This window comes from Aeromicrobium sp. CF3.5 (assembly GCF_051262695.1).
Classification (GTDB): Bacteria; Actinomycetota; Actinomycetes; order Propionibacteriales; family Nocardioidaceae; genus Aeromicrobium.
In genome coordinates this window covers 115,344-227,420 of sequence record NZ_JBIMEZ010000002.1, presented here as the reverse complement: position 1 = coordinate 227,420, position 112,077 = coordinate 115,344, and the positions used below count along the sequence as shown (strand labels likewise).

Below are 112,077 nucleotides of genomic sequence, written 5' to 3'. Positions count from 1 at the left end.
CAGTGGTTGGCCAGTCGGGTCGCCGCGCGCAATCGGTGCGTCGTGGTGTCGCCGACGTACCGTCTCGGTCCGGAGAACCCGTTCCCCGCAGCCGTCCATGATGCGCGGTCGGTGCTCGACTGGGTCGTCGAGCACGCCGATGAGCTGGGGGTCTCCCCGGATCGCATCGCCGTGATGGGCGACAGCGCTGGCGGCAACCTCGCGGCAGTCACCGCGCTGGATGCTCGCGACGGCGGACCCGAGCTCAGGGCTCAGGTGCTGATCTATCCCGGCGTCGAGATGTACGACCGCTGGCCGTCGGAGGACGAGCACGCCGAGGCCCCTGTCCTGTCCTCGGCGAACATGCGTGCCTTCACCCGGTTGTACCTGGGGGAGTCGTTCGGCACCACCGATCACCGTGCCTCGCCGATCCGAGCGACCTCGCACGCAGGACTGCCCAAGACGTTCATCCTGACCGCAGAGATCGACCCCCTCAAGGACAACGGTTCGCACTACCGCGATGCGCTGGTCGAGGCCGGTGTGCCCGTTCGTTTCGCGGAGTACCCCGGCGCCCTCCACGGGTTCGTCAGCCTGCCCGGTGCCGTCCCCGTGGCTCAGCGAGCCCTCGACGACATCTGCGACTTCCTTCGCGAAACCCTCTGAACCGCTGAGGAGTCACGGAGAACCACTGAGGAGTCACGGAGAACCGCTGACGAGTCACCCATTGTGACAGTGTCGCTGTCACGGTAATGTCAGGTCATGCGCCACGACCATTGGCAACGCACCGCCGCTCGCCTCGACCCCGAACGTGACTTCGAGGAGATCGGGCGTCTGGTGGCCCAGTACGAGTTCCCCTGGGACTCCCAGCAGGCCCTGAGCTTCGCCCTCTTCCGCACCTACGCCGTGCCATCGATCGGCCGGCTGCTGCACGACACCGGAGAGTTCACCAGCGCCGTGCAGAAGCGCCACGACGACACCGTCATCATCTTGGAGACGATCGCCGATCGTGGGCTGGAGTCCGACGAGGGACGCGCCGGCGTGCGCCGCATGAACCAGATGCACGGCAGCTACGACATCTCCAACGACGACATGCGCTACGTCCTCGCCACGTTCGTCGTCTCACCCGTCCGGTGGATCGACCGCTACGGATCGAGGCGTCTGACGGCGGGGGAGCGGCTCGCCGTCGTGCGGTACTACCAACGTCTCGGCCGGCTCATGGGCATCACGGGCATCCCTGACACCTTCGAGGCCTTCAGCGAACTGATGGACTCCTACGAGCGCGAGACCTACGTGTTCGACGCCAAGGCTCGCGTCGTGGCCGACTCAACGCTCGAGCTGTTCGCGACGTTCTTCCCTCGCCCCCTGCGTCCACTGATGCGCCGGTTCAGCATCGCGCTGCTCGACGACCACCTGCGCGAGACCTTCGCCTACCCTGCGCCCCCTCCGTGGTTCCGACGTCTCGCCCACGGCTCGCTGCGGGCCCGCGGTCAGGTCCTGCGATTCTTCCCCGCCAGACGCGAACCCTCGATGCTGCAGACGTCGCACCGCATGCGGTCCTACCCGGGCGGATTCATGCTCGAGCACATCGGAACTTTTCCAGCGGCATCGTCGGACAGCGCAGTCGTTTCGCCCCCTCCTGCCTGACCTGCACCGATCCGTGAAACACATCAGCGGGGAACAAGCGACCGGTCCGATCGGTTGACCACGACATGACCAACACACCTGAAAAGATCGTCTACACCGCCAAGGCCACCGTGCAGGGCGGCCGCGAGGGCCACGCCACCAGCGAGGACGGCATTCTCGACCTGGCGCTGACCGCACCCAAGGAGACCGGCGGCCCGGGCACCGGTACCAACCCCGAGCAGCTGTTCGCCGTCGGATACGGCGCCTGCTTCCAGGGCGCGCTGAGCATGGTCGCCAAGAGCCAGGGCGTCGACGCCTCGAAGTCGACGGTCGACATCGCCGTGGGCTTCGGTCCCGAGGGCGACTCGTTCGCCATCACCGCCGACATCACCGCCACCATTCCCGGGGTCGACGACGCCAAGGCCCAGGAGCTCGTCGAGGCCGCGCACCAGGTGTGCCCGTACTCGAAGGCCACGCGCGGCAACGTCCCCGTGACCGTCACCGGCAAGGGCGCCTGAACCGATGAGGCTCTCGGTCCTCGATCTGGTGCCTGTCCGCACCGACCAGTCGACCGGCGACGCGATCGCGTCGACGGTCTCGCTGGCTCAGGTCGCGGACCGGGCCGGCTTCACTCGCTACTGGGTCGCCGAGCACCACAACATGCCGGCCGTCGCGGCCACCAGCCCGCCGGTACTGCTGGCCATGCTCGGCGCGCAGACCGACCGCATCCGACTCGGGTCGGGCGGCGTGATGCTGCCCAACCATGCGCCGCTGGCCGTCGCCGAGCAGTTCGCGCTGCTCGAGGCGGCGAACCCGGGGCGCGTCGACCTGGGCATCGGCCGGGCTCCCGGCTCGGATCCGGTCACCTCGATGGCGCTGCGCGGCGCAGCGGGTCGCGATGACACCGACATCGAGCGCTTTCCGCAGTACCTCGACGACGTCGTGGCACTGATGGGCGCCGACGGTGTACGGGTGGCCGTGCCGCGACAGAACTACATCCTCAAGGCGACGCCGGCAGCGGCATCGGTGCCGGATCTGTGGTTGCTGGGATCATCTCTGTACTCCGCGCACCTGGCCGCGGCCAAGGGGTTGCCGTACGTCTTCGCGCACCACTTCTCCGGACAAGGCACAGCCGAGGCGTTGGCCACCTATCGCGCCGAGTTCCAGCCCAGCGACGTCGCGAGCGAGCCGACCACGTTCCTCACGGTCAACGCGGTCGTGGCCGACACGGCCGACGAGGCCGAGGCGATGATGCTTCCGAACCTGCAGTTGATGTCCAAGCTGCGCACGGGGCAGCCGCTCACCCCGATCGACCTGGTCGAGGACGCCCAGCAGCACGATCTGTCACCCCAGGAGCGCGCCATGATCGAGTCGGGTCTCGGCCGGGCCGTCGTGGGTGCACCGCAGGAGGCCGCCGACCAGGTCCGCGCGCTCGCCGAGGAGTTCGGTGTCGACGAGGTCATGATCAATCCGGTCGCCTCGGCCCGACGCGGCACGGATCCGCGCACGGCACCGGCTCGTGACCGGACCCTCGAGCTGCTGGCCAAGGAACTCCTCTAGCCCCGGGAGGCCGAGCGACGCGCAGTGTTGGGCGGCGGTTCATCCTGTCGTGACGCCATGTTGGGGTCGACGGGACACGGTGGACCCCATGGACACGTCGCAGCTCCACCGTCGATCGCTCGCCGCCACGGCCGTGCGCGCCATCTCGGTTCCGACACTGGTCGGCGCCACGCTCGGGGCCGTCGCAGCAGTGCTGCTGCCCCTGGACCAACCAGCAAGCTAGCCGAGCTCGACGCCCGCTGCGGCGAGCTCCTGCCGCACGGCGGGCACGTTGTCGGGCGACACAGCCGCCACGAGCTCGCCGAGCACCGTGACCCTGAAGCCCGCTGCCGCGGCATCCAGGGCCGTGGCGCGCACGCAGAATTCGGTGGCGATACCGCACACGTGGAGGTCGGTGATGCCGGCGGACCGCAGCCAGTCGGCCAGCATGGTGCCGCGGTCGTCGCGGCCCTCGAACCCGGAGTAGGCGGCCTCGTAGTCGCCCTTGAGGAACGTGGCGGCGAACAGATCGTCGGTCAGCGGTCGGTGCAGCTGTTCGCCCGGAGTGCCAACGACGCAGTGCGGTGGCCAGGAGTCGACGAAGTCCGGTTCGTCGCTGAAGTGTGAGCCCGGATCGATGTGGTGGTCGCGGGTCGCCACCACGGTCGCGTAGGCCCCGGCGTTGATCAGGGCGAAGACCTCGGCGGCGACCTGCGCGCCGCCGACCACGGCGAGCGAGCCTCCCTCGCAGAAGTCATCCTGGACGTCGACGACGACGAGTGCAGTCGTGGAATCAACCATGCGCGCAGCGTCTCATGTCGCGTGATCAGGCGATGACGGTCTCGATCGCGGGGCCCCCGGCAGACAGCTGCGTGGCGGCTGCGGGCAGCTCAGCCATCGCGGCACGGTGCCGCTCCCGCGCGCCGACCAGGTCGCTGCCGGTGACGCGGTCACCGCCCCGCACCAGAGGAACCAGCAGCTCACGGTCCGTGCCGTCGTGCGAGGGAATCGATCCGACCCCGACCATCTCCGCCTCGGCCACACCTCCGGTCAAGCGGCGGACGGCGAACTTGCGTCCGCCCACCGAAACCTTGGCCGTGCTGGCCTTCTGGACCGAGATCATCTCGCCGGCTTCATCGGCGCGGGCCACCAGCTTGTAGACGAATCCGCTGGTGGGGACACCCGAACCGGTGACCAACGACGTGCCGACCCCGTAGCCGTCCACGGGAGCTGCGGCGAGAGCCGCGATCGCGTGCTCGTCGAGGTCGCTGGTCACGACGATGCGGGTCCGCCGCGCGCCGAGGTCGTCGAGCTGGGCGCGAACCCGATGAGCCAGAGACACCAGGTCGCCCGAGTCGATGCGAACGGCACCCAGATCCGGACCAGCCACGTCGACGGCCGTGCGAATCGCCTCGGTGATGTCGTAGGTGTCGACCAGCAACGTGGTGCCCGTGCCGAGGGACTGCACCTGCGCGCTGAAGGCGTCCCGCTCGGAGTCGTGGAGCAGGGTGAACGAGTGGGCGCTGGTGCCGGTGGTGGGCACGCCGTGCCGCTGACCGGCAGCCAGGTTGGAGCTCGCCTCGAACCCCACCAGGTGCGCCGCCCTCGCGGCCGCGACCGCCGACTCCTCGTGGGTGCGCCGCGAACCCATCTCGATGCACGGTCGCCCGCCTGCCGCCGTCACCATGCGCGCCCCTGCTGACGCGATGGCCGAGTCGTGATTCAGGATCGACAGCGCCAGGGTCTCCAGCAGCACGCCCTCCGCGAAGCTCGACTCCACGATCAGCACCGGTGACTGCGGGAAGTACAGGTCTCCCTCGGCATAGCCCCAGATGTCCCCGCCGAAGCGATAGTTCGCCAACCAGTCGATCGTCGGGCCGTCCACCACCTGGGCGTCTTGCAGCCAGGCCAGGTCGTCCTCGGCGAAGCGGAACCGCTCGAGTGCATCGAGCAGACGTTCGGTACCCGCCACGACGCCGTAGCGACGTCCGCCCGTGAGGCGCCGGGAGAACAGCTCGAAGACGCTACGTCGGTGGGCCGTGCCGTCGGCCAACGCGGCCTGCAGCATGGTCAGCTCGTAGCGATCGGTCAACAGGGCCGTCCGGTCGTCTCCCACGACCCCCACCCTAGGGCGCTCGCGGTGCCACGCTTTCGTCCCGGACACCGGCTGGGTGACAATGGAGCGATGACCGCCCCGACGCCCGTTGAGATCGAGGACACCGATCTCGATGATCTCGTGCAGCTGGAGGATCCGTGGGTCACGATCGTCTGGAACGACCCGGTGAATCTGATGTCCTACGTCGCCTACGTGTTCCGCAACTACTTCGGCTACGACGACGAGAAGGCCCACGAGCTGATGCACGCAGTGCACGCCGAGGGTCGCGCCATCGTCTCGACCGGTGGTCGCGAGCAGATGGAGCGTCACGTGCAGGCGATGCACGAGTACGGCCTCTGGGCCACCCTGGATCGAGCCGACGCTTGAGCCGCGGTCAAGGAACGCAACCATGGGCCGAGCGAAGCGAGGCAAGGCTTGCGGGCGGAGCCCGCCAGCGACGGAGTCGCTGTCACGGCGAGCGGAGCGAGAAGTGAAGCCGTTCAGGAAGCGCCGACGCGGCGGGATCATCGCCACGTTCGAGGCAGCGGAGGCACAGCTGCTGGCGAACCTGGCCGGGCAGGTCGTCGAGCTGCTGCGCGACCGCAACAGCAACGGGGAGTCCGATCCGGACCCGCTGGCCGTGCAGCTGGGGCTCGGGGGATCGTCCCTGCCGCCCGAGGACCCGGTGCTGCGGCGGCTGCTGCCCGACGCGTACCGGGGTGACGAGGCGGAGTCGGGCGAGTTCCGTCGATTCACCGAGCGGAGCCTGACCTCGGTCAAGGTGCAGCATGCCGAGACCCTGATCGGCTCGCTGGTCGACGGCGGACTCGAGACCGGGCCGCTGGGTCAGTCCGACGGTCCGTCGGTCGAGGTCGAGCTCGATCCGGCCGAGGTGCAGTCGTGGCTCCGATCCCTGACCGACATCAGGCTGTCGCTGGCGGTGCGACTCGGCATCGAGACCGAGGAGGACGCGATGCTGGTGGGCGAGTCCGACGACGAGGCCACGCTCGCCATGTCCGAGATCTACGACTGGCTCGGGTACGTCCAGGAGTCCCTGGTCGTCTCCCTGGACTGACAATGCGATGGCGACCCGCTGATCCGTGCGGCGTGCCGCTTCGGTAGGCAGGTCGAGCATGACGATCTGGGCTGACCTGCCTCGTTCGTCTCAACGTGTGGAGGCCGCGAGCGCCATCGCCTGGTCCCGATAAACTCACGGGGTGCTGACCATCGACCGGGCCATCCACGACGCGATCGTGGACCACGCCCGACGCGACCATCCCGACGAAGCCTGCGGGGTCGTCGCCGGCCCCATCGGATCGGATCGCCCCACGCGCTTCGTGCCGATGCTCAACGCGGCCATGTCCCCGACGTTCTACGAGTTCGATTCAGGGGACCTGTTCAGGCTCTACCGTGAGATGGGCGACCGCGACGAGGATCCCGTCGTGGTCTATCACTCGCACACTGCCACCGAGGCGTACCCGTCACGCACCGACATCGACCTGGCGGGGGAACCCGGCGCGCACTACGTGCTGGTGTCCACCCGCGACGGTGCCGAGGTCGACGGCACCGCAATCGACTTCCGGTCCTACCGGATCGTCGACGGCGAGGTCACTGAGGAAGAAGTCAGCGTCGTCGATGGTTACACCGACGACACCCCCGATCCGACGAAGGACAGTCACTGATGCCCGAGGTCCGTATTCCCACCATCTTGCGCCCCTACACCGGTGATGCGCGCGCGGTCGATGCCACTGGCTCCACCGTTGCCGAGGTCATCGAGGACCTCGAGGCGAACCACGCCGGCCTCAAGGAGCGCCTGATGGACGGCGACCAGGTGCGCCGGTTCGTCAACATCTACGTCAACGACGAGGACATCCGGTTCACCGGTGGTCTCGAGACGTCCGTTCCTGACTCGGCCACCGTGGTCATCCTGCCCGCTGTCGCGGGCGGCGCGGCCTGATCGGTGCGATTCGACTCCCTCATCGACTCGGTCGGGCAGACGCCCTTGGTGGGTCTGCCCGCCCTGTCGCCCTCTCCGGACGTGCGCCTGTGGGCGAAGCTTGAGGACCAGAACCCGACCGGGTCGATCAAGGATCGTGCCGCGCTCGCGATGATCGAGCAGGCCGAGGCCGACGGGCGCCTGTCTGTCGGTGACACGATCCTCGAGCCCACCAGTGGCAACACCGGCATCTCGCTGGCCATGGTGGCGCGCCAGCGCGGCTACCGGTTGGTGTGTGTCATGCCCGAGAACACCTCGGTCGAACGTCGCCAGCTGCTGGGCATGTGGGGCGCCGAGATCATCGACTCGCCTGCCGCTGGCGGATCGAACGAGGCCGTGCGGGTCGCCAAGCTGGTCGCAGCCGAGCACCCCGACTGGGTGATGCTCTATCAGTACGGCAATCCGGCCAACGCCGAGGCGCACTATCGCGGCACGGGTCCGGAGATCCTGGCGGACCTGCCCGAGGTCACTCACTTCGTGGCCGGTCTCGGCACCACCGGGACGCTGATGGGCGCGGGCCGCTTCTTCCGCGAGCACAAGCCCGACGTGCGCATCGTGGCCGCAGAGCCGCGCTACGGTGAGCTGGTCTACGGCCTGCGCAATCTCGACGAGGGATTCGTCCCCGAGCTGTACGACGCGTCGCTGATCGACGCCCGCTTCTCGGTGGGCCCGCGCGATGCGGTGCGCCGGGTGCGCGAGCTGATCGACGCCGAAGGCATCTTCGCCGGCATCTCCACCGGTGCGATCCTGCACGCCGCGCTGGCGCAGGCCGCCCAGTGCGTCGAGTCGGGCCAGAGCGCCGACATCGTGTTCATCGTGTGCGACGGCGGCTGGAAGTACCTGTCGACAGGCGCTTACGAGGGCACCCTCGACGAGGCCGAGGACGCCCTCGAGGGCCAGCTCTGGGCCTGACCGACACGCGGGGAGGGGCCGGGCTTCCCTCAGTGGGAAAGACCTGTCATGCTGATACCAGTTGTTGTACGATGCTGGGCTGTTTGATCGACCGATCTCCCCTCGGGGAAATCGTGTTCTTCTCGCAGGTTGGGCGTGTGTCGCGACCGTCGCTCGCGAGACACGCGAGCGGCTCCCCGCCAAATGAGGAGAACATCATGGCTACAGGTACCGTCAAGTGGTTCAACGCCGACAAGGGCTTCGGCTTCATCGCTCCCGACGACGGCAGCGAGGACGTGTTCGCGCACTTCTCGGCCATCGCGACGAGCGGCTACCGCTCGCTGGACGAGAACCAGAAGGTCGAGTTCGACGTCGAGCAGGGCCAGAAGGGCCTGCAGGCGACGAACATCAAGCCTCTCTGATCTAGAGCGTCTTGGGGGTTCGTCCCCGCTGACCACCAGCACCGGCATCGCCCACACGGGCGGTGCCGGTGTTGTCGTTGTGCCCCGGTGAACGCCGTCCGTGCCCCGCCGGGTCCGGGCTCGGCTAGGCTCACTCGGGTGAGTGAGATCGTGGTGTTCTCCGGAAGCGCTCATCGAGCGTTGTCCGAGCGGATCTGTTCGGAGCTGGGGCAGCCGTTGTCGGCGGCGGACACGATCCGATTCAGCAACGACTGCCTGCAGGTCCAGCTGCTGGCGAACTGTCGGCGCAAGGACGTGTACATCATCCAGCCCCTGGTCCCGCCGACGCAGGACCACCTGATGGAGCTGCTGCTGATGATCGATGCGGCCCGCGGCGCTTCCGCGGACTCGATCACGGCTGTCATCCCGCACTTCGCCTACGCGCGGTCGGACAAGAAGGACGCCTCACGGATCTCGATCGGCGGTCGTCTCGTGGCCGACATGCTGACCACGGCTGGGGCTGACCGCGTCGTGACGATGACCCTTCACGCGCCTCAGGTGCACGGCTTCTTCAGCGTGCCGGTCGATCACCTGACCGCGATCGGCGAGCTCGCGAACCACTATCGGGACACCGACCTGACCGACACCGTGGTCGTGTCGCCCGATCTCGGCAACGCGAAGACAGCTTCGCTGTTCGCCCGACTGCTCGGTGTGCCGGTCGCGGCCGGCAGCAAGCAGCGCCAGGGCGACGACAAGGTGGTCATCGACGCCATCGTCGGCGACGTCCGGGGCAAGCGGGCCATCGTGCTCGACGACGAGATCGCCACCGGCGGATCCATCGTCGAGCTGATGGCCAAGCTGCAGGAGGAGGGCTGCGCCGAGGCATCAGTGGCCTGCACGCACGGCCTCTTCACCGGCAAGGCCGTCGACAAGCTGCGCCATCACCCCGCGATCACCGAGGTCGTGACCACCGACACCGTGCCACCGCCTGCCGACTGGCCCGAGCTGAAGGTCCGCTCGGTGGCGCCGCTGTTCGCCGAGGCCATCGCCCGCATCCACGCCGGCGAGTCGGTCTCGAGCCTGTTCGACGGCGTCGATCCCGCTCATGCGCCGCCGCAGCCCAAGCTGCCGCTGTAGGTCGCGACGGCTCGGGGCAGTCCGCCCGGGACGTTTCTGACCACCCCCGGGGGCGGCTCGCGTGGTCGAACGACCGGGTCAACCCGTAGGCTCCCGGTGTGGGCAATGGACCGATCGGCATCTTCGACTCAGGCTTCGGCGGCCTGACCGTGGTGCGCGCCGTCCTGGACCAGCTGCCGCACGAGCCGGTGCTCTACCTCGGGGACACCGCGCGCCAGCCCTACGGTCCCAAGCCCATCTCCGAGGTGCGGGAGTACGCCCTGGAGTGCCTCGACCATCTCGTCGACCAGGGCGTCAAGGCTCTGGTGATCGCCTGCAACTCCGCCAGTGCGGCCGTGCTGCGCGATGCCCGCGAGCGCTACGACGTCCCGGTCGTGGAAGTGATCGTGCCGGCCACCCGGCGCGCCGTGGGCGCAAGCCACAGTGGTCAGATCGGTGTCATCTGCACGGAGGCGACCGCCACCTCGGGCGCCTACGACGACGCCTTCGCGGCCAACCCCGGCATCACCCTGGTCACGCGGGCGTGCCCGCGCTTCGTCGATTTCGTGGAGCAGGGCGTCACGAGCGGACCCGACCTGATGAGTGCCGCCGAGGAGTACCTGCGGCCGCTGGCCGATGCGCAGATCGACACCTTGGTGCTCGGCTGCACCCACTACCCGCTGCTGACCGGCGTCATCGCCTCGGTCATGGGCGATGGCGTCACCCTGGTCTCCAGCGCCGAGGAGACCGCCAAGGACGTCTACCGGTTGCTGACCGACAGTGGGTTGGAGCGCGACCCGGCGCTTCCCGCGCCGGAGCACCGATTCCTCACGACCGGTGGCCCCGAGGAGTTCCGCGAGCTGGGTCAGCGCTTCCTGGGACCCGAGGTCGATCGGGTCCAACAGTTCTCGTGGGTGGGAGTGGCGTCATGAAACTGACCATCATCGGTTGCGCGGGATCGTTCCCCGGGCCGGACTCGGCGGCCAGCTGCTATCTGCTCGAGGCCCCGTTCGAGGGCCGGACCTACCGCCTGGTGCTCGACCTGGGCAGCGGATCCTTCGGGGCGTTGCAGCGCTACGTGTCACCGCGCGACATCGACGCGATCGCGCTGTCGCACCTGCATGCCGACCACTGCTTTGACATGTCAGGACTCTTCGTGGTGGCCAAGTACCACCCTCAGGGCGCCTTCAACCCGATCCCCGTGCTGTCGCCGAGCGGAACGGACCGGTTCCTGACCGACACCTACGGGCGCGAGGACGCGGCCGGCATGGGCGGGACGTTCGACTTCCACGACTGGGTCGACGGCGAGGCCGTGCAGCTCGGCCCGTTCACCATCACCGGCCGCCGGGTCGTGCACCCGGTCCCGGCGTACGGCATGCGGGTCGAGTGCAGCGACGGCGTCGTGGCCTACTCCGGCGACACCTCGGCCACGGGAGTGCTCGAGGAGCTGGCGGCCGGCGCGGACCTGTTCCTGTGCGAGGCCTCGTTCGTGGAGTCGGCGGTCAACCCGCCGGGCATCCACCTCACCGGCGCCGAGGCCGGCCAGCACGCGCACCAGGCGGGCGTGAAGCGTCTCCTGGTGACCCACGTGCCGGCCTGGACGGATCGCGACGAGGTCGCCTCCGATGTTCGATCCTCGTCCTGGGACGGCCCGTTCGAGCTCGTGCGGCCGGGCGCGACCTACGAGATCTGAACTGCAGCGCGTCCGCGCGGGTGGAGGTGCCGGGGCCAGCGAGCCGGCCGATAGGCTCGCTGTATGTCTCGCGAAGATGGCCGCTCGGCCGATCAGCTCCGTCCCGTCACGATCACTCGCAACTGGCTCGACCACGCTCAGGGGTCGTGCCTGATCGAGTTCGGTCGCACCAAGGTGCTGTGCGCCGCGAGCGCGTCCGAGGGCGTGCCGCGCTGGCGCAAGGGATCGGGCCTGGGGTGGGTCACCGCCGAGTACGCCATGCTGCCGCAGGCCACCCACGACCGCTCCGCCCGTGAATCGGTCAAGGGCCGCATCGGTGGCCGCACCCACGAGATCTCACGCCTGGTGGGGCGCTCCCTGCGCATGGCCATCGACTACGAGGCGCTGGGAGAGAACACCATCACGATCGACTGCGACGTCCTGCAGGCCGACGGCGGAACCCGCACCGCGGCCATCACCGGTGCCTACGTCGCCCTGGCCGACGCGGTCGAGCACCTGCGCTCGGCCGGCGCGCTGGCCGGCGAGCCGCTGGTCGAGTCGGTCGCAGCGATCAGCGTCGGCATCATCGACGGCACGCCGCTGCTGGACCTGCCGTACGTCGAGGACGTCCGTGCCGAGACCGACATGAACGTCGTCATGACCGGCTCGGGCAAGTTCGTCGAGGTGCAGGGGACGGCCGAGGGTGCGCCCTTCGACAAGACCGAGCTGGATGCGTTGCTCGAGCTGGCCGGCGGCGGATGCGCGGAGCTGACCCGCCTGCAGGCCGACGCGCTCGCGCGCTGAGGTGATCGCATGACCCAGGTCGTCCTGGCGTCCAACAACGCCAAGAAGCTGGCCGAGCTGCGCCGCATCCTCGAACCGCTGGTGCCCGGCGTCGAGGTGCTGGGGCTCGCCGACGTGGCGGCGTATCCCGAACCCGCCGAGACCGAGGCCACGTTCGAGGGCAATGCGCTGATCAAGGCCCGAGCTGCCTTGGCGGCCACCGGCCTGCCGTCCCTGGCCGACGACTCAGGCTTGTGTGTGGATGCCCTCAACGGCATGCCGGGGGTGCTGTCGGCCCGGTGGTCAGGCGTGCCGCGCGCCGAGGGTGGGGACCACGCCAACAACGCGCTGCTGCTGAGCCAGGTCGGTGACGTCCCAGCCGAACGACGGTCGGCCCAGTTCGTGGCCGTCGTCGCCCTGTGCGTCCCCGGGGGCGCGGAGACGACCGCGCGCGGCGAGATGCCCGGCCGGATCCTGACCGAGGAGCACGGTGCTGGCGGCTTCGGGTACGACCCGTTGTTCGCCGCGAGCGGGTACGACGTCTCGACGGCCGAGCTGTCGCCGGTCGACAAGGACGCCATCAGCCACCGTGGGCGTGCCCTGACCGCGATCGCCCCCGCGATCGTCGCCGCCCTGACCTGAGTCACCCGCAGTCGGGCCTCGGGGACGTCGCGTCCCGCTACCCCAGGGCCGCGATGACGCGCCGGGCGATGGCGAGGTTGCCGGCGCGATTGGGATGGACCCCGTCGAGGACGTTCTCGGCCGGCAGGGTGCCGGTGGTGTCGATGAACTCGAAGCCGTGCCGGTCTGCGCCCTGGCGGACGATGCTGGTCACCAGGACACGTTCGACCGGTTGCAGCGGCCCCCAGGGCGGCCCCATCACGATCACCCGGGTCGACGGCGGCAGGGAGTCGTCCACGAGCTGCAGGTACCCCCGGACCGCTGTCACGATCTCGGCGTTGGAGGCGGGGGTCACGCGGCCGTCACGACATCCGGCGAAGTCGTTGCGCCCACCCTCGATGATGAACATCGCCGGGGCTGGACGGTCGAGTGCGGCCGTCCGCTCGGCGAACGTGGTGCCACGGCAGCGGGCGCCAGGTCGCAGATAGCCCGAACCGGACTGCGCGTAGGTGTCGACGCGCGCCCGGGCGTGGCGTCCGACGAAGCTCCACCATCCCTGGTTCGGGCTGCCGGCGACATCGTCGTACCGGGCGGTGATCGAGTCGCCGACCACGACGATGTCCGAGGCAGCACGTGTCTCGAACGTGGGACCACCGTCCGCGCCCTGCCAGATGAGGAACGGCGCCGTCGTGATGGCGAGCGCAGCAACTGCCGTCGCGACCGCGGTACGGCGCAACCTCCACGACCTGCGCATCGCTCTCCCCTCGTCGGCGCCACTGTAGGTGCCGGCCGTTGATCGTGCCCGACTCAGGTGGCGAAACCGTGCTGCCGCCAGGCCTCGTAGACCGCCACGGAGGCCGAGTTGGCCAGATTCATGGAGCGCCGCCCCGGCAGCATGGGCAGCCGCAGACGCTCGGTGATGCGCGCGTCGTCGAGCACGTCCTGGGGGAGTCCGGTCGGTTCTGCGCCGAACATCAGCACGTCACCGGGCGTGTAGGCGACGTCGGTGTAGATCGTGTCGGCGTGCGCCGTGAAGGCGTACACGTGCGGGGCGTCGAGCGCGAGCAGTGCTGCATCGAGGTCCGGGTGCACTGTCATGACGGCCAGGTCGTGATAGTCCAGACCCGCGCGCCGCAGCTTGGACTCGGCCAGGTCGAATCCGAGTGGCTCGACGAGGTGAAGTTCGGCGCCAGTGACGGCGGCCAGCCGGATCGCCGCACCGGTGTTGCCCGCGATGCGCGGTTCGTGGAACAGGATGCGAAACATCAGGGCGACCTCTGGCGTAGGAAGAAGTGGACGGCCAGCCCGACGAGGATGGCCCAGAACGCCGCACCGATGCCGGCGACGGTGATGCCGGAGGCCGCGACGAGGAAGGTCACGACGGCGGCCTCGCGGCCGCTGGTCGAGTCGACGGCCGCCCTCAGCGCGGCGGCGAGGGTGCCCAGCAGGGCGAGGCCGGCCACGGTCGCGATGACCCCGACCGGAGCCACCGCCACGAGCGCGGCGATGGCCGCCGATGCCAGACCCAGCACGAGATAGGTGACGCCGGCCCACTGGGCGGTGCGCCAGCGCTCCTGCGGGTCCGGGCCGCCGTCGGGGCCGGCCACGAGGGCCGCGCTGATCGCGGCCAGGTTGATCGAGTGCCCACCAGCGACCGCTCCCGCAGTCGTGCTGAGTCCAGCGGTCAGCATCGAGGCCCGCCACGGCACCTCGACGTCGTAGGACCGCATGATCGCGACGCCGGGCACGTTCTGCGAGGCCATCGTGACGACGTACAACGGCAGCGCGATGCCGACGACGGCCGCCCAGGTGAAGGCGGGCGTGGTCAGATCGAGCTGGGGCACGAGCGAGGCCGCGGGAATCGACTCGCCCCGTCGCAGCAGGTCGATGCCGATGACGATCCCCGCCACGAGGAAGGCGCCGGGCACGGCCCAGCGCGCGAAAAACCGCAAGCCCACCAGCCAGGCCAGCACGATCGGGATGACCGCGACCGGCTGGTCGATCACGGCGGACACGGGGGCCAGACACAGCTCGACGACCACCCCGGCGAGCATGCCCTGCGCGATCGGCGCGGGGATCTGGCCGATGAGTCGGCCGAGCCACGGCCACAGGCCGGTCAGCAGATAGAGCAGGCCGGCGAGCACGAAAGCGCCCACAGCAGCCGGCCACCCACCGTCGATCGCACCAGTGCTCGCGAGCAGCGCTGCGCCCGGGGTGGACCAGACCAGCACCAGCGGGCGGCGATAGCGCCTCGCCAGCCACACGATGCCCACGGTCTGGGCGACGCACATCACGAGCAGGCCAGACGACGCCTGGTCAGGAGTCGCCCCCACGGCTCGCAGCCCGGTCAGGACCACGGCGAAGGAGCTGGTGTAGCCGACCAGCGCGGCGACGATGCCTGCGCCGACGTGCACAGACTCCCGCTCCATGGCCAGCCACCTTAGGGCCGGGACGTCAGCTGACTCCTACCGGTCCAGATCCTCCTGCTGGTGCGCCCGGTCGATCTTCGCGTTCGGGCCGGCCGGGCCCTCCTGCACGTCGCCGGACTCGGCGTCCGGCTGACCGGCCACACCCTGGCTGTCGCTGATCGGTGTGTTGGCGTCCTGCGCGTCCATGCTCTGGACCTCGGACACCTGCCCGCCGGTGCTTGCGCTGCCGCTGTCTGGGTTGTCCCTGTCTGCGTTGTCCTTGTCTGTGTTGCCCTGATCTGTGTTGCCGTCGTCTGGGCCGCCCTCGGTGTCACTCATGCTCTGAGCCTAGGCACTGTGTGATCGTCGCGCCGAACTCCACGCAGCCGCCGCGCCCCGGCCGGATACATCTAGACTCATCGACCATGGCAGCCCCTCAGCGCGTCCACGTGACGCACACGTTCATCTCCGGCCCGGCAATCGTCTTCGACAAGCTCGCCGAGCACGAGAATCTCGGTCCCGTCTTCGGAGCCAAGATCACCCGAGTCAACGACGGTACGACGTCGCGCAACGGGGTGGGCTCGACCCGTCAGCTCAAGATCGGCCCGTTGCCCGCGTTCCAGGAGACCACCACGGTGGCCGAGCCGCACACGTTGATCGAGTACGAGATCACGCAGGGCAGCCCGCTGAAGGACCACTGGGGCAAGCAGGTGCTGACGCCGACCGACGACGGCGGAACCCGACTGGACTACACGATCGGATTCAACGCCCCGGTCCCCGGAATGGCCACGGTCGTCGGCAAGATCCTCACCGGCGCGATCAGCAAGGGCCTGCCCAAGCTCTGCCCGTGACGGGGTGGAGGTGCCGATGACAGGACTCGAACCTGCACGTCCGAAGACACGGCATCCTAAGTGCCGCGTGTCTACCAGTTCCACCACACCGGCCCACGATGACCATCCTAGGTGCCGGGGACGTGCGCGGGGGAAGTCAGGTCCCTGTGAAGCGACCGCGTCCTCGGCCGGCGAAGTTCGGTGTGAGGCGATGACAATTCGGGCAGAGGAAGCGCAGATTCATGATCTGGTTGTTCTGGAAGTCACCATCGATGTGATCGATCTCGAGAGTCAGCGGCGCGCCCATCCACGTGCCATCGTTGCCGCACATCACGCAGACGTGGGACACGCCTGACTCACGACGTGCGCGTTTGAGCAGCGATGGCTTTTGTCTGGGGCCGTTGCCCGTTCGTCGGACCAAGATCTGTTCGGCCGTCGGTCGGATCCGACGAGCTCCCGGCGCATGTCGGCGGAAGTGGGAGGTGTCGATTCCCAGCTTCTGGATGGTCCGGCCACCTCGGACATGCGCTCCCAGCATGGCGCGCCCGTTGAGTCCGGACTGCTTGCCCAGCACGTCTGGGAGCCAGCCGAGGCGTTCTGCTGAAGCGCTGCCAGTGGGAACGGATCAGGCGTCGATGCCAAGATCCCGGCGCAGCTTCGCGACGTGGCCCGTTGCCTTGACGTTGTAGGCGGCGTGCGTGATCGTGCCGTTCTCGACCACGAACGTCGAGCGGATGACACCCTCGACGACCTTGCCGTAGAGCTTCTTCTCGCCAAACGTGGCCCAGGCCACCATGGTGGACCTGTCCGGGTCGGACAGCAGCGTGATGGTCAGGGCGTCGCGCTCACGGAAGGCAGCGAGCTTTGCAGGCTGGTCCGGTGAGATGCCCAGCACCGTGTAGCCGAGGGTCTGCAGGTGGTCCAGGGACTCGCTGAAGTCGCACGCCTGCTTGGAGCAGCCGGGCGTCATGGCTGCCGGGTAGAAGTACACGATGACCTTGCCCTCCAGGCCGGACAGGGTGACCTCCGATTCGCTGTCGTCGAGCAGGGTGAAGTCGGGCGCCGGGTCACCGGGCTGCAGTCGGTCCGTCATAACCCCTATCCTTGCTCACGAGGGCAGAGCGCGTCCTCGCAGGCAACGAAGGGTGAGACGTGAATCAGTCCGACGACCTGGTCCGGGAGATCGACGAGATCCGTGACCGTCTGGCGGGATCTGTCGACGAGCTGATCGCGGCGGTCCATCCCAAGAGTCTGTTGAAGCGCGGCATCGACAGCGTCAAGAGCCGCTTCGTCGACGAGACCGGCGCCGTACGCACCCAGGTCGTCGTCCCCGTGGCAGCCGGAGTCGTGCTGGTCGTCGTGGGTGCCGTCGTGACGCGCAGGATCTTGCGCTGACCTCGTGAACAGCCCGGTGTAGGCATGAACGAGGCGCGCGACGTCCCCCTGCGCCGGTTGCGTCTGCGTCGACCCACGGACTCCCTGACCGACCGACTCTGGTTGTTGCGACGTCGGTGGCGCACTCTGCTGCGCCTGAGTCTGGCCACATCGGGGTCCTTCTTCGTGGCGACCGAGGTGCTGCACCACCAGCAGGCCTTCTTTGCTCCCATCGCCGCCGTCCTCGTGCTGATCGCCGGTGCGGGGTTGCGCGGTCGCACCTTGTTCGAGCTGGTGCTGGGTGTGGCGATCGGGGTCCTGGTCGGTGAGCTTCTGGTGATCGGGATCGGTCGCGGCCCGGTGCAGATGGCGCTGATCGTCGTGCTGACCGTGGTGGCCAGCACACTGCTGGGTCTGAAGGGTCTGGCGATGACCCAGGCCGCGAGCTCCTCGGTGCTGCTGGCCGCGGTCCTGCCGGTGGCAGGCGCCGGCAACCCGGCTGTCACCCGGTTCCTGGACGCACTGCTGGGGGGAGTGGCCGGACTCGCGGCGATCCTGCTGATCCCGCGCAACCCGGTGCGCGACATCGACCGCGAGGTGCAACGCATCCTGAACCAGCTCGCCGACATCCTCAGCTCCATCGCCCAGGCGCTGCGGACCGTCGACCCCGAGCTGGCCGACGTCCAGCTCGCGACGGCTCGACAGATGCAGCCGCAGGTCGAGGTCATGACGTCGACCGCAGCGAGCGCCACGGAGATCGCGCGCATGTCCCCGGTGAGATGGCGTCAACGCGATCACGTCCGCAGCTACGTGGCGACCGTGCGCGATCTCGACAACGCCGTGCGGGACACGCGGGTGCTGGCCCGCAAGTCCTCGACCCTGCTGAGGCGGGGCGAACCGGTCCCTGCGGGCCTCGAGCAGGCCATCAGTGCGCTGGCGAAGGCGTTCCGGATCTTCGCTGACGACCTGTCCGAGCGTGATGACTTCGACGAGGCGCGCGACGCGCTGGTCGAGGCCGCGCGTCTGGCCACGACCGCGTTGACGGCCCGGATGACCATCAACAACGCCACCATCGCCGCCCAGGTTCGTTCCCTCGCGGCTGACCTGCTCTATGCCAGCGGGTCGACCCGCGCCGAGATCGACGAGAAGCTCGACTTCGGCTGACTCGCGCGCTGGTGGACACCTGTGGCGTGCAGCCGCTATGGTCCAGACAACACGACACCATCAGGAGGTGAGACCCCATGTTCGCGATCAACATCCAGACGCCGTCCGGCTTTGCCGTTGACGCCGCCACCGATACCGGGTCCACCTCCGCAGCCGCACAACCCTGACGCAGCACCTGCTCGTCGGCTCACGCGCCGCTTCGGATCACTGATCCGAAGCGGTTTTTTCTGTCCACCCACGCACGAAAGGAGGCGCCATGACCCCGAACCTCATGCCCGCATCGACGACCCACCCGACCACCACCACCGACGGATCCCGACGAGAGGGGGTGAGGACCATGTTCAAACTCTCCAGGAACAGCGAGCGCAAGCGCGCCTGGGACGAGCTGTCGGCAACCGACCGCGCCGTGCTGGTGGAGGTTGTGCGCCAGCGGCGCGAGGAGCAGGAGCTGCAGCGCGCAGATCTGCAGGCGCGCAACGCCGCCCGGCACATCCGCTGACCCGGGGCCCCGAATTTTGCTACCAGATCGACCGTTCTGACCGATTGAACGGTGTGACAGGTAGCAGAGTTCGGGGCTTCTCAGAGTCTTAGGGCTGTTCAGCGGTTGGCGAGGGCGTCAGCGAACACGAGGATGCGGTTGGCGTCGCGGATGTGCAGCTCCTCGATCATCTTGCCGTTGAAGGTCGCCACGCCCTGCTTGGCCTGCGACGCCTCCTCGAAGGCCGCGATCATGCCGCGGGCCCGCTCGATGTCGTCGTCGCTGGGGGAGAAGGCGACGTTGGCCGGATCGACCTGGGAGGGATGGATCAGGGTCTTGCCGTCGAAGCCCATCTCGCGACCCTGCCGTGCTTCGGCATCGAAGCCCTCGGGATCCTTCACCGCGTTGTAGACGCCGTCGATGACGACCTTGCCGGCCGCGCGCACGGCCAGCAGCGTCCATGACAGCGCGGTCAGCACTGCGGCGTTGCGACCGGGGACGTGGAGCCCGAAGGTCTCGTTGACGATGTCGTTGGTGCCCATCACGATCACGGTGAGCCGTTGGTGGGCTGCGGCGATCTCCTCGGCGTGCAGCAGGGCGACCGGTGTCTCGATCATCGCCCACAGGGCCGTGGTCGCCGGTGCGCCCGCAGCCTCCATCGCGGCCACGAGGTCGTGGACCTGCTGGGCCGACTCGACCTTCGGCACGAGGATGGCGTCCGGGCCCACGGCAGCAGCTGCCGCAAGATCGTCATCGTGCCACTGCGTCCCGATCGAGTTCACCCGGATGGCCAGCTCGCGATGGCCGTACTCCCCGGACCGGACAGCGGCGCACACGTTTTCGCGACCGGTCTCCTTGGCGTCCGGCGAGACCGAGTCCTCCAAGTCGAGGATCAGGGCATCGGCGTCGATCGTCTTGGCCTTCTCGAGCGCCCGCACGTTGGCACCGGGCATGTAGAGCACGGAACGGCGAGGACGAAGGGCAGTGGTGTCGGGCATCCGTGGGCACTTCCTGTTGGGGTGATCGGGGTTCGAGATTCCGCTGAGGAGTCACGCAGACCCACTGAGGAGTCACACGGACCATCCTCCGCGACTCGTCGGTGGGCTTGTGTGACTCGTCAGCGGTCAGAGGTCGTAGGCGGCGGCGAGCTCGGGGTCGCGCTCGGCCAGGGCGGAGGCGAGGTCGAGCATGACCTGGCACTGCTTGCAGGAGGCGTCGTCCTCCATCTTGCCGTTGATCATGACGGCGCCGGAGCCGTCACCCATGGCCTCGACGACCTCCTTGGCGTGCGCGACGTCGGCCGGCTCGGGGGAAAAGACCTTCTTGGCGATGTCGATCTGCACCGGGTGCAGGCTCCACGCGCCGACGCAGCCGAGCAGGAACGCGTTGCGGAACTGGTCCTCACAGGCGACCGTGTCCTTGATGTCTCCGAACGGCCCGTAGAACGGCAGGATGTCGTTGCCGGCACAGGCGTCGACCATGCGCGCGATCGTGTAGTGCCACAGGTCCTGCTGGTAGGTCGAACGCCCGGTGCTGAGGTCCTCACCGGTGGGATCTTCACGAACGAGATATCCCGGATGCCCTCCACCAACCCTTGTCGTCTTCATGCGGCGACTGGCGGCGAGGTCGGCCGGGCCGAGGCTGATGCCCTGCATGCGGGGGCTCGCCGCAGCGATGTCCTCAACGTTGGTCATGCCCTCGGCGGTCTCGAGGATGGCGTGCACGAGGATCGGGCGCTGCACACCGGCGCGGGCCTCGAGCTGCGCGAGCAGGCGGTCGACGTAGTGGATGTCCTGAGCGCCCTCGACCTTGGGCACCATGATGACGTCGAGCTTGTCGCCGATCTCGGTCACCAGCGTGATCAGGTCGTCGAGTGCCCACGGTGAGTCGAGGCTGTTGATGCGGGTCCACAGCTGGGTGTGTCCGAAGTCGGTCTTCTTCGCGATGTCGACCAGGCCCTGGCGTGCGGCTTCCTTGTTCTCCGTCTTGATGGCGTCCTCGAGGTTGCCCAGGATGATGTCGACCTTGGGCGCGATGTCGGGCACCTTGTCGGCCATCTTCGGATTGCTCGGGTCGAAGAAGTGGATCATCCGGCTGGGGCGGAACGGGATGTCCGCCACGGGAGTCGGCGCGCCGACGGCGAGGGGACGGAGGAAGGCTCGGGGATTGCGCACGTGACCACTTTCCTTGGGCTGCTCATCGACGAGGACAAAACTGCTGTCAGTATGCCGCCGCGGTGTGGGCGCAGGTAGGGGGAGGGTCACACGGCAGGCCGGTGCGCCGCCGGACTGGGGTGGTCAGGCGGCTCGGGTGAAGCGGGTTCTTCGTCGTCGGCGCAGTGGTCGGCCGGTTCTGTTGGTGAATCGGAAGCCGTCGGTGGCGTTGCCGGTGATGTGGAGTCGGCCTCGGTGCAGGAGGTGGTGGCAGCGGGTGCATAGTCCGACGAGCTGGTCGAGGTCGGTGCGGCCGCCGAGGGACCACCAGATGACGTGGTGGATCTCGAGGTGGGTGTGTTTGCAGCCCGGTGCTGCGCAGACGCCGTCTTGGCGTGCGATGACGGATCGGCGTTGCAGCTGGTTGGGCTGGTACCGGTCGCGTCCGGCGTTGAGGACCTGTGCCTGTCGGTCGCCGTCGCCTTCCTTCATCAGGAAGGCGGTGAAGTCGGAGATGCACAGGAAGTACATCAGCAGGTTGGGCCCGATCGCACCATGACCCGCAAGCCGTGCAGGTTCGACTGGCGGCATCGGCTCGGGGACGAAGCCGGGGTTCTCCGTGGCCTGCTTGACGTGCTCAGCAGCCGCTTCGAGGGTTTCGGCGTCGACGAAGACCGACATATGAGGTTTGACGCCCTTGTCCGACGGCAACCCATCAGCCAAGATGCTGGACAGCAGGTCGTCCAGGCCCTGCACCCGGCGCTGCGCACCGGTGCGGGTGTCGTCAGCGTCGCGCGGTGCGGAGACCGAGTCGATGACCTTCTTCAACTTCGCGCCGGTGGTGGTGCCCAGGAAGCTGTTGGTGTGCCAGCCATCAGGGACGGCATTGACCTGGAAGTCCTCCTTGTCCATGCCCCTCTCCCACGCATCATCAAGATCCTCGGGATGCACGACGTCCTTGAGGTGCTTGACGGCTTCGAACAGATCGGCCGGGTCACTCTCCAAGGCAACGGCGACGAATACGTCCTCGAACTCGCGCATCTTGGCCAGGCCGACGTGCTTGATGCCGTACACGAACACCCGCACGTGCGCCGCGCTGATCCGACCTGCCACGGCTGCTTCAGCCACCGACGGCAGCTCATCGAGCGCGGTGATGTTACGGACCAGCGCGGTGGCCTGGCCGGCGTTCAGACGTAGCTCGTTGCGGACCCATGTGTTCAGCGTCGAGGCTCCGTCGAGCTCGTGATCGCGGCTGATCTCCAGCTCGGACAGCGCCACGGCTTTGGCCGCGTCGAGGGCATCGGTTGCGACCTGGATGGCCCGGGCACGATCACGGGCATCACCGGTACGTAGCGCGTGCGCGGCCTGGCGCATCGCGTCGATGGTGGGCTCCGGATTCATGCCCCCATGGTACTCGAACAGGTGTTCTATGGCAAGGGTTATTTACCAGTATCCCGGTAGTTTCTCTAGCCAGAACCAATGTCTGAGGTGCCTGCGATACTGGTCCCGCGGATCACGTCGTCAGATCACGTCGTCAGATCATGTCGACCTCCGCCAACGCCGCGTCAAGCCGCACTGAATCTGGCCGGGAGGGCCGGAAACCGGCTCGCGGCTCCGAATGTCGCCTCAGGACTAGCTGGTGTATCCGGCCGCGAGCTCCTCGACGAGGGAGGGCCGTTGAGGCTCCCAGCCGAGTGCCTTGGCCTTGGCCCCGCTGACCTGCTGGTCGAGCACGAGAGCCTCGCCGAACGGACCAAGTCGTTCGAGCGTGGCAGCGTCACCCTCAGGCCCCTGATCGGTGCCGGCGGCCTGAGCCAGCTCGGCCACGGTCGGGTTGGATCCGCTGGCGGCGATGTAGGCGTGTCCCCCGGGGACGTCCAGGGCCAGCAGGTACAGGTCGGCGAGGTCGTCGACGTGCACCGTGGCCCAGTGCTGCTCGCCGGTGCCCGGAACGGGTCCGGCCGCCACCATGGCGGGAATGCCCTGCCCGTGGCCGTAGACGATGCCGGGCTGGATCACGCTGGCGCGCACGTCAGACTCGAGCAGTCGCTGCTCGCTCTCGGGCCGCCACGAGACAACGGCCGGTGGTGCCAGCTCGCTGTCCTCGGAGATGGCCGGGTTGGAACCGTAGACCCACACGCCCCCGGTGTGCACGAACGGTTTGTCGGTGTCGCTGAACGCCTCGATGGCGGCGGCGATGACCGCATCGTTGAGCGCCGGATCCTGCTCGTCGCCACCTGCGGCGGTGTGGATGCCGGCATCGTGGGTGCTGAGCTCGCTGGCGACCCACTCCGGGTCGAACAGATCGCCGATCACCGCAACGCCGCCGGTCTTCTCCACAGCCAGCGACGACGACTGGCTACGCACCACGGCCGTCACCTGATGTCCCGCCTCGACGAGGCGCTCGAGCACGGCCGATCCAATGAATCCGGTTCCCCCGGTGAGCAAGATTCTCATGTGTGTCACAACCAGTGGCACCTTTCGGCTTATTCCATAGTGGCGCTGATGATCAGCCGAGCATCTCCATCAGCCAGTGCTCCTTCTTCTTCTTGCGATACGGCTTCTGGTCGTATCCGCGCGAGTCGGACTGCCGGTACCGATCATCGCGCTGCCGCTCATCTCGGTACTGGTCCCGCTCGTACTGGGGCTCGCGGTACTGCTCCGGCGGGGCCTGCAGGGTGGGAGCAGCTGCAGCAGGCGGGGCCTCGGAGGCGACACGGTCGAGGATCTTGTCGAGCTCGCCGCGGTCGAGCCACACGCCGCGGCACTCGGGGCAGTAGTCGATCTCGACGCCGGAGCGCTCGCTCATGGTGAGGGTGGCATCGTCATTGGGACACTTCATGCTTGTGTCAACGACAGTGTCGGCAGAAGAGTTCCGCGCTAGCGTGGTCCGATGAGTCGTGGTCAAGTTGAGTAGAGCGTGGCAGGAGCCGGCGTCCGTCTCGCTGATGCTCGACGATCTGCAGACCTGGGCCGTGGTCGGTCTGTCCAACAACACCCATCGCACGGCGTACTCGATCGCCTCGATGCTGCAGTCCCGTGGCAAGACCATCGTGCCCATCCACCCCGATGCTCCGATCGTGCTGGGGGAGCAGGGCTACGCGACCCTGGCCGACGTCCCGTTTCCGGTCGACGTCGTCGACGTGTTCAGGCGCTCCAGCGAGGCGGGACGATTCGCCGACGAGGCGGTCCAGGTCGGCGCCAAGGGGGTGTGGTTCCAGCTGGGTGTCATCGACGAGGATGCCCTCGCGCGCACCGTCGCCGCAGGAGTCCCGATGGTCATGGACACCTGCCCCGCCATCGAGTGGCGCCACCGAGGTCGGTGAGCCGTGTCGCCCGAGGACGTGCGTCGGCGCATCCCCGTGATCGTCGCGGTCCTGGTCCTCGTTGCCGTGGCTGCCGTGCTGGTGCAGCGGGGCCAGGCCGACCAGGTGATATCTCCGTTCAAGCTTGCGACCGGTGAGCGCTCCTTGCTGATGGCCGAGGCCGCCGAGGACTACTACGAGATCGACGTCTTCCTCGACGAGGTCTGTGCCCCCAGCGCCGCTGACGTGCAGATCCGAGACGTCGAGCTGTTCGGCGTCGACGGGGCGTTGAGGCTGACCGGGTTCGACCCCGGGACCGTCACGACCCGGTGCGGAGGTGCACAGTCCCAGCAGCTGATCGCACGGCTCCAGCGCGAGTCCGGTGAATCGGCCCACGCCGACGGCGTGATCGTCACCTACGAGAGCGACGGCGCGGTCGAGCAGATCCGATTGCCGGTGTCGGTGACCTTGTGCCGGCAGCTCTCTGAGTGCTGAGCGAAGCCCAGCGGGCAAGGAGCGTCCTTGCCCGCTGGGGGATGCCGGTGCGGCGCGCTGACGCTCTCAGGAGCGGCGCCGGCGAACGAGCACGAAGCCCGATCCGAGAAGCACGGCTGCAAGGACCAACACGGCCAACGTCGGGCCGCCGGTGTCGGGCAACGAGAACCCGCCTGAGCTACCTGCGTCACCCGTTTCGTCGGGCCCGGATCCGGTGCCAGACCCCTCACCGTCAGACCCGCTGCCACCGCCGGGACCGTCGCCTTCGTCGTCCGACCCGGTCGGGACGACCTCGATGGTGACCGTGCCGGTCACGCCCGTGGCTGGGTGAGTGGCCGTGATCGTGTGAGGGCTGGCCGTGGGGAACCTCACCTGGTTGCCCTCGACGACGTCGGTCTCGACGCTGGAGCTCAGCGTGACGTCGGACGTGACGTCGCCGAGCGGGTTGCCGAGACGGTCGGCCCCGGACGTGGTGAACGCGAGAGTCCCGCCCTGGTCGACGCTCGTCGCGGACGGCTCGACCGTCAGCGCTGCGATCGGCCCCGCCTCGACGGTGAGGGTCACCGACGGTGAGCTCGAACCCGCGACGTTCTCCGATCCCGGGTAGACCGCCTGGAGCTCCACGGGGCCGGGCCGGGTCGTGACGCTCGCCGGCAGCAGCACCGAGGCCGATCCGTTGATGAGTGTCCCTTCGGCCACGACGGTGGACCCCGACCGGATCTGGACCGCGCCATCGGCTGTCGCGTCACCGGCGTCGACGGTGATGCGAGCCGCGACGTCCTCGCCGGCCACGGTGCGTTCTGGCAGCTCCAGCTCCGTCGCGGACTCCGCCTGACGCACCTGGATCTGGAGCGTGTCGCTGGAGGTGACGAAGGACTCGTTGCCGCCGTAGCGCACCGTCAGGTCGTGCGACCCCACGGACAGGCCCGGTACGTCGATCGACGCCCGGCCGTCGGCCAGCGCGGCTCGGCCCAGGACGGTCTCACCCTCCACGACCTCGACCCATCCCGAGGGCGCGCCCTCGGCGGAGGTCACCTGCACCTGGACCGGCACCGTGGAACCGAACGGCACGTCGGCAGGTCCTGTGGCGCTGGTGGTGGTCTCCAGGAGGTCCGCGTCGATGCTCGGCACCGTCAGGTCGTAGGGCTCCTCGACGTTGCCGGCGCGGTCGACCGAGCGGAACGTCAGCGTCGTCTCGTCGTCTCCCACGGCGATCGGCCCGTCGTAGGTGGTGAAGTCCGCGTCGGGCGTCAGGCGCACCTCGATGGACGCCAGTCCGGACGTCTCGTCGGCGGCTCGCGCCGTCACGGTTCGATCCGTCGGGTCGACCTGGGCCGAGGAGACCGGGGTGGTGGTGTCGATCTTGAGGTTGACGGTCTCGGTGGGCGACGTCTCGTCGTCAGTGACCGCCCGGGCGAACACCTCGTGCTCGCCATCGGTGCTGATGCTGATGGGGCCGTCGACCGTGGCCCACGCACCGCCGTCGATCCTCAGCTGTGCCTGCGATCCCTCGGCGCCTCCGGCTTCGGCGGTCACGGTGACGGCGCTGGTCCACCAGCCCTGCTCGCCGGTGGGCGTGGCCGGGTCGACCGTCGTCACGACCGTGGGAAGCTCGGTCTGTGTGGTGCGCACGATGACACCTGGATCTGGCGTGAGCGAGATCGAGTCGGCGTTGACGTTTCCGCTGTCGTCGCCCCGGTAGCACAGGCCGATCTGATCACCCGAGGCGACGGCGAACCGCGTCGCCTCGGTGTCAGCCCAACGCTTCCAACGATTGGAGTCCTGGCCCTGGTTGGGGAAGGAGATCTTGCTGTCCTGAGAGCCGATCGACATGGTCAGCTGTCGATCCAGTGGCTCGATCACCATGCCGTTGGCGAACCTGACGCTGGCGAGGAATCGACCCGATCCAGCGGCGGAGGGATCGACCTGCACGCAGGCGCCCGCCGCGGTGTAGGCCTTGACGAAGCCGGTCCCGGTGTAGCCGGCGTGCTCCTTGCTCACCGAGGTGCCGCCCGTCAGGGTGCCGGACTCCAACTCCAACACCTCGGGTCCGTTCTGCAGTCGCGTGACCAGCGAGCGGAGCTCGGAGACGGCGGGTGAATCGCCGGCGCTGGTGACCTTGGCCTGCAAGGCGGCCAGTGCCGATATCTTCGCGGACGCGTCGTCGCGGATCGCAGCTCGTGCGGCCGCAGCCGCATCTTCGCGCCAGGCCCGCGCGGTCTCCGGTGCGAGATCCCCGGCGATCTCGGCTGCACGGATGAAGGAGAGGGCCCTCATGAGGCCGATCGGCTCACCCAGCCACCGCTCGACCTGTGCATCGAGCTCGGCGAGGGCGTCGTCGCGCACCAGCTCTGGGCTCGAGGACAGCAGCTGGAGGCGCACGCTCTGCATCTTCAGCTCGACGGCTGTCAGGTCACCGCCGGCTGCCTCTTCCACCGCACCTTGCAGCAGGCGCTCGATCCGCTGGCCGACCTCCGGGTCCAGATCGCCGGAGGCGATGAGATCGGTGGCCAGATCGATCAGATCCTGGTCGGGGAATGGCAGGAGCTGGACCTCGATCGACTCGCCGGGCGCCGAAGCCCCGTCGCCGATGGCCAGGTCGTGGCTCGGCACGTACGAAGTCGAGGCAGCCGGAAGGGTCATCGTCACCGACGCGTTGCTGGTGCCGTCCATCCGAGTACGTGTGCTGTCGATGCGCTTCCCGTCCAGGTACAGATAGGCCCAGGAGACGCCGGTACCCTCGTTGCCGACGTCAGCGGTCACGGTGATGTCGCGGGACAGCGGGTCGTAGGACGACGTCGGTGTGTCACGCAGCGTCAATGAGGCCGGCGCGAACTCGGGCAGGGACGCGATCTGTTCAGGTGTGGCGGGGCTCAAGCGTGCCGCCTGTCCGCCGGCGGCGACCATCGAGGCGCTCAAGGTGTCGGTCGAGTCGACGATCGTCTGCGTGCGCTTGAGCGCGGTGGGATTGCCCTTCCACGTCGCATCGACCGCATCGGCGAAGACGTCGGCCACGTAGGTGGTGTCAGGGTCGAGGAACGTCAGCGGGACATCGACGGTCCGGTCGTTCTCGTCGGTGATCGCGCCGAGGTACCACGTCTCGTCGCTTCGCCTGGCCGTCACGGTGTAGTCACCGATCTTCGCGTCCAGCACGTCGGACTCGTCCCAGGTCGCTGGCATGTCCTTGAGATAGGCGAAGGCCGTGGGATGGGCGGCGTAGTTCTCGGGGGTGTCGGCCAGCATCTGCAGCGGGCTGAAGAACGTGGTGTAGAGGGCCAGCTGAGTCGCGGTGGTGGTCTGGACCCGGGTCCGCAGGTTGGCGGGGTCCCACGTCACGTCGACCACGCCCGGTGTGTAGTCCGCGGCACCTCCCATCCAGCGGGTGAACGGCAGGATCGTGGCTTGCTCGGGTGGGTTGCCGTTGGCGCCCTTGTAGTTCTGCTGCTCCATGCCCGCGACTCCCTCGCCGGTCATCATGTTGGGGAAGGTGCGGTCCAGGCCGGTCGGTTTGATGGACTCGTGAGCGTTGATCATGATGTCGTGCTTGGCGGCCGTCTCGATGACTCGTCGGAAGTGTCGAACGGCCTCCTGGTCGAAGTGGCTGCGTTGCACACCTCCGAGGATGAACTTGGTGGCGTACCCGGTCTTGATCGAGTTGATGCCCCACTCCTCGTACTGGCTGAAGATCTCTTCCAGATGCTCGTCGTAGTAGTCGACGTTGCCGCGTGTCTCGTTGTGCGCCACGAACCCGACCCCCTTGGAATCGGCGTAGTCGAGCACCTCAGGCAGGTCGAAGTCGTCCATCGGGGTCAAGAAGTCCTGGTTCGCCCAGGACCCGCCGGCGTTGACGTTCCATCCCTCGGCCAGCACGGATCCCGCGCCGGCCTCTGCGGCCAGATCGATGTAGTCCTTCGCCCGCTGCGTGGTCGCGCCGTGGTTCGGGCCGGCGTTCCAGGTGGTGTCGCGGCGCTGCAGCTCCCACCAGACTCCGGTGTACGTCCCGGGTGTGATCCAGTCGGTCGTGTCGTCGACGCCGTCCTCGTCAGAATCCACGTCGCAGATCGCACAGGCGGGGTTCAGGTTGGCGACCAGGTGCGAATCAGCGAGATCCCCGACATCGCGGCCGACCGTGACGGTGCGCCACGGAGTCGAGAAGGCGTCATCGGTGACGTCCAGAACGGCCTTGAGGCCACCGGGCAGTGCGGTGAGCCGGCTCTCCAGGCGCCCTTCGGCACTGTCGTCTCGGCTGAGCGTCATGCTGGGATAGTCGGTCAGGTCTGCCTCGTGGACGCTGAGGAACAGGTCCGAGCCCGACGAGAGCGTGATGGGGGTCTGGGCCGTGTCGACGCTGCTGATGGGTGCGGTGATGTAGTGCCGCTCATCGGCGTTGGAGTCTGTGCCGGCCCTGAGGTAGTAGGCGGTGGCCTCCGACGGCAGGCCGAATCCGGTGAACTCGTCGGTGATGTTGAACTGTCCCAACGAGGCTTGCTGCGGAATCGTGTAGCGCACGCCGACGCCGTCGTCGAACACGCGGATCGTCACGTCGAGCTCGGTGTCGGACGGTTCGTGGACCGCGTGGACGATGGCCTCGGCGTAGTGGTTGCGCACCTCGGAGTCGGTGCCCCACGCGGGCGTCCAGGTCTCGTCCGTGGAGCTGCGGTCCACCGAGACGATGCGCATGTCCTTGGTCAGGTCGATCGACGGCTCGGACAAGGTCATGCCGAGTCCGGAGGGGGCCACGACGGTGGTGTCCTCGTCGCGGACGACCCCGTACGTGAGGCGTCCATCGACCAGACCGACGGTCGCGACCAGCGAGCCGTCCGGCGACTCGACCGACTCACCGGACAGTCCATCGCCCGGGGCAGGTGCCTCGACGGCGGATGCCGGAGTCGAGATCAGCCCCGAGGCGAAGATGAGGCCGCAGGACAGGGTTGCGACGACACGTCGGACCCCTCGGTGGACGGGGACACGATTGAGATGCATGGGGCTCCACTTCCCTCCTGCCGGTGACTCGTTCGGTGTGAGCCACGACACAGCAGTGACCATCAGGCTGACTCACTTCGGTTCTAGCGTCAATAGCGGTTATTAGGAAACTATTCGCACGTTTTACGGAATAATTGAGTTCTGGTCGCTATGGTCGAGCCATGAAGCGCGATGCGAGAGCCGATCGGAGCAGGAAAGAGGTCGTGACGGCGCTCGGGGGGATGTCCGCGGCCACGCGTGGCGATCTGCAGACCGCAACTGGTCTCGGTGCTAGCACCGTGGCCAGCGTCGTGCGCATGCTGATCGCCGAGGGTGTGGTGCGCGAGCTCTCCACAGGTCAGCATCGAGGTCCCGGACGCCCCGCGTCGCGGCTCGTCCTCGACGACCTGCCCGGTCACGTCGTCGGGATCGACATCGGCCATCGACACGTGGCTGTGGCGCTCGCCACGGCAGGCGAGACCGTGATCGACGAACGCTGGGTGGTCAATGACGGGACTCTCGCGGCCAGCGGGCTGCTCGGTATCGCCGCGGCACTGGTCGGCGAATTGGTGGAGTCGAATGCCATCGAGATGTCCAGTGTCCTGCACGGTGTGGTGTGCGTGCCGGCGCCGGTCGAACCCCGCACCGGTTACGTCCCGGACGCGCCGATCATCGTCGATGCCTGGCGTGGCACTCGTCCGGGACGGGAGCTGGCGGTGGCTCTCGGGATACCCGTCACGGCGGCCAACGATGCCAATGCGGGGGCCATCGGTGAGCGCGTGCACGGGGCTGGCAGGGGCGTCGACGACTTCGTCTACCTCAATGCCACGATCGGCATCGGCGCCGGCCTGATCCTCGGGGGACGGTTGTACTCGGGGCCCGATGGTGCGGCCGGGGAGATCGGGCACATCCGCCTTCCCGTGGCGTCTGAGCTCTGCCGATGTGGCCAGCACGGGTGCCTGGAGTCCGAGGCCTCCGTCGCCGCCTTGACTCCCAAGCTGGCCGCCGTGGGGGTCCACGTCCCGAGGGGGACTGGCCTGGGGGTGGTGCTCGAGCGGAACGCCGATCACCCGGCCGTCCAACGCCTCCTCACCCAGGCAGGGCGCGGCCTGGGCAGCGTGCTGGCTGACATCTGCAACCTGCTCTCGCCGTCGTTGGTCATCGTGGGCGGGGAGTTGTCGGCGGGGGGACCGGCGATCCGCGACGGCATCGTCGAGTCGCTGCAGCGCTACGCCTTGTCGACGATCTCCAGCACCGTCCGGGTGGACTTCTCGAGTCTGGGTGCCCGGTCCCAGGTGCTGGGTGCCGTCGCCCTGGCAGCGACGTCAGCTCGCAGTCTCGCGCGCTTCTCCTGACGGGGTGAGAACCGCCGCAGCAGGTCGAGTGCCGGTACGGTCGAGCAGGTTCGGCAGTCGTTGTCTGTGGCGTGGTGCCGTCATCGCTCGAGGTGCCGAGGCGAGCGAGCGAGGCGTCGCAGAAAGTGTTGATTTTTTTCGAGCAAAGCGAGCGAACGTGTGTCACGATAGGACTTCCGTCCTTAGATTTTTCAGGACGTAAGCCACGTGGCCGTGAGGCTGAGGTGAGGCGCAGGGCCGGGGAGTGCCAGGTGTGCCGTCGGTGTCGTTCTCGCGACACGGCACGCCACGCGCCAGCCACTCGGGCCCCTGGACGGGGCAGCTGGATCTCGCGCTGAGGTCATCGCGCACCAGGCAGCACGCCCGCGACGTCATCGTCACGGGTGAGGGGGCGCGATCCCATCTCCGATCCCCAGGATCGGTGTCAGAAAGCGGTTTCCTGATGCGCATGACTTTTCCCCAGGTACTTGATCGGCGACTGCCGCTGGCTGTCGCCGGATCGGCGGCCCTGATCGCCCTTGCCCTCTCGACGGCGCATGCCGCCGATGCGGACACCCCAGTCGGTCTCGGGACCGCTGAACGATTCGCGGTGCTGGCGGGAGCCGGGATCACGAACACCGGCCCCACCTTCATCCAGGGCGACATCGGGTCGTTCCCGACCACCGACCAGACCATAACCGGGGTGACGCTCGACGGCACCAACCAATTCGGAAACGCGGTGACGCAGCAGGCCAAGACCGATCTCGTCGCGGCTTACAACGAGGCTGCGGGCGCCCTGCCGCCGACCAGCGTCGAGACCGAGCTGGGCGGCAAGACGCTGGTGGGTGGGGTGTACAAGGCAGCCACCGAGCTGGGTCTGACCGGCACCCTGACTCTTGACGGTGGGCGCAATGACGGGATGCCGTCGGACAAGGTGTTCATATTTCAGGCCGGCACCACGCTGATCACCGAGGTCGACAGCGAGGTGGTCCTCACCGGAGGAGCGCAGGCCTGCAACGTCTTCTGGCAGGTCGGCTCGGCCGCGACCTTCAAGACCCGGACCGAATTCGTCGGCACCGTGATGGCCTACACCGAGGCCATCACCGCTCAGACGGGTGCGACCTTCGTGGGACGGCTGCTTGCGCGTGACTCGGCCGTCACGCTCGACAGCAACACCATCACACGGCCCACCTGTGCACCCGATGAGGGCGGCGACGATGGGGCTGATGGCGGCGACGACACCGGTGGTGACGACGGTACTGATGGCACCGACGGGACTGATGGCACCGACGGCACTGATGGCACCGACGGCACTGATGGCGGCGGCGGTACGGGTGGTGCCGGCGACGGCTCGGACGATGGTGGGGGCACCGACGGCACGAACGCCGGCGGGGCAGATCGCACGAGCGGCGGCGGAGCAGGCACCTCGGACGGCTCGTCCAGCACCGGCACCTCTGACGGATCGACCTCGTCGAGCGGCACGCTGCCCGACGCCGGCGGATCCAGCCTCTGGCTCCTGGCCGCGGGCCTCGGGACCCTGATGGCGGGATCGGTGCTCATGTGGGGTCGGCGTGCACGAGGACGGCACTCGAGCTGAGACGACACGAGGCCCGGCCCCTCCAGGTGACTGGAAGTGGCCGGGCCTCGTGCTGCTGGTGCCCCTTCGGACTCGAACCGGGAGCTGCTGCATGGGGAGCTGCATGGAAGCTGGACCGTGTGAAACTGCCGCAGTATCAGGAGAATGGGATGACAGCGGCGACTCGCAGTCAGACCCAACTGGAGGCGGGCTTCTGATGATCGGCCTCTCCCGTGGGCCTTGTCGCCTCCAGAATGTTGATGGCCCGATCGATGGACCAGGTCAGGATTCCGCAGGAGTCATCACGTGGTCCAGTGGACCGTACCGGCGCTGGTACTCGGCTTCGAGCTCGCCCAGAACCCGCCCGACACGGTTCGTGCGCAGGTCCCCAGAGGGGTCCTCAGAGTCGTAGACGAAGGTCGACACGCCCAACGGACTGCCGCAGTACTCCACGAGGCCGTGTTCGATCTGGGTCCGCATCGCCTTCTCGTACCCGTGACGGTCGTAAAGACCTTGGTCACTTGCAGCAACGGGAACGACGTGTGTCGTCAGCTTCCCCAGCTGCGGTCGTATGCCTTTCGACGGGTCGTGGTCGAAAGCCCACCCGTTGATGAAGACGCGGTCGATCCACCCCTTGAGCAGCGCCGGCATCGACCACCAGTAGACAGGGAACACCAGAACCACGTCGGTCGCTCGGTCTAGACGAGCCTGCTCCGACGCGACGTCGGCAGGAATGTCCCCGAGGCCCAGGTACGTGGCGCGATCCTCTGCAGAGAAACGCGGATCGAAGCCTTGGGTCGCGAGGTCGGCGATCTCGACCGTCCCCCAGCCCCCTGCGGTTCGTCCGACCTCGGTCGCTATGTGATGTGTGAGTGAACGTGGATCGGCGTGCGCAGTGACAACGAGGGTATGGACGAGAGGGGTGGACATGCCAACAACCTACTAATAGTAGGTTGTCGTCTGCAAGACTGCCCGGATGACGGTGCAACGGCGGATGATGCGCGAGGATCGGCGTGCTCAACTCGTCGAGGTCGCCTTGGCCATCGTGTCCACGGACGGGGCCGATGGGCTGACCTTGGGTCGCCTCGCCGAGCGCGCTGGTGTCTCCAAGCCGGTTGTGTACGACCACTTCGAGTCCCGATCGGCGATCCTGCTGTCGTTGTTCCGCGACTTCGACCGCCGACAGACCGAGAAGCTCGTCGCCGCGCTCGCCGAGGCTCGGCCCACTGTTGAAGACCAGGCCAATGCCATCGCCAGCTGCCACGTGAGGTGCGTGCTCGAGCACGGTGCGGAGCTGAGCAGTATCGGAGCGGCTCTCACTGGTTCGCCCGACCTCGCCGAGGTGCGCCGCCGATCAGAACGCAACTACCTTGAGCTCTGCAGACGCGCGATCGACAGCGCGGCTGGCCGTGCCGTACTGGACGAGCCCGGTGCCGTCGCCTTCCTCGGCGCTGCCGATGCCGTCAGCATCGCAGCCGCCGAGGGGACGATCGACCCACGGAGCGCGGAACGCGCCACTGTCCGGGTCTTGCTTGCGCTGACGGAACGATGATTTCCGGAGCCGCTTCCCGATAGATGCCCCGGGGTAGTGCTGTCGAATCGTCGGGGAGGGCTCAGCTGGGGCGCTGATCATGAATCGAGAGGGCACCGGTGTTCTCACATCGTTCCCGCGAAGCCCTAGAAACGACTCAGCGGGCCTCCCGGTTTCAGAAGACCCGCTGGTCAGTGGTGGTACACCCCCCCGGACTCGAACCGGGAACCCGCTGATTAAGAGTCAGCTGCTCTACCAATTGAGCTAAGGGTGCGCGCGAAGAAGAACGTTATCACCGATGTCGGTCACGCAAAAATCAGCGCTGCTGGGCAGCCAGGAAGTCCAGCAGTGCGTGGGCCGCGTTGTGTCCTCCGATGCCGCTGACCGCGCCTCCGCGCCGGGCTCCGCTGCCGCACACCATGATGCGGGGATGGTCGGTCGAGACGCCCCACCGCTCGGCCGGGAGCGTCGCGGGCTCGGAGTCCCCGAGCCAGGGCCACTGCAGGTCGCCGTGGAAGATGTGTCCGCCCGGCATGTCGAGGGCTGCCTCGATGTCGCGCGGCGACTTGGCCTCGATCCCGAGGATCAGGGGCTCCAGTGGTTCGGCGAGGTGTTCCTGGAGGGCGGACAGCATGCGGGCCAGGGCCCCCTGGGTGGCTTCGTCATCGGGCAGCACCTCATCGGGAGTGTGCAGGCCGAAGTAGGTCAGTGTGTGGGCCCCGCTCGCCGCCAGCTCGGGGCCGAGGATCGATCGGTCGGTGAGCGTGTGGCAGTACAGCTCGCCGGCAGCGCGGTCAGGAATGGCACCTCCGGCGGCCTCTCGCCACGCCGTCTCGAGCTCGGTCAGTGACTCCCCGACGTGCAGGGTTCCGGCGAAGGCGATCTCCGGGTCGATGCCCGAACGCAGGCGTGGCAGACGCGACAGCAGGACGTTGACCTTCAGCTGCGATCCCGATGGCTTGCGAGCCGGGTCCCGGTCGCGCATCAGGTCCAGCACGTAGGGCGCGACGCCGCTGAGCACCCAGTCGGTCTCGAGCGCGAAGGGCTCAGTCTCCGAATCCATGGGGCCCGAACGTCCCTGCACGACGACGCGGTCGTCGTGCGCCTCCACCCGGGTGACGAGGGTGTCCGTGCGAATGACGGCGCCTGCTTCGCGGGCCACCCGCTCCAGCTCGCCGGTGACGGCGCCCATCCCGCCGACGGGCACCCGCCACTGTCCGGTCCCGTTGCCGACCAGGTGGTACAGGAAGCACCGGTTCTGGATCAGGGTCGGGTCGTGCAGCGAGGCGAAGGTGCCGATGAGGGCGTCGGTGCCGACGACGCCACGCACCACGTCGTGAGCGAACCTGCGCTCGATGGCGGCGCCGAGTGGATGGTCGACGATGTCGGCCCAGATCGTGGGGTCGACGCGGGAGGCCACGTCGCCATGTCGCGGTAGGGGAGTGAGGAGCGTGGGGGAGATGGCGTTCGCCAGGGTCGCGACCTCGGCGTAGAAGCGCTGCCACTGCGCGAACTCAGCATCGGAGCCGGTCAGGTCGTGGAAGGAGGCCCGTGTCGCAGGCCCCTCGTGGGTCTCGACCAGCAGACCGCCGTCCCCCACGGGTGTGTAGGACGCGGTGTCGCGCGAACGCAGCTCGAGGTCGAGTCCGAGGTCGGCGATCAGCTGCTCGGGCATCAGGCTGACCAGGTAGGAGTAGCGCGACAACCGGGCGTCGTGGTGCTCGAAGGTCGATGCGCTGATCGCAGCTCCTCCCACGTGGGGGAGTCGCTCGAGCACCTCGACCTGCAGGCCCTCGCGCGCCAGGTAGGTGGCGGCGACCAACGCGTTGTGGCCACCTCCGACGATGACGACGTGCGCGGCGCGGTCCGACATGCCGCCGACCCTATCGACGAGTCGGGCCACTCTCGGTTCCACGCGCGGAACCGCATGGACGGTGGTTGAACACCGAACTACTCTGGTGTGGACCCCGAGGAGCTCCGATGCCCGCCATCACCGTCGACGACCTGACCACACTGCCCCGAGTGGCACCCGCCCCCGGTCAGACAGAGGACCGCGCCCCGATCACGGTCACCACGGCCCCCCAGGGCTACGAGGGAGAGGGTTTCCCGGTGCGCCGCGCCTTCGCCGGTGTCGACCCGGCCCGGCTCGATCCGTTCATCCATCTCGATCAGATGGGAGAGGTGGAGTACCTGCCGGGAGAACCCAAGGGCACCTCGTGGCATCCGCATCGTGGTTTCGAGACGGTCACCTACATGATCGACGGCGTCATGGACCACCAGGACACCCATGGCGGCGGTGGGTCGATCCGCGATGGCGACACCCAGTGGATGACAGCCGGCAGCGGGCTGCTGCACATCGAGTCGCCGCCGGAGTGGCTGGTGACCTCCGGCGGGCTGTTCCACGGCCTGCAGCTGTGGGTCAACCTGCCCCGGGCCGACAAGTGGAAGGACCCGGCCTACCAGGACATCCGCGGGGGTGACGTAGGACTGGCCTCCAGCCCCGATGGTGGTGCTCTGCTGCGGGTCATCGCTGGCGACGTCGACGGTGTCAGCGGCCCGGGCAGCACCCACACGCCGATGGCGATGGTGCACGCCACGCTGGCTCCGGGCGCCGAGCTCGTCGTGCCCTGGCGCACCGACTTCAACGCACTGGTCTACGTGCTCGGCGGTGACGGTTACGTCGGTCGCGAGCGCCGCCCGATCGGTACGGGGCAGCTCGCCGTCCTCGGCCACGGTGAGACCATCACCGTCGGGGCGGCCAGCGGTCAGCAGTCGCGACACCCCACGCTGGACGTCGTGCTGCTGGGCGGAGAGCCGATCCGCGAGCCCCTGGTCTGGGCGGGTCCGTTCGTCATGAACACCCGGGCCGAGGTCAAGCAGGCGTTCGAGGACTTCCAGAAGGGTCGTCTGGGCACGATCCCGATGACGAGGGTGCCGCACGGTGACGTCGGCGGTCAGCTGGGCTGAGGCTCGAGGCGCCAGCGCCCATCTCACGGTGATCCAGCGCCTGACGCGCCTCGGCGTTAGGCCACATGTCGCATCGGCTGGTTGACTGGGAGTCATGCGATCTGTCGCCCTCTCACCCAGCACCCGTCAGTCCGCCCTCGACGAGATGGGGGCCCATCAGCTCGACGTCCTCGTGATCGGTGGGGGAGTGGTCGGCGGTGGCGCCGCACTTGACGCAGCCACCCGTGGCCTGTCGGTCGGTCTGGTCGAGGCCCGCGACTTCGCGTCGGGCACGTCGAGCCGCTCCAGCAAGCTGATCCACGGCGGTCTGCGCTACCTGGAGATGCTGGACTTCCGGCTGGTGGCCGAAGCACTGTCCGAGCGCGGTCTGCTGCTCGACAAGCTCGCCCCGCACCTGGTGCACCCCGTGCCGTTCCTGTACCCCCTGCGGCACCGCGTCTGGGAGCGCTTCTACGCCGGTGCCGGCGTGGCGCTGTACGACTCGATGGCGGCGCTGTCCGGTCGGGCACGCGGCGTCCCGCACCACCGACACCTCACCCGTCGCGGGGCCCGCCGACTGGTTCCTGCGCTCAAGCGCGATGCCTTGGTCGGCGCCCTGCACTACTACGACGCCCAGGTCGACGACGCCCGTCACACCATGTTCTTGTCCCGCACCGCAGCTGCCTATGGCGCCCATGTCGCCAGCCGTACCCGTGTCATCAGCCTGCTGCGCGAGAGTGATCGGGTGGTGGGTGCCCGGGTCAAGGACCTCGAGTCCGGCCGGGAGTTCGACGTCCGTGCCCGTCAGGTCGTCAACACCACCGGAGTGTGGACCGATGACGTCCAGTCCATGGCGGGTGAGCGAGGTCAGTTCCACGTGCGCTCCAGCAAGGGCGTCCACCTCGTCGTGCCGCGCGACCGCATCCGCAGCGACTCGGGCCTGATCCTGCGCACCGAGAAGTCCGTCCTGTTCGTCATCCCGTGGGGACGGCACTGGATCATCGGCACGACCGACACCGACTGGTCGCTGTCGAAGGACCATCCGGCCGCGAGCCGCAGCGACATCGACTACCTGCTCGACCACATCAACGAGGTCCTGATCGAGCCCCTCACCCACGACGACGTGGAGGGCGTGTACGCCGGCCTCCGGCCCCTGCTGGCCGGAGAGGACGAAGCGACCAGCCAGCTCTCGCGCGAGCACGCCGTCTCCACGACCGTCAAGGGACTCACCGTCATCGCCGGCGGCAAGTACACGACCTACCGGATCATGGCCAAGGACGCGATCGACGCAGCCGTGCACGGCATGGCCGACCAGCTCGACCGCATGGTGCCGGCGTCGTGCACCGAGGACGTCCCGCTGCTGGGAGCCGACGGGTACGACGCGGTCTGGAACCAGCGCCACCTGTTGGCCTCGGCCAGTGGCCTGGGCGTCGGGCGCATCGAGCACCTCCTCAAGCGGTACGGCTCGCTCGCCCACGAGCTGCTCGACCTGATCGCCGAGCAGTCCGACCTCGGTGACGCGCTCACCGGCGCCGACGACTACCTGCGGGCCGAGATCGTCTATGCCACGAGCCACGAGGGCGCGCGTCACCTCGACGACGCCATCGCTCGACGCACCCGCATCTCGATCGAGACGTTCGACCGCGGCACCACGGTCGCCGAGGAGGTCGCCGACCTGATGGGCGGCGTGCTGGGATGGACCGACGAGCAGCGCGCCAACGAGGTCACGCACTACCTCTCACGCGTCGAGGCCGAGCGCGAGAGCCAGACCATGCCCGACGACGAGACCGCCGACGCCGCCCGCATGGGCGCGGGCGACGTCGTGCCCGTCTCCGTCGCCGGGGCATGATGGCGTGGTGAAGCGCAGAGCCAAGCCTGTCGAGGAGACGATCGCCGACTACGACGTCCGGTCACCGGCTGCGCGCACCGTGCTCACGGTGGCCGGCACCCTGGCCGGGGTGGTCGCCATCGCGGGCATCGTCCTGGGACTGTCGTTGCTGGCCAAGGACACGCGGGTCGCAACCAGCGAGGTCGACGTCAGCGAGAGTGCCCAGCTGCGTTTTGTCGGCACTGAAGCCAATCTGCACATCGTGGAGGGCGAGGACGACCTCCTGGTCATCACGTCCAGCGTCACCAGCGGTCTGCGCAAGACCGACTACCAGCTGGGCCGACGCGGCGACGAGATCCGCATCATCAGCGGATGCCAGGAGTGGCTCAACCCGGGGTGCGGTGTCGACGTGACCCTGAAGGTCCCGCCAGGGCTCCCCCTGGAGATCGTCACGACCACCGGCGACGTGGACGCCACGGCCATCAGCCAGGGCGTCCTGACGGTGGGGTCGACGACCGGCGACATCACGGCCTCCGAGCTCGGCGTCGACGAGTTCTCGGCCTCGACGTCCTCCGGCGTGGTGTCTGCTCAGTTTGCCGAGCAGCCCTTCGCCTTCAAGGCCACCACCATCGACGGTGCCGTCGATGCCGTCATCCCCTCCGGCGACCGCGCCTACGACGTGACGACCCGGAGCGAGTCCGGGCGCGTCCGGTCGGATCTCGACTCGACGGCCGAGGGTGACGGCTTCGTGCGCGTCACCACGATGACCGGCGACATCACCCTCAGCACGCCGTAGGCGGCACTGGCCTCAGGGCCGCACGACGAGCGACGCGATGCGGCCGATGATGATCCACACGATGGCAGCCAGGCCCCAGTTGAGGAGGGCGTTCTTGGTGATCGCACCGTCTCCGCTGAAGGCGAAGATGCCGTCCTGGCGGGCCAGGGGACCGTCGAAGAAGCCGGCAACGTCGGTGACGAACTCGACGATCGAGTTGCCGTTGTTGATGCTGCCGCGCACCGCGATGAACAGCGCTCCGAGCGCCAGGATGACGGCGATGGCCGTGCAAGCGAGCTGGAGCGCTCGTGCGAGGAGAGTTCGGACGTGAGCGGTCTGGGAGCGAGCGGTGCGTTCAGCCATGCGCTGACCCTAGCGGTCCGCGCCGGGTTCGGCCCTCCGATTGGCAGGAGCCACGCGGATGCCGATCTGCGCAACCCCCGGACAACAGCAACGGCCCGGATCGACGAGGCTGTTCTCGTCGATCCGGGCCGATCCAACTGGGGTGAACGACGGGACTTGAACCCGCGACCACCGGCATCACAAGCCGGTGCTCTACCAACTGAGCTACGCCCACCACGCGCGCCAGGCGTGCGCCCGACACGGCAGCGACGAGTCTAGCGCAGAAGCGCCGCCATCCCCAACGGGCCCTCAGGCCTGACCGGTGAGGGACCCGGCGACCTCCGCAGCGACGGCCTTGACGGTCTCGGTGTCGGGGCCGGGGGGCGCCTGAAACACGGCGCGACGGTAGTAGCGCAGCTCCTCGATGCTTTCCTGGATGTCGACGAGGGCACGGTGGTGACCCGCCTTGGCCGGTGCGGCGTAGTAGGCCCGCGGGAACCACTGCCGTGCGAGCTCCTTGATGGAGGACACATCGATGACCCGGTAGTGCAACCAGCCCTCGAGGTCGGTCATGTCGCGGGCGAGGAAGGCCCGGTCGGTACCGATCGTGTTGCCGGCCATGGGTGCCTTGCGCGGCTCGGTGACGTGTTCACGCACGTAGGCCAGCACCTGTTCCTCCGCCTCGGCCAGGCTCAGACCGGCGTCGAGCTCGGTGATGAGGTCCGAGGACGTGTGCATGTCGCGGACGAAGTCGTTCATCTGCTCCAGCGCCGCCTGTGGAGGCTTGATCACCAGATCGACTCCGTCGCCGAGCACGTTGAGCTCGTAGTCGGTGACCAGGGCTGCGACCTCGACGAGAGCGTCGTGCTCCATGGACAGTCCGGTCATCTCACAGTCGATCCACACCAGCTTGTCATTCACCCACCAGACCCTAGTACGCCTGCACAGCAGGCGCCCACGACCGGGGCGTGGGGCGATCGGCCCGTGGGGCTCGGCCGGTAGGCTTGCCCTGCACCCGCCGGGGAACCAACGCAGCATCCCAGCCGTTGATTCTGGTGGTGCCCCCAACGAACCCAGGAGATTCCCCCGTGGCCAACGACCGCCAGCAGCGAGCCGCCCGCGCCGAGCAGATGCGCAAGGAACGCGACAAGGCCGACAAGAAGCAGCGCAACTTGATCACCGTCGGCATCGTCGGTGTCGTCGCCGTGCTCGTCGTGCTCGCCGGGTTCGCGATCACCTCCATCTCCGGGGACAACGCCAAGGACACGGCACTGAACACCCCGGCCAACGTCACCGATGACTACGGCATCGTCTACGACGCCGAGGCCGCGGGCGGCGAGCCGGCGACCGACCCGGTGTCGGTCGAGCTCTACGAGGACTTCCAGTGCCCCGGATGCCAGTCGTTCGAGGCGACCAGCGGCGAGTTCCTTCAGCAGCAGGTCGAGTCCGGCGCCATCGAGATCACCTATCGCCCGTTCTCGTTCCTCGACGACCTTGGTGGCAGTCCCAACGAGTACTCGGCGCGTTCCACCAACCTGGCGATGTGCGCCCTGGACGCCGGTGGCGTCGAGGACTACGTCACGGTGCACAACTACCTGTACGAGAACCAGCCCACCGAAGGTGAGGCCGGACCGGAGAACGCAGAACTCATCGAGGCCGCCGAGGGTCTCGGCATCACCGGGATCGACGAATGCGTCCGCACGGAGCGCTTCAGCCGCTGGATCGACGACGCCAAGAACGCCGGTACGGCCGAGGGCGTCACCGGGACGCCCACGGTGCTCGTGGGTGGCGAGACGGTTGAGAACCCCACGCCCGCGTCGCTGCAGACCGCGATCGACGCGGCCCAGGCCTAGCGGCTACAGGACTCGGCCGGCGGCGACGCCGGCCGAGGCCAGCGCCACGCAGCCGACCACCATCACCAGCGCTGTGAGCAGGCCGTCGGCGCTGCGTCCCTCGAGCACGCGCCGGGCCACCTCGACCGACGCCGAGCTGAACGTCGTGTACCCGCCCAGCAGTCCCGTGCCCAGCACGGTCAGCGTGTCGTTGCCGGCGCCGGCGCCCACCAGCAGTCCGAGCAGCAACGAGCCGGTGAGATTGACGGTCAGCGTGGCGTGCGGCAACCGTGCCTCGGCCGGTGGTGAGAGTCTCAGGTCGACCCCGTAGCGCAGAACTGCGCCGACGCCGCCGGCCAGCGCCATCGCCAGCGTGATCATGCGGCACCCTGCGGACCTGGCCGGGCGCGACCGAGGGCGAGGCCGGCCAGGGCGGCGAAGAAGCCGAGTGTGACGGTGACGGTGGGGTAGAGCGCGGCCAGCGCGACGTGATCGTCGCGCAGCAGGCGGTCGGTCTCGACGGCGAACGCACTGTAGGTCGTGAATCCGCCCAGCACGCCGGTTCCCAGGAGCAGTCGGCGTGGATCGTCGGGTCTGACCCGGGCCACGACCAGACCGAGCAGGAACGACCCGATGACGTTGACCGCGAAGGTCGGCCAGGGCCACGTCCCGGGATCGGACCACCACACGGTCACGCCGTGGCGTCCGAGGGTGCCGAGGGTGCCACCCGCCAGGACGAGCAGGCCTGCGCGGGGGAGGCTCAGGGGTCGGGCGGGCATGCGCACCATTGTGTCCGACGCGAGAGGTGCGCCCGGCAGGACTCGAACCTGCGACCTAGAGATTAGAAGGCTCTTGCTCTATCCATCTGAGCTACGGGCGCCCGTGCTCCACCGTATCGCCCAGAGGAGTCGGGCCAGATGAGTCGGGCCAGAGGAGTCGGGCCAGATGTGTCGAGCCAGAGGTGTCGGTGCGGTCGCCTACGCTGGCTGCGTGAGCGACGCACCCCCCACCACGGCACCTTCGACGACTCGTGACGCGTCCACCCGACTCACCGGGTCCGAGTCGTTGCCGACCTACACCGAGCCGTACCGGCAGCGTGGGCGCCTGTTGCTGGTCATCGCCGTGGGAGTGGTGGCCGCGATCGGCGTGGCGGGTGCCGCGTTCTTCGCGCTGTCGGCCGACGACGCGACCGGGGCCAGCCTGTCGATCACCTACGCCCTCATCCCGCTCCCGTTGCTGTGGTTGTCCTACTGGTGGCTCGACCGCTACGAGCCGGAGCCCCGGCGCTACAAGATCGCTGCCTTCGTGTGGGGCGGTGTCGTCGCGGTCGCGATCGCGCTGGCCCTCGAGATCTGGGTGGCACGGCAGTTCGACCTGAGTGATGAGGTCCTCGCCTCGGTCATCGCTCCGGTGGTCGAAGAACCAGCCAAGTGCCTGTTCCTCGTGGTGGTGTTCTGGCGCGCCCGACGTGTCATCGACGGCATGCTCGATGGGCTGATCCTTGCCGGGCTCGTCGGCATCGGGTTCGCCTTCGTCGAGAACATCGGGTACTACGCGGCCAGCTACCTGGGGTCGCCGGAGATTCCGCTGGCGGGAACTCAGGGCGCCACCACCACGTTCGTCGTTCGCGGGTTGTTCAGCCCGCTGGCCCATCCCTTGTTCACCTCGGCCTTCGGCCTGGCGGTGGGGCTGGCCGTCACGCGGCGATCACGCTGGGCCAAGGCCGTCCTCTGGATCGTGGGACTGGCCGGGAGCATCGCGCTCCACGCTCTGTGGAATGGGTCGCTCAGCTACGGCGGCGGACTCGGATTCTTTCTCGTCTACCTGGTTCTCGCCGCTCTGCTGGCCGCCCTGGCCACGGTCGCCATCGTCGTTCGTAGTCGGCAGGTCCGCATTCTCGAGCAGTCGTTGTCCTACGTCGCCGAACGTGGCTGGATCCACCCGGCAGAGATCCCGTACCTCTCGCGGTTCGCCTACCGCAACACGGCGCGCACGTACGCTCGGCGCGAGCACGGCAAGCTTGCTGGCCGAGCGGTCAAGCGATACCAGCAGCTCGCATCGGAGATGGCGTTCCTGCATCACCGCGTCATGTCCGGACACGCGGTGCCGCATGGTGTCGATCGCACCTTCGCGCTGCTCGACGCGATGCATGACATCCGTCCGTTCGTGCGGCTTCCACCGGCCCTCACGGCCCTGAGGCGCCCCTGAAAATCCTCTGAGGACGAAAGTCATTGTCTCCATGGTGGCGGCGAGCGGGTGAGCGGCGTCCGGGTCGTCTAACCTGAGAGCCGTGACCATCAGCGAATCCGAGGGCGAGCCGCAGAGCGCTGCTGTGTCGAAGACGCACGTATCCGCCGAGCTGCTGGGCGCCATGGGTGATCTGCTGGCCGCCGTGAATGCGTTGGTCCTGGACTACGACACCCCCACCACGATCGGCGCGGCCAAGACCCGTGCAGAGGTGGCCGATCAGCTGTCCGACTACATTCTTCCGCGGCTGGTGCAGCTGGACGCCCCGCTTCTTGCCGTCGTCGGGGGCTCGACCGGTGCCGGGAAGTCGACGCTCGTCAACTCGTTGGTCGGTGCCTCAGTGACCGAAGCTGGCATCCTGCGGCCCACCACGCGGGCACCGGTGCTGGTGCACCACCCCGATGACGCCGAGTGGTTTGCTCGCGACCGACTCCTGCCGGACCTCGCGCGCGACGACGAGGGATCGGTCTACGGACTGCGCCTCGTGGCGTCAGACCAGGTCCCGCGCGGGCTCGCGGTCCTCGATGCGCCTGATGTCGACTCGATCGACCAGGGCAACCGCGATCTCGCCGGTCAGCTGCTGGCAGCAGCCGACCTGTGGCTCTTCGTCACCTCCGCCGCCCGCTACGCCGACCAGGTGCCGTGGGACTACCTGCGTCGCGCGGGTGAACGCGCCACGTCGGTGGCCGTGGTGCTCGATCGCACCCCGGACGAGGCGATCGTGGAGGTGCGCGGACACCTCGCTCGCATGATGACGTCGCGTGGGCTGTCGGACTCACCGTTGTTCACCGTCAACGAGGCAGAACTCGACGATGACGGTCGCCTGCCCGTGGACCTCGTCGCTCCGATCAGGGACTGGCTGCACGCCCTCGCCGCTAACACTGATGCCCGACGCCTCGTGATCGGCCGCACGTTGGACGGCGCAGTCCGGCACATCATCTTGCGCACCCATGACGTGGCCGACGCGATGGACGACCAGCTCGAGGTCGCCACGGTGCTTCACGACGCCGTCGATGCTGCCTACGCCGAGCGGCTCGCTCAGGTCGTCGGCCAGCTCGCGGACGGTTCGCTGATGACCGGCGAGGTCCAGGCCCGCTGGACCGAGTTCGTCGGTGCCGGTGAGCTCGTCAAGTCGGTCGAGAAGTCCAGGGGAGGATTGCGCGAGCGTCTCGCTTCCAGCCTGTCGGGCAAGACGTCTCGTGGAGCAGAGGTCGTCGAAGCCGTCGAAGCGGCGCTCACGGCCCTGCTGGTCGACCGTGCCGACGCCGCGGCCGAGCAGGTCACCACCCGGTGGTCAGAGCTGCCGTCGGGTCGCACCCGACTCGGCACGTCGACCGGTGTCGATCGTGCCTCGGCCCATCTGCGTGCCAAGGCCGGACAGGTGGTCGCGCAGTGGCGGGCGACCGTGACGGAGCAGGCCCGCGCCGCCGTTCCGGCGGGTCGCCCAGCACGTATCGAGGACGGTGCCACCGCGGCGCTGCTGACCGAGGTGCTCGTGCTCGAGTCCGGCGACGTCGAAGGCAGGTCCGCAGTGGGCCGCGGGGTCCTGAATGCCGTGTTCGGCGTCGAAGGGGTCACGCGCCAGGTGCGCACGGCTCACGACGACCTGGTGGCACGTGTCAACTCGCTGTTCACCACCGAGCAGCGACGGTTCGATGCCCTGTACCGCACTCCCGACGACGTCGTCAACGCCCGAAGTTCGCTGCGAGATGCGGCCCGCAAGGCTGAGAACGCCCGCCACATGGACTTCATCAACGGACAGATCACCGCATGACCGACCTTGCAGATGCCACCACGCCGGACGCCTCCCGTTCGCCGTCCACCTCCGACGACCTCGGCCGCAGGATCGATGCGCTGGCCGAGATCGTCACGGCTTCGCGCGGCCGTCTTCCCGACGAGGTGCTGCAGCCCGCCACCGAGCTGACCGAGCGGGTGGCCGACCGCCTCAGGCTCTCCGGAGAGCACACGATCGTGGCGCTGGCCGGTGCCACGGGATCGGGCAAGTCCTCGTTGTTCAACGCATTGACCGACATGGAGCTGGCGGGCACGGGCGTGCGCCGCCCCACGACGTCGTGGGCTCTGGCCTGCTCCTGGGGTCCCGAGGGCGCCGAGCAGCTCCTGGAGTGGATGGGCATCCCGGTGCGTCACCAGGTGTCCCGCATGCACATGCTCGACGCGGGTGGGGCCGAGACCAACCTGCGAGGGCTGATCCTGCTGGACCTGCCCGACCACGACTCGACCGAGGTCGCCCACCACCTCGAGATGGACCGCCTGGTGCGTCACTCCGACATGCTGGTGTGGGTCCTCGACCCGCAGAAGTATGCCGATGCGGCCATCCACGAGCGGTACATCCGGCCGATGGCCGGCTTCAGCGACGTCACGCTCGTCGTGCTGAACCAGATCGACAAGATCCCCTACGAGCAGCGTGACCAGGCGATGGCCGATGTTCGTCGTCTCATCGTCGAGGATGGTCTGACCGATGTCGAGGTGATGGCCGTGTCAGCCACGCGTGGCGACGGCATCACCGAGCTCAAGCGCGAGCTCACGGCCCGGATCGACGACAAGTCGGCGGCCCGTGCACGACTCGTCACCGACGTGCAGGCCGCGGCTGAGGTCGTGGCTGATCTGGGAGGCACCGCGAAGACGCCCACCCTCGCACCTGAGACGCGTGAGCAGCTCGTCGACGAGCTCGCGGAGTCCGCCGGAGTTCCCCAGCTCGTCGAGGCGATCGCGACCTCGGCACGCCGACGGGCTGGCCGGTTCACCGACTGGCCGCCGATCCGCTGGGTCGGACGGCTGCGCCGCGGCAATGACGACGAGCTGGGTCTCGGCGAGGACTACACGTCCGCTGCTGTGGCCCGCGCCGTGGTGCCCGAGGTCGGACCGGTGCAGCGATCGGCCACCGAGCTGGTGGTGCGACGGGCCGTCGACACCGTCGGCGATCCGTTGGCCCGGCCGTGGCGCAGTGCGGTGCGCTCCGCTGCGGGCACCGATGGCAGCGTCGCCGATTCCCTCGATGCCGCCATCCGGGACACCGACATCACCGCCTCGGGAACGCCGGTGTGGTGGCGTGCGGTGCTGGTGGTGCAGTGGCTGCTTCTGCTGTTCGCCGCTGCGGGACTGCTGCTGCTGGGCGTGCAGATGATCGATCGTCAGGTCGATCTGGCCTTCTCGGTCCCCGATCCCGGCGACATCGCGGGCCTTCCGTTCGCTGCAACCTTGGGCTTCGGGGCGCTGGTGGCTGGGATGGTGCTGGGCCTGGTGTCGCGCTTCGTCACCCGCCTGAGCGCTCGGCGGCACGCCCGGCGAGTCGAGGAGGCGCTGCAGGCCTCGATCAGTCGTGTGGCCGATGAGCAGGTGCTGGCCCCGGTGCAGGCCGAGCTCGCCCGGTACGCCGCCTACCACGCTGGAGTGCACACCGCGCTTGCCCCGTCAGAGGTGTGACAGGGCTGCTCGATGAGTTTCGGGGGCACTGGCCTGAGCGAACCAGCCGGTCCTCGTTAGGCTGGCGAGCATGGCTGAATACGTTCTCTCGTTGCGCAACGTCCGCAAGGCCCACGGCGACAAGGTGGTCCTCGACAACATCACCCTGTCCTTCCTGCATGGCGCCAAGATCGGCGTCGTGGGGCCCAACGGCATGGGCAAGTCATCACTGCTGAAGCTGATGGCCGGGCTCGACCAGCCCAACAACGGCGATCTCGTCCGCGACCCTGATGCGACCGTGGGCATGCTCCAGCAGGAGCCCCCGCTGACCGAGGGCAAGACGGTGCTGGAGAACGTCGAGGAGGCTGTCGCCGAGATCAAGGCCAAGATGCAGCGCCTCGAGGACGCCTACATGGAGATGGGTGACCCCGATGCCGACCAGGACGCCCTGATGACCGAGACCGGTGACCTGCAGACCTACCTCGACAGCGTCTCGGCCTGGGAGATCGACTCGCGCCTCGACCAGGCGATGGACGCCTTGCGGTGTCCGCCGGCCGACGAGATGGTCGACCACCTCTCCGGTGGCGAGCGCCGCCGCGTCGCTCTGTGCAAGCTGCTGCTTCAGCAGCCCGACCTCCTGCTGCTCGACGAGCCCACCAACCACCTCGACGCCGAGAGCGTGCAGTGGCTCGAGGGGCACCTGAAGAACTACCCCGGAGCCGTGCTCGCCGTGACGCACGACCGGTACTTCCTGGACAACGTCGCCGAGTGGATCGCTGAGGTCGACCGCGGCCAGATCCACGGCTACGAGGGCAACTACTCCACGTACCTGGAGACCAAGAAGGACCGCCTCAAGATCGAGGGTCAAAAGGACGCCAAGCGCTCCAAGATGCTCGAGCGCGAGCTGGAGTGGGTGCGGTCGAACGCCAAGGGTCGTCAGACCAAGTCCAAGTCGCGCCTGGCGCGCTACGAGGAGATGGCGGCCGAGGCCGAGAAGGCCCGCAAGATCGACACCTCGGAGATCAACATCCCCGCCGGACCTCGCCTCGGCGACGTCGTGCTCGACGCCAAGGGGCTCACCAAGGGCTTCGAGGGGCGCCTGCTGTGGGACGAGATCAGCTTCACCCTGCCGCGGGCCGGCATCGTGGGCGTCGTCGGTCCCAACGGCGTGGGCAAGACGACGCTGTTCCGCATGATCATGGGCACCGAGACGCCCGACTCCGGCTCGCTCGAGGTCGGCAAGACGGTCAAGATCAGCTACGCGGACCAGAACCGCGGCGAGATCGCCGGGGACAAGAACGTGTGGGAGGTCGTGTCGGAGGGACTCGACTTCATCAAGGTCGCGAACTTCGAGATGAATAGCCGCGCCTACGTGGCCTCGTTCGGCTTCAAGGGCGCGGACCAGCAGAAGAAGGCCGGTGTGCTCTCCGGTGGCGAGCGCAACCGCCTCAACCTGGCGCTGACGCTGAAGCAGGGCGGCAACATGTTGCTGCTCGATGAGCCGACCAACGACCTGGACGTCGAGACCCTGTCGTCGCTGGAGGACGCGTTGCTGGACTTCCCCGGTTGCGCCGTGGTCACGTCGCACGACCGGTGGTTCCTCGACCGCATCGCGACGCACATCCTGGCCTGGGAGGGCACCGACGAGAACCCGGCGGGATGGTTCTGGTTCGAGGGCAACTTCGCGTCCTACGAGGAGAACAAGATCGAGCGCCTCGGCGCCGACGCCGCCCGCCCGCACCGCGTCACCCACCGTCGCCTCACCCGCGACTGACCCAAATTTTGTGACGTAGTTCGGCATTCCACTGCGGGGGCTTGACGAAGTTCGTCACAAAACGTGGGGACGTCAGGTGACCTAGGCTGGCAATCTTGGCTGGTCGAGCGTGGCCAGGACGCGAGCGAAGACCCGGCCGATCACGGCCAGCTCGTCGTCGGAGGCGTTCTGGATCATCAGCCGGTGCACGCCACGCACATGGGTGTGGGCCGCGGCGGCGAGTGCAGCATGGCCCTCATCGGTCAGGACCGCCGACACGCCGCGGCCGTCCTCCGAGCACTGCCCGCGATGCACGAGGCCGCCCCGCTGCAGCCGGGAGATGGTGTGCGTGATGCGGCTGCGCGAGTGCGACAGTGACCCGGCGAGCTCTGCCATCCGGATGGAGCGGTCGGGCGCCTCGGAGAGCCGCACCAAGATCTCGTACTCATGGATCGACAGCCCGTGCGCGGCGCGGAGCTCGCGGTCCAGCTGATCGGTCAGCGCCGTGGTGCCCACCATGTAGTCGCGCCACGAGACCTGTTGGTCGGCGCTCAGCCACGGGGTGTCGGTCGTCGAATCCATGCGCAGTCCTCAAGGAGTGAAAGTGGTGGTTGAACTTTCAACAATGCTACCGTATAGTCTTGATCTCGGGCTGATTGAACAGTCAACCATATTCTTCAGGAGTTTCCATGACCACTGCACCCGCCGTCACCACCGGCACCTGGACCATCGATCCGACGCACGCCGAGATCGGTTTCACCGTCCGCCACCTGATGAGCAAGGTCCGCGGCAAGTTCGAGACCTTCGAGTCCACGCTGACCACCACCGACGTCCTCGGCGCCTCGAACGTCTCGGTCACCGTCGACCTCAGCTCGGTCAACACCGGCACGGCCGATCGCGACGCGCACCTGAAGTCCGCTGACATCTTCGACGCCGACACCCACCCGTCGATGACGTTCACCAGCACCGGCATCGAGGTCAAGGACGCCGACACCATCGTCGTCACCGGCGATCTGACGATCAGGGGCGTCACCAAGTCGGTCGAGCTCGCCGCCGAGCTGCTCGGCGAGGGCGGCGACCCGTGGGGCGGAACCCGGGTGGGCGTCGAGGCCACCGGTCAGATCAGCCGCAAGGAGTTCGGCATCGACTTCAACGTGCCCATGGAGGGTGACAAGGTCATGATCGGCGACAAGATCACCCTGTCGATCACCGCCGAGTACGTGCTGCAGCAGGCCTGACCCAACAGGGTCAGTGCGACGCTGCGCGGGTCATGCGCACCGCGAGGCTGGCGTGCAGATCGGCGAGACCCTCGCCGGTCCACGAGCCGCCAGGCTCGAACCAGCGCACCAGGTCGATGCCCAAGGACAGCAGAGCGAATGCCGTGCCGGGCACGTCATCGACATCCAGGACGCCCTGGTCGACACCGTCGACCAGGGCGTTCTGCATGGCCTGCTCGATGCGTCGGCGATAGGCCGCCACCTCGGCGCGGTGCTCAGCGGTCAGGGCGTGGTACTCGTACTGCACGATCCGGCCCACCCGGCTGTGCTCGGCGTGCCAGAGGCTGAAGTCGTGCACCATGTGATGCACCCGCTCGACGGGTGAGGTGGTCGTCGCGGCCGCCTCGGAGATGATCCGGAGCGCGTGCGCGTGCCCGTCCAGGCTGACCCGGAACAGCAGGCTCTCCTTGGAGTCGTGGTGCACGTAGACCGCCGCCGGGCTCATTCCGGCGCGCGAGGCGATGTCGCGGGTCGTGGTGGCCGCGAATCCCTTCTCGGCGAATGCCTCGACAGCGGCTGCGAGCAAGCGCTCACGGGCAGTCAGATCCGGCGTGGTCATGTTGACAGCATGGCGGAGCGACTGCATGCTAAGCAAGCGCTTAGTTTCCGCGCCCGGAGACGGGCGCACGCCCCCGACCCGAGAGCGAGCCATGCGCCGTTCGATCTACGACGACGACCACGACGCGTTCCGCGCCACCTGCGCCGCGTTCCTGGACAGGACCGTCGCCCCGCATCTCGAGACGTACATCGAGGACAAGGGCCTCCCGCGCGAGTTCTGGCTCGAAGCCGGCAAGCAGGGGCTGCTGGGCCTGGAGATCCCCGAGGAGCTCGGCGGCTCCGGCGCCGAGGACTTTCGCTTCAACGCGGTGTGGGCCGAAGAGCTGAGCAAGATCAGTGCGGCCCTCGGGTCGTGCACCAGCATCCACTGCGACATCGTCGCGCCGTACCTGGTCGACCTGGGCACCGAGGAGCAGAAGCGACGCTGGTTGCCCGGATTCGCCAGTGGGGAGATCCTCTCGGCCATCGCCATGACCGAGCCCGGCGGCGGCTCTGACCTCGCCGCGCTCAAGACCACCGCGGTCCGCGATGGTGACGACTGGGTCATCAACGGCTCCAAGACCTTCATCACCAACGGATTCTCGGCCGATCTCATCGTCACCGCGGTGCGTACCTCGCCGGACAAGGGCGCCAAGGGCATCACGCTGTTCGGCATCGAGGCCACCGACGAGGGGTTCAGTCGGGGCCGCAAGCTCGACAAGGTCGGGCAGAGCGAGTCCGACACGGCCGAGCTGTTCTTCGACAACGTCCGCGTCGGGCCCGACCGGATCATCGGCGAGGTCGACCGGGGCTTCATCTACATGATGGAGCGCCTGCCGCAAGAACGCCTGAGCTGCGCGGTCAGCAACATCGCACACGTCAAGCAGATCCTGGCCGAGACGATCACCTACGCCCACGACCGCAAGGCCTTCGGCCAGTCGATCGGTGCGCTGCAGCACAACAAGTTCCTGCTGGCCGAGATGGTGACCTCCGTCGAGGTCGCCGAGGCCTTCGTCGACGCCGGTGTGCAGGCGCACGGAGCGGGCGAGTTCACCGCGACGGACGCGGCCAAGGCCAAGTGGTGGAGCTCGCAGGTGCAGAACGACGTGCTCGACCACTGCGTCCAGATCCACGGCGGCTACGGCTTCATGAACGAGTACCGCGTCGCTCGTGCCTGGCGCGACGCACGCGTCAGCAAGATCTGGGCCGGCTCGAACGAGATCATGAAGGAGCTCATCGGCCGCGATCTCGGCTTCTAGACCACCTGCACCTCACTATTGTTCACCCACCATGTCACCGACATCGAAAGCTGGTCATCATGCCTGAAGCAGTCATCGTCTCGACAGCACGCTCCCCGATCGGCCGCGCCGTCAAGGGATCTCTGAAGGACATGCGCCCCGACGACCTCACCGTGCAGATGCTGCAGGCGGCGCTGGCCAAGGTGCCGTCGCTGGACCCTCGCGACATCGTCGACCTGCACCTGGGCAACGGTCAGCCGGCGGGCGAGGCCGGTCACAACCTGGCGCGTGCCGTCGCCGTCCTGTCCGGTTTCGACCACCTGCCCGGCGTGACGGTCAACCGGTACTGCTCCTCGTCCTTGCAGACCACCCGCATGGCCTTCCACGCGATCAAGGCCGGCGAGGGCGACGTCTACCTGTCGGCCGGCGTCGAGACCGTCAGCCGTTTCGCCAACGGCTATGCCGACCTGCCCGGTTCGGAGAACCCGCTGTTCGGCGACGCCATCGCCCGCACCGCCAAGCGCGCCGAAGGTGGTTCTGAAGCCTGGCGAGACCCCCGAGCCGACGGACTGTTGCCTGACCTGTACATCGGGATGGGGCAGACCGCCGAGAACGTCGCGCAGCACCTCGGCATGAGCCGCCAGGAGCAGGACGAGTTCGGCGTCCGCAGCCAGAACCTGGCCGAGGCGGGCATCGCCAACGGGTTCTGGGCCAAGGACATCACCCCGGTCACGCTGCCCGACGGCACGGTCGTCAGCACCGACGACGGGCCTCGCGCCGGCGTCACGATGGAGTCGGTCAGCAAGCTCAAGCCGGTCTTTCGTCCCGACGGCACCGTCACGGCCGGCAACGCGTGCCCGCTCAACGACGGCGCTGCCGCCGTCGTGATCATGAGCGACACGAAGGCCAAGGAGCTGGGTCTCACGCCGCTGGCGCGGATCGTGTCGACCGCGGTCACGGGAGTCTCGCCGGAGATCATGGGCCTCGGCCCGGTCGAGGCGATCCCGGCCGCTCTCAAGCACGCCGGCATGGGTCTGGACGACATCGACCTGTTCGAGATCAACGAGGCCTTCGCCGTGCAGTCGTGGGGCTCGGCCAAGGTCCTGGGCATCCCCATGGACAAGCTCAACGTCAACGGCGGCGCCATCGCGGTCGGGCACCCGTTCGGCATGACCGGCGCGCGCATCACCAGCACGCTGATCAACTCGCTGCAGCACCACGACAAGCAGTTCGGTGTCGAGTCGATGTGTGTCGGCGGCGGCATGGGCATGGCGATGGTGCTGGAGCGTCTGTCATGAGCGGCATGCACCAAGGGCGCGTCGCGATCGTGACCGGTGCGAGCCGTGGCATCGGGTACGCCGTGGCCGAGCGCCTCATCGCCGAGGGTGCGCGGGTGTGCATCACGGCACGCAAGCCCGACGCCCTCGCGGAGGCGGCCGAGGCGCTCGGTGGTCCCGAGCACGCGATCTGGGTGGCCGGCTCTGCCGACGACCTGGCCCACCAGGACGAGGTGATCGCCACGACGATCGATGCCTTCGGTGGCCTGGACTACCTGGTCAACAACACCGGCATCAACCCGGTCTACGGGCGCATGATCGACGTCGACCTCTCGGCTGCGGCCAAGATCTTCGAGGTCAACGTGGTCGCAGCGATCGCGTGGGCGCAGAAGGCCTACCGTGCGTCGTTGAAGGACAACGGCGGCGCCATCGTGAATATCGCGTCGGTCGCGGGCAAGAAGCCCGCGCCGGGCATCGGCACGTATGGCGCGTCGAAGGCGGCGCTGTCGCACGTCACCACCGAGCTCGCGGTCGAGCTGGGTCCGAACATCCGGGTCAACGCCGTCAGCCCGGCAGTGGTCAAGACGAAGTTCGCCGAGGCCCTGTACGAGGGACGTGAGGAGGAGGTCGCCGCGCCGTACCCGCTCAAGCGGCTCGGCGTCCCCAGCGACATCGGTTCGGTGGTGTCGTTCCTGCTCAGCGACGACGCCGGTTGGATCACCGGTCAGGACCTCACGATCGACGGTGGCGTGCTGCTCACCGGCGGCGTCTGACCCGAGACAGCATTGACGGGTGACGCGGACCCTTTGAGTGTCAGGCTGACATCGGCCGGGTGGCCGTGCAGATTCGGGGGAGTCGTGGCGGGTTGGCGTGCAGTCATCGTCGGTCTGGTTGCGGTGATGCTCGGTGGCTGTGGACCGACCTATCCGCAGGACCTTCTGGGAGCGGTCGGGCTCGAGCGGACTGAGGATGGTTCGGTGACGATCTTGTTCGTGGTGTGTCAGGGAGCGGTCGACGAGGCGACGCTCGACCGCATCGATACCGAGGACAACGACGAGAGCACGCGAGCGCCGCAGATCGGGCAGTGGAATCGAGCGGAGGATCCCTTGGGGCTGGGGGTTCACGTGCTCGATCCTCGCGAGCCCGGGGCGGGGTGGACGGCCGGTCGGCTCGCCGACGACTTCACGATGAAGGGATCATTCGTCTACAACGTCCGTGCGACGGGTCAGTTCGAGGACGAGGGATTGCGGAGTGCCTCCAGTGTCTATGCGACCCGAGCCGAGATCGACGCACTGGAACCGGGTGAGGTTCTGGTCAACAAGGCCGAGGTCTGGACCCGCGCCGAGTTCGACACTGCCTGCGTCGAACCGACTGACGCGGAATCCGCTGGAGACGTGTGACCAAGAAAACATGAGGAAAGCCTCGCGATAAAGTTGAGGAATTCCTCATGTTTTGCAAGAATCGATGAATGGTTCCCGTTCCGTCACACCCGCTCCTGACCGCCCCCTCCGCACGCACCGGCACCGAGCTGGCCACGCGGGCCCGCACCGGGGCGCTGGTCGACCGGCTCAATGACGGCGAGTCCTACGCGCTCGCGTTCGGCGGACAGGGCGGGCCGTGGCTCGAGCCGCTGTCGGTCCTCGTGCGCGATCATGCCCTCGAGGCGGATCTGTCCGCCCTCGTGGCGGAGGCCAACGCGCTGATCGAGCCGGTCGCCGGCGAGGTGGCCCGGGCAGGACGCGCCTTCGAGCCGCTGGCGTGGGTCGACGTCCTCGCGGTGGGGGAGTCCGCCGAGGACGACGACGCGCCGACACTTCCATCCGGACTCGACGATCCGGCCGTGTCGGTTCCCGGAATTCTGCTGACCCAGCTCGCCGCGCTGCGTGCACTTGCTGCCCAGGGTCTCGACCCGCGCTCGGTGCAGCCGGCCGCAGTGCTGGGTCACTCGCAGGGTCATCTCGCCACCCAGGCGCTGGCCGGGGTCCCCGATGCCGAGCTGCTCGCCGTCGCACGTCTGATCGGTGTGGCCGGTCAGCTGGTGGGGCGCCGTCGCGGTCTGCTGGGCGAGACCATGGTCAGCCTGTCCGATGTCGACCCCGCCCGGGTCGATTCGCTGCTCAGCGATCGCGTCGTGGCGAACCTGCGCAACGGGCGCCGGTCGGTCGTGCTGTCCGGCCCGGCCGCGGGTCTGCGCACCGTGGTGGCGCGTCTGGAGAAGGTCGCCGCCGAGGAGAAGGCCGAGCGTGAGCGCAAGGCCACCGGAGGAGCGCCGTTCGCGCCGGTCATCGAGCCGTTGCCCACCAAGCTCGCCTTCCACCACCCCGATCTCGCCGAGGCCGCTGACCTGGTCGCGGCCTGGGCCGCCGCTTGCGGCCTGGACGCCGAGCGCGCCCGCAGCCTCACCATGGGAGCGATCGTCGACCCGGTCGACTGGGTCGACGAGCTGGAACGAGCCGGCGACGCCGGTGCCGGGTGGGTCCTCGACCTCGGCCCCGGAGACCTCGCTGCCCGGCTGTCCTCGCGCGAGCTCGCCATCCGTGGCGCCGGTGTCATCACCACGACGACCCGCGCGGGCCACCGAGCCCTCACCGCCAGCGGTGCCATCCCGCGTCGGTCCACTCCGTGGTCGGCCTATGCCCCGTCCGTCGTGACGTTGCCCGACGGCAGCAACCGGGTCGAGACGTCGTTCAGCCGCCTCACCGGCTACTCGCCCGTGCTGCTGGCCGGCATGACGCCCACCACGGTCGATGCCCCGATCGTCGCCGCCGCGGCGAACGCCGGCTTCTGGGCCGAGCTGGCCGGTGGCGGACAAGTCACTGAGCAGATCTTCACCGATCGCGTCGCCGAGCTCGACGGTCTGCTCGAGCCCGGCCGCCGCTACCAGTTCAACTCGTTGTTCCTCGATCCCTACCTGTGGAAGCTGCAGGTCGGCCAGAAGCGCCTGGTGCAGCGTGCACGCGCCGCCGGTGCGCCCATCGACGGTGTCATCGTCACCGCAGGTGTTCCCGAGCTCGACGAGGCGGTCGCCCTGGTCGAGGAGCTGCGCGGGCTCGGCATCGAGCACGTGGTCTTCAAGCCGGGCACGGTCCGCCAGATCCGCGACGTCATCGCGATCGCGAAGGCGGTACCTGCGACTCCACTGATCGTGCAGATCGAGGGCGGCCGGGCCGGAGGTCACCACTCCTGGGAGGACCTCGACGACCTGCTGATCTCCACCTACGCCGACCTGCGTGCGGTCGACAACATCGTCGTGTGCGTGGGCGGCGGCATCGGCACCCCCGAGGCCGCATCGGCCTACCTGACCGGCGAGTGGGCGATCCGCCACGGCTTCCCGATCATGCCGCTGGACGGTGTGCTGGTCGGCACCGCGGCGATGGCCACGCTCGAGGCGACCACCTCGGCCGCGGTCAAGCAGCTGTTGGTCGACACACCGGGAACCGAGACGTGGGTTGGTGCAGGCCACGCCGGTGGCGGCATGGCATCGGGCCGCAGCCAGCTGGGCGCCGACATCCACGAGATCGACAACACCGCCTCGCGCACGGGCCGCCTGCTCGACGAGGTGGCCGGCGACGCCGACGCAGTCGCCGAACGGCGCGAGGAGATCATCGAGGCGCTCGATCGCACCGCCAAGCCCTACTTCGGCGATGCCGCCGCCATGACGTACGAGGCCTGGTTGCGCCGCTACGTCGAGCTCACCGCGCCTGCAGGCAGGTGGCTCGATGTCACGTTGGAGAGCCGGTTCGTGGCCATGGTGCAGCGCGCCGAGGCCCGCCTGAGCCCGGCCGATCGCGGTTCGATCGAGTCGTTGTTCGGCGCCGAGACCACGGCATTCGACCCGGCTGTGGTTCTCGACGTCCTGATCGACGCCCACCCCGCGGCCGCCGACGTGCGACTGCACCCGGCCGACGTCATGTTCTTCGTCGACCTGTGCCGTGCACCGGGCAAGCCGGTCACCTTCGTTCCGGTCATCGATGCCGACGTGCGCCGCTGGTGGCGCTCGGACTCGCTGTGGCAGGCCCACGACGAGCGCTACTCCGCCGACGAGGTCTGCGTGATCCCCGGCACCGTCTCGGTCGCTGGAATCCAGCGTGTCGACGAGCCCGTCGCCGAGCTGTTGCAGCGCTTCGAGGACGCCGCTCTGGACACCTTGCTCGCCGGCGGTCGTGCACCGCGCCGCGTCCCCGGACGCCGCCACGCACTGGGAACCGGCGACGCCCTGGCGCTCGCCCTCGCCGCTCACGACGTCGTCTGGGCCGGCCGCACCGTGCAGAGCCCCGTGCGGCGCCTCGGCGACGGCTGGGTCATCGTCGATGACCAGCACGCCGAGCACCCCGCCACCGGCGCATCGCTGGTGGCCGTGGCGCCCTCACCCGAAGGCGTCCAGGCCGTCGAGCTGACCGTCCCGCTCGCCGAGCCACTCGTGCTGCGCATCGACCTGCCCGCGTCGGTGGCCCATGGCGCCATTCCGGTCGTCTCGTCCAGCTCGGCCGTCTCGGCCATGCAGGCGCTGGTTCGTTCGGCATCCGGGGGAGACCTCCCCGACGGAACCACCCAGGTGTCGTGGACACCTGATCTGGTGCTGGATCACGTCGGCGTCACCGGTAACTCCGACGTCCGTCATCCGTTGCCCGACGTCCTGGTCGGACTCGCCTGGCCGTCGGTCTTCGCGGTCCTCGCGAGCGCCGAGATCGCCACGGAGAACGGTCAGCTGCACCCCGTCGTCGAGGGCATGCTCGACCTCGTCCACCTGGACCACCAGGTCCACCTGACCGGTGACCTGCCCGCCACCACGGCGACTCTCGACATCTCGGCCACCCTCGACGAGGTCGTCGACACCGAGGTCGGTCGCGTCGTCGCGGTCGACGTCGCGATCAGCTGCGCCGGCACCCCTGTCGCGACCCTGCGCGAGCGCCTCGCCATCCGCGGTCGTACCGGAGCTGTCGCGCTGAGCGATCCCGAGCGCGCCGGTGGCGCACTCGGCGACCTGCACGACACGCCGCGTCGCAACCGTGTCGTCGGCACCCTGCAGGCGCCCACCGACATGCGTGGATTCGCCGCTGTCACCGGCGACCACAACCCCATCCACACCAACGTCGCCGCCGCCCGACTCGCCGGCCTGGCCACTGACGGGCACGAAGGCCCGATCGTCCACGGCATGTGGCTGTCGGCCGCTGCTCAGCAGGCACTCGTGGCCGAGACCGGTCGCCCCATCGTGGGCTGGACCACGCGGTTCCTCGCGCCGGTGCGCCCCGGCGCTTCGGTCGACATCCGCGCCGATCGCATCGCACTGTCCGAGGGTGATGAGATCATCGACGTCACCTGCCGCGCCGACGGCGAGGTCGTCGCAGCCGCCACCGCGCGCCTGCAGGCGCCCCGCACGGCCTACGCCTTCCCGGGCCAGGGCATCCAGCACGCTGGCATGGGCATGGCCGGTTACCAGCGCTCCAAGGCAGCGCGCGAGATCTGGGACCGCGCCGACGCGCACACCCGTTCCGCGCTCGGCTTCTCGATCCTGTCCGTCGTGCGCGACAACCCGACCGAGCTGACCATCGATGGAGTGAAGCACCGCCATCCCGACGGTGTGCTGTTCCTGACCCAGTTCACCCAGGTCGCCATGGCCGTGCTCGGCGCGGCGCAGATGGCCGAGCTGCGTGAGTCCGGAGCCTTCGTCGAAGGCTCGATCCTGGCCGGTCACTCCGTCGGTGAGTACAACGCCCTCGCTGCCGTGTCGGGCGTCATCGCGCTCGAAGCGGTCGTCGAGGTCGTGTTCCAGCGCGGCTCGGTCATGCACACTCTGGTCGAGCGCGACGCCAAGGGCCGCAGCGACTACCGGCTCGCCGCGATCCGTCCGGCTCAGATCGGTCTGGACGACGACACCGTCACGGCCTTCGTCGATGGCATCTCCGAGAGCACGAATGAGTTCCTGCAGATCGTCAACTACAACCTGCGCGACTCCCAGTACGCGATCGCCGGCTCGATCGCCGGGCTCGCCGCGCTCGAGGACGAGGTCGCGCGGCTGCGCGCCGAGCACGGTGGCAAGGCCGCGTTCATCTACGTTCCCGGCATCGACGTGCCGTTCCACTCCCGTGTCCTGCACGGCGGTGTGGCGGACTTCCGAGCCCGGCTCGAGGAGCTCCTGCCCGCCTCGATCGACCCCACGATCCTGCAGGGCCGCTACGTGCCGAACCTGGTGCCGCGCCCGTTCTCGCTCGACCACGACTTCGTGCTGGAGATCGCCGACCTGGTCGACCCCGAGCATTCCGGCACCACTCCGCTGCGCGGAGTCCTCGCCGAGTGGGACACCTGGACTGCGCGGCCCGGTGAGCTGTGCCGTGTCGTGCTGATCGAGCTCCTGGCCTGGCAGTTCGCCAGCCCGGTGCGCTGGATCGAGACGCAGGACCTGATGTTCGGTGCTGACGGGCTCGGCGTCGAGCGCTTCGTCGAGGTCGGTGTGGGCCAGGCGCCCACCGTCGCCAACCTCGCCAGCTCGACCCTCAAGCTGCCCGGCTTCGCCGGCAGCCCCGTCGAGGTGCTCAACATCGAACGCGACGCCGCTGCGGTGTTCTCCACCGACGAGGACGTGGCCGAGGTCGACGACGAGCCGGTCGAGGAGGCCACCCCGGCCGCCTCGGAGTCCGCCCCAGCCGCACCTGCGGCCCCCGCTGCTGCGACCTCGAGCGGCCCACGCCCCGACGACATCGCGTTCGGTGCGGCTGACGCCACCCGCACGCTGATCGCCTGGTGGACCAAGCTGCGCCTCGATCAGATCGGTGCAGCCGACTCGATCGAGTCGCTGTGCGACGGAGCGTCGTCGCGCCGCAACCAGTTGCTGGTCGACCTCGGCGGCGAGCTGGGGCTCGGCGCCATCGACGGAGCCGCCGATGCCGACATCCCGACCCTGGCCACCCAGGTCACCGGCCTGGCCCGTGGCTACAAGCCGCTCGGACCGGTGCTGTCCGAGGCCATCGGGGATCATCTCAAGAAGATCCTCGGCCCCAGTGGCAAGCGCCAGAACGCCGTGATCGAGCGCGTCACCGGCACCTGGGAGCTCGGGTCCGGATGGGCCCAGCACGTCGTCGCCGAGCTGGCGATGGCGACCCGTGAGGGCACCAGCGTGCGCGGCGGATCGTTCGGCGAGCTGACCGTGGCCTCGGCCGCAGACGTCGACGCAGCGATCGACGCCTCCGTCCAGGCGGTCGCCGCCCGCCACGGTGCGTCCGTGGCGCTTCCGGCCACCGGCGGCGGTGAGGGCGCGACCGTCGATGCCGCCGCTCTGGGTGAATTCACTGACGCCATCACCGGCCCCGACGGTGTGCTCGCGGCCTCCGCGCGCCTCGTGCTGAACCGTCTTGGCCTGGACGTGCCCGCCGAGGTCGTCGAGTCCGACGGCTCCGATGCGGCGATCGTCGCCCGGGTCGAGTCCGAGCTGGGGCCCGACTGGGCCAAGCAGACGGCCCCGGCATTCGACGCCCTGCGCGCCGTCGTGCTCGACGACCGCTGGGCCAGCGCCCGCGAGGACGTGGCGCGGGTGGCTGCCGGTCACGACGTCACCGCATCCTTCCGTGGTGCCGGTCCGGTCGTCGCGTCCCACGCTCAGTGGTACGCCGACCAGACCGACGACGCCGACCTGTCGGTGCGCCTGTCGACGATCGCGGGGGAGGCCCTCGACGTCGCCAGCGGTGCACACGCCGACGACATCGCGGTGGTGACCGGCGCGAGCCGGGGCTCGATCGCAGCTGCAGTCGTGGGCCGCCTGCTGTCCGAGGGAGCGACGGTCGTCGCGACGACCTCGTCCCTGGACTCCTCGCGCCTGGCGTTCTACAAGACGTTGTACCGCGAGCACGCCGCCACGGGTGCCACCTTGTGGATCGTGCCGGCCAACATGGCCAGCTTCGCCGACGTGGATGCACTCGCCGACTGGTTGGGCTCGGAGCAGACCGAGACCAAGGCCGGCACCACCACGGTCGTCAAGCCGGCGCTCACCCCGACCCTGCTGTTCCCGTTCGCGGCCGGCCGGGTGTCCGGTGAGGCGACTGACGCTGGTGGCCGCGCCGAGGTCGAGATGCGCATCCTGCTGTGGTCGGTCGAACGGCTCATCGGGGCACTGTCCTCGACGATCCGCGACCGCGACCTGGCCGCGACGCTGCACGTGGTGCTGCCCGGTTCACCAAACCGCGGCATGTTCGGCGGCGACGGCGCCTACGGCGAGGCCAAGGCTGCGCTCGACGCGCTGGTCACCAAGTGGAGCGCCGAGCGGACCTGGGCCGACCGGGTCACGCTGGCCCACGCGATCATCGGCTGGGTGCGCGGCACCGGGCTGATGGGTGGCAACGACCCCTTGGTCGAGGCCGTCGAGGCAGCCGGAGTCCGCACCTGGGCACCGGACGACATGGCGGGTGAGCTGGTGGCTCTGACATCGCCTGCCATGCGAGCCGCGGCATCGATCGAGCCGGTCCGTGCAGACCTGACGGGCGGCCTGGGTCAGTCTGCTCTGGACATGAAGGCGCTGGCGGCCGACATCGAGATGCCCTCCGCCCCCGTCGAGGACAGCACGGGGACGATTGCGGCACTGCCCGGTTCGCCGGCGCAGCTGGATCGCGTCGTGACCCCGGCCTGGGGCTCGGTCCCGTCGCGCCCCGAGGACCTCGTGGTCGTCGTCGGCGCCGGCGAGCTCGGCCCGTACGGGTCCTCGCGCACGCGCTTCGAGATCGAGGTCGACGACGAGCTGTCGGCGGCCGGAGTGCTCGAGCTGGCGTGGCTGACCGGACTCGTCCAGTGGGACACCACCGCCGGGTCCTGGTTCGATGTCGAGAGCCAGGAGAAGGTCGAGGAGTCCGAGGTCGCCGAGCGGTACGACGACGCCGTGCGTGAGCGCGTCGGCGTGCGTCGCTATGCCGATGACGGTGCCATGGTCGACAACACCCGACCGCTGATGACCTCGGTCTACCTCGAGCAGGACATGACCTTCACGGTCTCAGGCGAGGCCGAGGCCCGTGCGATGAAGAGCTCCGATCCGGACAAGACCGTCATCGCGATCGGAGCCGACGGTGACTGGACGGTGACCAGGAAGGCCGGATCGGAGGTCAAGGTGCCGCGCAAGGCGAAGATGTCGCGCACCGTCGGCGGTCAGATCCCGACCGGCTTCGATCCCACCGTGTGGGGCGTGCCGGCCGAGATGGTCGAGTCCGTCGACCGCGTGGGCCTGTGGAACCTCGTCTGCACCGTGGACGCGTTCTTGTCCAGCGGGTTCAGTCCTGCCGAGCTGATGCAGTGGGTGCACCCGGCGCTGGTCGCCAACACCCAGGGCACCGGCATGGGCGGCATGACGTCGATGCGATCGCTGTACATCGACACGCTGCTGGGCGAGAGCACACCGAACGACATCCTCCAGGAGGCGTTGCCGAACGTCATCGCGGCACACGTCGTGCAGTCGTACGTCGGCTCCTACGGTGCGATGGTGCACCCGGTCGCGGCCTGCGCCACGACGGCCGTCTCGGTCGAGGAGGGTGTCGACAAGATCAAGCTCGGCAAGGCGCACTTCGCCGTCACCGGCGGTTTCGACGACCTCGGCATCGAGGGCATCGTCGGATTCGGCGACATGTCGGCCACGGCCGACTCAGGTGCCATGGCCGCCAAGGGCCTGGAGGACCGTTACTTCAGCCGGGCCAACGATCGCCGCTACGGCGGATTCGTGGAGAGCCAGGGCGGCGGCACGCTGCTGCTGGCCCGCGGTGACGTCGCAGCAGCCATGGGACTTCCGGTCCTGGGTGTCGTGGCGTACGCCGGGTCGTTCGCCGACGGCGTGCACACGTCGATCCCGGCGCCGGGCATCGGCGCACTGGCCGCAGGTCTGGGGGGACGCGAGTCGGCCCTGGCCAAGGGCCTGGCGTCGGTCGGCCTGACCGCCGATGACATCGGCGTGCTGTCCAAGCACGACACGTCGACCGGCGTCAACGAGCGCAACGAGTCCGAGCTGCACGAGCGGCTCGCCGCGGCCATCGGTCGCAGCGAGGGCAACCCGTTGTACGTCATCAGCCAGAAGACCCTGACCGGTCACGCCAAGGGTGGCGCCGCCGCCTTCCAGCTGGTGGGTCTGTCGCAGGTGCTGGGCTCGGGCGTTCTCCCGCCGAACCGCAGTCTCGACTGCGTGCTCGACGACCTCGCCGAGCACGAGCACCTGGTGTGGCTGCGGGAGCCGCTGCAGACCGCCAGCCTGGGCGGGGGCGGACTGAAGGCCGGCCTGGTCACCAGCCTCGGCTTCGGTCACGTGGCCGGGCTGATCGCGCTCGCGCACCCGCAGGCCTTCGTGGAGTCGCTCGCGCCGGCGGACCGGGATGCGTACCTCGCCCGGGCCCAGGAGCGCACGATCGAGGGCCGCATGCGTCTGGTGGAGGCCATGTACGGCGGGCCGTCGCTGTACGAGCGCCCGGCGGACCGCCGTCTGGGCACGGCCGGTTCACGTGAGCGCGAGGCCAGCATGCTGCTGGAGCCGACGTCGCGTCTCGACGCGGACGGCCTGTACGGCGGACCCAGCTGTTGAGAGTCCGGTCGTGAGTGAGGTCGTGGGCGTGGGCGTGGACCTCGTCCACGTCCCGGCGTTCGCGGACCAGCTGGCCCAGCCGGGCTCGCGGTTCGCGCACGTCTTCACGCCGGGGGAGCGCGGCGATGCGCGCGATCGCCCCTCCGACGTCGCTCGACACCTCGCGGTCCGTTGGGCCGCCAAGGAGGCGGTCATCAAGGCGTGGTCGGCGTCGATCCACGGCCACCCACCGGTGATGGACGAGTACGTCCACCACCTGATCGAGGTCGTGACCGACGCCTGGAATCGCCCCCGCATCCGCCTGCACGGCGAGGTCGCGGACCACCTGGCCGACCACCAGATCGACCTCTCCCTCTCCCACGACGCCGACTACGCGACCGCCTTCGTCGTCCTGAGTTGTGAGGATTCCCAGGAGAACCCCGGAACCTGACGCCTGGCCCACCTTGCAACAGGGGTGAAGCGCCAGGTTTCGGGGTTCTCCTGGGAATCAGCGAACCTCCCGAGTCAGGTGGGGTTGGCGCTCAGGAGGTAGGCGGCGAGGAGGCGCTTGAGCTCGACGACGGCCTCGGCGTGGCTCTGGCCGTCGCGGATCGAGAAGTTGAGCATCGAGTAGACGACGTGCACCAGCACCTCGGCGATGATGGCGCGGCGCTCGCGGGCCATGCCGGGGGTCAAGGTGGCCAGCACGCGGGCGACCTCGGCGGCGAACTCACGCTCGGTGATGGCCGCAGTGGCTCGCGTGCTCGGCGTGGACTGCACGGCGTGCCAGACCGCTCGACGCGATGGGTCCGTGGCCCACAGCTCGGCCATGTGGTCGACCAGACGATCCATGAAGTTGATCCAGTCGAGCCGGGGGATGACCGAGGCGAACTCTTCGAGGCCCTCGCGCACGCCCACGGCGTCGACCCGGTCGAGCTCGCAGACGATGACGTACTTGTTCTGGAAGAACTGGTACAGCGTGCCGATGGGGAGGCCGGCGCGGTGCGCGACCTCTTCGCAGGTGAACGACTCGAATCCGACCTCGAGCAGGAGCTGGCGCGCCACCGCCAGCAGGTGATCGAACTTCAGGTGGGAGCGATCCTGCGTGGGGCGGCGTCGAGGTTCTAGGATCTCGGCCGTCACCAGCGACACCCTAGTTGGTTGCGTCCAGCCCTGCGTGCACCAGCGGGACGATCGAGTCGCCGATCGTGTCGAACCCCTCGCCCAGGGTCTGCCCCTGGGAGTACCGGAAGTAGATGCCCTCGAGGATCACCGAGAGCTTGAAGAATGCGAGCCCGAGGTGGAAGCCGATGTCGCTGACGTCGCGGCCGGTGGCCGAGGCGTACCGCTCGATGACGTCGTCGCGGGACAGGTACCCAGCGGCCAGGGGTGCGTCGGTGACGCTCGCCGCAGCGCCCGCGGCGCGAGAGGTCTCGGCCATCTGCTGGTAGGCGAGCATGACGGCGACGTCGGTCAGTGGGTCGCCGAGCGTGCTCATCTCCCAGTCGAGCACCGCGGTCATGCGGTCTCCGTCGTCACTGTCGATCAACACGTTGTCGAGCCGGTAGTCCCCGTGCACGATGGTTCCCTCGCTGGCCGACGGGATCGAGGCCGTCAGCCGCTCGGCGAGCTCGTCGATGCCGTCGAGATCCCGGCTGCGCGAGGACTCCAGCTGCTTGCGCCAGCGCCTGACCTGACGTTCCAGATATCCGTCGGGGCGCCCGAACTCGCTCAGGCCCACGGCCGCGTAGTCGACGGCGTGCAGCCGCCCGAGCGTGTCGACGAGGTCTTCGCTGATGGCTCGAGTGCGATCCGGTCCGAGCGCTTCCAGCTCGCTGGCGTGCTTGTACGGCGTGCCGACCGCGTGCTGCATCACGTAGAACGGAGCGCCGATCACGTCAGGGTCCTCGCACAGGGCATGCATCACCGGCACGGGCACGTCGGTCGCCGCCAGCGCGGCCATCGCCTTGTACTCCCGACTCATGTCGTGCGCCGTGGCCAGGACGTGGCCCAGCGGTGGTCGGCGCACCACGAAGTCAGACGTGCCGTCAGTGACTGCGTACGTCAGGTTCGACTTGCCGCCCGTGATGAGATCGGCCGACAGGGGGCCGGTGACGAGCTCTGGACTCTCCCGAGCCAGCCAGTCGGCCAGCACGACCAGGTCGAGGCCCTCGGGCCGGGATGTCCCGTCTCCGGCAGCCGGCGATGTGCTCACGTCAGTCCTTCGGTCCGCCGGCGACGTAGATGACCTGGCCCGAGACGAATCCGGCGCCCTCGCTGACCAGGAACGACGCTGTGTTTGCGATGTCCTCGGGCTGACCGACGCGGGCCACCGGGATCTGCTCGGCGCTGAACTTGATGAAGTCGTCGAACGGAACGCCCACACGCTCGGCGGTGGCCGCGGTCATGTCGGTCACGATGAAGCCGGGGGCGATCGCATTCGAGGTGACGCCGAACTTGCCCAGCTCGATCGCGAGGGTCTTGGTCAGGCCCTGCATGCCGGCCTTGGCGGCGGAGTAGTTGGCCTGTCCGCGATTTCCCAGGGCTGAGGTGCTCGACAGGTTCACGATGCGGCCGAACTTGGCCTCGACCATGAACTTCTGAGCGGCCTTGGCCATGTTGAACGCGCCGCGCAGGTGCACGCCCATGACCAGGTCCCAGTCCTCGACCGTCATCTTGAACAGCAGGTTGTCGCGCAGGATGCCCGCGTTGTTGATCAGGACGGTCGGCGCACCCAGCTCATCGGCGATGCGAGCGACGGCGGCGTCCACGGCGGCCGCGTCGCTGACGTCGGCGCCGACGGCCAGGGCGGTGCCGCCAGCCGCGGTGATGGTGTCGACGGTGCTGGCGCACGCGTCCTGGTCGAGGTCGACGATGGCGACCTTCATTCCGTCGGAGGCGAGGCGGGCGGCGACAGCCGCTCCAATGCCACGGGCGGCTCCGGTCACGATCGCGGTGCGTGCTTCAGTCACGTCGAACTCCTCAAGAATGGGTAAGCGCTTGCTTAGTGGCACGTTATCGCACCCGTCAACCCCGGTCGTGGGGCCTTCGGTGACAGCGTGCGTGCGACGTGCAACACACAAAGATGAGGAATCCCTCAGCTTCGGTTAGAGTTGAGGAAAGCCTCATGTTTAGGAGATCTCAGTGACGCAGCTCGATTCCGGTACCACCGCCTCCCCGGCCTCCGTCCCCGCCAGCCCCCGCGACGTGCTCACGCAGCACCGAGACGGCCGGTTCGCGCGGATCGAGCCCAAGGGCAAGCGAGTGCACACCGCGCGCGAGCGAGCCGAACTTCTCCTGGACGAGGGATCCTTCGTCGAGATGACGCCGTTGCGCACGGCTGGCACCCGCCCCGACGGATCCAGCAGCGGCAGCGGTGTCGTGGCCGGATGGGGAACGACCGACGGCACGCCCGTCGTCGTCATCTCCCACGATGCTGCGGTCGCCTCCGGCGCGATCGGAGCAGTGATGGCCGAGGCGATCATGAAGGCCCAGCGCTTCGCCATCGCCCAGGGGCACCCGATCGTCTACATCAACGACTCGGGCGGAGCGCGCGTGCCGGACGGCATCTTCGCGCTCGACGGATGCGGCGGGATCTTCGCGCTCAACGTCAAGGCGCAGCGCAAGGTCCCGCAGATCTCGGTTATCTGCGGCCCGTGCGCCGGAGCCGCTGCGTACTCGCCGGCACTGACCGACTGGACCATCATGGTCAAGGGCCAGGGCCAGATGTTCTTGACCGGGCCCGACATCGTCAAGGCCGCGACCGGTGAGGACGCCACCGCCGAGGAGATCGGCGGCTCGCAGCTGCACACCGTCACCAGTGGCGTCGCGCACCTCGAGGTCGACTCGGAGATCGAGGCCTTCGAGGCCACCCGGCAGCTGCTGTCCTACCTGCCCGAGCACAAGGGCGGACCGCAGAAGATCCAGGGCGCGATGCCCGCCAACCCCGGTGCCGCCGAGAAGCTGCCGACCCTGGTTCCGGAAAAGTCCAGCGTCATCTTCGACATGCACGCCCTGCTCGACGGCGTGCTGGACAACGGCGCCCGCCTCGAGCTGATGCCCGAGCACGCGCCCAGCATCCTCACGCTGTTCGGCCGCCTCGACGGCCGGCCCGTCGGCGTCGTGGCCAACCAGCCCGCCTCACGCGGCGGCATCCTCGACTCCAAGGCGTCGGTCAAGCTGGCGCGCTTCGTGGAGTTCTGTGGACGCTTCGATCTCCCGGTCCTGACCTTCGTCGACGTCCCCGGCTTCCTGCCCGGCACCGTCGAGGAGGGCCGCGGCGTCATCACGCATGGCGCCAAGGTGCTCAAGGCCTACGCCGAGACCGACTCGCCCAAGCTCACCGTCGTGGTGCGCAAGGCCTTCGGCGGCGCGTACATCGCGATGGGCGCGGCATCGCTCGGCGCCGACGTCAACTGGGCCTGGTCCGGCTCGGAGATCGCCGTGATGGGTCCTGGCGGCGCCGTGGCGCTGCTGAACCGTCGCGAGCTCGCGGCCTCGGAGGATCCCGTCGCGCTGCGCGACTCGCTGGCCGCGCAGTACCGCGAAGAGGTCGCTCGCCCCTACGTGGCCGCCGAGGCCGGCATCGTCGACGACGTGATCCACCCCGAGGAGACGCGCGGTCGCATGGTCGCAGCCCTGCGGATGCTCGCAGCAGGGCAGAAATGATCGAGGCGCGCGCCGACATCGTCGGCAACATCTGGAAGATCACCGCCCGCGTCGGCGACGAGGTCGGCAAGGGTGACACCGTCGCCGTGCTGGAGTCGATGAAGATGGAGATCCCGGTGGTCGCTCCGGCAGGAGGATACGTGAGCGCGATCCTCGTCGACCTCAACCAGATCGTCCAAGAAGGTGACGGCGTCGTCGAGATCGACGACACCCCCAGCGCGTAGCCACACGTGGCATCATCGGGGCGGTGCCTGATACCTGGACCCACGAGCTGCCCATGCGATGGGCCGATCTCGACATCCTCAACCACGTCACGAACGTGGTCTACGTCGACTACGCCCTCGAGGCGCAGGCGGTGCTGCGACGCGATGGACATCTCGAACCCGGGCGTCCCGTCCGCGACGTGACCGTCACCTACCACCGGCCGACCGCCTTGAGCAGTCGGCCGTTGCTGCTGCGATCGAGCCTGTCCGGCGACGTGCTCGACCAGGAGGTCTGCACTACCGCAGGCGACGCCGAGCCCGTGGTGCAGGCGCGCATCGTCACCACCCACGGCGACCCCGCGCCCACGCAGACCCCGACCTTCGAGGACGACCCACTGCCCTCGCGGGTGCGAGCCGGCGATGTCGACGCCACAGGCGCGGTGTCCGCCTCCGGGCTGGTGCGCCTGGCCCAGGAGGCGCGCATCCGACACTTCGCGAGCCGGATGGACCGTGGCCGGCTGGGCCAGTTCGTGCTCGGCACCATCAGCCTGCAGCCCCTCTCCGAGGTGACCTGGCGCACCGAGCCGTACGACGCGCGCAGCTGGATCACCCGGGTCGGTCGCGGATCCTTCACCATCGACACGGCGTTGCTGTCCGACCAGCAGCCGCTGTTCACCTCGCAGACCGTCCTGGTCGGTTTCGACGCCGACCAGCAGGTCTCCCGCCCCTTCACCGACGACGAGCGCGAGCATCTCCACGCCCACCTGCGCTGACCTCGCCGGGCGCATGTCCACATGATGGACAAAGGTCTCGCGGGTCAAGATTCTGGTTAGCGTCGTGGGGTGATCTTCACGCGAGAGCCCTCCGCCGACGGAGGACAGTCCACCCGGCCCGCCGACGCGGTGCGGCGCGCCCATCCCGAGCCGGTTCAGCTGCGCGGGGTCTCGCGATCGTTCGACGGTCCCAGCGGGCCGCACCACGTGCTGCGCGACGTCGAGCTGTCGATCGAGGCCAGCGAGATCGTGGCCCTGATCGGCACGTCAGGCTGCGGAAAGTCCACCCTGCTGCGCGAGATCTGCGGTCTGGATCGGGTCGACACCGGACAGATCCTCATCGGCGAGCACACGGTGCGTGGTGTCGACGAGCGATGCGCCATGGCCTTCCAGGCACCCCGACTGCTGCCGTGGCGCAGCGCGCGGGAGAACGTGCGACTCGGTCTGCCCCGAGGAACGGCCCGCGCAGCCGGCACGGCGCGGGTCGATGAGCTGCTCGAGCTGGTCGGACTGTCAGAGGCCGCCGACCGGCGCCCCCGCGAGCTCTCCGGCGGCATGGCCCAACGGGTCTCTCTGGCCCGCGCCCTGGCACGCAATCCATCGGTCCTTCTGCTCGACGAACCCTTCGGTGCACTGGACGCTCTCACGCGGCTGCGCATGCAGGATCTGCTGCTGCAGATCCACGCGGCCGAGCCCACCACGGTCGTCCTCGTGACGCACGACGTCGAGGAGGCGCTCTACCTCGCCGATCGCGTGGCTCTCATCGGCGGAGGCAATGAGCCCGGCCGCGGATCGCAGGTGCAGTCCCTGATCACCGTGCCCGGACAGCGCCCGCGCGACCGCGCCGACGTGGCCCTGGCGAGCCTGCGCGCCGATCTGCTCGAAGGCCTGGGCGTTCCTTCCCACCACTGAATCTCCACTGCGCGCGCCGAGGTGCACTGCAGCCCACCCCCACACGAACGGACACCACCATGACCACACGCCACATCCCTCATCGCCTCCGATCGGGAGCCGTTGCCCTCGTTGCCCCGCTGGCCGCCCTGGCCCTGTTGTCGGGCTGCGTCGCCGGCGAGGACTCAGCGTCCGGCGCCGATGCGCCCGAGGGCAGCGAGTGGAGCTCCGGCGAGCTCGACATGGACTTCGCGACCTACAACCCGCTGTCGCTGATCATCAAGGAGCAGGGCTGGCTGGAGGCCGAGCTCGGCGACGACGTCGAGGTCACGTGGACCCAGTCGGCCGGATCGAACAAGGCCAACGAGGCGCTGCGCGCCGGCGCCATCGACGTCGGCTCGACCGCAGGCTCGGCCGCGCTGCTGGCCCGCGCCAACGGTTCGCCGATCAAGACCGTGCTGCTGTACTCGCAGCCGGACTGGTCCGCGCTGGTCGCCGCGGAGGACTCGGACATCACCGAGGTCGCGGACCTGGACGGCAAGTCGATCGCTGCGACCAAGGGCACCGACCCGTACTTCTTCCTCCTGCAGGCCCTCGCCACCGCCGATCTCGGCCTCGACGACGTCAAGGTCCAGAACCTGCAGCACGCCGACGGCAAGACAGCACTGGAGAACGGCAGCGTCGACGCGTGGTCGGGCCTCGACCCCCTGATGGCCGACAGCGAGGTCAACAACGGATCGAAGCTGTTCTACCGCAACATCGACTTCAACACCTACGGCTTCCTCAACGCCACCGAGGACTTCATCGCCGACAGCCCCGACCTCGCTCAGCTCGTCGCTGACGCCTACGAGAAGGCGCGCGCCTGGGCGCAGGAGAACCCCGAGGAGACGGTCGAGATCCTGGCCGAGGCCGCGGGCATCGACCCCGAGCTGGCCAGCAAGGTCCTGCTGGAGCGCACCGTGCTCGACCTCGACCCGGCGCCCGGCGCCGCGCAGGCCGACGTGCTCGAGGTCGTCGGACCGATTTTCGTCGAGATCGGTGACGTGAGCGACCAGTCCCAGGTCGACGAGGCCCTGGACACCTTGTTCGACACCGAGTTCATCGACGACGTCGACGCCACTCGCATCAGCGACTGATCGCAGGAGCACCCATGAGCAGCACCAGCACCCAGCCCCCGGTCGTGCAGTCCTCGAACGATCCTGCCGGACCGCCGGACCAGGACCGGACCGACCGCGGCCCGAGCAACCGGTCGCGCCCGGGTGGCCTGCTGGGTCGGGGCTGGGTGGTGGCTCTCCTCGGAGCCGTCGTTCCGGTGGTGCTGCTGGTCGCCTGGCAGCTGGCCAGCACCACGGGCCTCGTCGCCGACTACCAGCTGCCGCCGCCCGGCACGGTCTGGGAGGCGGCCGTCGAGCTGGCCAATCGCGGCGAGCTGTGGATGCACGTGGCGATCTCGACCCAGCGCGTGCTGCTCGGGTTCGCTGCCGGTGCGGCCCTCGGTCTGGCCCTGGGCTCGCTCGTGGGACTGTCGCGGATCTCCTCGGTGCTGCTGAGCCCCACCGTCGGGGCGATCCGTGCCGTGCCGTCGCTCGCCTGGATCCCGCTGCTGCTGATCTGGCTCAAGCTCGGCGAGGACTCCAAGGTGACCCTGGTGGCCATCGGGGCGTTCTTCCCCGTCTACACGACCGTGTCTGCGGCCCTGCGCCACGTCGACCCGCAGCTGGTCGAGGCAGGCCGTGCCTTCGGGTTGCACAAGATGGCCCTGTTCCGCACGGTGCAGCTGCCGGCCGTGCTGCCCTCGGTGATCTCCGGGTTGCGCCTCGCGATGGCCCAAGCCTGGCTGTTCCTGGTGGCCGCAGAGCTCGCCGGGGCCGCGTTGGGACTGGGATTCCTGCTCACCGACTCGCAGAACAACGGCCGGGTCGATCGCGTGCTGCTGGCCATCGTGCTGCTCGCGCTGCTCGGCAAGATCACCGATACGCTGATCGGCGTGGCCGAAAAACGATTCCTGAACAGGTGGAGCTGACATGAGCGACGCAGATCCGAACCCGGTGACGCCCGAGCCCGCCGCGGAGCACACCTTCGGATTCCGCACCCGTGCCCTGCACGCCGGCGGAGTGCCCGACCCCACCACCGGCGCCCGTGCGGTGCCGATCTACCAGACCACCAGCTTCGTGTTCAACGACACCGCGGACGCGGCCAACCTGTTCGCGCTGCAGAAGTACGGCAACATCTACTCGCGCATCGGCAACCCGACGGTCGCGGCCCTCGAGGAGCGCATCGCCTCGCTCGAGGGCGGTATCGGTGGAGTCGCCACCGCGTCGGGGATGTCGGCGGAGTTCATCACCTTCGCGGCCCTGGCCGGCGCGGGCGATCACATCGTGGCGGCGTCCTCCCTGTACGGCGGCACCGTCACCCAGCTCGACGTGACGCTGCGGCGCTTCGGCGTCGAGACGACCTTCGTCACCGGCACCGACCCGGCCGACTACGAGGCCGCGATCACCGACGCGACCAAGGCGGTCTACGCCGAGGTGATCGCCAATCCGAGCGGCGAGATCACCGACATCGCGGCCCTGGCCGAGGTCGCTCACCGCCACGGGTTGCCGCTGGTGATCGACGCGACCCTGGCCACGCCCTACCTCATCCGTCCCCTCGAGCACGGCGCCGACATCGTGCTGCACTCGTTGACCAAGTTCATCGGCGGGCACGGCACGACACTGGGCGGCATCGTCGTGGAGTCGGGCCGTTTCGACTGGGGCAGTGGCCGCTTCCCGCAGATGACCGAGCCGGTGCCGTCGTACGGCGGCGTCTCCTGGTGGGAGAACTTCGGCGAGTACGGATTCCTGACCAAGCTGCGCACCGAGCAGTTGCGCGACATCGGCCCCACCCTCTCGGCCACGGCGGCCTTCCAGCTGCTGCAGGGCGTCGAGACGCTCGCCCAGCGCATGGATGCGCACGTCGCGAACGCCCAGGCCGTGGCCGAGTGGCTCCAGGCCGATCCGCGGATCGACTACGTGACCTACGCCGGTCTTCCCGACCACCCGCACCACGAGCGCGCCGCGCAGTACTACCCGCTCGGCCCCGGCGCCGTGTTCGCGTTCGGGGTCGGGGCGACCGACGACCTCAGCGGTCGGCAGGTGGGAGAGCGCTTCATCGAGTCGGTCCAGCTCGCCAGTCACCTGGCCAATGTCGGTGACGCCCGTACGCTGGTGATCCACCCCGGATCCACCACCCACCAGCAGCTCTCCGACGAGCAGCTGGTCGCCGCCGGGGTCGCCGAGGACCTGATCCGCATCTCGGTGGGCATCGAGGACCTCGAGGACATCCTCTGGGACCTGGACCAAGCACTGACAGCCGCCACGGGAGTGAGCCGATGACTGCAACCACACGCACGTGGGAGGGCCCCAGCGCCACCGATCGCCTCGCGATCCTGCGCCGCTCGAAGTCGATCGCCATCGTCGGCGCCTCGACCAACGCGGCCCGCGCCAGCTACTTCGTCTCGACCTACCTGCTGTCCAGCTCGGACTATCGGATCTACTTCGTGAACCCGCGCGCCACCGAGATCCTCGGGCAACCGGTCTACCCCGACCTGGCCTCCCTGCCCGAGACGCCCGACATCGTCGACGTCTTCCGTCGCCACGACGACCTCCCCGGCGTCCTTGACGAGGCGATCGCCGTGGGCGCCAAGACCATCTGGCTGCAGCTCGGCTCCTGGCACGAGGACGTCGCCCGCGACGCGGAGGCAGCCGGTCTCGAGGTCGTCATGGACCGGTGCGTCAAGATCGAGCACGCCCGCTTCGACGGCGGCCTGCACCTCGCCGGATTCAACACCGGCGTGATCAGCTCACGACGCGACTCTGGGGTCGCTCAGCGCTAGTTCGTTCGGTTCAGTTCAGGGGCCGACCTCATCGGGTTCGCCCGGACGCTCGGTCGCGACGACTCGGCTTCGCTTCGCTCAGGGCGCCGAGCCGACCATGCTGCGCTGGATGGTTCATGGCCCAACACCGCTTCGCTTCGCTCAGGACGCGGTGTTGACCATGAACGTCGCCGCGTGCTCCACGTAGGCCCAGAACTGCGCGTCGTGCTCCGGCGACAGGTTGGCCGCGTCGAGGCCGGCGCGGAAGTGCAGGAGCCAGCGGTCGCGGGCGAGCATGGTCACCGCGAACGGGGCGTGGCGCATGCGCAGGCGTGGATGTCCGCGCTGCTGGGAGTAGGTGGTCGGACCGCCCCAGTACTGCTCGAGGAACATCCGGAACCGCTCCTCCGCCGGCCCGAGATCGGCCTCGGGGTACAGCGGTCGCAGCACGTCGTCGTCGGCGACACCCTCGTAGAAGACCCGCACGATCAGCTCGATCGTGTCGTGGCCACCGATCTGGTCGTAGAAGCTCGCGGCCGTGCTGGTGTCGCCGCTCATTCGGTCCCCATCGGTGACATGAAGGTGCGGGGGATCTCGATGCCCTCGGCGTCGAAACGGGCCTTGATGCGCTGACGCATCGCCCGACCGACCAACCACTGCTGCAGGGGAGCGGTCTTGAGCACCAGACGGATGACGGCCCCGTCGTTGGCGAAGTCCTGCACGCCCCACACCGACGGCGGCTCGAGGATCAGGGAGACGAACTCGTCCTCCGCCGCCAGCTGCATGGCCTCGTCGGCGAGGACCGCCTGCACGTGAGCGAGGTCCGAGTCGTAGCTGACGGTGATGTCCAGCACGCTGCGCGACCAGTTCTGGCTCTGGTTGCCGATGCGCAGGATCTCGCCGTTGCGCACGTACCAGACCGTTCCGTCGACGGCCCGCAACCGCGTGACGCGCAGGCTGACGGCCTCGACGGTGCCGATGGCCTCACCGGTGTCGATCACGTCGCCGACGCCGTACTGGTCCTCGAGGATCATGAAGATGCCTGACAGGAAGTCCTTCACCAGGTTCTGTGCGCCGAAGCCGAGAGCCACCCCGATGATGCCGGCGCTGGCGATGATCGGTGCGATGTCGATGCCGACCTTGGACAGCACCATCACCACGACGACCGTCATGATGACGCCGGTCGAGACACTCTTGAGCAGTGACGCCATGGTGCTGGCGCGCTGATGACGGCGGGCCGCTGCGGCGGGGTTCATGTCAGCCAGCAGATTTCCGGCCCTGGCTCCCAGGGATCCGGGCGCCCTACCGTTCGCCGTGCGTTCGATCAGACGATCGACCGCTCGTAGGACGAACCACCGCAGGGTCAGACCGATGGCGAGGATCAGCACAATCGCACCGGGGGTGGCGACGAACCATTCCCACGCGGTGCCTTCGGGCAACTTCCAGTCCAGGGCACGCATGTCTCCAGCCTACGGGCCACTAGGATGAACCCATGACCACTGCCTCGACGACTGTCCGCCGGGCCTCCACGCTGGCCGCCACGTTCCTGATCACCTTCATCGCTGGAGCCACTGCGGCCTTCGCCGATGCGCCGGTGGGCGATGACTGGCCGGCCGCCGAGGGTCGCGGCGTCCTGGGCAATCTCGTCGTCTTCGGCGGTGGGACGCTCGCCCTGTTCGCCGTCGTCGCCCTCTTCGGCCTGCTGACCGCGCGCAACAACTACGTTCCGCCGCCCCCCAGCCGGGAGCTCGCCACCACGCCGGGCAACACGCCCGCCCAGCACTGAGCGGTATCGGGGCGTACTTCCGGCCCCTGAGCCCACTGCCTGGACGCTCCGTGTGGCGATGGGCTCCCGGAGCGCAAGGCACCACCGATCATGGCCTGATCAGCGGTAGAGGCCCGCGAGGAGATTGATGATGTCCTGCGCGATGGTGGGCGGGTCGGTCTTCGACCAGGCGGCGTAGACCGGCACGGGAGGTGCGTCGCGGACGGCTCGGTAGGTGAGGCCGCGGCGGCGGTACTGGTGCGCCGTCGATTCTGCCGTGATGCCGCGGGCCGCGCCGCTGCCGATGAGGGTGAGCCAGTCATCGATGTCATGGGTGGGGATGGTGTTGCGCGGACGGTCGTGCTCGGGCCAGAGGTCGAGCCGGGTGCTTCCGGTGCGGTGATCGATTGCCAGTGGAACTGTTGCGACCTGGGAGAGGGTGACGGTGCGTCTCGTGCCCAGCGGGTCGTCGGAGGACATGGCGCAGTAGCGCTTCTCGGCCCCGATCAGGACCAGTTCGAGGTCCGTGTTCTCGGGCACGCGGCGCAGGATCGCCAAGTCGCTGATGCCTTCTCGCAGTCCTGCGGTGGGTGTGTTGGTTCGGGTCAGGCGCAGCTCGTGGTGCGGGAGGGTTGCTGCCCATCTGCGTTGGAACTCAGGGGTGTGTCGGCCCAGGGCGGACCACGCGTACCCGATCGTGATCGTGCTTGCTCCCGACCGAGCTTCCTGACGCAGATCGTCGACGACCGACAGGGCGCGACGTACGTGGCGGAGCACCCGCACACCGGCCGGAGTGAGCTCGACGCTGCGGGTGGTCCGGTTGAGGAGCCGCACGTCGAGGACGGACTCCAGGGCGGCGACGTGGCGCGAGACAGCGGTCTGGGAGATCCCGAGCTCGATGCCTGCGTCGGTGAAGGTGCCGGCGTCGACGACGCTGGCCAAGGATCGAAGATGACGCAGTTCCACATCCATCCCGGCAGTCTATCCATGCGCATGTCGCATCAGTGCGGACATTCATGCATTGTGAGCACAGCGTGATCGGGATGCACAGTTTCGTCATGACGATGGATGGACAGGCAGGTGGCGGCCGAACCATTGGTGTCGCGACCGCCCTGGGAGGTACGCTCTCGAACCAGCTCGGTGCGGCCAGCGGGTCGCTCGCATTCCCGGTCATCGGACCGGTCGGCGTCGTGGCCGTTCGTCAGATCGTCGCCGCGATGATCCTGCTCCCGGTCGTGCGGCCACGGGTCCGCGACCTGACCCGGGCGCAGTGGTGGCCGGTCCTGCTCCTGGCGTTGGTGTTCGCGACCATGAACGTCAGCCTGTACGTGGCCATCGAACGCATAGGTCTGGGCGTGGCGGTGACGATGGAGTTCTGTGGGCCCTTGGCGGTCGCCCTCCTCAGCTCGCGGACCAGGACGAGTGCGATCTGCGCCCTCGGCGCAGGCGCAGGCGTCGTCGCCATCCTCCGACCGCAACCCACGACCGACTACCTGGGAATTGGGCTCGGGCTGGTTGCTGCGTGCAGCTGGGCCGCGTACATCCTGCTCAACAGGACCATCGGTTCTCGCATCCCCGGAGTGCAGGGCACCGCCACCGCCGCAGGGGTCTCCGCGGCTGCCTTCCTTCCCGTCGGCGCCTGGGTGCTCATCACGACCCGCCCGGACGCGTTCACGCTGCTGTGCGCGGTCGGTGCGGGAGTCCTGGCTTCGACCGTCCCGTTCGTGGCGGACCTGATCGCTCTGCGGAGGATTCCCGCGAATTTGTTCGGGATACTCATGAGCATCAACCCGGTCCTGGCTGCCCTCATCGGCGCGATGCTGCTGGACGAGCACCTTGGGCCCATCGAATGGGTCGGCATCGCCCTCATCGTCACTGCGAACGCCACCGCCCTGCTCGTGCCGGGCAGTCCGCCGCTTCGCCCAGGCCGGACCAGCGACTCGCAGCTCGCTGGTCCGGCACCGACTCCCTAGATAGCCTGCTGGGCGCGCAGTGCGCGGGCGAGGTCGTCGCGACCCTCCATCACGTAGCGGCGTGCGGCCGGGCCCGTCTCGGTGGTCTTGAGCCAGGCGTCGACCTTGGCCAGGGCGTCAGCCGACGGGTTCGCGGACGGGAAGAGGGCCACGAGAGCGACCTGACCGATCCACACCCCCTTGTCCTCGACGATCGTCTCGGCCATCGTCAGGTACTGGTCGACGTAGGACTCGAGCAGGTCGCCCTGGCCGGTGACCTGGAAGGCGTACGCGGTCTGGCGGCGCGTCTCGTTGGGGGTGGCCTTCTCGTCGACGACGACGCGCCACGCCTCGGACTTGGCCTCGGCGGTGGGCCGGATCGCGCGGGCCGCGGAGGCTCGCTCCTGACCGCTGATGGTGTTGTCCGCCGCCAGCGTCTCGTCGATCTCGGCGTCATCTGCGTCGCCGATGCGAGCCAGCGCCGTGACGATGCTCCAGCGCAGGTCGGTGTCGACGGTCAGGCCGGGCAGCGCCCCACCGAGGATCTCGCGCAACCGGTCGGGCGTCGACGAGGCAGCGGCCAGTGCGCGCACCAGCGCGAGCTGGTGGTCGCTACCGGCCTCGGCCGCGTCGACCAGCTCGGACAGGCCGGCTTGCCAGCGCTCGGCCAGGGCCGGGCGATCGGCCGCGGACGTGTAGACGTTGATTGCCGTGTTCGCCTGACGCAGCAGCGAGGCGACCGCGGTCAGGTCGTTCTCGGTGCCGACGCCCGCGAGCACCAGGGTCACGAACGCCTCCGAGCTGAGCTCGGCGTCGCGTGTCATGTCCCACGCCGATCCCCAGCACAGTGCGCGAGGCAGCGACTCATCGAAGGTCGCGATCGACTCGATCAGCGTCGCGAACGACTGCTCGTCGAGGCGGATCTTGGCGTAGGTGAGGTCGTCGTCGTTGAGCAGGATCAGGTCGGGACGCTTGACGCCCACCAGGTCGGCGATCTCGGTGGAGGCGCCACTGAGATCGGTCTCGACCCGGTGCGTGCGCGTGAGCTTGCCGTCCACCCGGTCGTACAGGCCGATCGCGATGCGGTGGCGACGCAGGGTCGGGTGGGCCTCGATGGCCGTCTGGTCGACCCGGAATGACGTGAACTGCTCGCCGTCGACCCCGTCGGAGGTCTCGAACTCGGCGCGCAGGGTGTTGACGCCGGACGTCTGCAGCCACTCCGCGGCCCACTCGCGCAGCTCACGGCCGCTGGCCGCCTCGAGCTCGGTCAGCAGGTCCGACAGCTCGGTGTTGCCGAAGGCGTGCTTGTCGAAGTAGGACCGCAGGCCGGCGAAGAAGTCGTCCTCGCCGACCCACGCCACCAGCTGCTTGAGCGACGAGGCGCCCTTGGCGTAGGTGATGCCGTCGAAGTTCGCCTCGACCGCGCGCAGGTCGAAGTTGTCGGCCGCGATGGGGTGCGTCGACGGCAGCTGGTCCTGGCGGTAGGCCCAGTTCTTGCGCGAGTTGGTGAAGGTCGTCCAGGCCTCGGTGAACCGAGTCGCCTTCACGTTGGCGTACGCGGCGGCGAACTCGGCGAACGACTCGTTGAGCCACAGATCGTCCCACCACTTCATGGTCACCAGATCGCCGAACCACATGTGGGCCATCTCGTGCAGGATCGTGTTGGAGCGTGACTCGTACGCGGCCTGGGTCTGGCGGCTGCGGAAGATCATCTCGTCGCGGTACGTGACGCATCCGGCGTTCTCCATCGCGCCCATGTTGTACTCGGGCACGAACAGCTGGTCGTAGGTGCCGCCGAACGGGTAGGCCATCTCGAACAGACCCTCGAAGCAGGCGAAGCCCTGCTTGGTGATGAGGAAGATGTCGTCGGCGTCGAGGTGCTCGACCAGCGACTGGCGGCAGTAGACGGCCAGCGGGATCTCACCGCGCTCGCCGGAGTACACGTCCTCGACGCGGTGGTAGTGACCCGCGACCAGGGCCGTGATGTAGGTCGACATGGTCTTGGTCGGCTCGAAGTGCCAGGTGGAGGCACCGTCGTGGGCGGCGACCGGCTCGGGCGTGGGGGAGTTGGACACCACGGCCCAGTCCGATGGCGCCGTCACGTGGAACGTGAAGACGGCCTTGAGGTCGGGCTGCTCGAAGGTGGTGAACACGCGGCGGGCGTCCGGTACCTCGAACTGCGTGTAGAGGTAGACGCGGTCGTCGGCGGGGTCGATGAACTTGTGCAGGCCCTCGCCGGAGTGCGAGTACAAGCAGGTGGCCTCGACCCGCAGCTCGTTGGACTCGGCCAGACCGGTCAGCGCGATGCGGCTGTCGGCGTAGGCCGACACGTCGACTGGCTTGCCGTTGAGGGTGATCGACGAGATCTGGCCGTCCACGAGGTCGGCGAAGGTCGCCGAGCCCTCGGAGGCCGAGAAGGTGATGGTCGTGATCGACCCGAACCGGTCGGGGTCATCGAGGGTGAGGTCGAGCTCGACGTCGTAGGTGTGGGTGGCGATGATCGACGCGCGCTGCTGGGCTTCGTCGCGGGTGAGGTTGGTTCCAGGCATGATCTCACTTTGTCACTGTGATGGATGGGGGCGGAATGGGGGCTGGGCCGTCGCGGAGAAGTACGTGATGCCACCTGATGCCGTGAGGCGCACGTCGGTGCAGGACCGATCCAGCCACTGGCCCAGCTCCTCGACCGTGCAGCCCGGCCCGAGGACGCCCATCGCCGATCCGCCGATCCAGCCGAGCCGCCCCCGCAGGCCGCCGTTCCCCAGACGTGGCCCGCCGCGCAGCATCGTGCTGCCGACGATGCGTCCGCCGGGCCGCAGCACCCGGGTCAGCTCGTTCAGGGCCTGCTCGGGGTCAGGGAAGCAGTGCAGGCTGGTGAAGGCGAGCACGAGGTCGAACGTGTCGTCGCCGAAGGTCAGGTCCTGGACGTCCTCGAGGACGGCCTCGATCTCGATGCCGCGGCGGGCGGCCTCGTCGGCGGTGCGACGCAACATGGCGGGGGAGATGTCGGCTGCGACGAAGCGCAGATCGGCGTCGGTGGGCACGTCGCGCAGGGTGACCCCGCCGCCGCAAGGCACGTCCAGCGCTGCAGCGCCGGGTGGCAACGTCGCCAGCTCGCGAGCGGTCGTGCGGTGCAGCAGGCCGAGGTCTGCACCGAGGCCGATCTTCCACACGGCCCGGCCGAGCCGGTCGTGGTCGGCGATCGCGTCGTACACCCGGGCCCAGGGGTGATCGACGCTCCAGGCGCGGCGTGCATCCGATGGCATGGCTCGAGCCTAGGTGCGGGCCCCCGGTCCGCGCTCTGAGGGAGGATGGGCGCATGCAGATCCCCTTCGCGCAGTCGCAGCGATCCACCGTGGGCATCGAGTGGGAGCTCGCGCTGGTCGACCAGGACTCCGGTGACCTGCGTCAGGTCGCCCAGACCGTGCTCGACGCGGTGCTCCCGCCCGGCGCCGAACGCCACCCGCACATCCGTCAGGAGCTGCTGCTCAACACCGTCGAGGTGGTGTCGGGGGTGTGCCGCACGGTCGGCGAGGCCGGTGCAGACCTGGAACGGGCCATCGAGGAGATTCGCACCGTCACCGATCCGTTGCGGGTCGAGCTGATGTGCGCCGGCACGCATCCGTTCGCGCGCTGGGACAACCAGAAGGTGACCGATCAGGAGCGCTACGCGACCCTCATCGAACGCACCCAGTGGTGGGGGCGACAGATGCTGATCTACGGCGTGCACGTGCACGTGGGCATCGAGGACCGCGACAAGGTGCTGCCGATCAGCGCCGCGATGCTGTCCTACTACGGGCACCTGCAGGCGCTCAGCGCGTCATCGCCGTTCTGGGGTGGCAAGAACACCGGATATGCCTCGAACCGGGCCCTGATGTTCCAGCAGCTGCCCACCGCCGGCCTCCCCTTCCACTTCCAGAGCTGGAACGAGCTGGAGGGATATGTGGACGACCTGACCCGCACTGGAGTGATCGACGTCTATGACGAGATCCGCTGGGACCTGCGACCCGCCCCCAAGTTCGGCACGTTGGAGGTGCGGGTCTGCGACGGCATCCCGACGATGAGCGAGCTCATGAGCGTCTCGGCACTGATCCACTGCCTCGTCGAGCACTTCTCCGACGAGCTCGACGCGGGACGCACCCTGCCTGACCTGCAACCGTGGTTCGCGCAGGAGAACAAGTGGCGATCCGCCCGGTACGGCATGGACGCCATCCTCATCTTCGACGAGCAGGCGAACGAAGGACTCGTGACCGACGACCTGCACCGACTGCTCGGCGTCCTCGAACCGATCTCCGAGCGGCTCGGGTGTGCCACGGAGCTCGCGGGAATCACCGACATGATGCGCGATGGTGCGTCCTACCAGCGCCAGACCGCCGTGGCGCAGCGCAACGATGGACGCCTCGACACCGTGGTCCAGTCCCTCGTCGAGGAAATGCGCAGGGGACGTCCGTTGTTGCACCACACATGACTTCTTCTGAGCAGACCACCGGAACTGAGACCGTCGACTTCTGGTTCGACCCGTTGTGCCCGTTCGCCTGGATCACCTCGCGCTGGATGCTCGAGGTCGAGCAGCAGCGCGACGTCCAGACGGTGTTCCACATCATGAGCCTGTCCGAGCTCAACTCCGGCAAGGATGTTCCCGAGGACTACAAGGAGATGATCGCCAAGGGCTGGGGTCCTGTGCGCCTGGCGGTCGCGATCCGGGACGGGCATGGTCAGCAGGCTCTGCGGGAGTATTACACCTCCATCGGGACCAAGCACCACAACGAGAAGCAGGACTTCTCCACCGAGCTGTACGAAGCCGTCCTCGCCGAGATCGGCCTGCCCACCGAGCTGGCCGCGGCGGCTGAGGACGAGTCCCTCGACGAGGCTGTGAAGAAGTCCCACCACGAGGGCATCACCCGAGTGGGCGAGGACGTCGGTACCCCGGTCATCGCGATCGGCGGCACCGCGTTCTTCGGTCCGGTGCTGACCAGCATCCCCAAGGGTGAGGACGCCGGCAAGGTGTTCGACGGCGCCCGTCTGCTGGCCGGCTACCCCGACTTCTTCGAGCTCAAGCGCACCCGCACCGGTGATCTCGACTTCAGCTGAACTCTAGCCGATCGCGTCCGCGGGTGGGCCGATCGCGGCGGTGAGTGGGCTGTCAGACTGACGTCATGCGCGTCCACATCGCAGCCGACCACGCTGGTTTCGAGCTCAAGGCCCACCTGATCACCTGGCTGACCGGTCAGGGTCACGAACCGGTCGACCACGGGGCCCACGCCTATGACCCGGAGGACGACTACCCGCCGTTCTGCGTCGCGGCCGCTGGGGCGACGGTCGCCGATCCGGCGTCCCTGGGCATCGTGATCGGTGGGTCCGGCAACGGTGAGCAGATCGCGGCCAACAAGGTCGCCGGCGCACGTGCCGCCCTGGCCTGGAGCACCGAGACCGCGTCCCTGGCTCGACAGCACAACAACGCCCAGATCATGTCGATCGGTGCCCGCATGCACACGCTCGAGGAGGCGGAGGCGATCGTCGAGGCGTTCTTGACGACGCCGTGGAGCGAGGCCGAACGGCACCAGCGTCGCATCGACCTGTTGCTGCGATTCGAGGAGACCGGCGAGTTTGCCTGAGGGGCACACCCTCCACCGCCTGGCGCGTGACCTGCGCGAGGCGTTCGGTGGTCAGGCGATTCGGTCGGGCAGTCCGCAAGGTCGGTTCGCCGGTGCCGAGCTGCTGGACGGTCGGCTGCTGAGTGGCGCCGACGCGGTCGGCAAGCATCTGCTGGTTGACGTCGAGGACGTGGTCGCCCACGTGCATCTGGGTCTGTACGGCAGCTTCGCCATCAGGCCCGGTACGGGCCACCCCGTGGTCGGGCAGGTGCGCTGGCGTCTGGAGTCCTCCGAGCCCGGTGATCCGCGCACCGCCGATCTGCGTGGGCCCACGGCGTGCGAGCTGCTGACCCCGCCCGAGGTCGACGTGCTGCTGGCGCGCATCGGGCCAGACCCCTTGCGACCCGATGCTGACCCCGACCGTGCGTGGCAGCGGATCCACGCCTCTGCGGCGCCCATCGCCACGTTGCTGATGGATCAGAAGGTTCTCGGGGGAGTGGGCAACGTGTATCGCGCCGAGGTGCTGTTCCGTCATGGTGTCGCGCCGATGACCGCGGGCCGGCGCCTGCGCAAGGTGCGGTGGCAGGCGATGTGGGACGACCTGGTCGCCCTGATGGGTGAGGGAGTCGAGTCGCGGCGCATCGACACGGTTCGACCCGAGCACGAACCCGAGGTGATGGGGCGCGATGCACGCGCCGACGACCACGGCGGCGAGGTCTACGTGTACCGCCGCGACGGTCAGGACTGCTTCCTGTGCGGCACGACGATCCGCACCAGGCCGCTGGCCGGGCGCAACCTGTTCTGGTGCCCGTCGTGCCAGCGCGGTCGTTGAGGCGATCGGTCGACAGCGCCGCTCGCGGATAGGGTCAGCGCATGTCCTCGCTGAGTCATCTGCGTCCCACCATCGAGGGCTACGTGGACGACCGCATCGTGAGCTGGCGGACCGGCAGCAGCGAGGGGCAACGCACCGTGTGCCTCGTGCTCTCCGGGCTGACGCTGGTGTTCCTGCTCGTGTCGCTGATCGACTACCGCCTGGCCGCGGCTGCCTGGTTCGCGGTGCCGATGCTGCTGGGGACACTCACGCTGCGGCACCAGCCTCTGATGGGGCTGCTTGCGTTCATCGCGGTCTGCGTCGCCGTCACCGTGACGCGGGAGTCGATGATCAACGGCATGACGGCGGGCCGGATCAGCACGCTGATCGCCATGATCGTCATCGCCGTGATCGTGATGTACGACTCCAGTCACCGACGCAGTGGCCTGCCCCGCACGATCGGGGAGGCGATGCTGGTCGATCTCCGTGACCGGCTTCAGGCGCAGGGCAGCGTGCCCGAGCTGCCGGCGGGGTGGAGTGCCCGCTCGGCGATGAAGTACGCCGGGGGCGCCCGCTTCTCGGGTGACTTCATGGTGGCCAACAAGACGGAACGCGACGTACTCGAGATGGTCCTGGTCGACGTGTGCGGCAAGGGCGTGGCTGCAGGCACGCGGTCCCTGCAGCTGGCCGGCGCGCTGGGCGGTCTCATCGGCGCGCTCGAACCGGTCAAGCTGTTCGAGGCGGCCAACGACTTCTTGCTGAGGCAGAACTGGGACGACGGATTCGCCACGGCCGTGCACGTCCAGGTCGACCTCACGAGCGGTGACTACACGATCATCAGCGGAGGCCACCCGCCAGCGCTGCGCTGGCGCGATGCCACGGGCACCTGGGAGATCGATGGTGCACGAGGGCTGGCCCTGGGGATCGCCGAGGATCCCACCTTCGACCGGACGACCGGGACCCTGGCCGTCGATGATGCCCTGATGTTCTACACCGACGGTGTCGTGGAGTCACGGTCCCAGGACGTCATGGCCGGGATCGAGTGGCTGCGCGGTCGCGCCGGTGAGCTCGTGGCCGCCGGTTTCGACGAGCTGCCCAGAAAGGTCATGGACGAGGTCGACGCCGGCGATGACCGGGCGATCCTGCTGCTGTCGCGCACCGATCCGGTGGGCAACCTCACGCAGTGAGAAGTGGAGCGGACGACGAGACTCGAACTCGCAACATTCTGCTTGGAAGGCAGAGACTCTACCAATTGAGTTACGTCCGCATGCTGGCCTCACCAGCGGTTCCATGATGACACATCAGGTGCGGACCACGACGTCCGCGTGTGTCTGGGTCTGTTCGCGTCGGTGGTGGAGCTGCTCCTGTGCGGCCCAGACGTCCCACCACGGCGCGTAGGTGTCGCCGTCGCGGGCCATCGCTCGGTCGTGCCGCACGGCTTCGGGGGCGTCGACCCAGACCAGGAGGTTGAGGAACGGGCGCACGACTCCGGCGCCCGACCCGACGCCGTCGAGCACGATCAGCGGCTGTGGCAGAACCCGCAGCACGAGGCCGGGTCGGTCGCGCACCCAGCTCCATCGGGCGGCGGTGCCGACCTCGCCGACGGCGATCGCGCCGAGCAGGTCAGCGACCATCGGGGGAGTGGCGTCGAGACCGTGCCAGCCGGGGTAGAGGTCGTCGAGGTGCACGATCGCGGCGTCGCCCCGGGCCGCGAGGATGCGGGCGAGGTCGGTCTTGCCCGACCCGCTGGGGCCGTCGATCGCGATGACCCGGGTGGCGCCGCAAGTCGGTTGACGGCGAGCGATCTCGGCGAGCAGACGGTCGGCGAGGTGCTCGGTCGACTCTCTCGGGGTCGGCATGTGAGCCAGTGTGGCAGGGGCGGCAGGTCCGGGCGGGCGCGATGATGATCGCAGTGCGCACTACAGTGGGGGCGACGACGGGATGTGGCGCAGCTTGGTAGCGCATCCGCTTTGGGAGCGGAGGGTCGCAGGTTCGAATCCTGTCATCCCGACTGACTGATCGAGGGCTCTCGAACCTGCACCGCGGGTTCGAGAGTTTTTGATTTCGCTTGTGGAAACAGGTCATTCTGTCAGGGCCCCGAGGTATAGTCGAACACAAGTTCGAATGATCTCCGGAGGCATCGATGGCAGCAGTGTCATGTCGCAGGACACCGGTGACAGTTCTGTATCAGGACATCGGTGACACTGTGGGCGGTCTTGGTGGTGACACTTGGTCCGCGAGGCTGCGGCGGTGTCTGCCAATGAGCCCATTGATCCCCGTGTCCGTCTCGCGATCTCGCAATGGCCGCCCGATGCCCCTCGCGGGGCCGTGTCGACGTTCTGTGTCGAGCACGGCATCTCGCGCAAGTCGTTCTACGAGCTGCGCAAGCGCGTCGAGGTCGACGGGCCGGCTGCGGTGCTTGAGCCCAAGTCCCGGCGTCCGAGGTCGAGCCCGTCGAAGCTGACCGATGAGATCAAGAAGCAGGCGTTGCAGGTGAGGGCTGCTTTGGAGGTTTCCGGGCTGGACCACGGGCCGGTCAGCGTGCACGACAAGATGCACGCGATGGGGCTGGATCAGGTGCCCTCAATCGCATCGCTGGCGCGGATCTTCCGGCAAGCCGGTGTCGCTCGTCTTGAGCCGAAGAAGAGACCGCGTTCGGCCTGGCGCCGGTTCGTCTATCCGGCACCGAACGCGTGCTGGCAGCTCGATGCCACCGAATACGTGCTCACTCATGGCCGCAAGTGCGTGATCTTCCAGTTGATCGACGACCACTCTCGGCTCGCGGTTGCGTCTCATGTCGCTGGCGGTGAGACCGCCGAGGGTGCACTCGTGGTGGTCAAGAAGGGCATTGCCGCCCACGGTGTCCCGCAGCGGTTGCTCAGTGACAATGGTCTGGCTCTCAACCCCAGCAGGCGTGGCTGGGAAGGCCAGCTCGTGATCTATGTGACCTCGTTGGGTGTTGAGGCGATCACCGGCAAACCCCACAAGCCGACCACCCAGGGCAAGAACGAACGTTTCCATCAGACCCTGTTCCGCTACCTGGACAAGCAGCCGCTCGCTGAGACGCTCGACGAACTGCAAGCCCAAGTCGACCAGTTCGACCACATCTACAACACCGAACGACCCCACCAGGGTCTTCCGGGACGCATCACGCCCCTAGCGGCGTGGGACGCCACCGCCAAGGCCGACGCGCCACGTCCCAACCCAGGTCGGCCCAGGCTCGAGCAGCCCGTCAGACTCAAGCACCCCATGCCGTCACTGGCCGATCTGCCCGCCGGCACCACCGCCAGAAAGCTGACCAGCGTCGGCACCTTCATGCTGGAGAAGGTCACCTACATGGTCGGCGGACAGCACGGATACCAGCACGTCTTGGTCGTCGCCGACAACGACGGGATCACCGTCACCGACATGGACGGCGTCATTCTCATCGAGCACAACCGACCCGCAGTCGGCGTCACCTACGTCGGCAATGGCAGACCACGAGGCCCACGCCCCAAGACCGACGAAACGTCACCGAAGTCCTGAGACATCACCCGTCACCGATGTCCTGATGCACAACTGTCACCGATGTCCTGAGACATCACACATCGATGGCAGCAGAGCTGGTGGAACCGCACCCGCTGGTGGTGTGCGCCGCCGAGCTGCATCGCGTCATCGACTCGATCCCATCGGGGGCGTGGGATTCGCTCGACGCCGGCGCCGCCCGCGCCGTGGTGGCCGATCTGTCCCGCGTCCAGGCTCGCGTGCAGGCGCAACAACTGCGCGGAGCAGCCCGCCTGGAAGCGTCTGGTGCCGCGAAGGCCGCCGGCGCCACGTCGACCGGTGATCTGCTCGCCGGTGACTTCGGCGGCGACCGACGTGCTGCTGACCGATTCGTGCGGGCCAGCAAGCAGGTCGGTTCCGCATCGGCCACCCAGGCCGCGCTCGACGCCGGCGAGGTCTCCTTGGGGCAGGCCGAGATCGTCGGCGGCGCCCTGGCCGGAGTTCCGGACCACAAGCGAGCGCTGGCCGAGGCCGCTCTGATCCGCGACGCCAAGAAGCTGTCGATCAAGGATCTGCGTCGCCGAGCCGACCGTGTCCGCGACACCTACGCGCCGAAGGACGAGGCCGACGCGGCCGAGAACGAGACCATTCAGGACCGTGAACGCCGTGCGCGGGCCTCGGCGAAGTTCCGGATGTGGGACAACCGTGACGGCACCTGCTCGGGCGACTTCAAGATCCCCGAGGCGCAGGCCGACCGGCTCAAGGCCGCCGTCGACGCGATCGCCGCACCCCGTCGGGCCCACCTCGCTGACGAAGACGCCAGGCCCACCGACACCGCCCACCGGATGGGCATGGCCTTCGCCGACCTGTGCGACCACCTCCCCACCGACGGCCTCCCATCGGCAGGCGGTTCCGGCGCCACGGTCACTGTCACCCTCGACCTCGAGGCACTGCGCGGGCAGCTGCGCGCCGCGACCCTCAGCACGGGCACGAGAGTCAGCGCCTCCCAGGCTCGCCAGCTCGCCTGCCGCGCCCGCATCCTGCCCGCAGTTCTCGGCGGCACCTCGTTGCCACTCGACCTCGGTCGCACCCAACGCCTCTTCAGCCCCACACAACGCATCGCGCTCGCGATGCGCGACGGCGGATGCGTGTTTCCCGGCTGCGACCGACCCCCACCATGGACTGAAGCGCACCACATCACCCCCTGGTCCGACGACGGACCCACCGATCTCTCGGACGGTGCACTGCTGTGCCCGTTCCACCACCACGTCGTCCACGACCACGGGTGGCAACTGCGGATCTCGCCCGACGACGGCACAGTCGAGCTGCGGCTACCCGGCCACCAACACTGGCAACGCAACCACCGATACCGATCCGGCCGATCCTCGCCGCCTTCGCGACAGTGACACGCACGCAGTGAGACAGTGACGCCGTGGCTCACCTCACCATCACCTCGCCCCTGGCCGGCACCGTCGTGCAGGCCTCCGTCGCCCCCGGCGAGACCGTCCGCGCCGGGCAGTCCCTCGTCATCATCGAGTCGATGAAGATGGAGCACGTGGTGCGTGCTGACGAGCCCGGCACGATCGAGTCCGTGGTCGTCGGTGTTGGTGACTCCGTGGTGGTCGACCAGGCACTGGTGACGCTCGACCCGTCCGCCTCGCTCGCAGACGGCGATGACGTGGTCGAGGAGTCGGTGGCGGCCGTTGGAATCCGGCCCGACCTGCAGGCCGTGATCGATCGACACGCCTTCACGCTCGACGAGAACCGGCCCCAGGCCGTGGCCCGACGCCGAGCCCGCGGACAACGCACCGCTCGCGAGAACATCGCCGACCTGTGCGACGACGGCACCTTCGTCGAGTACGGGGCCTTGGCCTACGCCGCGCAGCGCGCCCGGCGAGAGCTCGACGACCTGGTCCGCAACACGCCCGCCGACGGCCTCGTGGCCGGAGTCGGCACCGTCAACGGAGCCACGGCGGCCAGCCACGACCGATGCGTCGTCCTGTCCTACGACGCCACCGTGCTGGCCGGTACCCAGGGCATGCGCAACCACCAGAAGACCGACCGGATGCTACAGATCGCCGAGGCCGAACAACTGCCTCTGGTGCTGTTCGCCGAGGGCGGGGGAGGGCGCCCCGGCGACACCGACACCGCGCAGGTGGCCGGGCTCGACCTGCACACGTTCGCGGCGCACGCCCGGCTCAGCGGCCAGGTGCCCATGATCGGCATCGCGTCCGGGCGGTGCTTCGCGGGCAACGCCGCTCTGCTCGGCTGCTGCGACGTCGTGATTGCCACGCGCGACAGCACCATCGGCATGGGCGGGCCAGCGATGATCGAGGGCGGCGGTCTGGGCGTCTACACCCCCGAGGAGGTCGGACCCTCGCACGTGCAGTCCGCCAACGGTGTCATCGACGTCCTCGTCGACGACGAGCCCGCGGCCGTCGACGCCGCTCGCCGCTACCTGGGCTACTTCCAGGGAACGACGCAGCAGTGGGCGGCCGAGGAGTCGATCGACCTGCGCGTCGCGCTGCCGGAGAATCGGGTCCGCACCTATGACGTGCGTCGCGTGGTGCACGGCCTCGCCGATGTCGACTCGGTGCTCGAGCTGAGGCGTGACTTCGCGCCGGCAGTCGTCACGGCACTGGCACGCATCGAGGGCCGACCGGTCGGCATCCTGGCCAACGACCCCACCCACCTCGGTGGAGCGATCGACGCCGACGCCGCGGACAAGGCAGCGCGGTTCATGCGCCTGTGCGACGTGCACGGTCTCGCGATCGTGTCGCTGATCGACACCCCCGGCTTCATGGTCGGCCCCGACGTCGAGGCGCAGGCCCACGTCCGTCACGCGAGCCGCATGTTCGTCGCTGGCGCCCATCTGCGGGTCCCGCTGCTCGCCGTCGTGCTGCGCAAGGGGTATGGCCTCGGCGCGATGGCGATGGCCGGTGGCAGCCTTCACGCGCCCTCGATGACCCTCGCGTGGCCCACCGGGGAGTTCGGCGGCATGGGACTGGAGGGTGCCGTCCGGCTCGGATTCGCCAAGGAGCTCGAGGCCGCCACCGAGGGACCCGAGCGCGATGCCTTGTTCGGCAGCCTCCTCGCCTCCGCCTACGAGCGCGGCAGTGCGATCTCGATGGCTGAGATGCTCGAGATCGATGCCGTCATCGATCCGGCCGACACCCGCGGACTGCTGGTCCGGGGGCTCGCCAGCTCGACCGTCGGTCCCCGTCGTCCGGGACCACTCGACACCTGGTGAGCGTCGAGCCGGATTCGGCCCCTTCGTCTGCGCGTGAGAGACTGGAATACGGCCGTTTCCGGTGTGCTTTACCGTCGATCACGGCCCCCAGATCGTTCCTCCCCATCGTCAACCGCAGGAGTCCAGTCACGTGAAGAGCACGACCGAGAACCTCACGCCCACCCGCGTCAAGCTCACCATCGAGGTGCCGTTCGAGGAGTTCGAGCCGAGCCTTCAGGCTGCCTACAAGACCATCGGCTCGCAGATCACCATCCCCGGCTTCCGCAAGGGCAAGGTGCCGGCCGCGATCGTCGACCAGCGTCTGGGCCGCAGCGCCGTGCTCGACGAGGCCATCAACTCCGCCCTTCCCGGCTGGTACTCGGCCGCGATCCAGGAGACCAACCTCCAGCCGCTGAGCCAGCCTGAGATCGACCTGGCCAAGTTCGTCGACGGTGAGCCCATCGAGGTCACCGCCGAGATGGATGTGCGCCCCGAGCTCGAGCTGCCTGACCTGTCCACCATCGAGGTCAAGGTGTCCGACGCCGCAGTCGCCGACGGCGACGTCGACGAGCAGCTCACCGCGCTGCAGGAGCGCTTCGCGACCTTCACCGAGGTCGAGCGCGCCGCAGCCGACGGTGACTCGGTCACCATCGACCTGTCCGCAGCCAGCAAGGACGGCACCGCCATCGAGGAGGCGCAGGCTCCGGGTCTGCCCTACGTGATCGGCCAGGCCACGATGCTCGAAGGTCTCGACGAAGCCCTGACCGGCCTGGAGAAGGGCGCCACCACGACCTTCTCCACGACGCTGGTCGGTGGCGACCGCAAGGGCGAGGAGGTCGACGTCACCGTCGTGCTGCAGGACGTCAAGGAGCAGCACCTGCCCGAGCTCGACGAGGAGTTCGCCCAGATGGCGTCGGAGTTCGACACCGTCGAGGAGCTGCGCGCCGATCTCACCGACCGCGTCACCCGCGGCAAGCGCATGGAGCAGGCTGCCGAGGCCCGCGACCTGGTGCTCGAGGAGATCGTCAGCCAGATCGAGGCACCGCTGCCCGAAGCCCTCGTCACCGAGGAGATGAACGGACGCCGCCAGCAGATCGAGCAGCAGCTCGCGCAGGCCGGTGTCTCGTTCGAGACCTACCTCGACGACGAGGAGCAGACGGCCGACGAGTTCGAGGCCGAGCTGGAGAAGCGCGTCCGCGAGTCGTTGGTCGCCCAGTTCGTGCTCGACCAGATCGTCGCGACCGAGGAGTTCGGCATCGACGACAACGAGCTCAGCCAGCACATCATGCGCCGCGCCCAGCAGTCCGGTGAGGACCCCAACTCCTACATCCAACACATCATGGAGCACAACCACGTGCCCGAGATGGTCAGCGAGGTCCTGCGGGGCAAGGCGCTGGCATCGCTGGTCGAGGGCGCCAAGGTCGTCGACGAGTCCGGCGCCACGATCGACCTGTCGAACCTGCAGGCCGATGGAACGATCGCCGACCCGGCCGCGGCTGAGGTCGAAGAAGCCGACGAGGCCGACGAGGCCGAGAACGCAGACGACAAGTCCTGACCGTGGCGGGCAGGTCCACGGACTGAGAAGTCTGTGAGATCTGCCGCTTTCGGCCGGTTCGCGGTTCACACCGTGCTCGGATACCGGCAGTATGTGACCATGTCCCCCGCACCCGCTCGCACGACGGACGTCGCCGCACTCGCTCTCGAGTACGGCGACCGTCTGGTGGTGGGCACGGTGCGCGAGATGCATCAGGCGATCTCCTCGCGGGCCTTCCGCGCGACGCGTCTGGTGGGTGGCCGGGTGCCGGAGTCGTTGCACGATGCCGTCGTCACGTCGGTGTACGGGGCGATCTCGGGAAGTCTGCGCGTCGGGAGCGGCACCGTGCGCGCCCTGGCCAGTCGAGGCGTCGGGCGACCGGTCGAGAACAGCGCGCGAGGTCGTCTGGTCGTGGCGGCCATCAACGGTCTGATCGGCGACGAGCTGCGCATGCTCGACGACCCGCAGGCCATCACGATGGCGGTGCGCTCCGAAGGAGCCGACGTACCGGTCACCCCCTGGCCGATCGGCGAGGTCTTCCGCGAAGCGACCAGCCATCCGGTGATCTTCCTGCACGGCTTGTGCGAGAACGACGAGTCCTGGGACAACGGTGCGCGCGTCCACGGCACCACCTACGCCCGACGGGTCGCGGACGACACCGATGGCACGCCGGTCATGGTCCGCTACAACACCGGGCTGCACATCTCCGAGAACGGCAAGCACCTCGATCAGCTGATCCGCGCCCTCGTGGAGGCGTGGCCCACCGAGGTCACTCGCATCACGCTGGTCGGACACTCGATGGGCGGACTGGTGGCTCGCGCCGCCACGAATCACGCGACGGCAGCCGGGGCGCTGTGGCACCAGCTGGTGCGAGACGTGGTCTGCCTCGGCACGCCGCACGCAGGTGCCAACCTCGAGAAGGCCGCCCACATGGGATCGCGTCTCCTCCGGTTCTGGCCGGAGTCCCGGCCCTTCAGCACGCTGCTGGACTCCCGGTCGGCCGGGATCGTGGACCTGCGCCACGGCTACATCAGCGCCGAGGAGTGGGAGGGCCAGGACCTCACCGAGCAGTGGGGCCTGGACCGGATCGCCGCGGCACCGCTGGCGCACGCGGAGTACCACTTCGTCGCCTCGACTCTCGGAGCCACCCAGGGCCACCCCTTCAGCTCGGTGCTGGGTGACCTGCTGGTGCACTTCAGCTCGGCCACCGGAGTGGGTCGCCAGGGCGCGATCGTCGACGGTGCACGCTTTGAGTACCTGCCCAGCGCCCACCACTTCGCGCTGCTCAATCATCCGCGGATCGGCGACTGGCTGGTCGAGTGGATCAATGCGCGCACACGATCACCGCGTGCGTTGCCGTCTCCGAGGAGAGCCTGATGGGAAATCAGCCCGCACGTGAAGTGTCGGTCGTCGTGCCGGCCACCCCGCAGGAGACCTGGGCCGCGGTCACCGACATCAAGGCGATGCGCCGACGCAGCCCCGAGCTGGTGGGCATGTGGTTCCTCGGCTCGCCGAGGAAGGGCCGCTTCACGGTGAACCTGAACCGCAACGGCTGGTTCGTCTGGCCGACCACGAGCCGGGTCAGCCAGTGGGTGCGTCCCGAGGCCGGTCGCGCCGGAGTGTTCGGATTCACGGTGTGGCCCACCGACGTCGAGTGGTCCTACGTCGTCGAGCCGCACGCCGACGGCACGCTGCTCACGCAGCGCCGCACCGCAGTGATCGACTCCGGTGCGTTGGTGCGTGGAGCTGCGCGGATCGGCTTCGGCGGCCAGGACGCCCACGACGTCGAGCTCGTCGAGGGCATGCAGATCACCCTCGACGCCATCAAGCGCGAGCTGACCGACTGATCAGAGCGTGAACGCGCTCCGGAAGGCCTCGAGAGCCCGGTCCGAACCTCCCACGGACGGGTCCGAGGCGAAGGCCTCCAGCGCGACCACTCCGTCGTAGCCGACGTCGGCCAGGGCTCGAGCGATGAAGGACCACCGCACTTCACCGGTACCCGGCTCGCACCGCCCCGGGACGTCGGCGATCTGGACCTCGCCGAGGTGGGGCGCGGCGCGGCGGATCAGGTCGACGAGGTTCCCCTCGCCGATCTGTGCGTGGTAGAGGTCCAGGTTCATCTTCAGGTGTGCGCTGTCGACGGCGCGCACCAGCGCCAAGGTGTCGGCAGCCTTCGCGAAGGGGGTGCCGGGATGGTCGACCTGGGTGTTGAGGTTCTCCAGGACGAAGGTGACGCCGTGCTGCTCCCCGAGCTCGGCGACTCGTGACAAGGTCCGCACGGCGGTCAACCACATGTCACCCGTGACGATCTCGACGGGGCGAACGGGCAGGCCGCCCTCGCCGAGGCCCGTGCCGTGCAGGTTCAGCGCTGGGCAGGAGATCTGGCGCGCGAAGGAGATGGACTCCTCCGCGGTCGACAGGAGGTCGTCAGCCCCGCGGGCCGAGACCAGATCGCCCGTGACGTAGCCGGTCATGGACGTGAACCGGGCCCCGGTCGCGGCGAGGTCGGAAGCGTCCTTGTCGGTCCAGTCCCAAATCTCGGCCGCGAAGCCACGCTCATGGATCCGCGCGACTCGCTCGAGGTGCGGCACAGCGGTGTAGACCATCTCCGAGCACACCGAGAGGGTGAAGGTCACAGACCGTCGACCCAGGCGGCGGTCGCCGTGGCCGCCAGCTCGGCCGCCCGCCGGGGGCCGAGCTCCCAGTGTGCGGGGTTGAACGTCTCGACCGAGGCCGGTCCGCTGTAGCCGGTGTCCTCGATCGCGGCGAGAACCTCCGAGATCGGTGAGCCACCTTCGCCGGGTAGCTGGCGATCCGCGTCGTCGAACGACAGCGGGTCGCCGGCCGGAAGATCGTTGAGGTGCACGATCGCCAGCTCGTCGTCGCGCAGCCGCGCGAGGTCGTCGAGCGAGCATCCGCCACTGAACCAGTGGTGGAAGTCGATGACGATCTGGACGTCGGCGGCCCGTGCGATCTCGATCGCACCGAGCAGGTCCCGGACGGCGAATCGTTCGAAGCCGAGGAACTCGAAGGCGGTCCGCAGGCCGTGGGAGGCGCCGATCCGCTTGACCTCCCTGACCTGGTCGGCCATGCCGTCCAGCACGGTGCCACTGACCGCGAGCAGGTAGGGCGCCTCGGCCAGAGCGCCGGCACGTGCGAACTGCTCGGCCTGCACGAGGGCATCGGCTCCACGAGCGAGCTCGACGGCATTGATCGACAGCGCCGAGAGCCCGTGGCGGGTCATCAGGTCCGGGAGGTCGTCGCGACCGACGATGCGGGGTCCGCGCAGCTCCACGTGAGTCCACCCGGCCGCGGCCGCGCCGGCGAGCTCGTCCTCGAGTGGGATGTCGCCGTCGGGGTCGACGATCGTGGAGGTGTTCAGCGCGAGCTGATGGGTGAAGGTCATGAGTACAGGTCGGGACGAGCGGTGGACGAGACCTCGACGCGTCGCCCCGTGCGCAGGGACTCGACGCCGGCGGCCGCCACCAGGTTGGCCAGGTGGCCGTCCCAGGCGGTGGGGCCCACGGGGTCACCCGCGAGCACCGAGGCCGTCCACGCGTCGAGCTCGAGTCGGTAGGCGTCGCTGAAGCGCGGGCGGAAGTCCTGCGGCACGGACTGGCCCGTCATCCCCGCAGCCGACCAGGTCACGGCGGACGGCGGAGTCAGGCTCGCGGTGCCGGTCGTGCCGACGACCTCGCACCGCACGTCATAACCGTAGGTGGCCTCGATGAACACCTCGATCGAGGCGAGCGTGCCGTCGGCGAGCTCGACGGTGGCCAGCTGCGGATCGCGAAATCCCTCGGCGACGGGGGAGCGGACCTCGATCGACGCGACGGGGCTGCCGAGCAGCCACGGGACGACGTCGAGCTCGTGGATCATGGAGTTGACGACGATGCCCTCGGTGGTCGCCGACGGGTGTCCCACGCGGTTGCGGTGCACGTTGTGCACCAGGCGCGGGGTGCCGAGGTCGCCACGGTCGATGGCTGCCTTGAGGGCGACGTAGCCGGGGTCGAAGCGACGCATGAAGCCGACGGTCAGCAGTCGGCGTCCGCCGGCGACCTCGGCCTCCACCACGGCGTGGGACTCGGCGGCGGAGATGCCGAGTGGCTTCTCGCAGAGCACGTGCTTGCCTGCGGCCATCGCCGACGTGGCGAGTCCGGCGTGGGTGGGGTCGGGGGAGGCGATCACGACGGCGTCGACGTCGGACGAGCCGATCATGTCCTCGGCTGACGAGGCGACGTCGGCACTGAGCTCGGCCGCGAGGTCGGCGGCCTTCGTGGTGTCGAAGTCCTGGATCGCGACGACGCGACCGGCCGAGACCGACCGGTGCAGGGTGCGGGCGTGGTCGGCGCCCATGGCGCCGGCGCCGATGATGCCGATGCGCAGGGGAGCGTTCATGGCGCGCCTCACTTGGCCGTCGGGAAGTTGAGCTGGGCGAGGGACTCCTCGTCCACGTGGGGCCAGCGGGTCGTCACGACCTTGCCCTGCGTGTAGAAGCGGATGCCTTCGGGACCGTGGATGTGGTGGTCGCCGAACAGCGAGTTCTTCCAGCCGCCGAAGGAGTGGAACGCCATGGGCACGGGCACCGGCACGTTGATGCCGATCATGCCGACCTGCACGGCGCGCTGGAACGTGCGCGCGATCTCGCCCGACGACGTGAACACCGCGGTGCCGTTGCCATAGGGGTTGGCGTTGATGAGGTCGAGCGCCTGGGTGAGGTCGTCGACGCGCAGCACGGCGAGCAGGGGGCCGAAGATCTCTTCGGTGTAGACGTTCATGTCGGTGGTGACGTGGTCGAGGAGTGTGGGCCCGACGAAGAACCCCTCCTCGTGCCCGTCGACGACCAGGTCGCGGCCGTCGACGACGACCGTCGCGCCTGCGGTCTCACCCTGGCCGATGTGGTCGACCACGCGGTCGCGTGCGGCACGCGTGACCACGGGGCCCATCTCGGTGTCGGGGTCGGTGCCCACGCCGACGTGCACGGCGCGCGTGCGCTCGCGGATCTTGTCGACCAGGGTGTCGGCGGCGGGGCCGACGGCGACCACGGCCGAGATGGCCATGCAGCGCTGTCCGGCCGATCCGTACCCGGCCGCGACGATGTGGTCGGCCGCGTAGTCGAGGTCGGCGTCGGGCATCACGACGGCGTGGTTCTTGGCGCCGCCGAGGGCCTGCACGCGCTTGCCGGTGCGGCTGGCGCCCTCGTGCACGTGCTGGGCGATCGGCGTCGAGCCGACGAAGGACACGGCGGCGATGTCGGGATGGTCGAGGATCGCGTCGACCGCGACCTTGTCACCGTGGACGACGTTGAAGACGCCGTCGGGCAGGCCGGCCTGCTGGTACAGGCGGGCCACGAGGTCGGACGCGCCCGGGACTCGTTCGGACGGCTTGAGCACGAAGGTGTTGCCGGTCGCGATCGCGATCGGATGCATCCACAGCGGGACCATGATGGGGAAGTTGAACGGCGTGATGCCGGCGACGACGCCGAGCGGCTGCCGGAACGAGAACGAGTCGATCCCGCCCGAGACCTGGTCGCTGTACTCGCCCTTGAGCATCTGCGGGATGCCGCACGCGAACTCCACGACCTCGCGGCCGCGCACGACCTCGCCGCGGGCGTCGTCGATGGTCTTGCCGTGCTCGGCCGAGATGACCGCCGCCAGCTCGTCCTCGTGCTGCACGAGCAGCTCGCGGAACGCGAACATGATCCGTGCGCGGGTGGTGACCGAGCTCTGGCCCCACGTCTCGAACGCACGCGACGCGGCCGACACGGCGGTGTCGACGTCGGCGGGCTCGGCGAGCAGAAGCTGCCCGGAGGCCTGCCCGGTGGCGGGGTCGAAGACGTCCGCGGTTCGGGTGCCCGATCCGGCGGTGTGGGCGCCGTCGATCCAGTGCTGGTAGCTGCTCATCGGTCGTTCTCCTCGGGGGTGGGCGCAGGGGTCGCCAGGTGCGGACGCTGGTGCTGCTTGTGCCGGTCGTAGACGATCCGGGCCTGCTGGGTGGACTCCAGTCCGGAGACCTCCGAGACCGGGACGTCCCACCAGGCGGGCGAGTCGGGGGCGGGGATCATGGGGTCGGTCTCGACGTGGACGACGGTGGTGCGTGTGGCGGCCTGGGCCCGGATGATGGCGTCTCGGAACTCGTCGATGTCGCGTGCCACGATCACGTCGGCGCCGAGGCTCGCGGCGTTGGCGGCGAGGTCGACGGGCAGGATGTCGCCGTCGAGCCCGGAGCCGGTGCGGGCGCGGTACCGCGTGCCGAACCGCTGTGAGCCCAGTGACTCCGACAGCGCACCGATCGAGGCGAACCCGTGGTTCTGCACGAGCACCACGATGATCTTGCGGTCCTCCTGCACGGCCGTGACCAGCTCGGTGTTCATCATCAGGTAGGAGCCGTCCCCGACCATGACGAAGACGTCGCGGTCCTCGCCGGCGTCGTCCGCTGCCATGGCCACGCCGAGGCCGCCGGCGATCTCGTAGCCCATGCAGCTGAATCCGTACTCGACGTGGTAACCCTTGCGGTCGCGCGTGCGCCACAGCTTGTGCAGGTCGCCGGGCATCGAGCCGGCGGCGCACACCACGACGTCGGCCGGTGCCGAGAGCTCGTTGACGACCCCCAGCACCTGCGACTGCGCGGGTAGGGGACGCTCGTCGCGCTGGTAGGCCGAGGTGACGATGGCGTCCCACTCCGCGGCAAGCTGGGTGGCCCGCGCGGTGTGGTCAGCGTCGGTGGTCCAGCCCGCCAGCTGTTCGGTGAGGGCCTCGAGGCCGCGTAGCGCGTCGGCCACGAGGGGAATCGCGGAAAGCTTGTGGGCGTCGAACGCGGCGACGTTGAGGTTCACGAATTGCACGTCGGGGTGGGCGAAGACGGTGCGCGACGCCGTGGTGAAGTCGCTGTACCGGGTACCGACGCCGATCACGAGGTCTGCCTCGGCCGCCAGCGCGTTCGCTGCGGTCGTCCCGGTGGACCCGATGGCGCCGACCGACCGCGGGTGGTCGAACGGCAGCGATCCCTTGCCGGCCTGGGTCTCGGCCACGGGGAGGCCCGTGGCCTCGGCGAGGGCGCGCAGGGCGCGATCGGCACCGGCGTAGATCGTGCCGCCGCCGGAGACGATGAGGGGTCGTTCGGCCCGGCGGATCGCTGCGACGACGCGCGAGAGCGCGTCGGGCTCAGGCAGCGGGCGGGCCACGTGCCAGGTGCGAGTGGCGAACAGCTCGTCGGGCCAGTCGTGGGCCTCGGCCTGGACGTCCTGCGGCATCGCGAGCGTCACGGCGCCGGTCTCGACGGGGTCGGTGAGCACGCGCACGGCGCGCAGCAGCGCGGACGGCAGCTGCTCAGGGCGTTCGATGCGGTCGAAGTAGCGCGAGACGGGTCGAAACACGTCGTTGACCGACAGATCGCCGTTGGCGGGGTCCTCGAGCTCTTGCAGCACCGGGTTGGCGACGCGGGTGGCGAAGGTGTCGCCGGGCAGGAGCAGGACCGGCAGACGGTTGATGGTGGCCAGAGCGGCGCCTGTGACCATGTTGGTGGCGCCCGGGCCGACCGAGGCGGTGACGGCAAAGGCCCGCATGCGGTCGCGGTGCCGGGCGTACGCGACGGCGGCGTGAACCATGGCTTGCTCGTTGCGGCCCTGGAAGTACCGCAGCGGCTCGTGGTCGGTGGGCCCGCCCTCGTTGCGCAGCACCTCGCGCTCGAGCAGCGCTTCGCCGAGGCCGGCGACGTTGCCGTGACCGAAGATGCCCCAGCAGCCGGCGAAGAACGGGTGCCGCTCGCCGTCGCGCTCGACGTGCTGGGCCTCGAGGAAGCGGATGGTCGCCTGGGCGACGGTCAGGCGGGTGGTGCTCATGGGCGTCCTCCAGAAAAGGGCAGGCGTGAGTCGACGGGCTGCTCGGCCCAGGTGTCGCGGATCCACGCGTGGGCGGGGTCGTCGCAGATGAGCCAGGCGCGCTCGGAGCCGGGGCCGGCCATCACGTTGAGGTAGTACAGGTCGTAGCCGGGTACGGCCATCGAGGGGCCGTGCCAGCCGTGCGGAATCGTGATGGCGTCGCCGTCGCGGATCTCCTCGAGCACGTCGATCTCGGCGGACTCGTGTCCGTAGACGCGCTGGTAGGCGATGCCCGGACCAGTGGGTCCGGGGGCGACCTCGAAGTAGTAGATCTCCTCGAGCTCGGTCTCGCCATCGCGTTCCTCGTCGTGCTTGTGCGGCGGGTACGAGGACCAGTTGCCGCCGGGGGTGAGGACCTCGCAGGCGATGAGCCGGTCGGCGTCGAGCACGCCGGGGACGCCGAAGTTGTTGACCTGGCGGCTGGCCTGTCCCGCGCCACGCAGCTCGACCGGGATCTCGGAGGCCTCCATGTGGCGCGCGGGCAGCACGGCCTCGCAGCGGGCCGATGCGATGGCAAAGCGGCCACCGTCGATGCTCGTGAGGGTCGCCTCGGCGCCGCGCGGCACGTACACCTGGTCGCTCGGCCCGCTGAACACGTCACGGCGGCCGGCGAGGGTGAACGTCCGCCCGTCGCACGCGACCTGCGCGCCGCCGGACAGCGACAGCACGACCGCCTCGGAGTCCTCGAGGCAGAACGTCACCGATCCGCCGGGGGACAGAGTCGCGACACGCAGGCCGCAGTACTGCCAGCCGGCGCTCTCGGGCGTGATCTGCAGGGTGTACGAGTCGGTGGACGACTCGCCGGCCCGGACCAGGTGTGAGCTCACATCATCTCCACGGTGGCGTCGACGGCCGCCTCGACATTTCCGTCGGGCGGGAACAGCAGCGAGCGGCCGACCACCATGCCGCGCACCATGGGACTGGACAGCGCCTTGGACCAGGCGGCGAACTGGGCGCCCTGGTCGGGCCCCACCTCGCCACCCAGCAGCAGCACCGGGAGTGTGGTCGCCGAGAGGACGGCCTCCATGTCCTCGATCACGGGCAGCTTGAGCCACGTGTGGGCCGAGGTGGGTGCGAGACCCGCGGCGACGGTGGCCGAGCGCACGACGGCCTCGGTCGACAGGTCGTTGCGCACCCGCCCGTCGCCTCCATGATCGGTGCTGCGACCGGAGATGAAGGGTTCGACCATGGCCATCAGGCCGTGCTGGGCCAGGTCGCCGACGGCGTGGGCGCAGGACTGCATCGTCTGCACCGTGGCCGGGTCCTCCGGGTCGATGCGGAACAGCATCTTGCCGCCCTGCAGCCCGGTCGCCGCGATGGTGTCGGCGTCGTAACCGGTGAAGCGGTCGTCGATCTCGAAGCGGGTGCCGGCGAGGCCGCCCCGGTTCATCGAGCCGATGACGACCTTGTCCTCCAGCGCACCCAGCATGACCAGGTCCTCGACGAGGTCGGCGGTGCCGAGGAACCCGTCGACGCCGGGGCGGGCCAGGGCGCGCACGATGCGGTCGAGCAGGGCCGCGCGGTCGCCCATCGCGAGGGCGTCCGAGCCGGCGCGGAGCGCGCCGCGGGCGGGGTGGTCGGTGGCGATCAGCATGAGGCGGCCCGTGGCACCGACGAGAGTGTCGGGACGGCTGCGCTGCGCGAGCAGCTCGGCGACGTGCCCGGGTCGGGTGCTGCGGATCTCGACGATGCGGCGCAGTGCGTTGGTGTCGACGACCGTCATCGGGTCTGACCCTTCTGCAGGTGGTCGGTGAGCTCGGCGAGTGTGGGCATGGCGTCGGCGCAGGCGAGCTGTCCGGCGACGAAGGACCCGGCGGCGTTGGCGGCGCGGAGCATGCTGTCCAGCGGCGCCCCGGTGAGGAGGCCGTGCACGAGTGCCCCGCCGAACGCATCGCCGGCACCGAGGCCGTTGACGACGTCGACCGGCACGGGCGGGACCACCACGGACTCCTCGCCGCGGACCCCGAGCACACCCTCAGGTCCCTGCTTGACGATCGCGAGCTCGACGCCCGCGTCGCGCAGGGCCTTGGCCGCCGCTTCCGGCTCGGACTCGCCGATCGCGACGCGGCACTCCTCCCGGTTGCCGACGGCGACGGTCACGTGAGGCAGGGCCCGCTCGATCTGGGCGGTGGCGTCGGCGGGGGAGTCCCAGAACATGGGGCGGTAGTCGAGGTCGAGCACGGTGGTCCGGCCGCCGCGGGCCTCCAGCGCGGCCAGGTGGGCCTCGCGGCTGGGCTCCTGCGACAGACCGGTCACGGTGACCCAGAAGACCTCGGCGGCCCGGATGGCGTCGTAGTCGAGGTCATCGGGGTCGAGATGCAGGTCGGGCGCCTTCGGGCCCCGGTAGAAGTACAGCGGGAAGTCATCGGGCGGGAAGATCTCGCAGAACACGACGGGTGTCTGCAGCCCGGCGACCGGGGTGACCCATCGATCGTCGACGCCGAATCCCTGCAGCGAGCGGTGGATGAAGGTGCCGAACGGGTCGTCGCCGGTGCGGGTGATGGTCGCGGCGCGGTGACCGAGCCGCGAGGCTGCCACTGCCACGTTCGTCGAGCTGCCACCGAGGAACTTGCCGAACGACGTGACGTCGGGCAGGCCGACGCCGATCTGCTCGGGGTACACATCGACGCTGACGCGACCCATCGTGATCACGTCGAACGCGTCGGGGGGACCGCTCATGCGCCGACCCGGATGGCCAGCAGGAACTCGAGGCTGCGGCGCACGTTCTCGCGGGGGCCGTCGTCGACCGGGGCCTGCGCCATGCGCAGGTCCTGCTCGAGCACGTACCACCCGGTGTAGCCCGACTCCTCGAGCGTGGAGATCATGCGCTCGATCGCGACGTCGCCGTCGCCGAGGGGCTGGAACAGGCCGTCGGCCACGGCGTCGCCGAAGGCAAGCTCGCCGTCGCGGACCCGGACGGCCATCTGGGCGTCGACGTCCTTGAGGTGCATGTGGACGATTCGGTCCGTGTGCTGCTGCACGATCGCGACGGGATCGGCGCCCCCCACCATGAGGTGGCCGGTGTCGACGCACAGGCCGACGTGCGAGCCCGTGAGCACCCGGTCGACCTCGTCGGCTGTCTGCACCATGGTGCCGACGTGCGGGTGGATCGCGGCCGTCACGCCGCGGGAGGCCGCGTGGTCGCTGAGTCGGTCGAGGTTGCCCAGCAGGGTGTCCCACTGGGCCTCGTCCAGCACGGGCCGGTCGTCGTAGCCGTCGACCCCGCTGTAGGCGGCGAGCACGAGCACGGAGGCTTCGGCTGCGATGAGGGCGTCGATGAAGCGATCGACGTCGTGCAGCGGGTCGCGCCCAGCGTCGTGCAGCAGCACCGGCAGGAAGCCGCCCACCGAGCGCAGGCCGTACCCGGTGAGGGCCGCCGCCTTCTCGGCCGGGTCGTCGGGCAGGAATCCGTCAGGCCCGAACTCGGTGGCCGCCAGGCCGAGGTCGCGCATGTCGGCGAGGACGCGGTCGGCGGGCAGCTGGTGTCCCCAGCCGGGCGTCTCGCTGACGCCCCACGAGATTGGTGCACCTGCGATGCGATCAGTGAGCACGATGGGTCCTTTCTGGCACGAAGCGGGACACGATCGGCCCCGTGTCCAGTCTCCGTCGTGTGGCTCCGTGCTGTCAATACTTTGTCTTGACATATTGACGTAGGAACATGATTCGCGGCTAGGCTGTCGCCGTGTCAGAGTCCCTGCAGATCTCCGTCGACCGGTCCAGCCCCGTACCCCTGTACTTCCAGGTGGCCGAGCAGATCGAGCGGGCGATCTCCGACGGCCGCCTGTCGCCGGGCCAGAAGATCGACAACGAGGTCGCCTTCGCGACCGAGCTCGGACTGTCGCGGCCCACCATGCGCCAAGCGATCCAGACCCTCGTCGACAAGGGCATGCTCGTGCGCAAGCGCGGCGTGGGCACCCAGGTCGTGCGCAGCGAGATCCGTCGATCGGTCGAGCTGACCAGCCTGTACGACGACCTGGCCCGCGCCGGCGAGCAGCAGCACACCGACGTGCTCGGCCTCGCCCGCGGCCCCGCCGACGAGGACGTCGCCGCTGCCCTGCAGATCGCCGCGGGCGACGAGGTCTGGTGCCTGCGCCGGCTGCGCTGGGTCAAGGAGCAGCCGCTCGCGATCATGACCAACCACCTGCCGGCCGCCATGGTGGACCTGTCGTCGATCGACTTCACCCGGGTGGGCCTGTACGGCGAGCTGCGCCGACTCGGCATCCACCTGCGCGTCGCGCACCAACGGATCGGGGCGCGACCTGCCGACCAGGCCGAGGGCCGGCTGCTCGCCCAGCGCAAGGGGGCGCCCCTACTGACCATGTCGCGCACGGCGTTCAACGACGCTGGCGTGGCGATCGAGCACGGTTCGCACGCCTACCGCCCCGACCTGTACGCGTTCGAGGTCACCCTCGTGGACCGCTGATACGGCGGTGGCGGCCACCCCGAGGGATGACCGCCACCGATCGTGTGGAGCTGGGGAGGATCAGCCCTCCTGGTCGGCCAGCTGCTCGGCGAAGTCGGCCGCGTTGTCGGCGGTCACGAGGGTCACGCCGGTGTCGATGCGCTCCTCGATGGTCTCGCCGTCCAGGACCTTGAGCGCCTCGAGCACGCCCGTCTCGCCCATCGTGAACGCGTTCTGCGCGACGGTGGCGGTGAGCTCGCCGGCCTCGATCGAGGCAACGGCGTCGCCCGTGCCGTCGACGCCGACGATGGTGAACTCGGCGGGGTCGAGGCCTGCGGACTTGACGGCCTCGGTCGCGCCGAGCGCCATGTCGTCGTTCGCGGCGAAGATGATGCGGATGTCCGGGTTGGCCTGCAGGGCGTCAGCAGTCACCGAACGTCCCTCGGCGCGGTCGGAGTTGCCCGACAGGCTTGCCACGACCTCGATGCCGGCGGCCTCGAGGACCTCCTGGGCGCCGGTGACACGGTCGTCGGTCGACGGGTTGCCGGGCACGCCGCTGATCAGCAGCGCCTCGCCGCTGTCGGTCTGGCTGGTGATGAATTCTCCGGCCTGCTGGCCGGCGCTGAGGTTATCGGTGCCGATGAAGGTCAGGGCGCCGTCCCAGCCGTCGATGTTGGTGTCGACCAGCAGCACGGGGATGTCGGCGGCCACGGCCTCCTCGAGGATCGGCTGCAGCTGCTCGGCCTGGGTCGGTGCGACCACGAGGGCATCGACCTGCTGGGTGATGGCGGTGCGAACCTTGTCGATCTGCTCCTGCACCGCAGTCTCCTGCGTGGCGCCGGCCAGGGTGACGTCGGCGCCGGTCTCCTCACCGGCGGCCTCGGCACCACCCTTGACCTGCAGCCAGTAGGGCGAGGTCAGGGTCTTGAGAACCACGGCCACGCGGGCGCCGTCGGCAGAGCCGCCGTCGCCCCCGGAGTCGGAGTCGGAGCCGCAGGCGCTGAGCACCATCGACAGGGCTGCGACGGCTGTGCCGAGGCCCAGCAGTCGGGAGCGAGAGTTGGTCATGGGGGATTCACTTTCCTTCGGGTTGGGCGCCGACGATCATGCCCACGATGTCCTGCATCGTGTCGACCGTCGGCTTGGAGGTGCCGACCACGCGCCCCTGGCGCATGACGACGGCGTGATCGCACACCTTGACCACGTGGTCCATGTTGTGCGAGATCAAGATGACCGAGATGTCGTGCTCCTCGGGGAGGCGACGGACGGCGTCGAGCACGTTCTTCGTCTCGCGCAGCCCGAGGGCCGCGGTGGGCTCGTCGAGGATCAGCACGCGGTTCGCGAACGCGACCGCGCGGGCCACGGCGATGGCCTGGCGCTGTCCGCCGGACATGAGGCCGATCGAGCTGTTCCAGCTGGGCAGGTGCACCTGCAGCTTGTCGAGGCGCTCCTCGGCGTCCTTGCGCATGGCCTTGCGGTCGAGCCAGCCGAACCCGCGCAGGCCGCGGGGCTTGGTCAGCTCGTTGCCGATGTACAGGTTGGTGACGATGTCGAGGTTGTCGAACAGTGCGAGGTCCTGGTAGACGGCCTCGATACCGTGCTCGCGAGCCTCGGTGGGCGTGCGGATGGCCACGGGCTTGCCGTCGATCAGCAGCTGACCGCCGTCGAGCGGGTGCACCCCGGTGATCGACTTGATGAGGGTCGACTTGCCAGCGCCGTTGTCGCCGAGCAGACCGACCACCTCGCGTCGGTGCAGCTTGAGGTCGACACCGTTGAGCGCCGTCACGGCGCCGAAGCGCTTGACCGCTCCCTGGACCTCGAGGACGGGGACGTCGGTCATCTCAGGCCTCCTTCTCGTCGGTGCGGATGGTGCGGAGCTTGGTCTCGAGGTGGCCGCGCAGCACGTCGAGCTCGACGGCCAGGACCACCACGACGCCGAGGGCCACGAGCTGCCAGGCGGTGTCGACGCCCAGCAGGTTGAGGCCGTTGCGGATGACTCCGAGGATCAGAGCGCCCACGAGCGCCCCGATCACCGTGCCACGTCCGCCGAAGAAGCTGGCGCCACCGATGATGACGGCGGCGATCGCGTAGAGCTCGAGGTTCAGGCCGGCCGTGGGGTAGGCCGAGTTGGTCTGACCGGAGACGACGATGGCGGCGACGCCGGCTGACATGCCGCTGAGCACGTAGACCGAGATCAGGACCCGGTCGACGGGGATGCCGACCCGGCGGGCGCCCTCGCGGTTGCTCCCGATGGCGTAGATCCACTGGCCCCAGGTGATGCGGCTCAGCAGCAGATGCACCAGCAGGCCGAGGGCGACCACGAGCAGCACTGCGATCGGCAGGTCGCCGATGCGGGCCGAGCCGAGATTGCGGACGCTGGCGGGCATGCCCGTGATGGGGGTGCCTCCCGAGATGAGCAACGCGACGCCCCGGGCCGCGAGATACATCGCGAGCGTCGGAAGGAACGGGTGGGGGATCTTCCCCTTCACGAACAACGTGCCGCTGATCGCCCCGGCGAGCCCGCCGGTGAGGATCATCGTCGGGATCATCAACCAGCCCGAGACGATGTCGAAGTCGCGGATCCACAGCGCACCGGTGATGCTCGTCAACGCGATCAGCGAGCCGAGCGACAGGTCGATCCCTGCCGTGATGATGACCATCAGCTGGCCCAGCGCCAGGATCGCCACGACAGATGCCTCGAGTCCGACGTTGCCGAGGTTGCGGCTGGTCAGGAACACCGGGCTGGCCGCCGTCATGATGACGACGATGGCGCCGAGCATCAACAGCGGGCCGAGCCGAACGAGGGACAGGGAGAGCTTGACCCTGCGGCTGGCTCCGCTGCGTGGTCCAGCGGGTGGGGAGGCTGAGGGGGGATCTGCAGTCGTGGTCATGTGCGGTACCTGTCTTGTCGTGTTCAGCGAGACGTGGTGCTGGGCTCGGCGATGTGGATGGGGGCACCGCTTCGGCGGCTCTGCTCGCAGGCCTCGGCCAGCTCGAGACTGATGAGACTGTCACGCACCGGCGACGGGTTTGCCCTTCGGCCCGCGATGACATCACAAAACGCAGCCATCTCAGCGGCGTACGCCGCAGCGAAACGGGTGGGAAATCCGCTGAACGGCTCGGGTGCGACGGTGCGGCCCTCAGGGCCCAAGAAGGCCAGAGGGGTGTGGCGGGGATCGGACAGCCCGACGGCAAGGGAGTCGCGCGAACCGAGCACCTCGATGCGGTGGTCGTACCCGATCGGGTTGAGGCGGGTGCCGGACAGCTGTGCGATCGCGCCGCTGTCGAACGTCAGTGTGACGGTGGCCACGTCCACGTCGTCGGCGTCGGCGAACATCTGGTCGATGAGCACCGATCCCTGGGCGCTGACCTCGACGACGCGCTGATCCACCAGCCACGGCACCGCGTCGAGATCGTGGATCAGCAGATCTCGGAAGATGCCGCCCGACGTGGGCACGTAGGAGGGGTCAGGGGGCGTCGCGTCGCATCCGGTGGTCCGGACGACCAGGATGTCGCCCATCTCCCCGCCCTCGATACGTCGCTTGAGCTCGGCCAGCTCCGGATCGAAGCGGCGCTGGAATCCGACGAGGACGGTGCCCGCGTGGGCCTCGACGTGCTCGACCAGTTCGGTCATCGTGGCCAGGTCCGAGGCGATGGGCTTCTCGCAGAGCGCAGGTACGCCCGCTGCGACGGCTGCCCGCACGATCTGTGGATGAGTGGCGGTGGGGGTGGCGATGACGACGCCGTCGCTGGACTCGAAAGTCTCCTCGAGCGAGGAGCACGCCAGGTACCCGTCGCCGAGCCGTTCAGCAGCGGCGTGCGCGGCCCCAGCTGCCTCATCATGCAGCAGGACCGTATCGACCTGATCGGTTCGAGCCAGGTTGCGGGCGTGCATCATCCCGATGCGTCCCGTGCCGATGACGGCGATCTTCATCTGTGTCCTCTCACGACATTTTCTCTGACCTGCATCATGTGACACGGTTCACATCCATGTCAAGACATACCTACAAATAGGACTGCACGCCGAAGCCGCTCCCGGCCCCTCGCGCCGGACGTGACCGGCGGTCTCGTCGCTACGCCCGTGGCGAACAGGGCGTGGTTTACGTGTGTTCGTCGGACTCGCCGTCTAGGGTCGAGAACGTGAACACACCAGACATCCAGGACATGGCCGGCGACGCCGGACCGTCCGACCTCGACGGGCACATCTACCAGCGACTCCTGCGTGAGCGCATCGTGTTTCTCGGGTCGGAGGTTCGCGACTCGAACTCCAACGCGATCTGCGCACAGATGCTGCTGCTGAACGCGGAGAACCCGCAGGCCGACATCTTCTTGTACATCAACAGCCCGGGCGGTTCGGTCGACTCGGGCATGGCGATCTACGACACCATGCAGTTCATCAGCAACGACGTCGCCACCTTCGGCATGGGCCTCGCCGCATCCATGGGCCAGTTCCTGCTCGCGGCCGGCACGGCCGGCAAGCGGTACGCCCTGCCCCATGCGCGGATCATGATGCACCAGCCCTCGGGTGGTATCGGCGGATCGGCCTCGGACATCAAGATCCAGGCAGAGCAGAGCGTCCTGCTCAAGAAGCAGCTCAACGCGCTGCAGTCGCACCACAGTGGCCAGACGGTCGATCAGATCGAGATCGACTCGGACCGCGACCGCTGGTTCACACCCGAGCAGGCCAAGGAGTACGGCCTGATCGACCACGTCGTCGCAAGCGCTGGAGAGGTCAAGTCATGAGTTATTACATGCCGCAGTGGGAAGAGCGCACGTCGTACGGCTTCCGGCGCATCGACCCCTACACCAAGCTGTTCGAGGACCGCATCATCATGCTGGGCACCCCGATCAGCGACGACGTCGCCAACGCGGTCATGGCGCAGCTCATGAGCCTGCAGGCCATGGACCCCGACCGCGACATCAGCATCTACATCAACAGCCCCGGCGGCTCGTTCACGGCGTTGACCGCCATCTACGACACGATCCGTTACCTCAAGCCCGACGTGCAGACGTTGTGCCTGGGTCAGGCGGCCTCGGCCGCTGCGATCCTGCTGGCCGCGGGTACCCCGGGCAAGCGTCTGGCGCTGCCCAACAGCCGCATCCTGATCCACCAGCCGTACACCGAGGGCACCGGCGGTCAGATCTCCGACCTGGAGATCCAGGCCAACGAGATCTTCCGCATGCGTGAGCTGATGGAGAAGATGCTGGCCGAGGCCACAGGCAAGTCCATCGAAGAGGTCAGCAAGGACGTCGATCGCGACAAGATCCTCACCGCCCAGCAGGCGCTGGAGTACGGGATCGTCGACGAGGTCCTCGACACCCTCAAGACCCCCGCAGTCTGACGACACGCCCCCCGAGCGCGGCTCATGCAGGCGCGTGAGCGCGCCCGGGCGGTTAGTGTGAAGTCTTCCGAACCCGCGCAGTACCCGACGGGTGTTGCACCCAAGAAGCTGTACCCAAGAATTCAGTACCGACGAGAGGAACATCCACGTGGCACGCATTGGTGAGACTGCCGATCTGCTGAAGTGTTCCTTCTGCGGCAAGAGTCAAAAACAGGTCAAGAAGCTGATCGCGGGTCCGAGCAGCATCTACATCTGCGATGAGTGCATCGAGCTGTGCAACGAGATCATCGAGGAAGAGCTGGCCGAAGGCGTCGAGCTCAGCCTCGGCGAGCTGCCCAAGCCGCACGAGATCTTCGACTTCCTCAACGGCTACGTCGTCGGCCAGGACAACGCCAAGAAGTCACTGGCGGTCGCGGTCTACAACCACTACAAGCGCGTGCAGGCCCAGAGTGCCGCCGGTCGTGGCAAGGACGACCAGGTCGAGCTGGCCAAGTCCAACATCTTGCTGGTCGGCCCCACCGGTTGCGGCAAGACCTACTTGGCCCAGACCTTGGCGCGCATGCTGAACGTCCCCTTCGCGATCGCGGACGCCACCGCCCTGACCGAGGCCGGTTATGTCGGCGAGGATGTCGAGAACATCCTACTCAAGCTGATCCAGGCCGCGGACTACGACGTCAAGAAGGCCGAGACGGGCATCATCTACATCGACGAGGTCGACAAGATCTCGCGCAAGAGCGAGAACCCTTCCATCACCCGGGACGTGTCGGGCGAGGGCGTGCAGCAGGCGTTGCTGAAGATCCTCGAGGGCACCACCGCCTCGGTGCCCCCGCAGGGCGGACGCAAGCACCCGCACCAGGAGTTCATCCAGATCGACACCACCAACGTGCTGTTCATCGTCGGTGGGGCCTTCGCGGGCCTCGACCAGATCATCGAGCAGCGCAGCGGCAAGGTGAGTCTCGGGTTCGGGGCGGCTCCGGCACCCGCAGATGTCGCTGCTCCCGAGAAGATGTACTCCAAGGTGCTGCCCGAGGACCTGCTCAAGTTCGGCCTCATCCCCGAGTTTATCGGCCGTCTGCCTGTCGTGGCCGCGGTCGACAACCTCGATCAGGAGGCCTTGGTGGCCATCCTGACCGAGCCCCGCAACGCGCTGACCAAGCAGTACGAGCGGTTGTTCGAGATCGACGACGTCCAGCTCGAGTTCGGCCCGGGTGCCGCCGAGGCCATGGCCGATCTCGCCCTGGCACGCGGCACGGGTGCGCGTGGTCTGCGCTCGATCATCGAGGCCGTCCTCGAACCGGTCATGTACGAGGTGCCCAGCCGCGACGACGTGGCCAAAGTCGTCGTCACGGCCGAGACGGTCACCGACCACCAGCTGCCGACC

The 112,077-nt window shown here is 68.7% G+C and carries 108 protein-coding genes, 6 tRNA genes and 1 pseudogene (2 of these 115 running past the window's edge); 66 read left to right on the top strand and 49 right to left on the bottom strand.

Features of this window, described 5'->3' with window-relative positions; translation table 11 throughout:
- The 5 genes from ACHAA3_RS04690 to ACHAA3_RS04670 all read left to right on the top strand — a co-directional run.
- Positions 1-642, top strand: the 3' portion of a protein-coding gene (locus ACHAA3_RS04690) for an alpha/beta hydrolase (protein WP_435707783.1). It extends 291 nt beyond the left edge of the window; only the last 642 of its 933 coding nucleotides appear in the window; its start codon lies beyond the left edge, outside the window; its stop codon occupies positions 640-642.
- 96 nt (positions 643-738) lie between these two features.
- On the top strand, positions 739-1,623 hold the full coding sequence (locus ACHAA3_RS04685; protein ID WP_435707782.1) for an oxygenase MpaB family protein: 885 nt from the start codon (positions 739-741) through the stop codon (positions 1,621-1,623).
- Positions 1,624-1,688: 65 nt separating this feature from the next.
- Entirely contained in the window at positions 1,689-2,120 is a 432-nt protein-coding gene (locus ACHAA3_RS04680; RefSeq protein WP_435707781.1) for an organic hydroperoxide resistance protein, read from the top strand.
- A 4-nt stretch (positions 2,121-2,124) separates the two neighbouring features.
- Positions 2,125-3,162: an LLM class flavin-dependent oxidoreductase gene (locus tag ACHAA3_RS04675; RefSeq protein ID WP_435707780.1), complete on the top strand. Its 1,038-nt coding sequence runs from the start codon at positions 2,125-2,127 to the stop codon at positions 3,160-3,162.
- Positions 3,163-3,250: 88 nt separating this feature from the next.
- Positions 3,251-3,385, top strand: a complete 135-nt coding sequence (locus tag ACHAA3_RS04670) for a hypothetical protein (protein WP_435707779.1) — start codon at positions 3,251-3,253, stop codon at positions 3,383-3,385.
- On the opposite strand, the gene ACHAA3_RS04665 is transcribed toward ACHAA3_RS04670, so the two are convergent.
- The gene (locus ACHAA3_RS04665) at positions 3,382-3,942 is read right to left on the bottom strand and encodes an isochorismatase family protein (RefSeq protein ID WP_435707778.1); all 561 of its coding nucleotides are present in this window, start codon (positions 3,940-3,942) and stop codon (positions 3,382-3,384) included. The genes ACHAA3_RS04670 and ACHAA3_RS04665 overlap by 4 nt on opposite strands.
- A gap of 25 nt (positions 3,943-3,967) precedes the next feature.
- A complete protein-coding gene (locus ACHAA3_RS04660) occupies positions 3,968-5,257 on the bottom strand; it encodes a nicotinate phosphoribosyltransferase (protein WP_435707777.1) in 1,290 nt (429 codons plus the stop codon).
- Between the two features lie 69 nt (positions 5,258-5,326).
- On the opposite strand from ACHAA3_RS04660, the gene clpS reads away from it, so the two are divergent.
- The 11 genes from clpS to rdgB all read left to right on the top strand — a co-directional run bounded on the left by clpS (position 5,327) and on the right by rdgB (position 12,737).
- Entirely contained in the window at positions 5,327-5,623 is a 297-nt protein-coding gene (gene clpS, locus ACHAA3_RS04655) for an ATP-dependent Clp protease adapter ClpS (protein WP_435707776.1), read from the top strand.
- Between the two features lie 103 nt (positions 5,624-5,726).
- Positions 5,727-6,311: a DUF2017 domain-containing protein gene (locus ACHAA3_RS04650; RefSeq protein WP_435707775.1), complete on the top strand. Its 585-nt coding sequence runs from the start codon at positions 5,727-5,729 to the stop codon at positions 6,309-6,311.
- A 142-nt stretch (positions 6,312-6,453) separates the two neighbouring features.
- A complete protein-coding gene (locus tag ACHAA3_RS04645; RefSeq protein WP_435707774.1) occupies positions 6,454-6,918 on the top strand; it encodes a Mov34/MPN/PAD-1 family protein in 465 nt (154 codons plus the stop codon).
- Positions 6,915-7,193, top strand: a complete 279-nt coding sequence (locus tag ACHAA3_RS04640; RefSeq protein WP_435708212.1) for a MoaD/ThiS family protein — start codon at positions 6,915-6,917, stop codon at positions 7,191-7,193. The genes ACHAA3_RS04645 and ACHAA3_RS04640 overlap by 4 nt, the downstream gene beginning before the upstream one ends.
- Positions 7,194-7,196: 3 nt before the next feature.
- Positions 7,197-8,144 carry a PLP-dependent cysteine synthase family protein gene (locus ACHAA3_RS04635; RefSeq protein WP_435707773.1) on the top strand — a complete coding sequence of 316 codons (948 nt, stop codon included), beginning with the start codon at positions 7,197-7,199 and terminating at the stop codon, positions 8,142-8,144.
- A 197-nt stretch (positions 8,145-8,341) separates the two neighbouring features.
- The gene (locus ACHAA3_RS04630) at positions 8,342-8,545 is read left to right on the top strand and encodes a cold-shock protein (RefSeq protein WP_435707772.1); all 204 of its coding nucleotides are present in this window, start codon (positions 8,342-8,344) and stop codon (positions 8,543-8,545) included.
- Positions 8,546-8,683: 138 nt separating this feature from the next.
- A complete protein-coding gene (locus ACHAA3_RS04625; RefSeq protein ID WP_435707771.1) occupies positions 8,684-9,661 on the top strand; it encodes a ribose-phosphate diphosphokinase in 978 nt (325 codons plus the stop codon).
- Positions 9,662-9,759: 98 nt separating this feature from the next.
- Positions 9,760-10,572 (top strand): glutamate racemase, encoded by an 813-nt coding sequence (murI, locus tag ACHAA3_RS04620; RefSeq protein ID WP_435707770.1) that lies wholly within the window; start codon positions 9,760-9,762, stop codon positions 10,570-10,572.
- Positions 10,569-11,333, top strand: coding sequence for an MBL fold metallo-hydrolase (locus ACHAA3_RS04615; RefSeq protein ID WP_435707769.1), 765 nt, complete (start codon positions 10,569-10,571; stop codon positions 11,331-11,333). The genes murI and ACHAA3_RS04615 overlap by 4 nt, the downstream gene beginning before the upstream one ends.
- Before the next feature lie 63 nt (positions 11,334-11,396).
- Entirely contained in the window at positions 11,397-12,116 is a 720-nt protein-coding gene (gene rph / locus ACHAA3_RS04610; protein WP_435707768.1) for a ribonuclease PH, read from the top strand.
- A gap of 9 nt (positions 12,117-12,125) precedes the next feature.
- Positions 12,126-12,737 (top strand): RdgB/HAM1 family non-canonical purine NTP pyrophosphatase, encoded by a 612-nt coding sequence (rdgB, locus tag ACHAA3_RS04605; RefSeq protein WP_435707767.1) that lies wholly within the window; start codon positions 12,126-12,128, stop codon positions 12,735-12,737.
- Positions 12,738-12,774: 37 nt separating this feature from the next.
- Here rdgB and ACHAA3_RS04600 read toward each other — a convergent pair whose 3' ends face one another.
- The 4 genes from ACHAA3_RS04600 to ACHAA3_RS04585 are packed head-to-tail and all read right to left on the bottom strand — an operon-like array spanning position 12,775 to position 15,463.
- Entirely contained in the window at positions 12,775-13,470 is a 696-nt protein-coding gene (locus ACHAA3_RS04600; RefSeq protein ID WP_435707766.1) for an SGNH/GDSL hydrolase family protein, read from the bottom strand.
- Between the two features lie 53 nt (positions 13,471-13,523).
- Positions 13,524-13,982: a tRNA (cytidine(34)-2'-O)-methyltransferase gene (locus ACHAA3_RS04595; RefSeq protein ID WP_435707765.1), complete on the bottom strand. Its 459-nt coding sequence runs from the start codon at positions 13,980-13,982 to the stop codon at positions 13,524-13,526.
- Positions 13,982-15,145 (bottom strand): benzoate/H(+) symporter BenE family transporter, encoded by a 1,164-nt coding sequence (locus ACHAA3_RS04590; protein ID WP_435707764.1) that lies wholly within the window; start codon positions 15,143-15,145, stop codon positions 13,982-13,984. Before ACHAA3_RS04590 ends, ACHAA3_RS04595 begins: the two co-directional genes overlap by 1 nt.
- A 36-nt stretch (positions 15,146-15,181) precedes the next feature.
- Complete coding sequence (locus tag ACHAA3_RS04585) at positions 15,182-15,463, bottom strand: hypothetical protein (RefSeq protein WP_435707763.1); 282 nt, start codon at positions 15,461-15,463, stop codon at positions 15,182-15,184.
- 86 nt (positions 15,464-15,549) lie between these two features.
- Between ACHAA3_RS04585 and ACHAA3_RS04580 the strand changes: the two genes are divergently transcribed.
- Entirely contained in the window at positions 15,550-15,975 is a 426-nt protein-coding gene (locus ACHAA3_RS04580; protein WP_435707762.1) for an SRPBCC family protein, read from the top strand.
- An 11-nt stretch (positions 15,976-15,986) separates the two neighbouring features.
- On the opposite strand, the gene ACHAA3_RS04575 is transcribed toward ACHAA3_RS04580, so the two are convergent.
- The 3 genes from ACHAA3_RS04575 to ACHAA3_RS04565 all read right to left on the bottom strand — a co-directional run bounded on the left by ACHAA3_RS04575 (position 15,987) and on the right by ACHAA3_RS04565 (position 17,047).
- A tRNA-Leu gene (locus ACHAA3_RS04575) sits at positions 15,987-16,068 on the bottom strand.
- 43 nt (positions 16,069-16,111) lie between these two features.
- Positions 16,112-16,285, bottom strand: a complete 174-nt coding sequence (locus ACHAA3_RS04570) for an HNH endonuclease signature motif containing protein (RefSeq protein ID WP_435708211.1) — start codon at positions 16,283-16,285, stop codon at positions 16,112-16,114.
- Positions 16,286-16,579: 294 nt separating this feature from the next.
- Complete coding sequence (locus tag ACHAA3_RS04565; RefSeq protein ID WP_435707761.1) at positions 16,580-17,047, bottom strand: peroxiredoxin; 468 nt, start codon at positions 17,045-17,047, stop codon at positions 16,580-16,582.
- Between the two features lie 59 nt (positions 17,048-17,106).
- On the opposite strand from ACHAA3_RS04565, the gene ACHAA3_RS04560 reads away from it, so the two are divergent.
- The 3 genes from ACHAA3_RS04560 to ACHAA3_RS04550 all read left to right on the top strand — a co-directional run bounded on the left by ACHAA3_RS04560 (position 17,107) and on the right by ACHAA3_RS04550 (position 18,991).
- On the top strand, positions 17,107-17,349 hold the full coding sequence (locus ACHAA3_RS04560) for a DUF3618 domain-containing protein (protein WP_435707760.1): 243 nt from the start codon (positions 17,107-17,109) through the stop codon (positions 17,347-17,349).
- Positions 17,350-17,373: 24 nt separating this feature from the next.
- On the top strand, positions 17,374-18,492 hold the full coding sequence (locus ACHAA3_RS04555; protein WP_435707759.1) for an FUSC family protein: 1,119 nt from the start codon (positions 17,374-17,376) through the stop codon (positions 18,490-18,492).
- 256 nt (positions 18,493-18,748) lie between these two features.
- Positions 18,749-18,991: a hypothetical protein gene (locus ACHAA3_RS04550; protein WP_435707758.1), complete on the top strand. Its 243-nt coding sequence runs from the start codon at positions 18,749-18,751 to the stop codon at positions 18,989-18,991.
- A gap of 98 nt (positions 18,992-19,089) precedes the next feature.
- On the opposite strand, the gene ACHAA3_RS04545 is transcribed toward ACHAA3_RS04550, so the two are convergent.
- From ACHAA3_RS04545 to ACHAA3_RS04525, 5 genes are all read right to left on the bottom strand, one after another.
- Positions 19,090-19,968, bottom strand: a complete 879-nt coding sequence (locus ACHAA3_RS04545; protein WP_435707757.1) for an HpcH/HpaI aldolase/citrate lyase family protein — start codon at positions 19,966-19,968, stop codon at positions 19,090-19,092.
- Positions 19,969-20,094: 126 nt separating this feature from the next.
- Complete coding sequence (locus ACHAA3_RS04540; protein ID WP_435707756.1) at positions 20,095-21,144, bottom strand: HpcH/HpaI aldolase/citrate lyase family protein; 1,050 nt, start codon at positions 21,142-21,144, stop codon at positions 20,095-20,097.
- A gap of 123 nt (positions 21,145-21,267) precedes the next feature.
- Positions 21,268-22,524: a DUF222 domain-containing protein gene (locus tag ACHAA3_RS04535; RefSeq protein ID WP_435707755.1), complete on the bottom strand. Its 1,257-nt coding sequence runs from the start codon at positions 22,522-22,524 to the stop codon at positions 21,268-21,270.
- A gap of 231 nt (positions 22,525-22,755) precedes the next feature.
- Positions 22,756-23,580: an NAD-dependent epimerase/dehydratase family protein gene (locus tag ACHAA3_RS04530; protein WP_435707754.1), complete on the bottom strand. Its 825-nt coding sequence runs from the start codon at positions 23,578-23,580 to the stop codon at positions 22,756-22,758.
- Positions 23,581-23,632: 52 nt separating this feature from the next.
- The gene (locus ACHAA3_RS04525; protein WP_435707753.1) at positions 23,633-23,965 is read right to left on the bottom strand and encodes a zf-TFIIB domain-containing protein; all 333 of its coding nucleotides are present in this window, start codon (positions 23,963-23,965) and stop codon (positions 23,633-23,635) included.
- Positions 23,966-24,023: 58 nt separating this feature from the next.
- Here ACHAA3_RS04525 and ACHAA3_RS04520 point away from each other — a divergent pair, with 58 nt between their 5' ends.
- Together ACHAA3_RS04520 and ACHAA3_RS04515 are read left to right on the top strand one after the other, a co-directional pair.
- Positions 24,024-24,449: a CoA-binding protein gene (locus ACHAA3_RS04520; RefSeq protein ID WP_435707752.1), complete on the top strand. Its 426-nt coding sequence runs from the start codon at positions 24,024-24,026 to the stop codon at positions 24,447-24,449.
- Between the two features lie 3 nt (positions 24,450-24,452).
- Positions 24,453-24,923, top strand: a complete 471-nt coding sequence (locus ACHAA3_RS04515) for a hypothetical protein (RefSeq protein WP_435707751.1) — start codon at positions 24,453-24,455, stop codon at positions 24,921-24,923.
- 66 nt (positions 24,924-24,989) lie between these two features.
- On the opposite strand, the gene ACHAA3_RS04510 is transcribed toward ACHAA3_RS04515, so the two are convergent.
- Complete coding sequence (locus tag ACHAA3_RS04510; protein WP_435707750.1) at positions 24,990-29,906, bottom strand: glycoside hydrolase family 97 catalytic domain-containing protein; 4,917 nt, start codon at positions 29,904-29,906, stop codon at positions 24,990-24,992.
- A gap of 161 nt (positions 29,907-30,067) precedes the next feature.
- Between ACHAA3_RS04510 and ACHAA3_RS04505 the strand changes: the two genes are divergently transcribed.
- Positions 30,068-31,240, top strand: a complete 1,173-nt coding sequence (locus ACHAA3_RS04505) for an ROK family protein (protein WP_435707749.1) — start codon at positions 30,068-30,070, stop codon at positions 31,238-31,240.
- 448 nt (positions 31,241-31,688) lie between these two features.
- The gene (locus tag ACHAA3_RS04500) at positions 31,689-32,816 is read left to right on the top strand and encodes an ice-binding family protein (protein WP_435707748.1); all 1,128 of its coding nucleotides are present in this window, start codon (positions 31,689-31,691) and stop codon (positions 32,814-32,816) included.
- Between the two features lie 261 nt (positions 32,817-33,077).
- Here ACHAA3_RS04500 and ACHAA3_RS04495 read toward each other — a convergent pair whose 3' ends face one another.
- Entirely contained in the window at positions 33,078-33,725 is a 648-nt protein-coding gene (locus ACHAA3_RS04495) for an NAD(P)H-dependent oxidoreductase (protein ID WP_435707747.1), read from the bottom strand.
- A 46-nt stretch (positions 33,726-33,771) separates the two neighbouring features.
- Between ACHAA3_RS04495 and ACHAA3_RS04490 the strand changes: the two genes are divergently transcribed.
- Entirely contained in the window at positions 33,772-34,347 is a 576-nt protein-coding gene (locus tag ACHAA3_RS04490; RefSeq protein WP_435707746.1) for a TetR/AcrR family transcriptional regulator, read from the top strand.
- 177 nt (positions 34,348-34,524) lie between these two features.
- Here the strand turns inward: ACHAA3_RS04490 and ACHAA3_RS04485 are convergent.
- Positions 34,525-34,600 (bottom strand) — tRNA-Lys (locus ACHAA3_RS04485).
- Between the two features lie 42 nt (positions 34,601-34,642).
- Positions 34,643-36,199: a phytoene desaturase family protein gene (locus ACHAA3_RS04480; protein WP_435707745.1), complete on the bottom strand. Its 1,557-nt coding sequence runs from the start codon at positions 36,197-36,199 to the stop codon at positions 34,643-34,645.
- A gap of 107 nt (positions 36,200-36,306) precedes the next feature.
- Here ACHAA3_RS04480 and ACHAA3_RS04475 point away from each other — a divergent pair, with 107 nt between their 5' ends.
- From ACHAA3_RS04475 to ACHAA3_RS04465, 3 genes are all read left to right on the top strand, one after another.
- Positions 36,307-37,293, top strand: coding sequence for a pirin family protein (locus ACHAA3_RS04475; RefSeq protein ID WP_435707744.1), 987 nt, complete (start codon positions 36,307-36,309; stop codon positions 37,291-37,293).
- A 94-nt stretch (positions 37,294-37,387) separates the two neighbouring features.
- Complete coding sequence (locus ACHAA3_RS04470; protein ID WP_435707743.1) at positions 37,388-39,121, top strand: glycerol-3-phosphate dehydrogenase/oxidase; 1,734 nt, start codon at positions 37,388-37,390, stop codon at positions 39,119-39,121.
- A 7-nt stretch (positions 39,122-39,128) separates the two neighbouring features.
- Positions 39,129-39,896, top strand: a complete 768-nt coding sequence (locus ACHAA3_RS04465; protein ID WP_435707742.1) for a DUF4097 family beta strand repeat-containing protein — start codon at positions 39,129-39,131, stop codon at positions 39,894-39,896.
- A 12-nt stretch (positions 39,897-39,908) separates the two neighbouring features.
- Here the strand turns inward: ACHAA3_RS04465 and ACHAA3_RS04460 are convergent, their stop codons facing one another.
- The 3 genes from ACHAA3_RS04460 to orn all read right to left on the bottom strand — a co-directional run bounded on the left by ACHAA3_RS04460 (position 39,909) and on the right by orn (position 41,138).
- Positions 39,909-40,238: a hypothetical protein gene (locus ACHAA3_RS04460; RefSeq protein ID WP_435707741.1), complete on the bottom strand. Its 330-nt coding sequence runs from the start codon at positions 40,236-40,238 to the stop codon at positions 39,909-39,911.
- Positions 40,239-40,376: 138 nt separating this feature from the next.
- Positions 40,377-40,452 (bottom strand) — tRNA-His (locus tag ACHAA3_RS04455).
- A gap of 74 nt (positions 40,453-40,526) precedes the next feature.
- A complete protein-coding gene (gene orn, locus ACHAA3_RS04450) occupies positions 40,527-41,138 on the bottom strand; it encodes an oligoribonuclease (protein WP_435707740.1) in 612 nt (203 codons plus the stop codon).
- Between the two features lie 167 nt (positions 41,139-41,305).
- Between orn and ACHAA3_RS04445 the strand changes: the two genes are divergently transcribed.
- Positions 41,306-42,070, top strand: a complete 765-nt coding sequence (locus tag ACHAA3_RS04445) for a DsbA family protein (protein WP_435707739.1) — start codon at positions 41,306-41,308, stop codon at positions 42,068-42,070.
- 3 nt (positions 42,071-42,073) lie between these two features.
- On the opposite strand, the gene ACHAA3_RS04440 is transcribed toward ACHAA3_RS04445, so the two are convergent.
- From ACHAA3_RS04440 to ACHAA3_RS04430, 3 genes are all read right to left on the bottom strand, one after another.
- Positions 42,074-42,430, bottom strand: a complete 357-nt coding sequence (locus tag ACHAA3_RS04440; RefSeq protein WP_435707738.1) for a fluoride efflux transporter FluC — start codon at positions 42,428-42,430, stop codon at positions 42,074-42,076.
- The gene (locus tag ACHAA3_RS04435) at positions 42,427-42,828 is read right to left on the bottom strand and encodes a fluoride efflux transporter FluC (RefSeq protein WP_435707737.1); all 402 of its coding nucleotides are present in this window, start codon (positions 42,826-42,828) and stop codon (positions 42,427-42,429) included. Before ACHAA3_RS04435 ends, ACHAA3_RS04440 begins: the two co-directional genes overlap by 4 nt.
- 27 nt (positions 42,829-42,855) lie before the next feature.
- Positions 42,856-42,929: transfer RNA gene (locus ACHAA3_RS04430), tRNA-Arg, on the bottom strand.
- A gap of 110 nt (positions 42,930-43,039) precedes the next feature.
- Between ACHAA3_RS04430 and ACHAA3_RS04425 the strand changes: the two genes are divergently transcribed.
- From ACHAA3_RS04425 to ettA, 4 genes are all read left to right on the top strand, one after another.
- Positions 43,040-44,257: a PrsW family intramembrane metalloprotease gene (locus ACHAA3_RS04425; RefSeq protein WP_435707736.1), complete on the top strand. Its 1,218-nt coding sequence runs from the start codon at positions 43,040-43,042 to the stop codon at positions 44,255-44,257.
- A gap of 82 nt (positions 44,258-44,339) precedes the next feature.
- Positions 44,340-46,070 carry an ABC transporter gene (locus tag ACHAA3_RS04420; RefSeq protein ID WP_435707735.1) on the top strand — a complete coding sequence of 577 codons (1,731 nt, stop codon included), beginning with the start codon at positions 44,340-44,342 and terminating at the stop codon, positions 46,068-46,070.
- Positions 46,067-47,740 carry a GTPase family protein gene (locus tag ACHAA3_RS04415; RefSeq protein WP_435707734.1) on the top strand — a complete coding sequence of 558 codons (1,674 nt, stop codon included), beginning with the start codon at positions 46,067-46,069 and terminating at the stop codon, positions 47,738-47,740. Before ACHAA3_RS04420 ends, ACHAA3_RS04415 begins: the two co-directional genes overlap by 4 nt.
- Before the next feature lie 70 nt (positions 47,741-47,810).
- Complete coding sequence (gene ettA, locus ACHAA3_RS04410) at positions 47,811-49,493, top strand: energy-dependent translational throttle protein EttA (protein WP_435707733.1); 1,683 nt, start codon at positions 47,811-47,813, stop codon at positions 49,491-49,493.
- A gap of 81 nt (positions 49,494-49,574) precedes the next feature.
- Here ettA and ACHAA3_RS04405 read toward each other — a convergent pair whose 3' ends face one another.
- Positions 49,575-50,054 (bottom strand): MarR family winged helix-turn-helix transcriptional regulator, encoded by a 480-nt coding sequence (locus tag ACHAA3_RS04405; RefSeq protein WP_435707732.1) that lies wholly within the window; start codon positions 50,052-50,054, stop codon positions 49,575-49,577.
- A gap of 107 nt (positions 50,055-50,161) precedes the next feature.
- Here ACHAA3_RS04405 and ACHAA3_RS04400 point away from each other — a divergent pair, with 107 nt between their 5' ends.
- Positions 50,162-50,710 (top strand): YceI family protein, encoded by a 549-nt coding sequence (locus tag ACHAA3_RS04400; RefSeq protein WP_435707731.1) that lies wholly within the window; start codon positions 50,162-50,164, stop codon positions 50,708-50,710.
- A 10-nt stretch (positions 50,711-50,720) separates the two neighbouring features.
- Here the strand turns inward: ACHAA3_RS04400 and ACHAA3_RS04395 are convergent, their stop codons facing one another.
- Positions 50,721-51,308, bottom strand: coding sequence for a TetR/AcrR family transcriptional regulator (locus tag ACHAA3_RS04395; protein ID WP_435707730.1), 588 nt, complete (start codon positions 51,306-51,308; stop codon positions 50,721-50,723).
- Positions 51,309-51,399: 91 nt separating this feature from the next.
- Here ACHAA3_RS04395 and ACHAA3_RS04390 point away from each other — a divergent pair, with 91 nt between their 5' ends.
- The 6 genes from ACHAA3_RS04390 (at position 51,400) to acpS (ending at position 64,771) form a co-directional block, all read left to right on the top strand.
- Entirely contained in the window at positions 51,400-52,545 is a 1,146-nt protein-coding gene (locus ACHAA3_RS04390) for an acyl-CoA dehydrogenase family protein (RefSeq protein ID WP_435707729.1), read from the top strand.
- A 59-nt stretch (positions 52,546-52,604) separates the two neighbouring features.
- On the top strand, positions 52,605-53,822 hold the full coding sequence (locus tag ACHAA3_RS04385) for an acetyl-CoA C-acetyltransferase (protein ID WP_435707728.1): 1,218 nt from the start codon (positions 52,605-52,607) through the stop codon (positions 53,820-53,822).
- Entirely contained in the window at positions 53,819-54,574 is a 756-nt protein-coding gene (locus ACHAA3_RS04380) for an SDR family oxidoreductase (protein ID WP_435707727.1), read from the top strand. Before ACHAA3_RS04385 ends, ACHAA3_RS04380 begins: the two co-directional genes overlap by 4 nt.
- A 204-nt stretch (positions 54,575-54,778) precedes the next feature.
- A complete protein-coding gene (locus ACHAA3_RS04375) occupies positions 54,779-55,201 on the top strand; it encodes a hypothetical protein (protein ID WP_435707726.1) in 423 nt (140 codons plus the stop codon).
- Between the two features lie 68 nt (positions 55,202-55,269).
- Positions 55,270-64,341, top strand: a complete 9,072-nt coding sequence (locus ACHAA3_RS04370) for a fatty acid synthase subunit beta domain-containing protein (protein WP_435707725.1) — start codon at positions 55,270-55,272, stop codon at positions 64,339-64,341.
- A 10-nt stretch (positions 64,342-64,351) separates the two neighbouring features.
- Positions 64,352-64,771, top strand: a complete 420-nt coding sequence (gene acpS / locus ACHAA3_RS04365; protein WP_435707724.1) for a holo-ACP synthase AcpS — start codon at positions 64,352-64,354, stop codon at positions 64,769-64,771.
- A 74-nt stretch (positions 64,772-64,845) separates the two neighbouring features.
- Here the strand turns inward: acpS and ACHAA3_RS04360 are convergent, their stop codons facing one another.
- The 3 genes from ACHAA3_RS04360 to ACHAA3_RS04350 are packed head-to-tail and all read right to left on the bottom strand — an operon-like array spanning position 64,846 to position 67,292.
- Positions 64,846-65,463: a TetR/AcrR family transcriptional regulator gene (locus ACHAA3_RS04360; protein WP_435707723.1), complete on the bottom strand. Its 618-nt coding sequence runs from the start codon at positions 65,461-65,463 to the stop codon at positions 64,846-64,848.
- Positions 65,464-65,473: 10 nt separating this feature from the next.
- Entirely contained in the window at positions 65,474-66,535 is a 1,062-nt protein-coding gene (locus tag ACHAA3_RS04355) for a phosphotransferase family protein (RefSeq protein ID WP_435707721.1), read from the bottom strand.
- Position 66,536: 1 nt separating this feature from the next.
- The gene (locus ACHAA3_RS04350) at positions 66,537-67,292 is read right to left on the bottom strand and encodes an SDR family oxidoreductase (RefSeq protein ID WP_435707720.1); all 756 of its coding nucleotides are present in this window, start codon (positions 67,290-67,292) and stop codon (positions 66,537-66,539) included.
- 172 nt (positions 67,293-67,464) lie between these two features.
- On the opposite strand from ACHAA3_RS04350, the gene ACHAA3_RS04345 reads away from it, so the two are divergent.
- The 8 genes from ACHAA3_RS04345 to ACHAA3_RS04310 all read left to right on the top strand — a co-directional run bounded on the left by ACHAA3_RS04345 (position 67,465) and on the right by ACHAA3_RS04310 (position 74,729).
- Positions 67,465-68,988 (top strand): acyl-CoA carboxylase subunit beta, encoded by a 1,524-nt coding sequence (locus tag ACHAA3_RS04345; protein WP_435707719.1) that lies wholly within the window; start codon positions 67,465-67,467, stop codon positions 68,986-68,988.
- Positions 68,985-69,212: an acetyl-CoA carboxylase biotin carboxyl carrier protein subunit gene (locus tag ACHAA3_RS04340; RefSeq protein ID WP_435707718.1), complete on the top strand. Its 228-nt coding sequence runs from the start codon at positions 68,985-68,987 to the stop codon at positions 69,210-69,212. The genes ACHAA3_RS04345 and ACHAA3_RS04340 overlap by 4 nt, the downstream gene beginning before the upstream one ends.
- Before the next feature lie 23 nt (positions 69,213-69,235).
- Positions 69,236-69,964, top strand: coding sequence for a thioesterase family protein (locus ACHAA3_RS04335; RefSeq protein WP_435707717.1), 729 nt, complete (start codon positions 69,236-69,238; stop codon positions 69,962-69,964).
- 69 nt (positions 69,965-70,033) lie between these two features.
- Positions 70,034-70,876 carry an ABC transporter ATP-binding protein gene (locus ACHAA3_RS04330; protein WP_435707716.1) on the top strand — a complete coding sequence of 281 codons (843 nt, stop codon included), beginning with the start codon at positions 70,034-70,036 and terminating at the stop codon, positions 70,874-70,876.
- Between the two features lie 59 nt (positions 70,877-70,935).
- Positions 70,936-71,991 carry an aliphatic sulfonate ABC transporter substrate-binding protein gene (locus ACHAA3_RS04325; RefSeq protein ID WP_435707715.1) on the top strand — a complete coding sequence of 352 codons (1,056 nt, stop codon included), beginning with the start codon at positions 70,936-70,938 and terminating at the stop codon, positions 71,989-71,991.
- A gap of 14 nt (positions 71,992-72,005) precedes the next feature.
- Positions 72,006-72,878 (top strand): ABC transporter permease, encoded by an 873-nt coding sequence (locus tag ACHAA3_RS04320; RefSeq protein WP_435707714.1) that lies wholly within the window; start codon positions 72,006-72,008, stop codon positions 72,876-72,878.
- Position 72,879: 1 nt separating this feature from the next.
- The gene (locus tag ACHAA3_RS04315; RefSeq protein WP_435707713.1) at positions 72,880-74,229 is read left to right on the top strand and encodes an O-acetylhomoserine aminocarboxypropyltransferase/cysteine synthase family protein; all 1,350 of its coding nucleotides are present in this window, start codon (positions 72,880-72,882) and stop codon (positions 74,227-74,229) included.
- A complete protein-coding gene (locus tag ACHAA3_RS04310) occupies positions 74,226-74,729 on the top strand; it encodes a CoA-binding protein (RefSeq protein WP_435707712.1) in 504 nt (167 codons plus the stop codon). The genes ACHAA3_RS04315 and ACHAA3_RS04310 overlap by 4 nt, the downstream gene beginning before the upstream one ends.
- A 141-nt stretch (positions 74,730-74,870) precedes the next feature.
- Here the strand turns inward: ACHAA3_RS04310 and ACHAA3_RS04305 are convergent, their stop codons facing one another.
- Together ACHAA3_RS04305 and ACHAA3_RS04300 are read right to left on the bottom strand one after the other, a co-directional pair.
- Positions 74,871-75,266 carry a globin gene (locus ACHAA3_RS04305; protein WP_435707711.1) on the bottom strand — a complete coding sequence of 132 codons (396 nt, stop codon included), beginning with the start codon at positions 75,264-75,266 and terminating at the stop codon, positions 74,871-74,873.
- The gene (locus ACHAA3_RS04300; RefSeq protein WP_435707710.1) at positions 75,263-76,168 is read right to left on the bottom strand and encodes a mechanosensitive ion channel family protein; all 906 of its coding nucleotides are present in this window, start codon (positions 76,166-76,168) and stop codon (positions 75,263-75,265) included. The genes ACHAA3_RS04305 and ACHAA3_RS04300 overlap by 4 nt, the downstream gene beginning before the upstream one ends.
- A 32-nt stretch (positions 76,169-76,200) precedes the next feature.
- Between ACHAA3_RS04300 and ACHAA3_RS04295 the strand changes: the two genes are divergently transcribed.
- Positions 76,201-76,494 carry a hypothetical protein gene (locus ACHAA3_RS04295; RefSeq protein ID WP_435707709.1) on the top strand — a complete coding sequence of 98 codons (294 nt, stop codon included), beginning with the start codon at positions 76,201-76,203 and terminating at the stop codon, positions 76,492-76,494.
- Between the two features lie 99 nt (positions 76,495-76,593).
- Here ACHAA3_RS04295 and ACHAA3_RS04290 read toward each other — a convergent pair whose 3' ends face one another.
- Complete coding sequence (locus ACHAA3_RS04290; protein WP_435707708.1) at positions 76,594-77,445, bottom strand: LysR family transcriptional regulator; 852 nt, start codon at positions 77,443-77,445, stop codon at positions 76,594-76,596.
- An 86-nt stretch (positions 77,446-77,531) separates the two neighbouring features.
- Here ACHAA3_RS04290 and ACHAA3_RS04285 point away from each other — a divergent pair, with 86 nt between their 5' ends.
- Complete coding sequence (locus ACHAA3_RS04285; RefSeq protein WP_435707707.1) at positions 77,532-78,446, top strand: EamA family transporter; 915 nt, start codon at positions 77,532-77,534, stop codon at positions 78,444-78,446.
- On the opposite strand, the gene pepN is transcribed toward ACHAA3_RS04285, so the two are convergent.
- A complete protein-coding gene (gene pepN / locus ACHAA3_RS04280) occupies positions 78,443-80,974 on the bottom strand; it encodes an aminopeptidase N (RefSeq protein ID WP_435707706.1) in 2,532 nt (843 codons plus the stop codon). The genes ACHAA3_RS04285 and pepN overlap by 4 nt on opposite strands.
- A 12-nt stretch (positions 80,975-80,986) precedes the next feature.
- Positions 80,987-81,688 carry a class I SAM-dependent methyltransferase gene (locus ACHAA3_RS04275; RefSeq protein WP_435707705.1) on the bottom strand — a complete coding sequence of 234 codons (702 nt, stop codon included), beginning with the start codon at positions 81,686-81,688 and terminating at the stop codon, positions 80,987-80,989.
- 53 nt (positions 81,689-81,741) lie between these two features.
- On the opposite strand from ACHAA3_RS04275, the gene ACHAA3_RS04270 reads away from it, so the two are divergent.
- From ACHAA3_RS04270 to ACHAA3_RS04250, 5 genes are all read left to right on the top strand, one after another.
- Positions 81,742-82,890, top strand: a complete 1,149-nt coding sequence (locus tag ACHAA3_RS04270) for a glutamate--cysteine ligase (protein ID WP_435707704.1) — start codon at positions 81,742-81,744, stop codon at positions 82,888-82,890.
- Positions 82,887-83,513, top strand: a complete 627-nt coding sequence (locus ACHAA3_RS04265; RefSeq protein ID WP_435707703.1) for a mycothiol-dependent nitroreductase Rv2466c family protein — start codon at positions 82,887-82,889, stop codon at positions 83,511-83,513. The genes ACHAA3_RS04270 and ACHAA3_RS04265 overlap by 4 nt, the downstream gene beginning before the upstream one ends.
- 65 nt (positions 83,514-83,578) lie before the next feature.
- Positions 83,579-84,037 carry a ribose-5-phosphate isomerase gene (locus tag ACHAA3_RS04260; protein WP_435707702.1) on the top strand — a complete coding sequence of 153 codons (459 nt, stop codon included), beginning with the start codon at positions 83,579-83,581 and terminating at the stop codon, positions 84,035-84,037.
- Positions 84,030-84,848, top strand: a complete 819-nt coding sequence (locus tag ACHAA3_RS04255; protein ID WP_435707701.1) for an Fpg/Nei family DNA glycosylase — start codon at positions 84,030-84,032, stop codon at positions 84,846-84,848. Before ACHAA3_RS04260 ends, ACHAA3_RS04255 begins: the two co-directional genes overlap by 8 nt.
- Before the next feature lie 41 nt (positions 84,849-84,889).
- Positions 84,890-86,014, top strand: a complete 1,125-nt coding sequence (locus ACHAA3_RS04250; RefSeq protein ID WP_435707700.1) for a PP2C family protein-serine/threonine phosphatase — start codon at positions 84,890-84,892, stop codon at positions 86,012-86,014.
- Between the two features lie 4 nt (positions 86,015-86,018).
- On the opposite strand, the gene ACHAA3_RS04245 is transcribed toward ACHAA3_RS04250, so the two are convergent.
- Together ACHAA3_RS04245 and ACHAA3_RS04240 are read right to left on the bottom strand one after the other, a co-directional pair.
- A tRNA-Gly gene (locus ACHAA3_RS04245) sits at positions 86,019-86,094 on the bottom strand.
- 34 nt (positions 86,095-86,128) lie between these two features.
- Positions 86,129-86,686 (bottom strand): 4-amino-4-deoxy-L-arabinose transferase, encoded by a 558-nt coding sequence (locus ACHAA3_RS04240; protein WP_435707699.1) that lies wholly within the window; start codon positions 86,684-86,686, stop codon positions 86,129-86,131.
- 78 nt (positions 86,687-86,764) lie between these two features.
- Here ACHAA3_RS04240 and ACHAA3_RS04235 point away from each other — a divergent pair.
- The 7 genes and pseudogenes from ACHAA3_RS04235 (at position 86,765) to ACHAA3_RS04205 (ending at position 94,920) form a co-directional block, all read left to right on the top strand.
- A tRNA-Pro gene (locus ACHAA3_RS04235) sits at positions 86,765-86,838 on the top strand.
- Between the two features lie 239 nt (positions 86,839-87,077).
- Positions 87,078-88,016 (top strand): annotated as a pseudogene (locus ACHAA3_RS04230) (integrase core domain-containing protein); the annotation flags it as partial.
- Positions 88,017-88,417: 401 nt separating this feature from the next.
- The gene (locus ACHAA3_RS04225) at positions 88,418-89,716 is read left to right on the top strand and encodes a DUF222 domain-containing protein (RefSeq protein WP_435707698.1); all 1,299 of its coding nucleotides are present in this window, start codon (positions 88,418-88,420) and stop codon (positions 89,714-89,716) included.
- Between the two features lie 26 nt (positions 89,717-89,742).
- Positions 89,743-91,560 (top strand): carboxyl transferase domain-containing protein, encoded by a 1,818-nt coding sequence (locus ACHAA3_RS04220; protein ID WP_435707697.1) that lies wholly within the window; start codon positions 89,743-89,745, stop codon positions 91,558-91,560.
- A 130-nt stretch (positions 91,561-91,690) separates the two neighbouring features.
- Positions 91,691-93,094, top strand: a complete 1,404-nt coding sequence (gene tig, locus ACHAA3_RS04215) for a trigger factor (protein ID WP_435707696.1) — start codon at positions 91,691-91,693, stop codon at positions 93,092-93,094.
- A gap of 99 nt (positions 93,095-93,193) precedes the next feature.
- A complete protein-coding gene (locus ACHAA3_RS04210) occupies positions 93,194-94,450 on the top strand; it encodes an esterase/lipase family protein (RefSeq protein WP_435707695.1) in 1,257 nt (418 codons plus the stop codon).
- Positions 94,450-94,920 carry an SRPBCC family protein gene (locus tag ACHAA3_RS04205; protein WP_435707694.1) on the top strand — a complete coding sequence of 157 codons (471 nt, stop codon included), beginning with the start codon at positions 94,450-94,452 and terminating at the stop codon, positions 94,918-94,920. The genes ACHAA3_RS04210 and ACHAA3_RS04205 overlap by 1 nt, the downstream gene beginning before the upstream one ends.
- Here ACHAA3_RS04205 and ACHAA3_RS04200 read toward each other — a convergent pair whose 3' ends face one another.
- The 9 genes from ACHAA3_RS04200 to ACHAA3_RS04160 are packed head-to-tail and all read right to left on the bottom strand — an operon-like array spanning position 94,921 to position 104,503.
- Entirely contained in the window at positions 94,921-95,709 is a 789-nt protein-coding gene (locus ACHAA3_RS04200; protein ID WP_435707693.1) for a TIM barrel protein, read from the bottom strand.
- Positions 95,706-96,479, bottom strand: a complete 774-nt coding sequence (locus tag ACHAA3_RS04195) for a sugar phosphate isomerase/epimerase family protein (RefSeq protein ID WP_435707692.1) — start codon at positions 96,477-96,479, stop codon at positions 95,706-95,708. Before ACHAA3_RS04195 ends, ACHAA3_RS04200 begins: the two co-directional genes overlap by 4 nt.
- Entirely contained in the window at positions 96,476-97,471 is a 996-nt protein-coding gene (locus tag ACHAA3_RS04190; protein ID WP_435707691.1) for a Gfo/Idh/MocA family oxidoreductase, read from the bottom strand. The genes ACHAA3_RS04195 and ACHAA3_RS04190 overlap by 4 nt, the downstream gene beginning before the upstream one ends.
- 8 nt (positions 97,472-97,479) lie before the next feature.
- Entirely contained in the window at positions 97,480-98,976 is a 1,497-nt protein-coding gene (locus ACHAA3_RS04185) for a CoA-acylating methylmalonate-semialdehyde dehydrogenase (protein ID WP_435707690.1), read from the bottom strand.
- Positions 98,973-100,913: a 3D-(3,5/4)-trihydroxycyclohexane-1,2-dione acylhydrolase (decyclizing) gene (gene iolD / locus ACHAA3_RS04180; protein WP_435707689.1), complete on the bottom strand. Its 1,941-nt coding sequence runs from the start codon at positions 100,911-100,913 to the stop codon at positions 98,973-98,975. Before iolD ends, ACHAA3_RS04185 begins: the two co-directional genes overlap by 4 nt.
- A complete protein-coding gene (gene iolB / locus ACHAA3_RS04175) occupies positions 100,910-101,779 on the bottom strand; it encodes a 5-deoxy-glucuronate isomerase (protein ID WP_435707688.1) in 870 nt (289 codons plus the stop codon). The genes iolD and iolB overlap by 4 nt, the downstream gene beginning before the upstream one ends.
- Positions 101,776-102,675 (bottom strand): Cgl0159 family (beta/alpha)8-fold protein, encoded by a 900-nt coding sequence (locus ACHAA3_RS04170; RefSeq protein ID WP_435707687.1) that lies wholly within the window; start codon positions 102,673-102,675, stop codon positions 101,776-101,778. The genes iolB and ACHAA3_RS04170 overlap by 4 nt, the downstream gene beginning before the upstream one ends.
- Entirely contained in the window at positions 102,672-103,631 is a 960-nt protein-coding gene (gene iolC / locus ACHAA3_RS04165) for a 5-dehydro-2-deoxygluconokinase (protein ID WP_435707686.1), read from the bottom strand. Before iolC ends, ACHAA3_RS04170 begins: the two co-directional genes overlap by 4 nt.
- The gene (locus tag ACHAA3_RS04160) at positions 103,628-104,503 is read right to left on the bottom strand and encodes a TIM barrel protein (RefSeq protein ID WP_435707685.1); all 876 of its coding nucleotides are present in this window, start codon (positions 104,501-104,503) and stop codon (positions 103,628-103,630) included. Before ACHAA3_RS04160 ends, iolC begins: the two co-directional genes overlap by 4 nt.
- 131 nt (positions 104,504-104,634) lie before the next feature.
- On the opposite strand from ACHAA3_RS04160, the gene ACHAA3_RS04155 reads away from it, so the two are divergent.
- The gene (locus tag ACHAA3_RS04155) at positions 104,635-105,375 is read left to right on the top strand and encodes a GntR family transcriptional regulator (protein ID WP_435707684.1); all 741 of its coding nucleotides are present in this window, start codon (positions 104,635-104,637) and stop codon (positions 105,373-105,375) included.
- Between the two features lie 60 nt (positions 105,376-105,435).
- Here the strand turns inward: ACHAA3_RS04155 and ACHAA3_RS04150 are convergent, their stop codons facing one another.
- Genes ACHAA3_RS04150 through ACHAA3_RS04135 form a run of 4 tightly spaced genes read right to left on the bottom strand, consistent with a single transcriptional unit; the run spans position 105,436 to position 109,288 of the window.
- Positions 105,436-106,422 carry a sugar ABC transporter substrate-binding protein gene (locus tag ACHAA3_RS04150; protein WP_435707683.1) on the bottom strand — a complete coding sequence of 329 codons (987 nt, stop codon included), beginning with the start codon at positions 106,420-106,422 and terminating at the stop codon, positions 105,436-105,438.
- A 7-nt stretch (positions 106,423-106,429) separates the two neighbouring features.
- Positions 106,430-107,194, bottom strand: coding sequence for an ATP-binding cassette domain-containing protein (locus ACHAA3_RS04145; protein ID WP_435707682.1), 765 nt, complete (start codon positions 107,192-107,194; stop codon positions 106,430-106,432).
- Between the two features lies 1 nt (position 107,195).
- The gene (locus tag ACHAA3_RS04140) at positions 107,196-108,245 is read right to left on the bottom strand and encodes an ABC transporter permease (protein ID WP_435707681.1); all 1,050 of its coding nucleotides are present in this window, start codon (positions 108,243-108,245) and stop codon (positions 107,196-107,198) included.
- Between the two features lie 23 nt (positions 108,246-108,268).
- Positions 108,269-109,288, bottom strand: a complete 1,020-nt coding sequence (locus ACHAA3_RS04135) for a Gfo/Idh/MocA family protein (RefSeq protein WP_435707680.1) — start codon at positions 109,286-109,288, stop codon at positions 108,269-108,271.
- Between the two features lie 230 nt (positions 109,289-109,518).
- Between ACHAA3_RS04135 and ACHAA3_RS04130 the strand changes: the two genes are divergently transcribed.
- From ACHAA3_RS04130 to clpX, 3 genes are all read left to right on the top strand, one after another.
- Positions 109,519-110,097: an ATP-dependent Clp protease proteolytic subunit gene (locus ACHAA3_RS04130; protein WP_435708210.1), complete on the top strand. Its 579-nt coding sequence runs from the start codon at positions 109,519-109,521 to the stop codon at positions 110,095-110,097.
- Positions 110,094-110,696, top strand: a complete 603-nt coding sequence (locus ACHAA3_RS04125; protein WP_435707679.1) for an ATP-dependent Clp protease proteolytic subunit — start codon at positions 110,094-110,096, stop codon at positions 110,694-110,696. The genes ACHAA3_RS04130 and ACHAA3_RS04125 overlap by 4 nt, the downstream gene beginning before the upstream one ends.
- Before the next feature lie 148 nt (positions 110,697-110,844).
- A protein-coding gene (gene clpX / locus ACHAA3_RS04120; RefSeq protein ID WP_435707678.1) for an ATP-dependent Clp protease ATP-binding subunit ClpX crosses the window boundary here: on the top strand, positions 110,845-112,077 show its 5' portion. It continues 39 nt past the right edge of the window; 1,233 of the gene's 1,272 nt are visible here — the first part of the coding sequence; it begins with the start codon at positions 110,845-110,847; its stop codon lies beyond the right edge, outside the window.

What these genes read in the sequence shown, in the direction of transcription:
- ACHAA3_RS04170 (WP_435707687.1), bottom strand. Translation starts at nt 102,675, where the DNA reads ATGACGGTCGTCGACACCAACGCACTGCGCCGCATCGTCGAGATCCGC.
- ACHAA3_RS04370 (WP_435707725.1), top strand. Translation starts at nt 55,270, where the DNA reads ATGGTTCCCGTTCCGTCACACCCGCTCCTGACCGCCCCCTCCGCACGC.
- ACHAA3_RS04285 (WP_435707707.1), top strand. Translation starts at nt 77,532, where the DNA reads ATGACGATGGATGGACAGGCAGGTGGCGGCCGAACCATTGGTGTCGCG.
- ACHAA3_RS04665 (WP_435707778.1), bottom strand. Translation starts at nt 3,942, where the DNA reads ATGGTTGATTCCACGACTGCACTCGTCGTCGTCGACGTCCAGGATGAC.
- ACHAA3_RS04185 (WP_435707690.1), bottom strand. Translation starts at nt 98,976, where the DNA reads ATGAGCAGCTACCAGCACTGGATCGACGGCGCCCACACCGCCGGATCG.
- ACHAA3_RS04580 (WP_435707762.1), top strand. Translation starts at nt 15,550, where the DNA reads ATGGCAGCCCCTCAGCGCGTCCACGTGACGCACACGTTCATCTCCGGC.
- ACHAA3_RS04240 (WP_435707699.1), bottom strand. Translation starts at nt 86,686, where the DNA reads ATGCCGACCCCGAGAGAGTCGACCGAGCACCTCGCCGACCGTCTGCTC.
- ACHAA3_RS04270 (WP_435707704.1), top strand. Translation starts at nt 81,742, where the DNA reads ATGCAGATCCCCTTCGCGCAGTCGCAGCGATCCACCGTGGGCATCGAG.
- ACHAA3_RS04300 (WP_435707710.1), bottom strand. Translation starts at nt 76,168, where the DNA reads ATGCGTGCCCTGGACTGGAAGTTGCCCGAAGGCACCGCGTGGGAATGG.
- ACHAA3_RS04305 (WP_435707711.1), bottom strand. Translation starts at nt 75,266, where the DNA reads ATGAGCGGCGACACCAGCACGGCCGCGAGCTTCTACGACCAGATCGGT.
- ACHAA3_RS04295 (WP_435707709.1), top strand. Translation starts at nt 76,201, where the DNA reads ATGACCACTGCCTCGACGACTGTCCGCCGGGCCTCCACGCTGGCCGCC.
- ACHAA3_RS04405 (WP_435707732.1), bottom strand. Translation starts at nt 50,054, where the DNA reads ATGGATTCGACGACCGACACCCCGTGGCTGAGCGCCGACCAACAGGTC.
- ACHAA3_RS04550 (WP_435707758.1), top strand. Translation starts at nt 18,749, where the DNA reads ATGACCCCGAACCTCATGCCCGCATCGACGACCCACCCGACCACCACC.
- ACHAA3_RS04250 (WP_435707700.1), top strand. Translation starts at nt 84,890, where the DNA reads ATGTCCTCGCTGAGTCATCTGCGTCCCACCATCGAGGGCTACGTGGAC.
- ACHAA3_RS04195 (WP_435707692.1), bottom strand. Translation starts at nt 96,479, where the DNA reads ATGACCTTCACCCATCAGCTCGCGCTGAACACCTCCACGATCGTCGAC.
- ACHAA3_RS04150 (WP_435707683.1), bottom strand. Translation starts at nt 106,422, where the DNA reads ATGACCAACTCTCGCTCCCGACTGCTGGGCCTCGGCACAGCCGTCGCA.
- ACHAA3_RS04675 (WP_435707780.1), top strand. Translation starts at nt 2,125, where the DNA reads ATGAGGCTCTCGGTCCTCGATCTGGTGCCTGTCCGCACCGACCAGTCG.
- ACHAA3_RS04130 (WP_435708210.1), top strand. Translation starts at nt 109,519, where the DNA reads ATGGCCGGCGACGCCGGACCGTCCGACCTCGACGGGCACATCTACCAG.
- ACHAA3_RS04395 (WP_435707730.1), bottom strand. Translation starts at nt 51,308, where the DNA reads ATGACCACGCCGGATCTGACTGCCCGTGAGCGCTTGCTCGCAGCCGCT.
- ACHAA3_RS04190 (WP_435707691.1), bottom strand. Translation starts at nt 97,471, where the DNA reads ATGAACGCTCCCCTGCGCATCGGCATCATCGGCGCCGGCGCCATGGGC.
- ACHAA3_RS04670 (WP_435707779.1), top strand. Translation starts at nt 3,251, where the DNA reads ATGGACACGTCGCAGCTCCACCGTCGATCGCTCGCCGCCACGGCCGTG.
- ACHAA3_RS04265 (WP_435707703.1), top strand. Translation starts at nt 82,887, where the DNA reads ATGACTTCTTCTGAGCAGACCACCGGAACTGAGACCGTCGACTTCTGG.
- ACHAA3_RS04260 (WP_435707702.1), top strand. Translation starts at nt 83,579, where the DNA reads ATGCGCGTCCACATCGCAGCCGACCACGCTGGTTTCGAGCTCAAGGCC.
- ACHAA3_RS04490 (WP_435707746.1), top strand. Translation starts at nt 33,772, where the DNA reads ATGACGGTGCAACGGCGGATGATGCGCGAGGATCGGCGTGCTCAACTC.
- ACHAA3_RS04495 (WP_435707747.1), bottom strand. Translation starts at nt 33,725, where the DNA reads ATGTCCACCCCTCTCGTCCATACCCTCGTTGTCACTGCGCACGCCGAT.
- ACHAA3_RS04470 (WP_435707743.1), top strand. Translation starts at nt 37,388, where the DNA reads ATGCGATCTGTCGCCCTCTCACCCAGCACCCGTCAGTCCGCCCTCGAC.
- ACHAA3_RS04685 (WP_435707782.1), top strand. Translation starts at nt 739, where the DNA reads ATGCGCCACGACCATTGGCAACGCACCGCCGCTCGCCTCGACCCCGAA.
- ettA (WP_435707733.1), top strand. Translation starts at nt 47,811, where the DNA reads ATGGCTGAATACGTTCTCTCGTTGCGCAACGTCCGCAAGGCCCACGGC.
- ACHAA3_RS04325 (WP_435707715.1), top strand. Translation starts at nt 70,936, where the DNA reads ATGACCACACGCCACATCCCTCATCGCCTCCGATCGGGAGCCGTTGCC.
- iolD (WP_435707689.1), bottom strand. Translation starts at nt 100,913, where the DNA reads ATGAGCACCACCCGCCTGACCGTCGCCCAGGCGACCATCCGCTTCCTC.
- ACHAA3_RS04380 (WP_435707727.1), top strand. Translation starts at nt 53,819, where the DNA reads ATGAGCGGCATGCACCAAGGGCGCGTCGCGATCGTGACCGGTGCGAGC.
- iolC (WP_435707686.1), bottom strand. Translation starts at nt 103,631, where the DNA reads ATGAGCGGTCCCCCCGACGCGTTCGACGTGATCACGATGGGTCGCGTC.
- ACHAA3_RS04565 (WP_435707761.1), bottom strand. Translation starts at nt 17,047, where the DNA reads ATGACGGACCGACTGCAGCCCGGTGACCCGGCGCCCGACTTCACCCTG.
- ACHAA3_RS04415 (WP_435707734.1), top strand. Translation starts at nt 46,067, where the DNA reads ATGACCGACCTTGCAGATGCCACCACGCCGGACGCCTCCCGTTCGCCG.
- ACHAA3_RS04440 (WP_435707738.1), bottom strand. Translation starts at nt 42,430, where the DNA reads ATGATCACGCTGGCGATGGCGCTGGCCGGCGGCGTCGGCGCAGTTCTG.
- ACHAA3_RS04460 (WP_435707741.1), bottom strand. Translation starts at nt 40,238, where the DNA reads ATGGCTGAACGCACCGCTCGCTCCCAGACCGCTCACGTCCGAACTCTC.
- ACHAA3_RS04385 (WP_435707728.1), top strand. Translation starts at nt 52,605, where the DNA reads ATGCCTGAAGCAGTCATCGTCTCGACAGCACGCTCCCCGATCGGCCGC.
- rph (WP_435707768.1), top strand. Translation starts at nt 11,397, where the DNA reads ATGTCTCGCGAAGATGGCCGCTCGGCCGATCAGCTCCGTCCCGTCACG.
- ACHAA3_RS04500 (WP_435707748.1), top strand. Translation starts at nt 31,689, where the DNA reads ATGACTTTTCCCCAGGTACTTGATCGGCGACTGCCGCTGGCTGTCGCC.
- ACHAA3_RS04585 (WP_435707763.1), bottom strand. Translation starts at nt 15,463, where the DNA reads ATGAGTGACACCGAGGGCGGCCCAGACGACGGCAACACAGATCAGGGC.
- ACHAA3_RS04290 (WP_435707708.1), bottom strand. Translation starts at nt 77,445, where the DNA reads ATGGATGTGGAACTGCGTCATCTTCGATCCTTGGCCAGCGTCGTCGAC.
- pepN (WP_435707706.1), bottom strand. Translation starts at nt 80,974, where the DNA reads ATGCCTGGAACCAACCTCACCCGCGACGAAGCCCAGCAGCGCGCGTCG.
- ACHAA3_RS04590 (WP_435707764.1), bottom strand. Translation starts at nt 15,145, where the DNA reads ATGGAGCGGGAGTCTGTGCACGTCGGCGCAGGCATCGTCGCCGCGCTG.
- ACHAA3_RS04505 (WP_435707749.1), top strand. Translation starts at nt 30,068, where the DNA reads ATGAAGCGCGATGCGAGAGCCGATCGGAGCAGGAAAGAGGTCGTGACG.
- ACHAA3_RS04435 (WP_435707737.1), bottom strand. Translation starts at nt 42,828, where the DNA reads ATGCCCGCCCGACCCCTGAGCCTCCCCCGCGCAGGCCTGCTCGTCCTG.
- ACHAA3_RS04135 (WP_435707680.1), bottom strand. Translation starts at nt 109,288, where the DNA reads ATGAAGATCGCCGTCATCGGCACGGGACGCATCGGGATGATGCACGCC.
- ACHAA3_RS04475 (WP_435707744.1), top strand. Translation starts at nt 36,307, where the DNA reads ATGCCCGCCATCACCGTCGACGACCTGACCACACTGCCCCGAGTGGCA.
- ACHAA3_RS04340 (WP_435707718.1), top strand. Translation starts at nt 68,985, where the DNA reads ATGATCGAGGCGCGCGCCGACATCGTCGGCAACATCTGGAAGATCACC.
- ACHAA3_RS04480 (WP_435707745.1), bottom strand. Translation starts at nt 36,199, where the DNA reads ATGTCGGACCGCGCCGCGCACGTCGTCATCGTCGGAGGTGGCCACAAC.
- ACHAA3_RS04525 (WP_435707753.1), bottom strand. Translation starts at nt 23,965, where the DNA reads ATGAAGTGTCCCAATGACGATGCCACCCTCACCATGAGCGAGCGCTCC.
- ACHAA3_RS04615 (WP_435707769.1), top strand. Translation starts at nt 10,569, where the DNA reads ATGAAACTGACCATCATCGGTTGCGCGGGATCGTTCCCCGGGCCGGAC.
- ACHAA3_RS04570 (WP_435708211.1), bottom strand. Translation starts at nt 16,285, where the DNA reads ATGTGCGGCAACGATGGCACGTGGATGGGCGCGCCGCTGACTCTCGAG.
- ACHAA3_RS04600 (WP_435707766.1), bottom strand. Translation starts at nt 13,470, where the DNA reads ATGCGCAGGTCGTGGAGGTTGCGCCGTACCGCGGTCGCGACGGCAGTT.
- ACHAA3_RS04125 (WP_435707679.1), top strand. Translation starts at nt 110,094, where the DNA reads ATGAGTTATTACATGCCGCAGTGGGAAGAGCGCACGTCGTACGGCTTC.
- ACHAA3_RS04555 (WP_435707759.1), top strand. Translation starts at nt 17,374, where the DNA reads ATGAACGAGGCGCGCGACGTCCCCCTGCGCCGGTTGCGTCTGCGTCGA.
- ACHAA3_RS04225 (WP_435707698.1), top strand. Translation starts at nt 88,418, where the DNA reads ATGGCAGCAGAGCTGGTGGAACCGCACCCGCTGGTGGTGTGCGCCGCC.
- ACHAA3_RS04205 (WP_435707694.1), top strand. Translation starts at nt 94,450, where the DNA reads ATGGGAAATCAGCCCGCACGTGAAGTGTCGGTCGTCGTGCCGGCCACC.
- ACHAA3_RS04145 (WP_435707682.1), bottom strand. Translation starts at nt 107,194, where the DNA reads ATGACCGACGTCCCCGTCCTCGAGGTCCAGGGAGCGGTCAAGCGCTTC.
- ACHAA3_RS04390 (WP_435707729.1), top strand. Translation starts at nt 51,400, where the DNA reads ATGCGCCGTTCGATCTACGACGACGACCACGACGCGTTCCGCGCCACC.
- ACHAA3_RS04630 (WP_435707772.1), top strand. Translation starts at nt 8,342, where the DNA reads ATGGCTACAGGTACCGTCAAGTGGTTCAACGCCGACAAGGGCTTCGGC.
- ACHAA3_RS04210 (WP_435707695.1), top strand. Translation starts at nt 93,194, where the DNA reads ATGTCCCCCGCACCCGCTCGCACGACGGACGTCGCCGCACTCGCTCTC.
- ACHAA3_RS04310 (WP_435707712.1), top strand. Translation starts at nt 74,226, where the DNA reads ATGACTGCAACCACACGCACGTGGGAGGGCCCCAGCGCCACCGATCGC.
- ACHAA3_RS04275 (WP_435707705.1), bottom strand. Translation starts at nt 81,688, where the DNA reads ATGCCATCGGATGCACGCCGCGCCTGGAGCGTCGATCACCCCTGGGCC.
- ACHAA3_RS04545 (WP_435707757.1), bottom strand. Translation starts at nt 19,968, where the DNA reads ATGCCCGACACCACTGCCCTTCGTCCTCGCCGTTCCGTGCTCTACATG.
- ACHAA3_RS04530 (WP_435707754.1), bottom strand. Translation starts at nt 23,580, where the DNA reads ATGAGAATCTTGCTCACCGGGGGAACCGGATTCATTGGATCGGCCGTG.
- ACHAA3_RS04595 (WP_435707765.1), bottom strand. Translation starts at nt 13,982, where the DNA reads ATGTTTCGCATCCTGTTCCACGAACCGCGCATCGCGGGCAACACCGGT.
- ACHAA3_RS04140 (WP_435707681.1), bottom strand. Translation starts at nt 108,245, where the DNA reads ATGACCACGACTGCAGATCCCCCCTCAGCCTCCCCACCCGCTGGACCA.
- rdgB (WP_435707767.1), top strand. Translation starts at nt 12,126, where the DNA reads ATGACCCAGGTCGTCCTGGCGTCCAACAACGCCAAGAAGCTGGCCGAG.
- ACHAA3_RS04315 (WP_435707713.1), top strand. Translation starts at nt 72,880, where the DNA reads ATGAGCGACGCAGATCCGAACCCGGTGACGCCCGAGCCCGCCGCGGAG.
- ACHAA3_RS04400 (WP_435707731.1), top strand. Translation starts at nt 50,162, where the DNA reads ATGACCACTGCACCCGCCGTCACCACCGGCACCTGGACCATCGATCCG.
- ACHAA3_RS04535 (WP_435707755.1), bottom strand. Translation starts at nt 22,524, where the DNA reads ATGAATCCGGAGCCCACCATCGACGCGATGCGCCAGGCCGCGCACGCG.
- ACHAA3_RS04510 (WP_435707750.1), bottom strand. Translation starts at nt 29,906, where the DNA reads ATGCATCTCAATCGTGTCCCCGTCCACCGAGGGGTCCGACGTGTCGTC.
- ACHAA3_RS04320 (WP_435707714.1), top strand. Translation starts at nt 72,006, where the DNA reads ATGAGCAGCACCAGCACCCAGCCCCCGGTCGTGCAGTCCTCGAACGAT.
- ACHAA3_RS04680 (WP_435707781.1), top strand. Translation starts at nt 1,689, where the DNA reads ATGACCAACACACCTGAAAAGATCGTCTACACCGCCAAGGCCACCGTG.
- clpS (WP_435707776.1), top strand. Translation starts at nt 5,327, where the DNA reads ATGACCGCCCCGACGCCCGTTGAGATCGAGGACACCGATCTCGATGAT.